Source organism: Paenibacillus sp. FSL H7-689 (assembly GCF_000517905.1).
GTDB classification, from domain to species: domain Bacteria; phylum Bacillota; class Bacilli; order Paenibacillales; family Paenibacillaceae; genus Paenibacillus; species Paenibacillus amylolyticus.
The window spans coordinates 1-115343 of the sequence record NZ_ASPU01000010.1 but is presented as its reverse complement, the minus strand read 5'-3'; the positions used below and the strand labels follow the sequence as shown (position 1 = coordinate 115343).

Below are 115343 nucleotides of genomic sequence, written 5' to 3'. Positions count from 1 at the left end.
GTACGTTCTGAAGCTCATAAGGAGGACCAGACTGCTGCTGTGCCTGTTGCTCTGAAAGCAACCGTTTCGTCATCTGAACATTGAACAAGGGGTACTGATTGTGATACGTTAAGGGGAATGGAAAGGAGCGGTACACCGATGAACACGCAGCATGTCATCCTCGGAATACTGCACAATCAGCCAAGTTCCGGATACGAGATCAAGCAGTACTTTGAACAATATTTTTCATTTTTCTTTGATGCCAGCTTTGGCACCATATATCCTACACTTGCGAAGATGGAAAAGTCAGGATTGCTGACTAAGGAATCGGTTAAGCAGGAAGGGAAACCTGATAAGAACGTGTATTCATTGACCCCTGAAGGAGCAGCGCAATTTCACGCCTATTTAATGAGTCCTTTGGAAGCTGAGGTATTTCGTTCTGATTTTCTGATGCGGTTGTATTTCGGAGAGTTGGCGGATGAAGATACCGTAACGGGTTGGATATCCAGCCAGTTGAAGCGAAAGGAAATGTTATACGCTGAACTTCAGCGCCAGATGGAAGAATTCGGCGAACGTATTTCGCCTGCACAGCGTCTGTGTCTGCAAGTGGGGCTTGTACAATATGAGGCCACCATCCAGTTGCTCAAGGAACAGCTGGTTCAGCCAGAGTAATCCATGGTCATAATGAATTACGTCAAAATCAAATAGGCACTCATCAGATCCGGAACAGGTCTGTGAGCGCCTATTTGGTTTTTTATATTCCGATGAAGTGGACCCATGTCCGGTCTTGTATAAAAGCAAATATAGCTTGGTGTTTATGTGAGACTAGTACTCAGTACAGCATATCCATACGCGGGCAGTTCAATGGCGAGTACGCCATCTTCCTTGGCGGTGCGATGGTTTCCGCCGAATAACTCGGTCCATTCCTCGTCACCGGCCTCAAGCTCGACAATAGCTGTCTCTTCTGATCGATTGAACAGAACCAGAATGCGTTCCTCCTCATTTTGTCGCTCAAATACCAGTTGGCTGCCATCGGGACGAGCCTGTAAGAAACGAACGGTGCCTTCTGCACGCAGGGCAGGATGCGCATGACGCAGGGAGATTAGTTTCTGATAAAAGTTAAACAGCTCTCGGTCTTGCTTCGCTTCATCCCATTCCATGCATTTACGGCAACCCGGATCATGTTCGCCGTCCATGCCAATCTCGTCTCCGTAATAGATGCACGGCGCGCCCATATAACTGAACTGGAATAACGCAGCCAGCTTCATCTTGCGCTGGTCGCCTTCACACAGCGTGAGCAGCCGCGGGGTATCGTGGCTGTCCAGCAAGTTAAACGCCACTTCGCTGGCCTGAAGCGGATAACGGGATAACTGTCGCCCGATGGAGTTTGCGAACTGTTCGGCGTGCATCGTATTTTTCACAAAGAAAGCATTCACGGCATCGGTAAACGGATAGTTCATGGACGCGTCGAACTGGTCGCCTTGCAGCCAGGAAGAAGACTCGTTCCATACTTCGCCCAGAATATAGGCATCCGGATTAGCCGCTTTGACTACACGGCGGAAATCACGCCAGAATGCATCATCCACTTCGTCTGCCACATCCAGCCGCCATCCGTCCGCGCCCACTTCCTTAATCCAGTACTCGGCAACCTCCAGCAGATAAGCCTTAACCTCGGAATTCTCCGTATTCAGCTTTGGCATATGCGCTTCGAATCCGAAGGTCTCATACGTTGGAATGCCGTCCTTCACGTCCAGCGGGTATTCGTGTACATGGAACCAGTCCTTGTATTTGGATTGTTCTCCGTTCTTCTGCACATCTACAAACGGCGCAAATGTCTTCCCGGAATGGTTGAACACAGCATCCAGAAGTACGCGAATTCCACGTGCGTGGCACAGCTCCACCAGTCGTTTCACGGTATCTGCGTCACCAAAGTGCCGGTCTACCCGCAGGTAGTCTTCTGTATCATATTTATGATTGGTAGTGGCTTCAAAGATGGGTGTGAAGTAGATCGCATTAATGCCAAGATCGCTGATGTAATCCAGATGGTCGATCACGCCCTGAAGGTCACCGCCGAAGAAATTGAAAGGTGTCGGCTCACCACCCCACGGCTCTACCTTTTCCGGACTAATATCCGGGTTGCCGTTGGCGAATCGTTCAGGGAAAATCTGATAAAACACCGCGTCCTTAACCCATGCAGGGGGTGTGAATACAGCTCCGGCATGAATATAAGGGAACTGGAACATACGGCCCGGGTCGTCTGGTTCTTTTTCCTGGAAGTCCGTCTCGGTCATCCAGATCTGTTCGTCTCCGTTTTTGAGCAGAAAAGAGTACTTCAGTCGGTGGTAGGGAGGTTTCACCTCACCCTCGTAATAATCGAACATGGAGTCAGAGGTAAACTTGGTTAAGGGAACCAGCGCTTTGGTTGCATCCCACGCATATTTATCCCCGGTCAGGGCATGTACCTCGGTCAGATCATTCTTTTTGGCACGCAGGCGCAGATGGATTGTATCTTGGTCATAGGCATAGGCCCAGTTTCGTTTCGGTTGATGATAGATGGCTTCCAGCAGCATAATGAAATTCCTCCCGTCAGGTGTAGAACTTGTATGTACTTGGTAGACTTGATTAATATGACATTCCCCACGTTAATGGATAAGCTATAATTAGCATGTGTGGTAACGTAAAGGCTTGAACATTGTTTCAATAAGACATGAATTCATATGTTATAGACAGCTTTTACATGATGATGCTCAGATATATCATTAACCCAATGGGGGCAGAAAGGAAACGAATATTCGGATGAAAACCAAACTGTTATATATTGAAGATGATACGGAAATTGCGACTTGGGTCAGAGCCGATCTGGAGGAGCGCGGTTATGAGGTGGTATGGCTCGGCAGTGGTGAAGGTGCAGCGGAGGCTGCTGTCGGTTGTTCACTCATTATTCTTGATGTCATGCTGCCTGGGCTGGATGGATTTACGGTGGGCCAGCGACTGAAAAAAGAACATCCCGCCGTGCCCATTGTCATGCTCTCGGCCAGAACGTCCATTGACGATAAGTTGCACGGTCTTGATTTTGCCGATGACTATGTGACCAAACCATTTCACCCCGATGAACTGGCTGCCCGGATTGAAGTACAACTGCGTAAGGCAGGAACAGCGGTCTCATCGGATACAGCCCTGAAGCTGGATCATCTCTCCATCTATGAGAAGGACAACCGGATCGTCAATGAGGAGACGGGAGATGAGATTATTTTATCGGGAAAACAGTTCCACATCTTCGCCTACCTGCTACGACATATGGGCATGATTCGAACCAAAGAGCAGATCTATGAAGCCGTCTGGAACGAGCCCTATCTGGATGGGGACAAAACTTTAATGGTACATATTCGACATCTGCGCGAAAAGCTGGAGCTTGATCCGGCCAATCCAGTAGTTATTCAGACAGTCCGTGGTGTGGGATATCGTGTGAAGAAGCCATGATTCGGTGGTTCAGAGAACGGAAGATCATGAAGGGAGAACGGAAGGGAGAACGAAGCATGGAGCAAAAGCAATCCGGGCGGCGTAAGCTTCGCTTTGGGCGGTCCTTGATGTCCAGATACATCATCCTGATCTTGGCGGCTGTATTATTTGTCCCCGTCATTCTTCCGATCATGTCCATCATATATGTTGTTGTAGTGAATAACACGAATATGAATCAAGCGGCACCTTATGGTGACGTTACCCAGATCAGTAATTTCTGGTCGCTTGAAGCGGAGAACCTGGATGGTGCTTCGGATGAAGAGATTAAGGCCCGGTTGGAGCAATTACATGGCTCGTATCCCAAATCTTCCATGTATCGTGTGAAAGCGAGCGGTGAGACCCTCTTTATTCTCGGTAGTGAAGATGTAACGCTTCTGAAATCCACGTCGCCGGATGGCAGGACAGACACGACATTGAGATGGTCACTGGATTCCGGGCAAACGGCAGAGACCCGAATTCCAGCCGAATGGAATGCGAACAATACCGTGCAATTCATGAAAGAAGCTTCCTTTCGCGATCCGTTGACCGTAGTTTCATATATTGGCGGGGGTGAAAAGGACAGAGGACAGGGCTTCATGATCATTGAAGTGCCGAGATCACTTCTGCAAATGAATCACAGTAACGGGCTGCTGGAACTTTTGTATCTCGGCATTGTAATGACCATCATCTTTCTGAGCTTCATCATGATGTCGATCCTCTTCTTCGCACGCATTCGCAAACGACTTATTCGTTTGCAGACAGCCATGATGACCACAGGCAAGGAAGGCCTCCCGCTTCCGGTAGATATCCGCCAGTCAGACGAGATCGGTCAACTGGAAGAAGCCTTCAATCAGATGGTGCATCAACTGTCCGACAGCCGTCACCGTGAACGCGAGGAGGAACAATTGCGCAAACGTCTCATTGCGGGGCTTTCCCACGATCTGCGTACCCCGCTAACGGTGATTCGTGGACATATGCATGCCTTGCACAAGGAAGAGCTGAGTGAGCAAGGTGACCGTTCATTACATCGCATGGAAGCAAAGATGGAGGACCTCGGCGGGCTCATTGACAACATGTTATCCTACAATTTGCTCACGAGTGGAAAATATACACTGAAGCTGGAAGAGAAAGATATACTGCGGATCGTCAGGGAAACGGCGGCCGCCTGGTACCCGGTCTGGGAGAAAGAGCAATTCGATATTGATATTGACCTGCCAGAGGAACCGTTGATTTGGCATATGGATGAACAGGGCATGCGCCGTATTCTTGATAATTTGTTCCAAAACGTGATCCGTCATGCCGCCAACGGGAAATATATTGGTATATCTACTCAGGAGATTCAGGGTGAGACGGCCATCGTTATTCAGGATCGGGGTCCGGGAATGCAACCGAATTCCGACACAAAAGGCACAGGTCTAGGCTTATCCATTGTAGACCTGTTGATTCGTGAGATGGGTCTGCGCAAGCGGGTAGACAGTTCCGATACGGGTGTCCAGACATATATCTACAGTGGTAAGGGAAACAGGGAAACAACAAACAGCTGAAATAGCTTTTTTAAACTAAACTTAAACTAGAGACTACTTTGGCTTTAACCTTGGAAGGTTACGATAGTTCCGAGGTGATCATACAGTGAGTGAAAATATTATTCAAACAGCGAATTTATGGAAAACATACCGGGACCGTGCAGCGGTCCGTGAACTTGATCTGCATATTAAAAAGGGAGATATCTACGGCTTCCTCGGTCCCAACGGCGCCGGCAAAACAACAACGATTCGCATGCTTCTCGGCTTGATTAAACCAACCAAAGGCGTGATCCGTGTCTTCGACAAGGACATCCGCAAGGATCGCATGGATATTTTGCGCCGTGTGGGCTCCTTGGTCGAATACCCGTCCTATTACGGACATCTGAACGCAGTAGAGAATCTGGAAACTTTGCGCCGCATCATCAATGTACCAAAATCCAGAATTGCTGAAGTGCTGTCCATTGTAGATCTGACCAAGGATGCCAAACGTTCAGTAAAGGGGTATTCCCTTGGGATGAAGCAACGTCTGGGTATTGCCAGCGCTTTGCTGGGTGAACCAGAGCTGCTGATTCTGGACGAACCAACGAATGGGCTTGATCCTGCCGGTATTCAGGAGATTCGGGAACTGATCAAACGCATGCCTCTGGAACACGGCATTACCGTTCTGGTTTCCAGCCACTTGCTGAGTGAAGTCGAACAGATGGCAAGTCGCGTTGGTATTATCCGTGAAGGCAAGATGGTGCTTCAGGATACTATCGCAAGTCTGCATAGTCAGACGGGTAGTTCTATCCGGTTAACGGTTTCCGAGCCGGAAGAGGCTATGAAGCTGGCAAAAGAACAGGGACAATTTGGTCATCAACAAGGTGCTGCATTAACGTTCCCTTATATGGATAACAGTTCAGTGGCACTGCTTGTGCGCCGATTAATTGAACAGGATCATGATGTGTATCGTGTAGAGGAACAGCGTCAGTCGCTGGAAGATCTGTTCATGCGGGTCATTGGCGAGGGGGCTTCCATATGACCGGGCGTGCATTATCGTCAGACTGGCTCAAGATTCGGGGGAAAGGGATCTGGTTTCTTGTCTTTCTGGCCCCTCTTGGATTGACAGCTATGCAGGCGCTTAATTTTGGCTTACGGTTGGACTATCTGAAAGAGCAATATGCAGATAACCTGTGGGGCGGATTGCTCGGCAATGTGGTTGTCTTTGTGCCCTTGTCTCTGATGCTGGGAGCAACCATTCTCAGCTCCATGATCGCTAATGTTGAGCATGAACAGGGATCGTGGAAACAGTTGCTCGCGATGCCCATTCCCAGACCAGCCGTGTATTTAGCCAAGTTCCTGCTTGCTTGTGTGCTGCTGGTGATCTCCTGCCTGCTGCTAACCGCAGGAATTGTGGGTCTGGGTCTGATCCTCGGATTCCATGCCAGCGAAATACCTTGGACACATGCGATCAAGCTGGGGCTATTGCCTTTGGCTGGTGCACTTCCGGTGTTGTCACTGGAGTTGTGGCTCACGATGGTTAACAAAAATCAGGCGCTTCCCGTCACCCTGGGCATCGTTCTCGCGATAACGGGTATGTTCTCACTCAGTATCTCACCAATCTTTCCGCTCGCATGGGCACAGATGGCCTGGAATGGGCCTAATCCATACCTGTATGCAGGCATGGGGGCAGGTCTAGGGTTATTAATCCTGTTGCTGGGTATGGTGCATTTTAGCCGGAAGGATGTGGCCTGATATGAGCTTTGCGACAACGTACTTCCGAATCTTGTCCGCTGAACGATTGAAAATGAGCAAATCGCCCATATGGCTCCTGATTCTTCTGAGTCCACTCATTGCGTTGCTCATCGGACTGTTGTCCACGCCATCGGGGAATTGGCAAGTATTGATGACCACGATGGTTTTCCTGCACGGATTGTTATTGTTACCGATGCTGACTGGTGTGTTTACGTCCTTTGTCTGCCGTTTTGAACATGCAGGTGGAGGGTGGAAGCAGATGCTGGTTTTGCCGCTCACACGTTCAGGTGTATATGCAGGTAAACTGACGATTGTACTCATGCTTCTGGCGGGTACGCAAGCATTATTGCTGATGTCCATTCTGCTGGCAGGCATGTTTCACGGTATTACGATGCCAGTACCTTGGGGATTCTTGGTAGGCAAACTGCTGCTTGGATTGCTGGCCTGTGTACCCTTGGCTGCCCTGCAGATGTTCGTTTCATTGGTGTGGAGCAGCTTTGCCGCACCGCTCGCACTGAATTTTGCACTGACCATACCGAATATTCTCATTGTAAACTCGGCGACATTTGGGCCGTATTATCCATGGGCACAACCAATGATTCTGATGACACCCGTGGACGGTGCAGGTTTCGGAGCCTACAATGTTCCACTGGTCACAATGCTGGCGGTTGTTGGAGGCAGTGCTGTTATTTTCATTGGAATCGGCATGATGTATTTTGCAAAAAAAGAAATCTGAATAATCTGTTACACCCTTGGTTATCGTAGATCCAAATCCTCTTTAAGCAAAACATGCAAGCTCTATTGTATGTAGGCTTCAGGAGGATTTTTTCTAATGTCTGACCCACCCATCATGAATAGTCAGCTCGCTAACGAATCTGAGGAGTCTTAATCAGGGATTTGAAGTGATCTCAGAGCTCTAAGGAACCTGAGACATGTTATATCCAATGAAACAACCGTTTGCAGTGTTTATGACAGGAGATTATGGGGATTAACGTGTCTGATGTTCCTTAAAATTTAAAAAGGGCATATGTACGCCAAATAAGATGTCCTGAGTTCTTTAGAAAATCGTTTAGCCATTCGTCAGAATCGGCTGACTTGGAATTGAATTTCAAGCTTATTAGAGGCTTACATTGATCCTTGTATAACTTGTCTTTCCTTGAAGACGTCTCCTGAGTAATATTAAAAATCCAAGTATTACCTCACACATCATGTGAATTGAATCATAGATTGCAAGCAAAATGAGACGAGAATCTGGTAAAATAAAAAAAGCTGTTTCTAGGCAGGCTTACATGGTTATTCGAGGGTAGGCCCATTTCTGTAAGGGATAATTAATCCCTGCTGTTAGATGAAGATATTGGCTGAGAAAAGAGGGGTAAGCCTTGGATATTAATAAAACGGAAACCCTGAAGCGCATTATTTCTGAGGGAAGTTCTTACCAATCATTGTTTTTTAACCACCCGGATGCCATTTATGTGATGGACATCCATGGAAACTATATTGATGCTAATCCCTCGGTTGAGCGGATGTCAGGGTATACACTGGATGGCTTGATTCGTTTGAAACGGACTCAACTCTGTCCTCCGGACAGTGAAGATTCACGCAAAGAATATATTAAAGAGGTACTGGCTGGACGTTCAGTCAGTAATTCCATAACTTTTTATCATAAAGATGGTTCCCTGAAACAGGCAGAGATAACGTATGTGCCTATAACGGAGGGAAAAGAAGTTGTAGGAATCTATGGCATTGCCAAAGATGTTACCAATATCCTGGAAGTGCAACGTGAACTTAAGGAGGCACAGGAGAAATATCAGGTGCTGGCTGACCATGCACAAGATCTGATTACAACTTGTGCTACGGATGGCGAGTTGTTATACGTTTCCCCTTCCGTGTACACCTTACTGGGTTATAAGCCGGAGGAAGTCATAGGTAAGTCCTTCAAGGATTATTGTTATTCGGGAGATTATCCGGACCCTATGGATCTTTCCAAGATCGGCAATGGCTGCAAGATGCGTGTGTTGCACAAGAAGGGACATTATATCTGGATGGAGACATTGGCGAAACCTGTGGCTGGAGAGCGTGGCGAGAGTGTCCAGATTGTAAGCATCAGCAGGGATATCACCCAGCATAAGGATGCGGAAAGACGTCTTCGGGAAAGCCGTCAGCGATACAGATCGTTGTTCGAACATAACCCGGCAGCTGTGTATTCATTGAATCTGGAAGGTAAATACAGCGCAGTGAACAGCAAACTGGTGCAAATGTTGGATATTCCGCGCAATAAGCTTATTGGCCAATCTTTTTTATCCAATCTGGATAAATGCGAAGTGCAACATGGCAAACATTATTTTGACATGGTGAAGCAAGGCGAACCGCAATATTATGAGACCCGAGTCGTCAATTCAAGTGGTCGGAAGATTGAAGTATCTGTTACGAATGTGCCCATTATTGTGGATAAGGAAATGGTGGGCGTCTATGGGATCGTGTCCGATATTACCGAGCGCAAGGAATACACGGAACGGATTCAGGAGCTCAGCAAGCAACATGAGCTGATTCTCAACACGGTTACAGAAGGAATATTTGGTTTGGATGCGGATGGAATCACCATGTTTATGAATCCAGCAGCAGCTTCGATGTTCGGTTATGAGGCGAAAGAATTCATTGGCAAAAACTCACATCCCATCATCCATCACACCCGTGCAGACGGAAGTCATTTGCCACAAGAAGAATGCCCGATCCACATGACCGTGTTGGATGGACAGATACGTTCAATCAAGGAAGATGTGTTCTGGCGTAAAGATGGCAGCAGCTTTCTGGTGCAGTATCAGGTGACGCCGATTATTGAACAGGGACAGATTCAGGGCGCGGTGGTTGTATTTAATGATGTGACTGGCGAACGTGAAATTGTACGTGCCAAAGAGACAGCTGAGCTGGCAGCTCAGGCCAAGTCGGAATTTCTGTCGATGGTTAGCCATGAGATCCGGACACCGATGAACGGGATCGTGGGGATGACAGAATTGTTGATCGGTACCGATTTATCGGAAGAACAGCGTGAATATGCCGAGATTATTCGAGACAGCGGCGATGCTCTGCTGAACATCCTTAATGATATTTTGGACTTCAGTAAGCTGGAATCGGGGAAAATGGCACTGGCTTATGAACCATTTGCATTACGCAAGATGTTGGAACAGGTTGCCGAACTGTTTAAACCGCTTGCAGATGAGAAACATCTGGAGATCAGATATCGTCTCAATCCAAGCATTCCTGAGTTCATGGTCGGTGACGCCATACGTATCCGGCAGATTCTGGTGAACTTGGTTGGCAATGCGCTCAAGTTCACAGATCAGGGAAGCATTGAGGTTGCCGTGGATATTATCAAGGGTAGAAAGCCTGAAGACAGTGTTCTTGATTTTGCGGTGCAAGATACGGGAATTGGCATCCCGGCTGACAAGCTGGATCAGTTGTTTCAGTCCTTCTCTCAACTGCATCCGGTGATTAACCGGAAGTATGGTGGTACCGGACTGGGACTGGTCATCTCCAAGCGACTCGTGGAGATCATGGGAGGTAGTATCAGTGTCGAGAGCATAGAAGGGGAAGGCTCAACCTTCCGGTTTGCTGTTCCTGCGGCGAGTGTAGATGCTTCAGCAGAACAGACAGCAAGTCAGTTCCATCATGATCGCACACGTCAAAGTGATAAGGTGGCCATGCGTATTCTGGTGGCGGAGGATCATCCGGTGAACCGGAAGATTTTGCGAGAATATCTGGAGAAGCTCGGATACCACGCAGATGTATGTACTAATGGTGTGGAGGCAATTGATGCCATCTCTCAGAATGCTTATGATATTGTCCTGATGGATATTCATATGCCTGTGATGGATGGACTGAAGGCGACAGACCTGTTACACCGCCTAATTCCACAGGATCGCATACCTCCAATCATCGCAGTTACAAGCAATGCCAAACGTGAAGATAAGGAAGCTTGTCTGGAGATTGGTATGCGTGACTTTATTAGCAAACCGGTTATGCTGAGTGAGTTGAAGCGGGTGTTACAACAGTGGGGGCCAAGGGACGAACCTCAGCTTGCACCGAATTGAACAACTACTCAAATCAATTATGAAATTGATTCATCTGGCTGTGAAAAATAATAAACACAAACATGCCAATAAGACTCCTCACATGGAATGTTATTGGCATGTTTGTGTTGGCAGACTTTTGAAGTTGAACTGAAGCATACACAGTGGAGTTGTATACGAATGGCTTATACCAATGTCAGACGATTGATGTTACCTGATAGGATTTCACAGGAATTGTTGAATTTCTCACGTTCCGTTGCATCCAGATTCAATTCGATAATCTCTTGAATACCATTGCCACCGATGATTGCAGGAACACCGACGCATACGTTATGTTGCTCGTACTCTCCGTCCAGAATAGCCGATACGGCGATGATCTTGTGTTCGTCATTGAGGATGGAACGAGTGATATGCGCGAGGGCATTGCCGATTCCGAATTGGGTAGAACCTTTACGGGTAAAGATTTCCCAGCCGGCATCCTTTGTTTTGCGTGCAATATCCTCCAGATCCAGATGTTTGAAGCGCTCCTTGTGCTGATCCATGATATGCATAATCGGTTTGCCACCGATGGTCACATGCGACCAGGCCACGAACTGTGATTCTCCATGCTCCCCGAGAGCATAACCATGCACACTGCGTGGATCGATGGAGAAGACTTCAGACAGCAGTGTTTTGAGTCGTGAAGAATCAATGGACGTGCCTGTACCGATGACGTGTTCGCGCGGGAGGCCGGATAATTTCCATACCATATAAGTTACTATGTCAACCGGATTAGCAGCGACGACAAAAATCCCGTTAAATCCACTGTTCATGATCGGGACCACGATGTCTTTGGCAATCGACTCTGCTTCCTCCAGAATATCCAGCCGTGTTTGTCCTGGCTTGGGATTCGCCCCGGCAGTTAAGATAATCACATCCATATTGCCACAATCGGCGTACGTGCCTGCATATACCTTGGTGCGGTTATGTGTGAAGTCCATACAATGGGAAAAATCCAGTGCCTGTGCTACAGCACGGTCATACGTCCGGTCCACCATCATAATTTCCCTGCATATCGATTGATTAATCATGGAATACGCACAACTCGAACCGACAAGACCCGCCCCGATCACCGCTACTTTGCCTGATTTGCCTAACACTGCCGTTCAGCCCCCATTTAGATTGATATTTATCCATTACTAATGCGTCCTATGTTAAGTATAGTCCTTTATTTTATGCTGGAATCCACTTCTACGTTACATAAGATAACACATGGAAAAGCTGTGCAGCAATGATATCCGCTATCGCGGGAGCGTATTGGAGTAACGGAGTTAACAAAAATGACATGATTAATTCATAATCATACGATTTGACGGCGTTTGCACCAGTGTCATTCGACATGACAGCATTCATGCTTGTTGTCGGATTGGGGGTTATTTGTGCGGATCATATACCTGACAAAACTTCTTAGGAATCCGCAGAAACAGAACAAAACCGCCAAAGGGATCTGCCGAGAAGCTGACGAATACATACGGACAAGCAAAAGATAAGCATACTTGATCCATGAGACAGGTTGCCCCGATCCGATGACGGTTCCATAAAGGAACGCTGAAGCCATAATGTTTTTATCCAAGAATCAATTTCATAACTCACTAAAGGTATTATGAAATTGATTCCCAAAAGACTTCATTCCGGGAGGGAATTAATGATGATTGAAGAAGCAGGAGCAACGACGGAAACGGCCAAGAGCCTGGGCATAGGTGCCAGTACTCTTCGTAAATATGCGGCGGCATTGGAAGAACAGGGATATCGGTTCGAACGGTCCGCCAACAAATCCAGACTATTCAAGTCCGACGACATCGAGTGCATTGAACGCCTGATGACTGAACTCAGAGAGCATAATCTACCCCTGGCTGATGCAGTGGTGACTGTATTGGCTCCAGAAGTACCTGTAGCTGTAGTAGAAGTAGATGTCCCGGTGGTGGGAATTGAAGGTCTGTCAGAGACGGAATGTGCAGCGACAGTCATGTCATCTGTACTCCCTCAAGAACCTGAAATAATGGGTAATCTGAGATCCTATGAAGGTCTGGGGCAACTGGTAAGTGAGGTGACTTACGGTGCAGTGGAACAACAACAGGATGATCGGGTACAGCTGCTACAACAGCGGGTCGATGAACTGGAGCTGACCCTTCAGCATCTGGCTGATACACATATGGCTCTTCAGGAACAGATGGAAAAACAGCGTCTATGGATGAACGAGAAGCTGGAAGAGGAGCGGGATCGTGAACTCGTAACCAATCTGCGCAGTTTCCAGGGAAGAAAACGCAAACCCAAAGGAGTATCCCTGCGTATGTTGTTCGGGTTCCTGCCCAAGAAGCATAAGGAAGCTTGAGCAACAGGCATTTACCTATCGTGATTTTGCATTATGGGCCTGATATAATAAGCTCCATACAACATGAAGACTGGCAACGAACTGCTCAGTATAGATAAAGACTGAGTGGATCAGGAAGCTGGCGTGGGAGGATCTGTGGAGCTGCGACGAAGTTGGCAAAGATTGCTTGGACTATGGACGGATCGTCCTCGGCGGGAAGGCACGACCATTGCTGAGCGTTATACAATACAGGAATTGCTGGGTATGGGGAGTTATGGGCTGACATACCTGTGTACAGATGACCAGAACGGCAGGGAAGTGGCATTGAAGGAGTCCAAGCCTAGCAAGGGCAGACTCTCTGCGCACCTGTTGGAGCGGGAGGCGGACGTGATGAGACGTCTGCATCATCCAGCGATCCCTGATCTATTGGATGTGTTCACATCCGGGAGACGAAGTTATATCGTTACCGAGTATATTCGTGGACAGACGCTGGAAGATTGCATATTTGAGCAAGGTCTTCGATATACGGAGCGGGAATGTCTGGAATTGGCAGGTCAACTGCTGGCTCCGGTGGCTCATGTGCATGAGCAGGGATATATTCATGGAGATGTGCGGATTCCCAATGTCATTTTACGTGGAGGGACGGTGCATCTGATTGACTTTGGCCTGGCGAGACGCTTGGGGGAGCCGTTGTTGCCGGAGCTAAAGCGACGTATGCGTGAAGTCCCTGAGCCTGAAGATGAGCCGGCTACACCGGATCATGATTTGCAGGATATCGGCCACTTTCTTCTCTTTATGATGTATTCGGCTTATGAGCCAGAGAAGGGCCGTGAACCCGCCAGCTGGCAGGAGGAACTGAAGCTTACGCCGGAATTGCACCAGATGCTGGAGCGACTCCTTGGACTCCGTCCAGGTTATGAAGGCGGAGCGATGGAGTTACAGGCAGAAATTGAGAATGTGTTGCTGAAATTACAATGAATAAGCTTTATAGGCGGACCTATATTTGTTATCTGTGACCTCTTCGTATTATATCTGCAGGGGTTTTTTTCCTTTTTTTGCTGAAAATGCAAAACGTATCAAAACAGTGGGTTAAATGATATAATGGATAACAATTACACGTTGAAGGAGGCGATTCATCTTATGCTTAAAAAACTGGAAGGCGATCATGCCGAATTATTCAAAACATGGTTTCATAGCAAAAAAGACACCATTGTGGATATTGAAGGTAAGCATTATTTAATCAAGCCGCTGGAAAACGTGGTTCAGGAAGAAATAGAAAGTGATCTGGAACTCAAAACTCTAATTATGCAAGCCAAAAAAGATATTTCTTCGGGTAGGGTCTACTCTACAGATGATATAATTGACGCAATTGAAAAAGGGAATTTATAGATGTTGATCCAGTGGACACCTTCAGCAAGACAGGCTCTCGCTCAAATCAGAAGTGTTCGTTTCACTCAGGAAGAGACAAAGCTCTATAAGATTGAACTAGTTCGAAGAATTGAATTGAAGGTGGCTGTCATGGCGGAATCCATGCCAGCTCAGGAACCATCCTGGCAAGGGACGTACCGGATATTAGTTGATAAATTTAAAGTGTATTATTCGTTCTCTCTGAATAAGCGAATTTGCTATATTGAAGCATTAAGACATCAAAATCAGCAAAATTGATACATACTTATATAGAAACAATAAAGGGGTGTTCTGCTGGCCGTAAGTACGGCTGGCGAACACCCCTTTATTACATATTCATTTATTGTAGCGTCTAATAAGCTGGTGTGATCATTGCTCTTTAAAACCAGTTGTGTTAGCAGCTTAGCTGGAGCTGTATTTTCTGCTTTTGTAATACCCGGAGCCACTACGGCTATCCCGGTATTTCACATCCGAAGAAGAATAGCGCTTGTAGGAACGCTTGCCTGAGGAACTACTGTGACGTTTATATGAGCGCCTGTCGGAGGAGCTATGACGTTTGCGGTGAGATGAAGATTTGGAATCGATAAGTTTGCCGATAATCTTTTTGAACATGAGCTTTCACCCTTTCGACTTCAACTGTTTTAAGCATATACGTGGCCAGATATGGAGGGGTTTCGATTTTTTCATGGATAATTGTATTCAATGGACAGGAGCTTGGCGTATAATAGGATGTTGCTGATTGCGCGGAATTTTTTATTTTGAGCGTTTAGCGTTACAATAGAGGACAGGATAAGATTTTAACGGACAGGAGCAGTTGTTATGATTACAATAAAGACCAAAGAACAGATTGAATATATGAAAAAAGCCGGAGAAATTCTCGCCGCATGCCATAGAGAAATTGCAAAGATGATTCGTCCAGGCATTACGACACAGGAGATCGACCAGTTTGCAGAAGCTTTTATGAAGAAAAATGGCGCTACGCCGGAACAAAAGGGATATAACGGGTACCAATATGCGACATGTGCGTCGGTTAATGATGTGATCTGTCACGGGTTTCCGGGAAAATATGCACTGAAAGACGGCGATATCGTTACAATCGACATGGTCGTTAATCTGAATGGCTGGCTGGCGGATTCGGCTTGGTCATATGCCGTAGGTGAAGTGACTCCGGAAGCACAACATCTGCTGGATGTAACGAAAAACTCTCTGTACAAAGGCATTGAACTTGCCGTGGTGGGCAACCGGATCGGAGATATCTCCAATGCGATTCAAGTGTATGCAGAAGGTGAAGGCCTATCGGTTGTGCGTGAGTTTATCGGACACGGCATTGGTGAGAAGATGCATGAGGAACCACAAGTCCCTCACTACGGTCCGCCTCATCGGGGTCCGCGTCTCAAGGAAGGCATGGTTATTACGATCGAACCGATGCTGAATATTGGTACGTTCCGAAGTAAGCTGGATTCAGATGGATGGACTGCTCGTACTTTGGATGGAAGTCTGTCTGCCCAGTATGAACATACGATTGCGATTACGGCGGATGGTCCAGTGATTTTGACAGCACAATAATAGCCAAAAGCAGCTACAATGTGACGATATTTGCATATTTCAAGGCGGCCCACGTTTGTGAACCGCCTGTTTCGGTTTAAACTATTAAGAAGTGATAACACAGAGCCAGTGGTAAGTGATCTCAGCTGACAAGGGTTAACCTTGCGTCCACTTGGCAACAAGGAGGTAATTTTGGTGTCTTTAAATAAACAGATCGTACTTGCTTCTCGTCCCGAAGGTGCCCCATCCAGAGAGAATTTCAAATTCATTGATGCACCTCTTCCTGAACCGGAAGCTGGGCAAGTCCTGGTACGTACATTATATTTGTCGGTTGATCCATACATGCGGGGCCGCATGAAAGATACAAAATCCTATGCTGCACCGTACGCGTTAAATGAAGTGATTAAGGGTGGAGCCATTGGACAGGTTGTGGAATCTTCGGAACCGAATCTGCGCAAAGGTGACCTCGTATCCGGTATGTGGGGCTGGCAGCAATATGCCGCAGTGAATACGGCTGACCTTTCGCTAATTGATACTGAAGAAGCACCAATCACGGCTTACCTGGGTGCGCTGGGCCTGACGGGTCTGACGGCTTATTTTGGTATGGAGGATATCGGCAAACCGAAGGACGGCGAAACGGTTGTTGTATCGGGAGCAGCCGGAGCGGTAGGCATGATTGCAGGTCAGATTGGTAAAATTGTGGGAGCACGCGTGGTTGGTATTGCAGGCTCTGATGAGAAATGCGCTTATTTGAAAGAAAAGCTGGGCTTCGATGTGGTGTTGAATTACAAAAAGGAGCAGGATATGTCAGCGGCCATTGAACGGGCTTGCCCGGACGGTGTAGATGTCTACTTTGACAATGTGGGCGGGGACATCTCGGATGCAGTCTTGCGCCACATCAATCGGAATGCACGTATTCCGTTATGCGGTCAGATCTCGTCCTATAATCTGGAGAAGCCGGATATCGGGATGCGACCACAGACGTTGCTGTTAACAAATACAGCATTAATGAAAGGTTTCCTGCTGGGTGACTATACGAAATCCTTCAAGGAAGGCCGCGCCAAGTTGGCGAAATGGATCAAGGAAGGTCATATCCAGTATGAAGAAAACATTGTGGACGGGTTCGAACAGACACCGGAAGCATTCATGGGTCTCTTCTCGGGAGATAATCTGGGCAAGCAACTGGTTAAGGTTGCAGATCCTGAATAGATATTGAATGGTTTACATGTACAATTAGGTTGAAAACGAAAAGACACGTTCTGCACACCGAGGGTGCAGCAGAACGTGTCTTTTTTATCTGTAAATCTGTGCGTGGTCTATGTAGGGCGACTAGTGTTCGGCGACCAGCACTTCTTTGTAGTGTTTGTACATATATACACGCCAGCGTACAATCATGCCAAAAGCCAGCAGGAAGAACAATCCGCCTGTTTGCGGAATACTTACATATCGCTGAATGACTTCATGCAGGATCAGGCGTACGGCCAGCAATCCAAGCAAGATAAAAGCAAAGCTGCGAGAACGTGTGGCAAAAATTTCTTCACCTACTCGTTCAAACCGTGTACTGCGAATGAGGGGATAGGAGAAGAGGAACCAGCCCACCAAAAACGCAAAGAATGCCCAGAGTAGAGGAACATGTGTTGCCGGTACAACAAACATGAGAAATCCTGTGCTCATGCCGAGCGGAGGAATAAGGATTTTACGAATGGTCACCGGTCTGTGACTGGCTTTCATGCGGATGAAGATGGCAAGCAGTGCCATGACAAGCATGCCCACGGTTGCTCCGATTTGCAGGTAGTACGGACTGATTTGAGCCACGTAGAACTCCCTCTTTCTGGAATAATATGTTATCCGGAGATCCGGAACCCAATACGAATTGCCGGAATTTTCAGTTCCTATTATATCACAAACGCAGAAAGCCGATAGAAAGCTTAGTGTATCATATACCCGATATGTATTCACAGGGTGTATTTGAAAATTTTGTATTATTGTGCCCGTTGTAAGGCTGTTTATTCGATTAAGGGGAAATCATGCAATGATTGGACAACAATGGATGTATATCAAGCTTATCGGCTCACATCATAGAGGGTGGCTTGTAGGCAATACAGATTGGTTAGTACATGTGGTCAGCCTCATATGTGCAAGTGTACTAGCTTTTTTGCTGGTTATCTACGGTTACATCTTATGGATGAAATATAGCAGTAGGCACAGGGAAAAGGTTAAGACGGTACTGATGCAGGAATTACTTTCCGAAGATTCAGTGTTACAGCAGTATCTGGGCCAAGGAGAAGTGAAAGCTGACTTACTGAACATGAGTGGAGATCAACAGAGTGTTTTGCAGCAGCTGTTATTGCAACGGCTTGCTCAAGGTCCGGAAGAGCACGAGACTCTGCGAATTCGTCTGTTATCCTGGCAAGTCTTTGGAAGTTCATACCGGTCGGTTCTGAAGACGGGAAAGTGGAGTGAACGGGTCAACACGTTGTTATATATTGAACAGTTTCATATGATAGAGCTTCTGCCCAGGTTAGAGGATATGCTGCGGGTTACTTCCTGTACGCCGCTTGAACGCTTCATCATATTGCGCATATATGCCAGAACCGGTTATTTCAGAATCGTGAAGGAATTGATGCGTGAGCAATATGTATGGTCCGATTCACAGTATCTGCAGATTCTGCTGTTGCTTACCGATTCATCCTGGACTCGTCTAAAGGATCATTTCAAGGATGTACCTTACCAGGTCCAGTCTAATATCGTCCATGCCATTCGTATTCGAGATGATCAGACGGAGGGTGCTGTTGTCCTACTGGAGAAGCTCATTCTTGGAGAGGATGCATTGCTCCGTACCCATGCGTATCAGGCATTGGCTCAAGTGAGCAGAGGTCGTGAAGATTTGCTGAAGGGGCTATTGCTGGTATGGAACGAATCTGGTGAGGAGAGGCAACGCTTTGAAAGACTAACAGTGACCCAGCTTATGGGTACTGTTCATGCGGATGCTTTTATTCCTAGACTGAAGGTAATGATGGGTGATCCTTCTTTTCAGATCCGACAGGAAGCGGCGAACTCTCTTGCCCGGTACGAGCAGGGACTTGAAGAGCTCCGGGATACGGCTGTAAACCATCCGGATAAATATGCAAGGCAGATAGCGGAGGAAACGCTGGAAAGGATGCAGTATGGACGAAAGATGGATTGAGATGCTGCGGAGTTTTGTTTTGGCATGTTACGAGGGGATATTTATCTATCTGGTGTTAGCGATTGTGACGTGTAGTGTTCTGGTCGTTGCTGCCGCTCGCACATTGATCCGCCAGAGGGATCTGGACCCGCTGCAATATCATGAGATGTTGGATGAAGAACTGGCTCCTGCGGTATCCCTGCTTGTTCCGGTGCGGAATAGCGAGGATACGATCGTACAGCGAATCAGCTGTCTGTTGGATATTCAGTATGCACGTTATGAGGTTATTATCATTAATGATGGATCAGAGGATGAGACCATGCGGCGTCTAAAAGAAACCTATGATCTGATGCCCATTCGGAGTAAAGTTCATTATTCGGGACTCGGTCAGGAGACGGCTCAGATTAAATGTGTCTACCAATCCAGATTACATCATCGTCTGGTTGTGATCGACAAGGCTTATGGGGGACGAATGGACTCCCTGAATGCCGGTCTGAATATCTCGCAATATCCTTATATCGCCTCTGTTGGACCCAGGACAGTTCTGGAACGGGATGCATTGGTGAAGATTATGAAGCCCGTTATGGATGCTCTCCCAGGAGAAGAGGTCGTTGCTTGTAGTGGACGAGTAGATCTCATGGCCTCCAGAAATACGAATCAAACGGATTTAACCGACAACGGCGCAAGAAGGACGGGCAGTACGTTGTTTGTAATGCAGACCATTGAATACGTGCGTGCTTTTCTGATTAGCGGTGTGGGCCTTGTTCGTTATAATATTAATGTGCTTTTATTTACGTCTGAAGTATTCGGTATATTCAAAAAGAACCGGGTGTTGGAAGTTGGAGGTTACAAGCGCGATGACCAGGTCGCTCACATGGAACTGGTGATGCGGTTACAGAAACATATGAAGCAGATTCGGGAACGTGGCCGTATTATATATATTCCCGATCCGATCTGCAGGGTAGAAGTACCCGGTACATGGCATCAGCTGTGCAGACAGCGTATCGGTTGGCACATGCAGCTTGCAAGCAGTCTATGGACTCAGCGGAGCATGATCTTCAATCCGGCCTATGGCTGGATGGGGATGGTATCCATCCCGTATTTTATTTTGATCGAATTGTTGGGGCCTGTGTTGGAACTGGGAGCGATCGTGCTGTTCATTGCAGGCATAGGGCTACAGTGGGTGGATATTAACCTATGCATCATTCTCGTTCTGCTACTGACCCTCTATGGTTCCTTGTTGTCCGCAAGTGTGGTGATGTTCGAAATATGGTGTTCACGCAAGGTATATACGTCCCGAGAGGTGACACGTCTGCTGTTGTATGCATGTACGGAGACGTTCTGGTTCAGACCGCTGAATAACATATCCCGTATATATGGCATGTTGCAGGCTATGGGATTGCGGAAGGCAGAGGAAAAGGACAGCAGACATGGATTAGGGTAATCTAACGATCGATCCTGACAATACCTTGGAACAGAGCAAGGAGGAATACGCTTCATGAAAAAAAGTTACAGGCCAGCCACGATGTGGACGTTGGCTTGTTTTACAGTGGTATCGGTGGTGCTGGTTGTCCCATGGATTATGTGGCAATCCCAGGCCCCGGTTTCACTGAACATCATGATTATTGACAAGAGCAGACCGGACTTGTCCTATCAGGGGCACAAGGGGTTGGTTTGGCTTCTGAATCAACAGAAGATTGTACAGCACACAGGGGAATACTACTCGTATGAAGAGGATTATTACGGTTATGATCTTCAGAACGGGCTTCCACGGATGAAGCAACTGCTGCCTGATGAGGTGACAGATACGGATCTGATCTATCTGACGGCGAATCGGAGTAGTCTGTCTGCACACAAGAGTGAAGGGAAACAAGGCGGAATCTATGAAGGATTAACGATATATGATGTGCAGAAAATCCGCGAGGCTGCGTATAAAGGGGTAACGATTGTTGCCGAATACAGTGCATTGGCAAATACGGCTTCCAAGATGACAAGAGAGCAACTATACCCCATCTTGGGTGTGGACAGCAGTGGATGGCAAGGGAAATCGGTATCTAATCTGCAAAGTATAGAAGAAGTACCCCGTTGGATTCGGACGAACTATGAGCAACAAGAGAAGAAGAAATGGTCTTATCACGGAGCGGGTATGCTGCTGATCCATATGGATGGACAGGTCATGGTACTGGCGAAAGGTCCGGATGTGAAGACAGGCAATATACAGATTGCATTTACACCGGAAGGCAGTGATTGGAGCGGCATAACCCAGGATATACATTATAGTGGCTGGTTCGATATCATTGTGCCGCAAGAGAAGAACTCCATACTGGCCTGGTATAAGACGGATCTGACGGAGACAGGTGAGCAGAAGCTGGTGGATGCAGGAATTCCTGCGGAATTTGCTGCACTGGTCCGGTACGACGACTATAATCGGTCGTATTACATGGCAGGGTCCTTTGGAGAGATGAAGCATTATTCCTTCTGGCGCCGAATCCGTGGATGGGAGGTCGTCCGGTCCAAGCTTACGCCAGATCAAAAAGATATTCCGGACATGTTCTACTGGAAAGTGTACGTGCCCGTGATGAAGCATATTTTGAATGAAGTGCAGGATGGACGGCAGCAATGGCCATAGATAGATTATCGAGAACCGTTTCGATGGAAAAAGGGAAGCCAAAGTCCATTCCACCTTGCGAGAGGAACGGGAGATGTACATATTAGAGAAGTGCGTAGATGTGAAAGGCAAAAGTGCGGTTGAGAGACAGGGCGGATCAAGTAAGGATCAGATGGCCAGGTGAAATGGGACTGGGACTGGGTAGATCGAATATGTTTCAGACTCTTACCGCCCTGAACAATGGGAGTTGTAGCTAGATCCAAAACAAAAATTGTCCCGCTGCGGCGTACATGTAGTGAGATCTATTAAATGATTCGTATTAGGACACGTATTAAAATAAGTACTAAAGTGTGCATCACGACCAGGGTAAGCTCCGTATCTAGAATCGCCCCAATGTGTGTACTGAACTGTAGCGTGATCTATACATGAATACTAATAAAGCATGTACTACCATGTGCATTACGAGCAAGGTAAGCTTCGTATCTAGAATCGCCCCAATGTGTGTACTGAACTATAGCGTGATCTATACATGAATAGTAATAAAACATGTACTACTATGTGCATTATGATCAGAGTAAGATCCTTATCGAGTATCGCCCCAATGTGTGCACTGAACTATAGCGTGATCTATGCATGAATAGTAATAAAACATGTACTACCATGTGCATTACGAGCAAGGTAAGATCCTTATCTAGCCATGTATCCGCATCCGCATGATCAACGCAATTTGGAGCATGAACGCTCCGTATTTAGCTCCATAACACAATGTGTGTCTGGATGTGTGCCGCTATGGCAATGTGATTTGAAGCACCGTACGTAGCACGTTCTAACGAACTCAGCACATCTTATATGTCCTAATTTGGTACGTTGGTAAATGTAACGAATCACAGACACGTTAAATGACGGAATATACTCATTATTCCTGTCCCGCAGCCAGTTTTCTGCGAAATAGGACGTGTGGAGTTCGTTAGTTGTTGTTATTCGCTCTAATTGCCGCTATAGAGTGTCCTCGGTTCGTTAGATTTTGGTCAGAGGGCACCGATCATGGCATCGTGCAACCGAGGCGCCACTTTTCTCTGTATTAAATGAAATTGTAAAGAAAGAAATTATAAAGAACACAAGCGGATGAAAGATGAATTCAAAGTGGATGTTAATGTGTTAAAAGTCATTGGCGCAACTATAACATTATTACTGTCAAAATCTATCTATGGGATGTACCCAGTACACGGCAATGAAAAAGGACTGCAGATCCTCTGCAGTCCTTTTTCATGATGCAATGCGTGGCTTAACTAGTCCTGGTGAAGATGCCGGAGTCCGTGCAGGAAGGCGGATACGGTCAGACGCAGACTTTCGTCCGGATCAAAGTCCATGCCGAAGCCGCCCTGTGCCTCAATGGAGGCAAATCCATGGCAGAGGCTGCGCAAACCACGAACGGCGTGCAATGCTTCCGCTTCGGTGAGCGGGTAGGGCTGCAAGCTGTGCAGCAGCAACTCCAGCGTGGCTGTGCTGGCCGCGGCGAGCTGTGGCTCCTCGCGGTCCGGGGCATGAAATGAGGCTTCGTAGAGCCCGGGGTGCTCGCGAACGAAGCCAATGTATGCCGCAGCGATGGCCTGAATGGCATCATCGCCAGTTCGGTCAGCGATAGCCGCGGTTAATGCGCGGCTAAGCTGTTGCACGGACATCAGCGCCATTTCCTGGCGAAGCCCGGGAAGTCCGCTGATGTGGTTGTAGAGCGACGGCGAGCGCACATCCAGCCGCTGTGCCAACGCGGCCAGTGTCAGCGCCTGAAAGCCGTCGCTGTCAGCAAGCTGGGTGGCGGCGCTGAGCAGAGCGCCGCGATCCAGCCCTTGCCGGGGGCTCATAGCTGCCCCCCAGCAAGACTGAACCGCTGCTGTGCATCAGCGGTTGCCGCGCGCATGGCGCCCGCGGGCTGGCGCAGCATCCGTCCGTGGCCTACAGCCAGCACGGACGGTTCCAGCTCCGCCAGGCGCTTCGCGCTGGCCAGAGCCGCTTCGCGGTTCCACGTCGCCAGCGCGGGGAACGGGAAGAGCGGGCGCACGCGGCCGGATACGGCAAGGCCGCCTTGCAGCTGGTACGCGTCGCCAGCGATGAGAACGCGGCTGCGCGTATCCATGAAGGACATATGCCCCGGCGTATGTCCTGGTGAGGCAATGGCGACCAGTGAACCAATCTGGTCACCGTCATTCAGCAAGTGGTTTGGCTGGGTGCGCACCGCTTTGGGCTTAGGCACGCCGCCGCGTACCGGGGTTTGAGGCTCACCGGGAAGAAGGGAAGTATCACCCGTCAATAGACGTGCATCTCGTCTGGAGATGAAGACCTCGGCTTGGGGCAGTGCCTCTGTGAGACGATCCAACGCACCAATATGGTCGCTATGCGCGTGAGTCAGAATGATCTTGGTAATGGGTTTTCCAAGGGACTGGGCAGTTGCCAAAATCCCCTTAAGACTGACCGGTATTCCGGCATCAATCAGGGTTAAACCATCTTCCTCTTCAACCAGGTATACGTTCACAGGGAAGAGTCTTGGGAAAAACGTAACTTGAACGACATCAAATTCTCGGGTAATACGCATCGTTAAACCCTCCTTAAAACTAATGGTATTAGTATAATAACTAATGGGATTAGTTTTAGCAATACCTGTTGTTTAATTTATTCAAATAAAAAAAATTTAAAATAATGATGCACTTTACAAAAAAAGCGTTTTCAAATTGGGGAATACCGATTATAATAATCACGTAAGCCCTTTCATATGTCTATCTTATTGGAGCCCTTCGCGTAGCGGAAGGCTCACTTTTTTGTTCTTTTTGGATTAAAATGAAGACGGGATGTTCATCCTAGCTTAATTATGTTGATGAGCTGTAAGTATTGGTATAACAGGAAAAATCACGTTTGATCTCCATGCTGGGTGAAAGTTGACAAACATAACTGTTATTCATATAATGACAGTTATACTTACCTTGAGTTGGAGTTCATCGGTGTTGTAAGCCGGGAAGGAGTAAGTTATGAACAGTGAATTTACCATAGCGGTGCATTGTCTTGTTTTTCTGTCGATGAGAGATGAGTGTATGGCCAATAGTGAAGATTTGTCCCAGAGTGTGGGTACACACCCGGCCAGAGTCCGTAAGGTACTTAGTGTTCTGCGCAAGCATGGTTACCTGACGACCAAGGAAGGTGCTCATGGTGGGTACTTGCTTAGCCGTCCAAGTGAAGAGATCAAGCTGGGAGAATTGTACAGACTGGTAGCTGGTGGTTCACTCGGTCCCAACTGGTGCTCAGGGGAGTCCGGTTCATCATGCGTGGTATCTTCCAATATGCAGGATGTGATGGGGAACATTTATAATGGTGGCGAAGAGGCGCTCAGCGCTTATTTTGATCGTATATCCATTCAGGATGTGAAAGAACGCATAGGTCATGGGGAAACGTTAAACTTATCGCTGAAGGGATTATCTGCAAAGGAGAAGTCCTGACGGAGTCCACAACGAATGGTCCTCCATGAATAGGGTCTTGGTTTAGTCAGGCATGGTGGACAAGTTACGGCATGGGCGTATGCTCCGGTGAAAGATCCATTGATGTTCTCAAGCGATTCCGGGCATAACCTGAACACAGATGAGGAGAGATCGTCTGCGCTGATGTTATTTTCGGAAGGAAAATCCCTGGTAGAGTAAACTTCGAGATCACCTTGCGAAAGTAAAAGAAGTATAAACAAACTAGATTCTGGGGAGTGGAACACATGTCAGGCATTGAAAAAAATGAAACACTTCGCGTTATTAGCGAACGCCATGCTGTCAAAAAGTACGAAAAAGGTTTTGAATTGCCTGAAGCTGATCTCAATGCGATTCTGACAGCAGCTGCGGAAGCACCATCTTCATGGAACCTGCAACACTGGAGATTCCTTGTGATTGAATCCGAAGCAGACAAAGCGAAATTGCTGCCAGTTGCTTACGGTCAAAGTCAGATCGTGGAAAGTTCGGTTACGATTGCTGTTCTTGGAGATTTGGAAGCAAACCGTAACACCGTAATCTACGATCAAGCTGTTGAAGCAGGCGCACTGACTGCTGAGGTTCGTGACGCATTGGTTGGACAGATCAACGGTGCTTACCAAAGCCCGCAAATCGCTCGCGATGAAGCGATCCGCAATGCATCTTTTGCTTCCCAAAATATTATGATTGCTGCACGCTCCCTGGGTTACGATACATGTCCAATCGGTGGATATAATCCACAAAAACTGATGGAAACATTCAACATTCCTGCACGATTTGTGCCAACGTTGTTGATTACAGTAGGTAAAGCTGCACAGCCAGCTCGCCCGTCAGGACGTTTACCGTTGTCTGAGGTAGTTGTTAAAGGTTCTTTCTAAGTTAGAAAGTTAAATCTGATGATTGCATCAGTGATATAGGTATAACACAAACGGCCGCACTTTCCTGTTGAGGGAAGGTGCGGCTGTTTGGCATACTGCTTCCACCAAGGAATATTACTTCTCAGGTGTTTCCGGGATTTGTGGTGCATGGAACGATTCCATGTACTCGATTGCGTTATACATCATCACTGCTGCTTCGGCGCGAGTAATCGTTTGTTTGGGATTGAAGTTTCCGGCGGCATCCAGTTCATTGATTTTGAGAACGAGTGAACGCTGAATGGCACCTTGATACTCTGGCGTAAGTTCCTGTTCGTCGGTAATGTCCACAGGTTTGATATTAATCATCGGCAGACCGCCTTTGGCCTCGATGCCTTGCATCAGGAACAGTGTGAATTGTTCACGAGTAAGCGGTTTGGACGGATCGATATCTTGTGACATCTGAATGCCATTATATTGCGCACGGATAAATGCATCACTGTACCATACGCCATCTTTTACATGAGAGAAGTGGTCACTTGGCAGCGGCTGTTTGATAAAACGAATCGTGTCCAGATTCAGATTTAGTCCGTCCGCAATCAGTTGAATGCCCTGAGCGGTATTTAACTCCAGTTCAGGTTTGAACAAGCTGTCACTCACGCCTTTGATGAATCCATCTTTATGGAGAGATTCGATTTTGTCTGCTCCTGCGATACCTTGAATATCCGTGAATTGGGCCTGCGCAGCGTTGATCGGGCCTGCACTTAGAGACAGCGTGAGCAGAGCTCCCGCAGTTAATGTAGCAAGTATATTTTTTTTCATGATAGGTTCGCCTCACTTTTCCAGGGATGATCCCTTTATATAAAAGTTATTTGCCCCTATAGACGACCCTTCTGTTCAAAAGGTTGCTGCAATTTTCCAACTGAATTCATAATCATTCAGATAGGGCTAAGTGAAGGCACTGCCTTTAACCTTTGGATTTATTTCGATAATCCGTGGGTGAACGTCCCATCATTTTGCTGAACAGACGGGAGAAATAGTACGGGTCCTTGAACCCAAGCTCCGAACTAATCTGCTTCACGGTCCAATCGGTAAAATCCAGATAGCGGCAGGAATGCTGAATCTTCAGCCGCAGGAAATAATCGATGGGCGAATGCCCCGTAGCTTGCTTGAATAACTGAGAGTAATGAGGGACAGACAACCGCGCGTGAGCCGCCAGTTCCTTGAGGGTGATTCCATTCTCCAGGTGCTCCAACATATATTGGACGGATTGTTCGGCCGCACGTTTGCTGCTCACGATCCCACCATCTGTTCCTGTCGTCTCCGGTCCATAAGCGAGCATGCCCAGCATATAGCCAATAATCTGGGAGGCATACGTCATCGTCTGCATGGAGTAACCCGTCTCAAGTGCGCCGTAACATTCATGGAACAGCTCAAGCCATTTTTGAGCCTTGGCCGGTGGCATGGTAGTAATATGATGAGTTAACAAGGGTTCTATGTAGGATAAAGCGTGTTCCCCGCGCAGATGAATCCAGAAGATGCTCCATGGTTCAGCTGCGTTGGCTCCGTACACATGAGGGACATGTGCAGGTAATATAACGAGGTTTCCCGGGCTGACATCATATGTCTTGCTGCCATCCATCGTATACCAGCCTGTGCCTTGGACACAGTACATCAGAATGTGTGATTCACAACCATTGGGACGGTCACGGTAATGATGCTCTGCTTCGTGAAAGTAACCGATATCGGTAACATATAATCCGGACGTGACCGGATAAGCTGCGGTTTCTTGCAGCAGGGAGTCCGGAAGCACAATGAGTTTTTGCATACGAAATCCGTCAGATTTACGCTGTAGGGGTGGTCTGTTGTTAGGTCTCATACTTTGTATTATGGTGAGAGGCGATAAGGGAGTCAATGACAGATATGAGAGCGCTCACCGGAGGTGTTCTCGATTTAGAAAGCCACGTTACAGGAAGTGAAGCAGTTGCCCGTGAATTGGGTAAGTACATACCAGTGGGAAGAATCAGAACAGTGAATATACAGGAAAAGGGAGAGATTTAGATATGGAACCAGTCAAAACACAGGAAACGCTTTTCTATACAGGTACGTATGCTTCAGCGGATGAACCCGGAATATTCCTATGTGCGTTGAATGCGGATACAGGAGAGATGCGAATCGTCAATCACATGGATGGTGTGGATAATCCGTCTTATCTGGCGCTAAGCCCGGATGGAAACTGTCTGTATGTGGCGAGTGAAACGGACGAGGGAGAGGTGTTGGTCTATCGGAGAGATGCGGCAACGAGTGAGCTGCACCTGATGGATCGAAAACAGACCAGAGGGGCTTCTCCATGTTATGTGTCTGTCTCCAAGGATGGTCAGTGGGTGTTCTCATCCAACTATAGCAGCGGCAGTGTAAATGTATACCCGGTTGGCGATCAGGGGACGCTTGGTGAGATGAGTGCATGGGTGGAGCACACGGGAAGTGGAATCAACGAAGAACGCCAGGAAGGGCCGCATGCACACTCCATTCAACCCGATCCGTCCGGGCAGTATGCTGTCGTATGTGACCTCGGTCTGGATCAGATCATTGTGTATCGCTTGGAAGAGGGACGTCTGGTTACCCATCGTGAGATGGATCAGCCACCGGGCGCAGGGCCAAGGCATCTTGTGTTCCATCCCAACTCGAAGTGGGCATATGTAATCAACGAATTGGACAACACGGTTACGGCATTCCTGTACGATGAGCGCAGAGGGGAGTTCACTACGGTACAGCACATTTCCACACTTCCAGAAGGGCATAAAGGAGAGGGTACGGCTGCAGACATCCGTGTATCTCCATGTGGACGTTTCCTGTATGCATCCAATCGGGGAGATGACAGCATCGTACTTTATCATATTGACCAGGAGAGCGGTGAGTTGGAAGCTGTAGAGTGGACGTCCACGATTGGGCAGACACCACGTAACTTTAATATTTTGCCAGGCGGGATTCTGGTCGTGGCGAATCAGGACAGCAATAACCTCGTAGGTTTCCAGATCAGTGAAGAAGACGGACGTCTGACGCATAACGGGTTCAAGCTGGAACTGCCTCGTCCGGTATGTATTGCTCCTCTGGTATAAAAGTTGTAATACGGTGAAGTAAACGTGGAATATTACATCTAAAAAGTGGTCTATAAGCTGTAAAATCATGGAGAAACACATGGTTTTACAGCTTTTTTAGGCTTTTTATGCGAACATGGGAATCGTCCCATATCCGTGAGTCAGTTGATTGCGACTCCAGTCGACTGAAGCAATTCGAAGAATGGGCAACGGCTAACCGAAGGAGAAATCCTTTGGCATTTTTCATATGCCAACCATTCAATTACTAAATTAGACCTATAGATGGAATTATATGTTTAATTTAAAATGAATATATTAAAGCGCTTACATAAAAGATGGCGCTACAAGGGCATCGGGCTTACCAAACCAATTGGGGAGGCAATTGTTTATGGGGAATCGATCATCATTGTGGAAGCGCACATTACGTACAGTAGGAGTATCGTTGTTGAGTTCCGCGTTACTGATTACTTCGCTTGGCCTTGGCAACACGTCGGTAACACATGCAGCGGGTCCAAGGCAGATGGAATATCTGGATCGCGGTGTGGTGGCTGTGAAGACCGGGACAGGTGTGTTTATCAGTTGGCGGCTTCTGGGAACGGAAGGATCGAATGTATCGTTTAACGTATATCGGGATGGAACCAAGGTGAACGCATCGCCCATAACAAACAGCACCAACCTTCAGGATGCAAGCGGGACGAGCAGTTCCAAATATACGGTTCGCGCTGTCGTCAGTGGAACGGAGCAAGCTGCTTCAGCGGCTGCAAGCGTATGGGGCAATAACTATCTATCTGTACCGCTCAGTGTACCTGCAGGTGGGACAACGCCCGATGGAGTAGCCTACACCTACAGTGCCAACGATGCCAGTGCAGGTGACCTGGATGGTGATGGTGAGTATGAATTGATCGTGAAGTGGGACCCTTCCAACTCCAAGGATAACTCCCAGAGTGGTTATACCGGGGAAGTGTTTATCGATGCCTACAAATTAAACGGAACACGCCTCTGGCGGATTAGTCTGGGCAAAAATATCCGAGCGGGTGCTCACTACACCCAGTTCATGGTGTACGATCTCGACGGTGATGGCAAAGCCGAAGTTGCGATGAAAACAGCCGATGGCACCAAGGATGGCACTGGCGTGGTCATCGGGGATGCAAGCAAGGATTACCGTAATTCTAGCGGTTATGTGTTGTCTGGTCCCGAATTCCTGACGGTTTTCAATGGACAGACTGGCAAAGCGCTCTCCACGGTGAACTACGAACCGGCTCGTGGCAATGTATCCAGTTGGGGAGATAACTACGGCAATCGGGTGGACCGATTCCTTGCCGCCGTTGCTTATCTGGATGGAGAGCGCCCAAGTCTGGTCATGGCGCGTGGGTACTACACCCGCACAGTGCTCGTGGCTTATAACTGGCGGAATGGACAGCTGACCAAACAATGGACATTTGATTCCAATACCTCCGGTAACTCGGGTTATGCCGGGCAGGGCAATCATAATCTGAGTGTGGCGGACGTAGACGGAGATGGGAAAGACGAGATCGTTTATGGTGCCATGGCAGTGGATGATAACGGCAAAGGATTGTATACAACAGGACTTCATCATGGCGATGCCATGCATTTGAGTGACCTCGACCCGGACCGCCCTGGACTTGAGGTATTTCAGGTTCATGAGACGCCATCCAATGCCGGAGTGGAATTCCGTGATGCAGGTACAGGCCAGTTAATCTGGGGAGTCAAAACAACAAAGGATATTGGACGTGGCATGGCGGCAGATATCGATCCAAGATATAAAGGCGCTGAAGTATGGGCAGACGGCAGTCTGTACACAGCCAAAGGGCAGAAACTAGGGACAACCCTACCTTCCTCCACGAATTTTGGCATCTGGTGGGATGGGGATCTGCTCCGTGAACTGCTGGACAGCAACCGAATCGATAAGTGGAACTATGCTAACAGCACAACGATGAACCTGCTCACCGCTTCCGGCGTATCTTCCAATAACGGAACCAAGTCTACGCCGAATTTGCAGGCCGATCTGTTCGGGGACTGGAGAGAGGAAGTCGTGTGGCGGACGAATGACAGTTCAGCACTGCGGATCTATACCACAACAGCAGTTACGGACAAACGCATCTATACGCTGATGCATGATCCGGTGTACCGTCTTGGTGTCGCTTGGCAAAATGTAGCCTACAATCAACCGCCACACACCGGTTTTTATCTGGGAGAAGGCATGAGCACACCACCGGTACCCAATATCCGGTATGCAGGCAGATGAGGAGTGGATAAGGTGTGGCTGTCCAATTCCGTTCATGTTTTCAATAGCCAGCGAAGTATGGGATTCGCTGAAGGGAGCAACGGACGCTGGTTCGTTGTTCCTCTTTTTTTTACCAATAGGCCAGAAATCCGGTAAAAATCGGAAAAAACGTTTGACAGGTATATAGACTGCCTTTATTATACGTATATAACTTACTAAACAGGTAGGAATAATAAAAATGAATCTGTTTTCATTGTGAAAACGGTCATTTTACAGACAGATGCAACCATGCAACCTGAACAGAATAACGTTCTCACCGTATAGACGGAGGAACACCGCAGCGCATCCTTTTCAGATGGAGCATGCACGGCCTTAAGCCGGCATGACTTTATGGGGAGAAGTGCGCGGGGGTTCCTCCGTCTTCTTGTTTTTTACGGGGCGTTTGATCCTGTTCAGCCGGCCTGAGGTAGTCATGCAGATCTATATCGGGGGAGTGTTATTTATGAAAAAGAGAATTCACAAGGGTATTTTGGTTGGTCTGGCACTGGTATTAACAGGAGTTCTGGCAGCATGCGGATCGGATAGCGGCGGGTCCAGTGCGGCAGGAACATCGGGGGGAGCGGAAGGCGGCACAGAAGGGGCCAAGGCCATCGAGCTGCTGAATGTTTCCTACGATCCAACGCGGGAACTCTATGAGCAATATAACAAAGCGTTTGCGGCGCATTGGTTGAAAGAGAAAGGCCAGGAAGTGACCATCAAGCAGTCCCATGGGGGATCGGGCAAACAGAGTCGTTCTGTTATTGACGGACTGGATGCAGACGTGGTGACGCTGGCATTGGGATACGATATTGATGCGATTGAAGATAAAGGTCTGATTAATGAAGGCTGGCAGGATAAATACGAGCATAACAGCTCTCCGTATACCTCTACGATTGTCTTCCTTGTACGTAAGGGTAATCCAAAGGGCATCAAGGACTGGGATGATCTGATCAAAGGCGATACGCAAGTCATCACACCAAATCCCAAAACGTCCGGCGGGGCGCGTTGGAACTACTTGGCGGCATGGGGATATGCACTGAAGCATAACAACAATGATGAAGAGAAGGCGAAGGAATTCGTTGGTGAATTGTTCAAACATGCGCCTGTGCTGGATTCGGGTGCTCGCGGATCTACGACAACGTTTGTTGAACGTGGCATCGGTGATGTGCTACTTGCTTGGGAAAATGAAGCTTTCCTATCGGTAAAAGAGTTGGGTCCGGACAAATTCGATATTGTCGTGCCTTCGGTTAGTATCTTGGCTGAACCACCAGTTGCGATTGTGGACAAAAATGCAGACAAAAAAGGAAGCCGCGACGTGGCGGATGCCTATCTGAAATATTTGTACAGTGAAGAAGGACAGACGATTGCTGCTGAAAATTATTACCGCCCAACGCTGGACAGCGTGGAGGAAAAATTCAAGGATCAGTTCCCGGCGCTTGAACTGTTCACGTTGAAAGATGTATTCGGTACATGGCGGGATACTCAGGCCAAACATTTTAATGACGGCGGTATCTTCGACCAGATCTATGTTCCAGGCAGCTAAGGTTGCTCTGTTCAATGAACACTCGATCAATCGCGCTGTGAGCGGCCAACCAGCCTTACCGGCTGAAGGCAGAGAGGATGAACGTGCATGAGCAAGGTGATGGTGGCGCGGAGACGCACATTGCCGGGATTTGGATTAACGATGGGTTACAGTGTGTTCTACCTGAGCCTGGTTGTACTTATTCCACTGGCTGCGCTGTTATTTAACTCAACAGGACTGACGTGGGCAACCATGATTGAGGTTGCGACCAATCCCAGGGTGTTGGCTTCCTTCCAGGTCAGCTTCCTGACCGCAGGTGCAGCGGCGCTGATTGATCTCGTGCTGGGGTTACTCCTGGCATGGGTGCTTGTTCGGTATGAATTCCCGGGCAAAAGGCTGTTTGATGCGGTCATTGATCTGCCTTTTGCCTTGCCAACGGCAGTAGCAGGGGTTGCTCTTACGGCGATCTATGCCGGCAATGGCTGGATTGGGCAGTTTGTAGAGCCTTTGGGCATCAAGCTCGCTTATTCACAGGCCGGGATTACGCTGGCGCTGATGTTTATTGGAATTCCGTTTGTAGTTCGCACGGTGCAACCGGTGTTGGAAGAGCTGGAGGCAGAAGTGGAAGAGGCAGCTGCGACACTGGGAGCAGGGAGATGGCGGATATTCCGCACGATTCTGCTGCCAGATCTGATTCCACCGTTGCTGACGGGTTTTGCTCTGGCTTTTGCCCGGGGGATTGGCGAATATGGCTCGGTTGTATTTATCTCAGGCAATATGCCGATGAAAACGGAGATTGCTCCCTTGCTGATCATGGCCAAGCTGGAGCAGTTCGATTATGCAGGCGCTACAGCTGTAGCTTTGCTGCTGCTTCTGGTTTCTTTCATCCTGCTGCTGATCATTAATTCCTTGCAACGTTGGAGCCGGAAGGCGGGCAGAGCATGACGATGAAGCATGATGGAATATGGATACACTCAGATGTCACTCACCCAAACCAAAGGAGGTGCAGCATATGGCGGGGTCCGTTCCACTGAGCCCTGTTCCACCCGTAAAGACCGGGCGTGGAACTAACCGTGCAACAACAGAAGCTCCATGGGTCAAATGGTTGTTGATTGGACTGGCAAGCCTGGTACTCATATGGCTGCTTATTTTGCCACTGGCCATTGTGCTCATGGAGGCGTTGAAGCAGGGCTGGGGTGTGTACATTGCGGCTCTTACCGAGCCGGATGCCATGTCTGCACTGAAACTCACGTTATTGGTTGCGGCGATTACCGTGCCGCTGAATACGATATTTGGTGTGGCCGCTGCATGGGTCATTACCAAGTTCCAGTTCAAGGGCAAGGGACTCATGATCACCCTGATTGATCTTCCTTTTTCAATTTCGCCTGTGGTGGGCGGGTTGATCTTTGTATTGGTCTTTGGTTCGAATGGGTGGTTAGGGCCGTGGCTGTCCGAGCATGATATCAAAATCATTTTTGCGCTGCCAGGCATTGTCATTGCAACGCTGTTTATTACCTTCCCGTTCGTAGCGAGGGAGTTGATTCCACTAATGGAGGACCAGGGAACCCGGGAAGAGGAAGCGGCGGTTACGCTAGGTGCTTCCGGGTGGCGAATCTTCTGGAGTGTAACCTTGCCCAACATCAAATGGGGGCTGCTGTACGGCATTATTCTGTGTAATGCGCGTGCCATGGGCGAGTTCGGAGCAGTATCTGTGGTGTCCGGACATATCCGCGGGGAGACGAATACGTTACCACTTCATGTCGAGATTTTGTATAACGAATATCAATTTTCGGCTTCGTTTGCCGTAGCTTCCCTGCTCCTGATTCTGGCTCTCGCCACGTTGCTACTCAAGAGCTGGCTTGGACACAAAGCCGTTTCAGAAAAGTGATTATGAGAAGAAGAAAATACAGATTGACAGCTACTGGAAGCCCTGCTAATGTATAAACCAAGTATATAGGTTGGATAAGAATGATTTATAAATCCGTTGGATGACAGCGTACTTAGGAATATGGCGGGCAATAGCCCGAGAAGAGGAGGCGGCTCTATGGCTAAGCCGTTAAAAGTGGATGAGGTATGGTTGGACCGAATTGCCGGGCAGCTGAATGACATGGAGTTTGGTTCATTGCATATCGTGGTGCACGAAGGTCAGATTGTGCAGATGGAGCGGACCGAACGCAAGCGTTTTGAAAACACGCCCTCAGGCAGCGCCTCCAAATCCGGAAGCACGGCACGAAGCAGTTCAGCCCGTTCACTACGCGGATCAAATGCGAGTGCGAAGGGATAGAGAGTGACGTGAAGGAAGCGAAGATAGGTGCATAAAAACACATGTAAAATCCAGAAACTCATGGGAAATGCATGTTCCAAACCATCCTACCTATTGGGCACGACTTGTCTCCATATGCTCCTTATACCAATGATTCGCTTCAAGCAATACCTGTTGCCCACCTGCATCCATGAATTCTTCCACAAAGGTATCGAAATACCCCACAGGCTGATCGCCAGTGATGATGGAGATGTACGCTCTGTCTCTCATGCGAATCAATTCAGATGAATATTGAATCAGGGCAGGGGTTGCAACCTCCAGGCGATTATAGATACCATTCTCCGTCAACCCTGCAGATGCAGCCCACTGTTCACGTTTGTCCGAGGGTGTACCTGGAACCGTCATGCCGATACTTGAGCCGATCATATTAATATAATTCTCCATTCTGTTGTATGGGTAAAGTAAGTGGAACGAGTTTGAATCTTCAGCACTCCAATTCCAGTGTTTTCCTGGAAGGCCATACTCCATTTTGATTTGCTCCTCCGGATCGGGGTTGGCACTTACATAATCGAGTATCTCCAAAATTTTCTCCAGTTTTCCCGGCTCCTTCGCAGCCTCAGCACCTATAGCAATAAAATTCATCAGCAGATTGTTCCCTTTTGAACCGCTATGTCCTTCAGGACCAATAACAGGAGAACCAAATACAACCTCTGCAGTTGCGTTCTTCTGTAACAGCTCATTAACATTGAACGAGGCTCCCACAGGGGTTTCTTGGCCATTTTCATTAAGGACACTGTAGTCTCCCTCTTGATTCCAATGATAATAGTTGCCCATCGAGGTCATCCCAATTTTTCCATTAATAAAAGTATGGGATAGATGTTTATAGCCGCCTTTATTTTCGCCGGTTATAAACTCAGGGTCGATAATTCCGTCCCGATACCACTTTTGCATATAAGTCAGGGCTTTTTTCATCTCAGGCTGCAAAGCACCGATCACGAGTTGGTTGTTTTTTTCATTAAAATACAGTTGCTCGGTGAAAACGGACTGTCCAAAAGCGCCAAACACCACATTTAAGCCCTCTCTGGATAGGCCATACGTATCTTGTTTACCATTCCCGTCCGGATCATCTTTGGCAAAAGCATACATAACCGTTTCAAATTCATCTAATGTCTTTGGCACCTCCAGACCAAGCTGCTTAAGCCAGTCCTCTCGGTATACAACAGGGGTTCGATAGATGTTGGTCTGATTAATAGCCGGAATTCCATATAAGCCACCGTTTATTTTTCCATACTCTAAATAACGTGAATCATAATCGCGAATTCGCTGTACGATATTTGGCGCATATTGTTCAAGAACTTCCGGGGGAATTTCCGCTAAGACCCCTTGCATTTGATACTTAAGCAGATCATGCGGTTGTCTGATCCGGAACAGATCGGGTATTTTCCCTTGAGCAAGCTCCAGGTCCAGCAGTTCCTCGTATCGCTTGTTCTCAAGATTCCACACCTCCAGATCGACATCAAACCTATCCTCAATATATGCAATCATTTCCGCGTCCTCGGGAACAGGGATATTTTGATGCATGGTCCAGGATATCGTATACTGCGGTGCTGTATCCTTCTCAGCGCTTGCTAGATGGTCTTGCTGTTGCACTTGTGCTGTTTCTCTTCCTAAAAAGGTACACCCACTTGTAAATACGAGAAGGAGGAGCATTGCGGAATATAGACATAACTTTCTTGAAAGGTTGATGTTCATAGCAGTTCCTTTCCTGATTTCAAATTCTATATAGGTTTAATCAAAGAATATTTACACGGACACTCCGATGACAGAACAACCTTCCGATCGCTGTTATTCCCAGATTTCTTTTGATTCCTTCTCTAAAGGAAGAAATCCGGGAATAGCGTATGCTTCCGAAGTAGCTTTCTTTCAGAAAGCTTTTAGGCGAACGCTTCGCTTCTTCAGGTTCTTTCTGTCCTCTCCGTTTTTGCGTAAATGTTAAATTGACCCTATATAGATCCCTGCTCCATTAGATTGCGCATGAAGTTTTTTGGCGTACAGCCGTGAATTTCTTTGAACTTTTTAATGAAATAGGCAGGGGTGCGGTAACCGACCGTACTTGCGACCTGCTCAACCGTAATTTCACGCTGTGTCATGAGTTCCCGTGCGCGTTCCATTCTTTGATTCGTAACATATTCGGAATAAACAATCCCGGTTTCTTCCTTGAAAAGTTTACTGAGATATTTAGGGCTGATGAATACTTGCTCTGAGACATGATCCAGCGTGAGATCACCCGATAAGTGCTCGTGAATATAGGCTTTGACAGCCGAGATGGTATCCACACTTCGTACCTCGCTTCGCTTCTCCATCTGCATCACAAATTCGGTCACGAGATGAATCATCCATTCCGAATAGCGGTTGATATTGTAGAACAATGAAAATTGCTTGTACATATTCAATGAGCTCGCCTCGGTGGGTTGCAGGCGCACCTGATTAATACACTCAGCGTAAATAGATACCGTTTTTAATAAGATGATCCGACTGTATTCGGCTGAATAGGGGCCTTCTTTTATTGTCGCGACCAATTCCTGAATGGCCTGAACCGTACCTTGCACATCCCGAGTTTGCAATTTCTTTTCAAAGTTTACGAGGTATGACTCCGGGATCTCCAGACTGCTGGCTTCCCTGTTCAGAAGATCAAGATCCTGAATGGCAGACTGCTCGGGAAAGAAGTAGCTGTATCGAATCAGGGTATTCGCCTGATGATAGCTTGTGTGAATCTTCGTGAAGTGCTCTACCCATCCGCCTAACGATAGTACAAATTCCAGACCAAATCTGCTGCTCGCCTCAGCGTGAATAAAGTCTACAATGTGATCAGAGAGCGGTTCTTCGGGTTGGTTGGTACAGATGATTACGGCTATTTTGTGATCCTGCAATTCCTCTGCCAGCAGTTGAGTTCCATCCATTTCTGCGATCTCCAGTTGCTGGATCATCGTATACAACGTATGCTGCAACTGTCGTGGCTGCAGATCCTTCCACTTCTCATTAACAGGGTCAATGACGATGCAACGGAAGCGAGAGTAGGCCATTGAAATGTGAATAGACTGGAGCTGTTCCGTAAGTTCCTCGGGTGTAAATCGGTTATTTAACATATTGAGCATGATACTATGCTTAATCATTCTGTGATTGGCCTGTAAAGTTTCTTCAAGACTATCAACTTTATTGGACAGACTGTTAAACGTTGTATCGATGAACCGATATTCGTCCTGCTTTAAGCTGGTTGGGCTATCCATCCGGCTCTTGATGTTATTCATGATTCGTTTAAGAGGACTATAGTTGGCCCTGGTAAAGATGGACGACATCGCTATCCCAACTGCAACAGCCAATAAACCGAGAAGAACCGAAATCTCCTTCAAGCTATCCAATTTATAATAGAAGCTTTCATTAGGTGTGGTTGTGTAGATTCTCCATGCATTTCCTTTAAATTGATCTTGGGTAACGACATGAGAGTCATAGTTAAATACAGGTTTGAAGCTCGCATCTGAAGAATGAAAGGTGAGCAGCGACTGCGTCAGATTCTCCTCCGTGGAGTTGCCTATCAACGTTTTGTCCGCGGCAGATATGACAGTTCCATCCTGATCGATGATTAATGTATTTGCATAGTCAGCAGGGAGCATATTTTTAATGATCTGACTGATCGCTGATTCTTTGATATCAATCGCAATCATGGCCTTACTGTCTTGTCCAGACGATTGAAACGGGTAACTATGGACATAGGAAATTAGAGGACTCATCTTGCCCTGTTCCCGTGATTCGATATAAACATCCTGAGGCACCATGCGAGTCTTCATCCATAAGGAGCTTTCTGGATTCTCTTTCATCGCAGTAATCCAATCCGTCGTATGATCCACACTCGAAGGCGTGTCCTCATAGAGCAACAGCCCATATACAGAGGAGACGATGAAGTGGTTCTTCGTATCGTACACATGAATAGCTTCAATGAGATCGGAATAATTTTGCACCATATTTTTGAGGGACTGTTCGATGTCCAGGATTTTACTATGGTTTCCTTTTAAGCTATCTAAATCGATACTTGCGGCGTTACCGAGTGCCAGGGACAGATAGACCTGATTCACCTTCTGGATAACGGAGCTCTCAATAGTATTGACAGTGCTTTTCAGCGAAAGTTGATTATTGATTCGAATCTCTTTGCTGTATTGATGGGAGAAGAAGAGGTATAGAATGGAGCCGAAAAGAAGCGCAATGACAAGAACGACAGCAAGGTAGGAAAGAACCATCTTGGATCTTACAGATTGAAATGGCTTAAGCATTCTTTTTCCCCCTTTATGTCTCTTTTCTAAACAACTTCATCATTATATAGCAGGCCGAGGACTAGAAATCATGTTGATCGAAATTTAACAAACTCCCACTCCATAATTTACTTTCAGTTAATAAAGCGTTTACAAAAGTAGGTATTTTAATTGATAAATGTAGTATCTAACTCCATTTTTCTTGGCATATGAGCTCCGGAACGTACGATTTTGATATAAAACGGAATTTGTTCTATAGATGCGAAACGCTCCCTAATGCTACAGTAACGGCAGATCAGACATCTGTATAGAGTCTTTCTTACTCATTTGCAGATGCAGAAGCAAAAAAATAATTTACCATAACGGGAGCGTGTATTTGCAAGCCATGAGAAAACCACTTAAAAAGTCACTGGCATTACTTCTAATGTTGTCTATGGTAGGTCCGACATTTGCAGAGAAGAGTTTTGCAGCCGATCAGAAGATTCAGTTCTCTGATATTCAGGGACACTGGGCGGAAGCAAATATTCAAGCATGGGGTGATGAAGGATTAATTCGAGGTTACCTAGATCATTCATTTAAACCGAATACGTATATTACAAGAGCAGAATTTATGAATTTGGTAAACGGTGCTTTTGGATATTCCGGACAAGCTAAAATTACCTTTAATGATGTGTCTGAGAGTGCATGGTATTACGAAGCAATTTCTATTGCAAATGCGAATGGATATATAGATGGATACACCGATGGCACAATGAAGCCGCAAGATCCGATCACCCGTCAAGAAGCAGCTAAAGTGATCGCTGGCATTTTGAATCTGGAGTTAAATGAAACAGCAGCGAATGTATTTAGCGATTCATCGTCTATAGCGGCGTGGAGCAAGGGAGCTGTAGGTGGAGCGGTAGCAGCGAAAATTATCTCCGGATATGCAGATGGAACATTCAAACCGCTTAATTCCATTACTCGTGCCGAAGCGGTGTCTGCGCTCGTTAAAGCTGTGGAGACAGATGCTACTACAGCTGCCAAACCAGCTAAGCCAAAAGGAACGGAAACCGTTCTGAATGTTAATCCCCCAGCAGATGAAGCTCGGTTATCCGCCGTGAAGCACGGAGCCAATGCCGGAGACGACACCTTGAAAAATATTGCGGAAACCAATCCGTTTATTGATATTTTAGACGGTTTTGATCAAGTATGGTCCATGAACCTAGCGGATTGGAGAGATGGAACAGCGGCAACTAAAATTGGAGCTGACGGGAAAAATGCAAAGTATGGAGATGGACCGACTCCATATTATGACGGCTTTAAGAATGATCCAACCGTAGCTGTTGCTGATCAGAAAACATATGCAAATGAAGAGATCCGAAACAAAGCGACTTGGGAAGCCAATATCAAATATGTAGAAAAGGTCACGCAAAATCGCACAGGTGAAGAGACATTGGCAGCCTATTATGATGACCAAAGAGATAAGATCTATAGCGTGATGGAGGGCTTTGGTCCGTTGGCTAACACGTATGTAGATATCATCAAGCCAAAGACAAACGTTGAACGAACGGTGGACGAGATGAATGTGGTATTGACCGAAGAAACAGTGGAAGATGAAAGCCAAGGCATTGGAGATTGGGAAGCAAAGACGGAACTTGCAGACTTGGTTCATTTAGTTGATCTGGTTCGATTCAAAATTCCTGCCTCATCTAATCCCTCTAAATATTTCTACTCTTCCCCTAGACCGTGGAGAATGAATTCCAATGGAGAAGTGAAAGAAGTTGTTGACAGCAAAGGACTGCCTGTATGGGAAACCTTGGGCGAAGGTGAGAAAAAAGAAGTACCTTTGGCTTCAGGCGGCACCAAATCAACAGGAGAAAAACATTACCAGCAATACGAAACTAACGTTAAGCTTATTCCTGCGTTAACTTATGTCAAACGAATCGCTGAGGATGGAAGAGGAAAAGATGGTGCATTTCCGAGCGGACATACCAGTGCAGCGTACTTATCCGTATTTCCTTTGGCATACGCTACACCAGAACGATTCACTGAATTGTTAACGAGAGCAGCTCAGTTGGGCGAGAATCGAATCGTAACGGGGATGCACTCACCGCTTGATGTTATAGGAGGAAGAATACAATCCACAGCCATGGCTGCATATGCACTTAATAAGGCTGAGAACAAAGATGTGTTAGAGAAAGGTTATGAGAATGCAGGAGAAGTATTTGGAGCTGCAGCCAAGGAAAAAAATATGAGTCTGTATGAGTATGCACACACCGTAACTGAGGATTACACGTTCAAGAGTGCCTACGATGAACACAAATGGGAAGATCATGATGCCAATAAAGCCTTCTATAGAGAAAAGATGACTTACGGTCTACCACAAACCGGAACCAAAGGTTTGGCTCCAGTTGTACCGCAAGGAGCAGAAGCCCTGTTAGAAACACGTCAACCGTATTTAACAGATGAGCAACGCAGACAAGTATTGTATACAACATCCATTGACTCTGGATATCCTGTACTGGATGAATCCAAGGGCTGGGGTAGAATTGATCTGGTCACGGCTGCGGATGGCTACGGCGCATTCTTGAACAATGTAACTGTGGATATGGACGCTTCCAAAGGGCGCTTCAATGCAGAAGACTGGTGGAGAAATGATATCACCGGTAGTGGAATGCTTACGAAAAAAGGAACAGGAACCCTTACATTGACAGGGAAAAATAGCTACACTGGCGGAACATTGCTGCAAGCAGGAACGCTGGTAGCTGAATCTGCAACTGCTTTTGGTACAGGTGATCTGTATGTAGAGAATGGAACAGTTGTCGTTGATGTCGACGGAGCACTCAACTTAAATAGGAACTTTACCATGGATAACGGTACGTTGGAATTGGTAGTGACTGACAACAACAGTCAACTGAATGTTGGCAGAAAGCTCTATATTGATGGAGGAAGTCTCAAACTCGACTTGTCCAACTATAAGATTGAAGGTTCCAAAGATATTACGTTAATCACGGCTAATGGAATTACAGGTGAATTCGACAGTGTAACTGCCGAAGGTTATGACGTGACTGTCACGTACGAAAATGGTCGTGTCATTGCACATGTTGTAGCCAAATAAGTGAAGTAATTATGCATGATATAAAGTGAACTAAAGAATGTCACACATGCCACTTCGATGACAGAATAACTTTCCGATCACTGTTATCCCCCAGATTCTTTCCTTCTTCAAAGGAAAAAATCCGGGGATAAGCATATGCTTTAGATGGAGCCTTCTTTCCGAAAGGCTTTAGGCGTAGCGAATGCTTTCGAAGTAATTTTCTTACAGAAAACTTGTAGCTTCGCTTCTTCACGTTATTTCTGCCCTCTCCGTTTTTGTGTAGTTATTAAAATTCATTTTATATCGTTCAATTCTTCGCAAGAAAAGATTATAGAAAAGGGCTTAAACTACAATGTAGTTTAAGCCCTTTTTGCGTACAGATACGTTGGATATAGGGGATGTTTTCAACACGTGCTGAAAGCCGAAGTGTATCTGAACGTGTCCGGAGTAGGCAAGCGCTAAATACTGAATGTAAGAGCAAGCAATTAGGACGTCGCAAAAGCGATTTTCCTATTTTCCACTACCAATGAAAATTTTCGCTTCGTACGAGAGGGACACGAGGTTTCCTCTCAGTCACGTTTGGAACAGAGCATGAGCAGGGGGTGAGCGCTAACGAATCTGAGACACGTTATATCGAAATGTACGGCGTTTTAGAGCGTTTTTATCGAGCGATTTTGGGAAATAACGTGTCTGGGGTTCTTTACAATTTTGAAAGAGGCTGTAGAGGTAATATAAGACGTCCTGTGTTCCTTAGAAAATCGACTGGTTACTCAATAGGATCAGCCAGACGGAAGCTCGATAATTTTGGGACACTGACATCCATCCTCGTATAGCATGCCGAGTAAGGAGACACGACCTGATCGGTGAAAATCCAGCCGAGGGAGGGCCAAGTCTCGTATCATCGATGTGGGTATCTAAGTTTAATCATACGGAAGCGGCTGAATCGTAGGTTATTCGTCGGTGTTGGTACCAGATGTACGACGTGTATTTCCTTCCATCTCCGCAGAGACTTGCTTCGTTGGTTCCAGATCCGTATGTCCTGCGTAGGGGCGATCACTTCGAGAGCGTGTCCCAGTCAACCCGAAACCCGAAGTGAATATAATCAGCTGTAGTCCCAGTGCGTAGGGCGCAGCAACAAGTCCAATCAGATGGAGCAAGGAGCATAGCGCGATCAGCAAGGAGAGCATTTTGGTTACTGTACGTGACCTATCCCGTCGTGGGCTGGCCCAGAGCAGGTAACCATATATTATGGTGATCATCAGGGAAATTGCGCGAATCCATGGCAAGATGCTGTCCCATGAGTCTACATGGACGTCCAACATCCGCTGACGAAATACCAGATCTGTAACTAGAAACCCTGTGGCTGCTAGTGCCAATGGTTCGGCTGCAGGCCGAAGGATGGTCCATACCGCTCTGCCCCAATGATCTGCATGAGTCTCCCGGCTGAGTTCATCCGATAATACGGTGCATTCCCGTTCCAGTGCTCTGTGCATCAGTCCGATTCTGGCAGGGTCATGATCCTTAATACAGTCACGGATCTGGTCCTGTAGCTGAGGAGATAGGTAAGATGCAGCTTTGCAGGCTAACATTGCTGTTATCAGATCGTCATGTTCGTGTTCCGATCGTTCATAATTCCGATTTTCCTGGATGGTAAGTTGTCCCAAGAGGGCTGTACTTATGTATAATGTATCTCGTATCCTTCTCATTCGCCTTTCGTGGCTGCGGCGAACTTCAGTGGCAGACCATATGTATATCCCCAGAAGCAAAGCCATGACTCCAAACAGTACAGCCACAGCGCCTGGGCGCGATGTTAGATCTTCAATCCAACGTTGAAACACACTTGTTCCTCCTTTGCACCAACTTCACGTATCATGAAACACGCTTCACGTAAGCTTTCTCTCACTATTACACAGGAAGTAGATGAATTCAAGCAGAATTCATATGTTAAAGTCATGATACGTAGAGTAGCTCAGTGACACAGATGTAATTATAATAGAAAGATTTTAAGGTGGGGAGAAATGAAATTTTATAGGTTTAATCATGATACGAAAACGAAGGTCCTAGCTTCAGTGGAAGATGATCATCATCCAATTAATAGTGATTTCCACGGTCAATCTAAAATAAAAGGATGGACAACAATAGGTTTAGAAACCCTTTATAAAAAATCATACAAGGATTTTCCGAATTATCATATCGGTAAACCTGTGTTCTCAAAAAGAGTTAAAGAGATGATGGAGAAAGAGAGTTTATTAACAAGCGAAGTAGAATTTTTGCCCATAACGAATGATAATATGGAATTGTTCATACTAAATGTTACTAATATATTGGACTGTGTTGATTATCATCGTTCTGATATTGGTAGATTCAAAGATGGGTCTTGGGCACGGTTTAACAAGCTTGTATTCGATCCTGCCAAAATACCGGAAGGAACGTGTATGTTCAAGATTAAGGAAACTCCTGGTGTTCAGGTTTTTGTTACAGAAAAGTTTAAAGAATGGATTGAAGAGCGTAAGCTCAAAGGGCTTAACTTTTCCGTGATATATGATTCTGACTTTACAAAGGAAATGGAAGAAGAGCAGCAACGGGTATATGATGCAGCTCTTGAAGAAATTGAACGAAATAAAGGAGAAGAGTATTCCTATGATGTTGCCCGTGAACTTGTAGATCAGGGAGAAACCATGGCTAGCGGTCCGTGGAGGATTCGGCTGGAAGATCAGGGGAGGTTATGGCTAGGTCAGTTACTTCAAGATCTGTCTTACCAGTGGATTATGCCTGTATATATCCCGCCGGTTTTGCTGTTGAAGTCTTGGCATGTGGTTGACAGAATAAAAGAATAATTTATTTTGTTGGAGAGGGGCACAATTCATGGATCATGTGAGTATTGAACACACACCACCCGCAGCAGTGGAGTATCTTGCTTTACGGCAGGTTTCGGGTCTTAGCCCGATGAGCAGGGAAGGGGCGGAGATTGGATTACCGAATAGCCTGTTTGCCGTATGTCTGCGTGAAGAGGATATGCTGATAGGCATGGGGCGAGTGATTGGAGATGGAGGTTGTTTCTTTCAGGTCGTCGACATTGCTGTACACCCGGATGTTCAGGGAATGGGGTATGGAAAACTGATCATGAGCGAGATTATGAATTATCTGCGTGAAGCAGTACCTGCCCGTGGTTTGGTCAGTCTGCTGGCGGATGTTCCGGCTGATCAACTTTATGCTCAATTTGGATTTGAATACACCAGCCCAAAATCGGAGGGCATGTGGTGGAGGCAGGGAGAAGAAGGACCGACTACCTAGCGGAACGGAAACTGAAATTTTGATGCGAGACTACACTTCATATGATTATGAAATCATCTCCGTATAGCCGCATTAGCGGCTTTTTTACATGAACCGTATTGCTTGATGGGGAGGAGAGGGGATGCTTCTGAATGGCGGTGTTTCCTTCGATCACGCAGTGAAGATTGTTTTTCTACATATAAGCTGTAAGAGATAGGTTTACAAGATGTCACATCCGGTTTAAGATGGCGTGAGCCGTTTAAGGTATATAACAATAGGATTAAGTATTAAAATAACGGTAAGTTGATGAAATGATATCTACAGAAAAGAGGGAATTCATATGAAAGTAGCCATTTTTGGAGCAACCGGAGCGATTGGCAAGATGATACTGTGGGAGCTGATGGATCGTGGGCATGAAGTGACAGCGGTGGTGCGTGACCCTTCGAAGGTTGAGATGGTTCATGAGCGTTTGCGTGTAGAACAGGGAGATCTGCTTAACCCGGATCAGGTGGCTGATTTTGCAGCGGGTCAGGAAGTGGTTGTGAGTGCATATGGACCGAAGTTTGGTGGAGAAGAAGAGATGCTGGAAGTGACACGTTCGTTGATCGAGGGTGTGCGCCGGGCAAAAGCAGGACGTCTGGTTGTAGTTGGTGGAGCGGGAAGTTTGCTAACCGATTCCGGGGATATGCTGATGGATACGCCGGGATTCCCGGAAGAAGTCAAACCACTCGCAAAAGCACATGCAGAAGCATATGACCTGATTGAAGCATCAGGTATTCACTGGACTTACATGAGCCCTGCGGCGACAATCACAACAGGACGTCGAACAGGCCAGTTCCGGGTTGGCATGAACCGGGTGATTACGGATGATATCGGGGAAAGCTCGATTTCGGTTGGCGATTTTGCAGCGGCTTTGGTGGACGAACTTGACGATCCGCAATTTATACAAGCACGGTTTACGGTAGGTTATTAAGTGTAGACAGGCTTTGGAATGGATGATTTAATCTGAAGGTCTCGTACACGGGATCGATAGAGTTTTCGATGATGTACCGAGTGGATCGTGGTAACTGGATGAGGTAAGAGGAAAGATAGCGACACACATATAAGATGCAGCGTTTAGGTGCAAAGTTGCTACTTTTAAGTATGAGATGAGCTTGTCACGGGGAGGGATGAACGTTGTTTATCGTAACCGCTGAACAGATGAGAGCTTTGGACGAGTATACCATTCATCAGCTCGGTATTCCGGCAGCAAGTCTGATGGAGAATGCAGGTCGCGCCATAGCCGAGGAAGTGATCAAGCTGTGCCGGGAAGTGCAGGCAGAAGGCTGGTTTGTGGATTCAGGGCAGCTTGGCTATAGCAGCAAGACCGATGCGAGGCGGGCACACACCGGGCCCGGTGATCGGCAAGGTTATGGTGGCGACATCATCGCCGATCCGGCGCTGGTGATGGAGCGCCCGGGAGATCAGCAGTGGTACATGCTGATCGGCAAGGGCAATAATGGCGGCGATGGGCTAGTGGCCGCGCGCCATTTGGTTGAAGCAGGGCTTGGCGTGACATTGGTCTACGCCGATGCCCCTGATGCACTGCGGGGCGAAGCCGCAGTGCAACGGGATGCCGCCGCGAAGCTTGGCATCCCTGCTCTTGTCCACGGGCGCGAAGCCGTGGACTTCAGCCGGTGCACAGGCATCGTGGATGCGCTGCTGGGCACCGGGTCGCGGGGAGCGCCGCGCGGAGCTTACGCGGCGCTGATTGAGGCGGCGAACGACAGCGGCAAGCCGGTCGTGTCCGCCGATGTGCCAAGCGGGCTGGACGCCGACACCGGAGAGGTGTACAAGCCCTGCATTCAAGCCCGGGTGACCGTATGTCTCGCGCTGCTTAAGCGCGGGCTGGTGCAGTACCCGGGTGCTTCTGCTGCGGGGCGCATTGTGGTGCGCGCCATCGGCATTCCCGCGCGACTTGCGCCAGAGCATGGCCCCTCGGTCCGTCTGCTGACGGACGAGGTGCTGCGCGGTGCGCTGCGCGTGGATACAGGCCGTCTACGGGCACCGGACGGCCACAAGGGCACCTACGGCCACGTACTGTTGGCCGCAGGAAGTCTGCCGATGAGCGGCGCTGGCCTGCTCTCGGCCAAGGCCGCGCTGCGCGCAGGCTGCGGGCTCGCCACATGGGCGCTGCCCGCGGCATTGCTGCCGCATGTCATCGGCACCGTGCCCGAGCTCATGCTCGCTGCCGCCGCCGATGGCGAAAGCGGAGAATGGAACGCGGCTTCCGCCGACGCCGTGCTGCGTCTCGCGGAGAGCCGCGACGTGCTCGCGACCGGCCCCGGCCTCGGCCGCTTCAAGGGCGACACAGACTGGCTGCGCCGTCTGTGGCAACATACGGATCGTCCGCTCGTCATCGACGCGGACGCCCTCAACATGCTGGCAGACGCTGGCCCACATGGGCCTCGCGACTGGGGCCAGCGAAGTGCGGCGACAATTCTGACGCCGCACCCTGGCGAGATGGGCCGACTGCTGGGCATGTCGACCCCAGAGGTGCAGCGTGACCGCATTGGGCACGCTGCAAAATACGCCCGCGAGCAGGGCGTGACCCTTGTGCTCAAAGGAGCACGAACGGTCATCGCAACGCCGTCCGGCGAGGCGTACATCAACACCACCGGGCACGCCGGCATGGCGACTGGCGGTGCCGGAGACGTATTGACCGGCATCATCGCCGGTCTGCTTGCCCAAGGGCTCAGCGCGGAGCAAGCCGCCGCGTTCGGCGTATATCTCCACGGACAGGCCGCTGAACGTGCAGCACTGCTGCGCGGTGACCCATCATCCCTGCTGGCCGGAGACATCATCGACGCACTGTGAGGATAGGGCAGGTGTGGGACTAGCTTATGGTTTTGGGTTACTGTCTATGACTAATCATTTCTAAACTGCAAGTGATCCAACGAACTAGCGCACCAGCGCATTAAAAGTAGATGAGTGCACGATGTCCATTGCTCAGTGCTCACTACCCAATTCCCAGTGCCCTAACGAACCTGATACACCTTATACCACGGTTTACATCGAGGAGCAAAAGCTAACGAACCTCATCCACGTTATTTCTGTGTATTTCAGATAAAACACCTGAAAAACCGGACTAAATTAGTGAATAGAGTGCCTGAGATTCGTTAGGTTTTATAACATGCAATTAATGGCCCAATAAGGTTTGCTCAGTTCGTTAAACGTTTGGATCTGAAATGTTGATGCCTTGTTATCTATATAAGTTGATCTAAAGAATATTTACACTGGACACTCCGGTGACAGAACAACCTTCCGATCGCTGTTATCCCCAGTTTTTTCTTTTATAAATTAGGAAATCCGGGGATAGCATATGCTTCCGAAGCGGCTTTCTTTCAAGAAGCTTTTAGGCGAAGTATATGCTTCTGAGGCAGCTTCTTTCAGACAACTTTTAGCTCCGCTTTTTCAGGTTCTTTCTGTCTTCTCCGTTTCGTGTAAATGTTTAGTTCAATTTATATACTTTCATATCTTTGAAACGAATTAATGGTTGGATGAAACAATGATTAGTACTGAAAAGGGGAGCCCTGTCATGATGCATGACGGAGGCTCCCCTTTATTTGTTTGTATGTTCACGCTACCTAATCCTGGCTCGGCTATAACCTGCCCATAACATGCCTATAATCTGCATCTAACCTGCATCTCAACTACATCTGAACTACGTCCAACCCAAAATTCTCCGGCATCCTGCTTACAGACGGAATCGCAGCAATTCCTGATGCATCTCTGCACTAATATCACGCAATGTCTTCACCTTGATACTTGCATCAGCGAAGGAACGTTGTTGTTCCGACGTGGAGGCGGTAATCTCTTCACTGCTGGCAGCCGACTGCTCGGTGATGGCACTGATATTTTCGATGGCTTGTTGCACCTGTGTACTGAGTTCATTGGAGTGTTGCATGTCCTCAGCAAGCTGATGGATACCCGTACTAATGCGCTCCACACTTTCACGAATAGCAGAGAAGGATTCGCGAGTCTGGCCAGTGGCTTGTTCCTGTTCGCCGAATAACTGCATGCTTTGTGCTACAGAGTTCTTCACCTTGTCCATGGAGGTTGTGATCTCGCCCACAGCCGCATAGATATGTTTGACCGATTGCGCAGATTGTTCGGCGAGTTTGTTCACCTCGCCCGCAACAACAGCGAAGCCACGTCCGGCTTCTCCAGCGCGAGCAGCCTCTATGGAGGCATTTAACGAGAGCATGGTTGTTTGTTTGGCAATCTCTGATACATATGCCGTCATCGTAGTGATTCGAACCGCGCTTTCTTCCAGTTCCCGCACCGTTTGTTCCACCTCGGCCATCGCCATACGATTCACTTCGGCCAAGCGGAGTTGCTCCGCTACAGCCTTATTACCTTCCTCAACGGTAGTTAATACTTCACGACCATCGATTACCGATTGGGAAGTGGCCTCCAGATTGCTATTGAAGGTAGACTGCATTTTGTCCACAACCATCACTGTTTCACTCAGATCCTCGGCAATCTTTTGACTGCCAATTGACAGTTCCTCCGTGGTGCGGGATACTTGCTGCACAATCGCTTGGGCTGTATCATTACCGCGGTCAATATCTTGTGCCATCAGATCGACACGATGACCCGCTTCACCAATCGACTGAATAATGCCGCGGATATTATGAGTCATGGTACCGAAGGAACGACTCAGGTCATCGAGTTCATCTTTGCCCCGAGCTTCCGGTAATTGTCCGGTCAGGTCACCGTCCGCAATTTGTCCAGCGGCGTCTTTGAGTGTTCGAATACGCTTGGCAATCTGACGTGAAGTATACATATTAAACAGCATCACGGCGACGAGCAATACGATAGCTCCTGCCAGAGCGGCTTGCCACGTTTGCTGAATGTCACGTTCCAAATCGACGGTATATTGATCATAACGATCCCGAGTCATCTCATCTAACGAATAGATATCATTCTGTATGCCCCGAACCCGAGTGCTGTAACGTTTCGCTTCCGCACTGTTCATCGCACTCATCGCTTCGGTGGCTCCCTGGTTGAGAGCTTCTAATTTTGTCTCGATGGACTGAATAAGTTGTAACTGCTGATCTGTTTCGAGCAATCCGTCCGTAAGCTCCTGAATCATCGTTTGGCCTTCATCCAGCAAGCGAAGCACGGCGTCCTGGTTTCCTGCTGTCATGGAGAATGAGTAGACATCCAGCGCTTGCTGGGTCTGAATCTGATTGGCGTTCAGTTCACTCACCTTGAGCATGGCTGGTACCAGATTTTGATTTTTGGCATTCATGTTGAGCAATTGCATGATGATATAAGCGACTAGCACAAGGCATAGAAGTAGTGAAATTAGAGCATTAAGTATCAGTTTTCCCTGTAGTTTCATGTGCGTACCTCCTCGTATCCGATGGGTTATTGATCAAGCGTAATTTTGATTTGACCGGAAGAGATCTTAGCCTTCAGATCTTCGAAGGTTTGCTGTTGTTCATCACTGAGCGTGATATTATGTAGAGCAGTCAGACCCACGGCGTTCTCCGCCAGCCCCTCCACGATTTCCTTTTGAGGGAAGGTATGATTGTTTTGAACAAACGTGTTAACGGCATTATAGATAGAGACATCCACATTTTTCAGCATGGACGTAAGAATGGATTTTTCCGCCAAAAAGAATTGATCGGTATCTACACCGATGGCGTATTTCCCTAATTTCTGAATCTCCGTCAGTGCACCAACGCCTGTGAGACCAGCAGCTACGTAGATCACGTCAGCGCCCTTTTCCTGAATCATCTCTGCAGCCAGTTGTTCACCCAGCTCGGCATTGCCAAAGTCCCCTGCGTAGACGACATCAACGGTTGCATTCGGCTTGACAGCCAGAACACCTTGTTTAAAACCCTGCTCGAAATTACGAAGGACTGGTATCTCTATTCCACCAAGGAAGCCGACATGATCTTCCGTTGAAGCCATAGCGGCAATAACACCTGCCAGATAACTTCCTTCTTCCGCCCGGAATGAAATGGAGGCAATGTTAGGCAGTTCGGACTGACTGTCAATCATGAGGAACTGCTGGTCAGGATAGTTGGCTGCAACTTTCTCCATATCCGCTTGGACAGCATCACTCAGGCCGATAACCAGATCGAATTTGGCTTGCGCAAACTCTTCAAATGCAGCTTCGGCATTGTCGCCCGGTTCACGATAGTCAAAGACAATGCTTTTCTCATTTCTGGCCTGAACCAGTCCATCAAAAGCAGCATCATTAAAAGAACGGTCACCCAGACCCACTTCCGTAAGCACGATCCCAACCTTTGTTCTTGTGTCTGTTGCCGTTGTTGTATTGTTGGGTGAACATGCCCCCAGGATTAGTACCGTCAGGATCATCATTATGGTGAGACCTAGACCTGCGCGTCTGTTCTTGTTTGTTTTCATGTGTGGTACCCTCATTTCTGTAGTCGCATTTTTCTGTTTTGCGTGATTCCTTAGCTCCAGGGAAGTACGTGTGCATGATGACACGTATGGTGAGGATTTCCCTTTATCTATATCGGTCAGAAAGGCACTGTGATTTATGGTATGTAGTGAAAATTTACGAAAAAATAAGTATTTTTCATGAATTACACATTATTTTTACATTTCTCTGGTTAAAAGGGTACATAAATATCTACAGTATGTTGTTTACTGATGTTAGAAGTCGAAAAAAGGCACAACAGAGATGACATGAATCATCTCTGTTGTGCCTTAAAATTTCACCCTATACGGATGATAAGGTGATCATCCTATTATAAAAATGACGCGAGTTTTACCAAGCCGCAATCGAGCCATCCGCTCGGGTTTCCGTACCCCCGCATAATACGCCATTGTCCGGGTTGCGCCAGATGATCTGACCGCGTCCAAACTGGGATGGATCGAGTGCCACTTGAATATCATGTCCTTTGCGGGCGAGTGCCTGAGCGATATGCTGCGGGAAACCCGGTTCCACGAGAATTGTTTTGCCCTTCGTCCACTGCCAGCGCGGAGAATCCAAGGCGGCCTGTGGGTTCAGGTGATAATCGATCGTATTCATAACCACCTGCACATGACCCTGCGGCTGCATGAAACCACCCATGACACCGAATGGCCCAACCGCTTCGCTGCCACGGGTGAGGAACCCCGGAATGATCGTGTGATAGGTTCGTTTGCCTGGCTCCAGGGCGTTGGCATGATTAGGGTCCAGTGAGAAGTTGTGTCCACGATTCTGCAAAGCAATGCCTGTTCCCGGAACAACGAGCCCAGACCCGAAGCCCATATAGTTACTCTGGATAAACGAAACCATGTTGCCTTCACCATCAGCCGTAGCCAGATACACCGTTCCACTTGCACGTGGATCACCTGCCTCAGGTGCTCGTGCGGTATCACCAATGAGTTTGCGCCGTTCTTCCGCGTATGCCTCGGACAGGAGTTCCTCCACCGTCAAACCCATTTTGCGTTCTTCAGTAATATATTTCTCCCCGTCGGCAAATGCCAGCTTCATAGCTTCAAGTTGCCGATGATATGCCAGAACGGATTCTTTCTCGTCAAAATCATATCCCTTCAGGAGATTAAGCGCCGCGAGAGCAATCAATCCTTGTCCATTCGGCGGAATCTCCCATACATCGTAACCATGATAGGAGACGGAGATGGGATCAACCCACTCCGGCTGAAAAGCCTTCAGATCTTCGCAAGTCAGATAACCACCGTGCTCTGCCATAAAGGAATGAATGCGCTCTGCCAGTTCTCCTTCGTAAAAGTCTCGTGCTTCGCTCTCGCCAATCTGGCGCAAAGTCGCCGCATGATCCGGCGAGCGCCACATCTCTCCAGCTGCGGGAACAGGCCCGCCTGGAGCAAATGTCTCAAACCACGCCCGCCCTGCTTCCGCATCACCCTGGCGTGCATAGATCTCGGCTGCCCTTGCCCAGTGGCGGGCCAGCCCAGGCGCAAGCGGATAACCTTCCTCCGCATAGCGGATGGCCGGTTCCAGCGCTTCCGCCAGCGTGAGTCGCCCAAAACGGCGGCTCAGCTCAGCCCAACCCGCCGGTGCGCCAGGCACCGTCACCGGAACAACCCCAAGCTTCGGCATCTCCGTATGGCCTGCCGCTTGAAGCGCCTCAATGGATATGCCCTGAGGCGCAGGGCCGCTGGCATTCAGGCCATGCAGTTTGCCCTCGGTCCAGACGAGGGCAAAAGCATCGCCTCCAATGCCATTGGACGTTGGCTCCAGCACCGTGAGTGCTGCCGCAGTTGCAATGGCGGCATCAATGGCATTGCCGCCTTTTTTCAATACATCCAGACCAGCTTGTGCAGCCAGTGGCTGTGACGTGGCGACCATGCCTTGTTTCGCATACACAGGCACGCGGTAAGAGGGGTACGGTTGGTAGAGTGGATCGAAGTTCATCAGGTTGTTCAGCTCCTTGTCGCTAGATGTCAGGCTCCGGCATAACCGGATCATACTCCTAACCCTCTTCGCAACTGAACAACCGATATCCTGCCACACCTGCCAAATCCAACCTGACATCAGCCTATGTCGTTACCATATCGCCGCCATTTACATGAATGCATTCACCTGTGACGTAGGATGAATCGCGGGAAGCGAGATAAACGTAGGCTGCCGCCAGTTCGTAAGGCTGACCAGCTCGACCCATGGGTGTATCTGTTCCAAATACCTGTACATCCTCAGCGGAGAAACTAGCAGGAATGAGCGGTGTCCAGATGGGTCCCGGGGCGACGGAATTCACACGGATTCCCTGTGCAGCGAGTGATTGGGCGAGTACACGAGTCAGCGATACGACGGCTCCTTTGGTAGAAGAGTAGTCGATCAGTTGAGTGTTGCCTTTATATGCTGTAATGGAAGCCGTATTGATAATGGAGGCACCTCTGCACAGATGGGGGAGAGCGGCCTGAATCAGAAAGAAATAGGCGAACACATTGGTCTGAAAGGTGTGATACAGCTGTTCCTCTGTAATATCAACGATGCTTGGCTGCACATACTGTACGCCATGATTGTTGACCAGAATATCGATCTTCCCGTAGGTTTCCATGGTTGTGCGAATGACGGCTTCACAGTTTTTCTTTAAGCGGAGATCAATCTCGATTAAGAGACAGCGCTGTCCCAGTTCTTCGATCCGTTCACGAGTCCTTTCGGCATCTGTCCGTTCATATAGATAAGCAATGACGATATCCGCACCTTCCTTGGCAAAAGCGATGGCGGCCGCCCGGCCGATTCCACTGTCACCACCCGTAATAATGGCAACTTTACCTTGGAGTTTGCAGCTGCCGATATAGGCAGGATCTTCACTGATCGGTTCAGGCACCATCAGAGTTTCCAGACCGGGTTGCTGGTCCTGATGCTGGGGTGGAAATGCCAGCTTTTGCTCCTTGCATACCGTTTTCTCACCATAAAAAGGATAGACAGGATTCATTCGCTTTACATCCTCCTCGAACGTTCATTGATACGGATAACCTATGCATTCGCCCAGAAGAACGTGCGGGAGGAAACAGCAGAGCGGTTGTTTTTTGCGCAGAATATACCATAATAAGGGTAGATCCTTAAATCGATGGAGGTGTCAGGAGCCACATGAATATTCAAGGAATTAATCATTTGTGCTTTTCCGTATCCAATCTGGAGCGGGCCATTACCTTTTATGAGCAGGCTCTCGGTGCCCAAATTCAGGTGAAAGGACGCAAACTGGCTTATTTTGAGCTTGCCGGTCTGTGGATTGCCCTGAATCAGGAGGATGTTATTCGCAACTATACGGAACGAACCTATACCCATATTGCATTTACCGTTACAGAAGAGGAGTTCGACGCGTCTGTACAGCAGCTGCGAGCAGCCGGGGCGGACATTCTTCCTGGAAGGCCCAGAGATCCCCGGGACGCATTATCTGTTTATTTTACTGATCCGGATGGTCATTTGTTTGAACTGCATACAGGTACGATGAAGCAAAGGCTGGATTATTATCGCGAAGACAAAGATCATATGACCTTTTATACGTGAGTTTCATGTGCAAGTAGAGGTAAATGGTAATTAACGTATTTAAAGTCATTGCAATTATCCGTACAATACATCTTAGGTTCGCTGAAGTGTACACGGTATGTTCGGCTGCCAAACCATATGCACAAGGAGAGATGGACGTGGATAATAAAATATTCAAGCTTCGGATTGTTGCGAGCGGGTTGTCTATGGCCATTGTCATGTTGTTTTCATTGTACAATGGACATCTTCAAAATTCAGGGGAAGCTCTTCAGTCCCGTGTATCATTGGGCTATTCGTCAGACAAACAAATAACGGTGCACCCGCTTGATCTGAATGATCCTGTTCCTGAATAGTTGTTAGGAGAAGATGGGGGCCGTATTTATTTGATATAGGATTTATAGTCATCATAATTCATTTTCTGTTCTTGTCCGCTTAGAATTAAAAGTTTGTGGCTAATATCAGCCTCACGATCTGCATGGATGCGTTTAAGCAGATCGTAACTCATTCGAAGGAAATAATAGCCTTCATTGGTGTTGTCTTTCTCATGAAATACAATGCCGAGAAGACGATATAGTTTTGCACGGAGCATGCCTTCATCTCGTTGATCCAGCAGTTTAAGAGCTTCCTTGATGGCTGTTTCGGCCAGTAAAGGTTGCCGTTCTTCGAGATAAATTTTACTGATTTCCTCTAATATAGAAGCCTTCTTGTGAGGCAGATTGCGTTTGTCGTAGATATCGGCGCATTCTGACAGCAAGGGAAGGGCTTCTTTTTTTTGTCCCATATGAAGTTGAATGACAGCCAGATTGTGAAGAGCAAGTACATAGGATTTACTATTTGCCTGTTTATATGAATCTACCGATTTCTTGGTCCAGTCATAACTTAAGAGCAAGTGTCCGTCCTGTTCGGACATATAATAGGCCTTGCCCAAACCCAGCGTAATTTCGCCATATAACTCCGGTTGCCCGGTCATGTGGGCTTCTTTTTCGGCTTTGAGATAATAATCCAGTCCCTTATCCACGTTACCGAGCCGCAAATGGGTTGTTCCGAGAAAGGTTAACGAACGGATATGTTTATCTTGCAGATGTTTGAGTTTGCTGCTGTAGGTATAGGACTGTTCGTAGTATTTACGGGCAGCGTGAAACAGTTCTGCATGAAATGCAGCTCTTCCCATTTCCAGGTAATAGTCGACAATGCGCTCCCGGTCTCCTGTTCGGGTGACTGTAAAAGCCGCAGTTTCCCCATCATCCAGAGCTTGGCGGTAATCGCCAAGCCTATTGTGGCTTCGAATGATGAGCAGATAGGCTTCCGTTTGATCCAGTGTATCTTCCGTCAGAGTCAGAACTTTGTGAGCCATACGGATACAGGCAGGATCATTCTGCTCAGCATAGTAGGCTTTGGCTTTGTCCAGGACAGCTTCACCAATATCGGTGTCCGTTGTCGGACTTCCTCCCAAGAAGTACTCCATTGGTGTATTGAGTCTGCGAGCAATGATTTTCAACATACGCTGAGAGGGAACGGCTCTGCCTTTTTCGATGAGGCTGATGTATGAGCGTGTCATATCCTCACCTGCCAGTTGTTTCTGAGACAGTCCAAGTTGCTCCCGGATTTCCCGAATTTTGGGTCCGATCATGATCATTCACCGTCCCTTGAATTAGTTTGTGATTACGTTGTGAAATGTGAGTTGTATATTGAATGCTTGGAATTGGTATTAACAAGGGGTAAGGCGTGCGAGAAATCCATTTACCTCCATTTACAGTTTAAATCCAAATTGGGAGATTATAGAATGATAGTATCCAAGACGAAAGGAGGAATAAATCAATGATCATTAAAGCGACTCCCATTACATTGGAACAATTGAAGAACAAAGAGTTGGAAGCAGTACAATCGGAAGTGAACGTGCTGGGCGAAACACGTGAAGTTAGTGCTCGTGCAGTAGCAGCTCGTGCAGTATCTGCCCGTGCAGTAGCAGCTCGCGCAGTATCGGCTCGCGCAGTAGCAGCTCGTGCGGTATCTGCTCGTGCAGTAGCGGCTCGTGCATAATCCCTTGTATCTACTATGGCATTATGGTTAGTCCAATAGATGAGAGCTTCGGATGAAGCTCTCTCCCTATATTGAGAGTGCTCCGTATGATGGGTATAACGAGGTGTCCTAAACCGATGCATATCAAGCAAATATGGTCATACATTCCCAAGTTCGTCGTTCCTGTCCGGGAGTTGAGCGAACATCTGGGACTCAAACAAGCTCAGACCAAAGTGTTGGAGAAAATTCACGGTCTGAAACAGGTTCCGCAAGACAAAGACGGTGATCTGACTAAGCTGTTAGGACGTGTCCTCGCCCAGGTGGTAAACAGTCCGACAGTTGTTCCATCTTCTATCAAGTATATCATTTATTGCCACACAATTCAGGAAAATTTCCCCTTTCCAATGAAGGTATTGCAAGGTCTGAAGCAGGCTTACGGCATGCATCATGCCATTGCATTTTCACTGACACAGCAGAACTGTGCCTCAGGTTTGATTGCGCTGGATGTTGCTGCAACATTGCTGCCCTCTTTGGAAGAGGATGATCATATTTTAATCGTAACAGGTGAAAAAACATTCAGTCCCATTGTACAGCTCATCCCCAATACAACCGTTATGGGCGAAGCTGCGGCCGCCATACTGGTTGGTAAATCCGGCCCGGGAAGCAGGATGGTGGGGCTTACGAACGTAACCCTTGGACAATTCTGCAACGTGCTGACAGGTGATCCCGAGACGCTCAAGGAATTTCAGGAAATCTATACACCCCAGCTCTGTGATGTCATTCACGAGGCAATAGATGGATCGGGCCTGACGTTGGAGGATATCCGTTATATTGTCCCGCACAATGTGAATCTGTCTTCATGGAAAAAGGTTGCTGCACGATTGTCCTATCCATTGGAGCGGGTGTACACATCCAATGTGGGAGAAATCGGGCACTGCTTCTGTTCCGATCCCTATATTAATCTGAAAGAGATTTCAGATCAGGGGCTATTGCAGAAGGACGACTACTATTTGCTTGTCACGGTTGGGCTGGGAGCAACATTCAGCGTGGCGGTGATGCAGTTCGCAGAAGAACGAGGTGATGAGATTGACCGCACTGTTGACCGGATTTTCGAGAAAGCTGAAGCAGGCGCTTACAGGTCATGATGAAGCTGTTTTTATTTATATAAACAATTTTGAAGTCGAAGAATACTGGAATGAGCAGGGGGTACTGAAGTTGCCTTCGCTGAGTGTTGGTTCGGCTGCTGACGTTGTAAACCGGATGGAGGAGCTGGGAATTTTCCTGGCAGGTGAACAGGATATCGTATTGCTCAAGGAACTGCCGGATTCCGGATTTATAGCAGATGCGCAGGCCATCGGTTTTGGTCGATCACGTTTAATTGCTACTGAATATAATGAACCAGGATTGAACATTACAGCTAACATCCTGCATTGTCAGCGTACGCTGGACAGGCTGCGTGAACTGGCAGATAGACAGGATATACAGGCTTATCTGGTTCCCTTCGGAGCCTCGGATCAGGAAGAAGAACTATCTCAACGCACGGGTATTCCCCTTGCCGTACCACCGGCTGACATTTTCCGCAAAGTCAATGATAAGGGCTACTCCCGAAGGCTTAATGCCGAACTGGGTGTCCGTCAGATTCCTGGCTGTGAGTGTTACTCTCTGGAGGAACTTACGTCCGGATTTGAACGTATGAAATCCGTGTTGGAACAGGGCGGGCGTATTGTCATGAAGGATTCGATGGGCGTCTCGGGCAAGGGAATCACCGTTATTGCAGATGAAGCCCGTTTCCACAAATGCGTGAAATTACTGGAGAAACAGGCAAGCAAGAATGGGACAAGAGCTGTGAATTATGTGCTGGAGCAGTGGATAAACAAAACATGTGATCTGAATTACCAGATTTTAATTCATCGGAGTGGTGAGGTTGAATTTCTTGGTGTGAAGGAATCATTGGTCGAACAGGGTGTTCATCAGGGGCATCTCATGCCACCACGTCTCAGCGTTGCGCAGATTGAGGTGATTCGGGATGCGGCATTGCAGATTGGGGCTGCGCTCCATCGGGACGGATATTACGGTGTAGCCGGTATCGATGCCATTCTGGATGAGGACGGAAGTGTGTGGCCTAATCTGGAGATCAATGCAAGGTTTAACATGTCGACGTATCAGACTGAGATCCAGAACCAGTGGATTCCTGAGGGGATGTTAGCTTTGGCCAAAAAATATACACTTCGTTTGAATCACCGCCTGGATTATGGAAAGTTAAGGTCAACACTTGGTCCTCTGTTATTTGATCCGCTGAAGGGCGAGGGGATACTTATCAACAATTTTGCAACGGTCAATGCAGCCTTCAAAGGTGAAGATCGTGTGTTCTCTGGTCGTCTCTATGGTGTCATTATTGCTCATTCGGCTGAGCAGCTACGGGCGACCGATGCTGCGGTTGAAGCCAAGTTATCATTCATAAACGAGGTGAAGTAGATGTCTGGAGATTATCAGATTCAAGGGCTTGCGATTTCGGCCATCGCTGCACAATTCGGTACACCATTATACGTCTATGACGCTGAGGTATTAGAGCGAGTATATGAAGAACTTCGCAGCCTGCTGACTCCAAAGGTGGAATTGTTCTACTCATTAAAGGCTAATCCCAATATTTCAATTGTTCACCTGCTTCAGGGGCTTGGAGCCCAGGCAGAGGTCTGTTCCATGGCCGAATTACATACCGCACTACAGGCGGGTACAAATCCGGAGCGTATAATCTTCCTCGGACCAGGCAAGACCGACGCGGAGATAACCGCTTGCATTCGTCATGGCATCTACGCAATCGTCTGTGAATCGTTTCAGGAGCTTAACCGCATTGAAGCCATTGCAGCTGAAGAGGGACGGATTGTCCCCGTGGCACTGAGAATCAATCCTTCTTTTACCGTGAAGGGATCACGGCTCACGATGGGTGGCAAACCACGCCAGTTTGGCATGGATGAGGATACTGTGATGCAGGGACGACAGCAATTGGAACGATGCTCACATGTGGATATTATCGGTCTGCATGTATACATGGGAACCCGTATGCTTGACGTGGAACCTATTGTGGAGAACACACGCCACATTCTGGAGCTTGCCGAACGGTTGGAGGAGCAACTGGGCATTCGGCTGCAGATGGTAGATGTGGGCGGTGGTCTTGGAGTTCCGTATTACGAGGGAGAACAGCCGCTGTCTGTGAGTGCCCTGTCTGCACAATTGAACCCTTTGTTCGAACAATTCAAGGAAAAACATCCTGACATCAGACTGTTCATGGAACTGGGAAGGTATCTGGTGGGAACCAGTGGGATGCTGGTTAGCCGAGCCTTATATGTCAAGGAGTCGTATGGAGAGACGTTTGTTGTGACCGATGGTGGTACCAATTGTCATATGGCTGCGGTCGGAATCGGTTCGTATGTGAAGCGCAATTTCCCGATTGCATCTTTGTCACGTTACGGAGAATCCCCGGTTGCAGAGTTTAATATAACTGGCCCTTTGTGTACCCCGAATGATGTTATTGGCAAAAAAGTAAACCTGCCTCCCGTTGAACAAGGGGATTTAATTGGTGTATTTCATTCCGGTGCCTACGGTCCTACTGCTTCACCGACCCATTTTCTCAGTCATGGAAGTCCGGCTGAAGTGATGATTAGTGGTGGAGAAGCCCATCTGATTCGGGAAAGGGATACTCCCGAAGATCTACTGGGCAAACAGCGTTTGATCCCTGTTTCACATTCCGCAGTAACCAACAGATGAGGAGAGATGATCATGACAACCGCAGTATTGCTTGAAGAAATCAAAGGTGCTCTTGCCGAAGTACTGAATATGGAAGAGAACCAAGCTGTTACATGGGACACATCTTTATTTGATGAACTTCATCTGGATTCAACGTCTGTTCTGGAACTATTGATGACGTTGGAAGACCGTATTGAGGGACTGGAGATCGACCCGGATGAACTGGAACCAGATGTATTTAACACAGTGGGTTCACTAGCTGTATATATCGAAAAGCAACTCGTTGCTGCCTGATGGCGGCGCCTGTTACCATCCGGGACATGAGGGTCAGGCTGTTTAAGGACAAGCAGCCTCCGTTCGAACATCCGGAGTTGTTAAGATTTCACAGTGATTTGTTGGCGGGGTCCCCCGTGGTACCCCGGTTTCATCTGCTGGAGGGTCGTTATAACAATGCCTATCATGATATGAGTGTACTACTGCTCGAAGAGTCGGGGCTGGATCAGATCATGGGAGACGTGGATGTTCTCCTGCTGGCCTATCATTTTCCCAATATTCGTCCAGATATCTCCATTGTCAACTATCTGATGGACCGTTATCAGGCACGGTTCCTGAGTTTTGCCGTGAACGATATGGGGTTCGGTGCACCGTTCGCGGCACTACATATGCTCCAGCATTATCTGAACAGCGGCAACTACGATCGGGGAATGCTGCTTGTGCTTGATCAGACGTCTCTTCCCTACGAGACGGAAGGAGTGGGCGAGATTGTAGAACCCGACACGGGAGCTGTTCTGGTTCTGGATCGGTTGGCAGAAGGCGGTTCATCCCTTGTTGGTGTGGAAATACAATATGCCGAGAGTTCGATTGCCGAGACAGCAGAATTGTTGCTGGACAGGCTTTGCGTTCAGGTATCCGTTAATCTGGCTCAGATCAGGCTTCTTGTCCATCCGCTGTTGGAGCAGGAAGTGTCCGGTACCGAATGGTTTCATGCTACAGGCTGGCAAGGGAGTTACGATCCTGCCCACTGGAGCGCTGCACCATTCTTTGGTCTGAAGCAACTTCTTGAAGATCGGTGCACAGATGATTACATATGTCTGATGCACCTGGAGCCAGATGACAAGTTTATCTATGCACTTCTCATTCATACACGTGGATACGAAGAGCTGTAATCAGGAGGAGGGAAACGTGATGGGGCTGGGTATAGTGGATATCGGTGTATATTTGCCTGATCAGATCGAAGAGCCCGGGGTTATCCTCGAATCCTTGGGACTGGGTAAAGGAGAGCTTCAATTGCTGCGCAAATATCATCGTCTGAACGGTGTTCCCGTTACCCCTCCGGGTCAGCATCTGGATACTTCTATCGTTCGCGCGATCGGACAGCTTGTTGACAGACAACCTTTGCCTGCCATTGACCTTGTGCTCTATGCCCATTCTGCACATGTACAAGCACCAGGGGATTATAGGCCCTTGCAACGGGCTCTGAGTGAATATGGGCTCGAGCATATCCCCTTTTATAGTATTTCACAGATGAATTGTGCGTCCTCGATAGCCGCTCTTCAATGGCTTGAACGAATCTCCCGTACACAGCCTGATATTCGTAATGTTTTATTGGTATGTGCCGATCAGTTTAACTTCATGCCACCCGACTGGAGATATATTCGAAAGTCTACGATTCTGGGTGACTCGGCTGTTGCCATGCTTCTATCCAGAAACCATGGTCAGCACATCTTACAGGCTGCTCATGTTCTTCGGGATACGAGGTTCCATACCGGATATTATGCGGAAGTGGAAGAGATGACGTCATTTAACAAGCTGTATGTGGATCATATCATTCGAGGTATGGAAGAGCTGCTGTCAGCAGAGGGCCTGACACTTCATGATGTAGATCATATCTTTCCCCACAACGTCAATTGGACTACATGGAAGGAGTTTTCAAAGCGTACAGGCGTGGATCAAAAACAAATTTACCTGGATAATATCCCGCGGATTGGACATACCTTCTCCACGGATGCGTTCATCAATCTGAGCTCTGGGCTAGAGAATGAATGGGTGCATAAGGGGGAGAGGTCCGTACTGGTCAGCATTGGGCTGGGCAGTTTTTTTGGTTTTGCGTTAATTGAGCATGGAGATTGTTGATCATGAGTCAATAGGAGGAGTGCATATGTCAGTCTTGAATTCTGATGAGGTAGGTACTGTGCCGGTTGGTACAGAGGCCGCAGGTCGTCCGGTACCCACTGTAACAGATCTGCTGGAAGCAGCAATGTTGCGTTTGGATACACGTCCCGTGTTGTTATGCCAAGGGGGGATAATACTGGCGACACCTGAACTCGTGAAAAGTGGGCCATGGATATGTCATGCAGAGACAGGCCATATCTACGAATGGAAACAGGTACGTGCGGATCGGGTGGAAGATCGGATGTTGGAGCCTTCAGGTCTTTTACTCTACCGAATATCGGAACTTCAGAATGAAGATGTGGCATTTTTTGAAAGACAAGATGATGTCACAGGTGATATAGCTGATCTTCGAAAACGTATGCTTTATTTCCGTACTGAACTGTGCAGCGCAGGATTGGAGCAAGTGCGTAATCATCTATCCAGTCGCAACTCAGGGGGGCAATCCACACTTCAGCATCAACTGGTCAAGGGCATGATTGCAGATGTTTTGACTGTACTATATATGGCTGAGACTATTCAGTCAGATGAATTCGTATTAGAGCAATCAGGCATTTTGGAGGCTCGTACAAGCACATGGGTTCATCAAGAACTGGACGAGGCCTTCCGTCAATTGCAGCGTCTTGGAGGAGGGTTTGGCTATTTGCGACATGCGATCTCGGCTTACGTGTATGCAGGTCAAATGGTCAAAAATATGCTGCTCATTCCGAAGGAGGCCTTCTGATGATTACACGATCTACCATTGCTGTTTTTGAGCGGGAAATGAAACAATATGCCACGGAATTACGTGATATTGGCCTGGTCATTGACCGTGAACCTGAGCGTATAGCTGAGTTCACACATCTGGCATCTCTGCGAACCATCAATCGCATGATGATCCCGCCGGAATATGGCGGTGAACCGATCGTCACTGTAGGTCAGGAACGATATTATGGTCTTTCCTGTCTGGAAAGAGTTATCGCGATTGAGGAACTGTCAGCAGGTGATGCCGGTGTATTTCTGGGGAGCCCGGGTCCATCGATGTCCAGTGTAATCATATCAGCTCTGGCTGACTCACAACAGAAGGAGCGGTACTATTCTCATTTTCTCAAGGGACCCGCGTGGTCATTCTTCGCTCTTACTGAACCGGAAAAGGGCTCGGATGCTACGGGTATTGGCACACGAATTTCGCGGAACAAGGAAGGCAAACTGAACCTTGACGGACAGAAGTACTATATCGGTAATGGTAGTCGTGCCAGCATCGGACTGGTATTTGCTCAGACCAATCGTACGCCTCTCGGCATCCAGATTGCGCTGGTAGACACGTCTGTGCAGGGATTCAGCGCCACACCTCTGGATACGATGGGGGTTAGAGGTGTGCAATTGAGTCACCTCACGTTGGATGGTTTTCCGCTGGCAGAGGAAGATATCATCGGGCGTCATCTCAGTCCAACCAAGCGTGGATTATGGGGCGCGCTTCAGACCTTTCATCGTATGCGGCCAGGTGTCGCTGCACTTGCGCTTGGAGTCGCACGGGCAGCATATGATTATGTGAAGGAGCAGAGGTCTGTTTTCTCGGAGAGGGAGAAGGTGGAGTTAGAGCGACTGGAGATGCGCCTGCATTCACTCCGTAGCATGATTCGCAGCGCAGCGGCGGAGATTGATGCGGATGTGCAGAAAGGGTATCTGGCTTCCCTGAGCAAAATTCGTGCTGGAGCACTGGCTGAGGAGGCCACGGAACTGGCGCTTGACCTGATGGGACCTGGTTCCATGATTGACCATCCTTTATTGAATAAATGGTATCGGGATGCGCGTGCCTTCGAATTCATGGAAGGAACTACCTCCATTCAGAAGATCAACGTTTTCCAAGCCTATGCCAATGGAAAAATGAAGCATGCCTGATACGCTGAATAACCCTCGTGCGATGTCTGTCTATGTTAATCATATCTGTTGGGTTACGGCCGAAGATCACTTGTATACCACGGACATGCTCGATGTGGAAGATTACTATTACTTATCTCCACACATATATATGGAAGAGAACTATTATGACAGGTCTATTGTGCGAACCCGCTCTTTGCGATCCGATGATCAACGGGTAACTGCCGGTGATCTTGCGCTAGTTGTCATGGAACCTTTGGCTTCTGGTGCAAGTGAGCGCTGGGATCTGCTGATTCTGGCCCAGACCTATCCTGAACGCTACGCCATGAATCCACCTTTGGCCCGAATTCTGGAGTCTACCTCCTGGAAGGTGGACTATCCACTGGCACTTTCCCATATGGGGCCACTCGCTGCTACGGAAGGAATGCAGGCTGCAGCATGGACACTAGGGAGAGAGGAACGGGGGATGTTTGTTCTGGCGGAACAACGTGTGATTGAAGAGCACGATTCTCCCGGAGATCTGTCTGATATGGCTGTTGCCTTGGAGTTAAACAGACAGTCCGGTGCTCTTGCCGTGAATTATATAGGAAAGAGAACGGTTGACGATATCGAAGGGAGTGTTATGGCTTCAGAGATTATATCCATTATAGATGAGTTCATGGATGCTGGTCAGACGGAGAATATTCTTCTTCAATCCCGTTTACGTAGACACATAATCCCTTATTCGAAGCCAGGCATATCCTTAATCAAGTCAGTCTACCACGTACCTGAAACTATTGATTACCAAAGTGGCGACGTGTGGATACAGCTCGCTGAACAATTACAGAACGGAAATATAAAGGTAGATGATCGTGTTCTATTGATATCCTGGGATGGCGAACGGCTGTTATCAGCCTGCTGTGTACATGTAGTACATATGCCTGTCCTGACTCGTCTCACAATACATCAGGAAGTGAAGACATCATGAATGGAGGAGGGGATTGAATTTGAAAGGTCTGGATTATACTTCGGGATCGGTGAACCGGCTGTTAATCCGCACTGCAATACCGATGCTGCTTGCTTCTTTGGTTAACGTAACAACGCAGCTGGTCAATGTTTTTTTTATGGGTCATACCAGTCAGACCGTGTTATATGTGCTATCACTGTATATTCCCATTTCTTTTATCATGATTGCGCTTGTGGAAGCCATGCAATTGTCGGTTCAGGTTGCTGTCTCACGGAGCAGAGCGGAGGGTTCGCGGGCTTTTACATCGCTACTTGGGCATATGCTTGGCAGCGCAGCTATTTTTTCAATTGTTGCTGGCGGTGTGGTTATGCTGGTGTCGCCACTTCTCTCCTGGTTTTATGCCGTCCCTATGGATGTAAGGCCCATGTTTACCATTTATGTGGCGGGCATGATGGCAGCAGGTGTGCCCGCTGTGCTCGCAGCGGTGGGTGGTGCCGCATTGCGTGGGTTGGGCCGAGCTCAAGCGGCAGCGTGGAATTCCGTAGGTACGGCATCGCTCAACATTATGCTGGTGTACTGGTTCGTTTCGGTGGCTGGAATGGAATTGAAGGGAATTGTATACGCCAATCTTATTTCTTCAACACTCTCTTTGCTCATAAGCCTTCTGATTCTGATATTGAGGAAGGAATTTGTGTATGAACGGGTAACATTTGTGTGGAAACATCTCATTGCACTTCAGCAGGTAGGCATTCCCGTATTTATTTCGTACTGTCTTATCTTTTTGAGTACTTTCTTTTTCAACAAAATCGTCAGTCGATTTGGGGAAGGGGTAGTTGCTGGATTCGGAGTTGGATACCGAATTCAGACGATGGCTATACTGCCCGGAATCGTTATTGGATCGGCTATCGGGATCATGATTAATCATAACCTCAAAGAGGCTCATCGACCACGTGCATACGAGAGCTATCGCAGAGGTCTGGTACAGTCATTCATTCTTTATGCCGTAATTGCCGTATCCATCTGGGTATGGCGGGAACCGTTGACAGCTTTTCTGATTGCGGATCCCGTATCCCGTGCAGAAGCGGCCCGATATCTGGCAGTGGTTTCCCTTTCCTATCTGACCATGGGTCCTATGATGACAACGCTGCTTACCATGGAACAGAGTGGACGCGGCTATCAGGCCCTGCTTATGAATGCTGCATATTTTCTGCTTATTATTGTTGCAGGGTGGGGGCTGACACGAATCTTTGATCATGTGGGATACTTCTATGGCGTCATTGCTTTTGTTAATGCAGCGAGTTTATTATGCATCTTACCCGTGATCAGGCTGTTCAAAAAGGACTATACAGATTCATCCGGGCATAAACCAACTGACGCGGATGAGCAGGAGGGTCTAGCTGCTCAGAGTTATTCGACCTAGATATAACCAATATCAAATAGAGGAGGTCTCATTATGAAAGATACGGAACCTGTATACCTGGTACGCCGCATCGGCGATACGTTGATTGCAGCCGATGAGACGTTCAGCCAGTTCTATCAGATTGAACCCGCTGAAGAATTGGAGACACGTCCGATCCCCCAGCTAGATGGCATTGACCCTCCAGATGAGCCTTATTTTTCACTGAAACCTCTCGTAGGTCAAGATTCACCGCATCTCTATATGCTGGGTATTCCCTATTCGGGAGGTTCAGGTATGGAGGGATCAAAAGTCGCGGGATTTGAGCAATCTCTTCGGGCCGAATCATGGAAAAAGGTAATGTATCCAGCTCTGACGCAATCCCGCATATCAGGACTATATGACATTGGCAGTGGCCAGAGATTACTTGAATCAGTAATGATGCAGGATTTGGGTACTTGCCAAACAGATGATACGGATTCCTACTCGAAGGGTCTTAACTCAGCTCTGGTATATACGGAAAGGGAAGAGGCGCTACTGTGCTGCATTGGTGGGGATCATTCCATTACGTATTCCATCCTGAAATCCATATTGAGTCGATCCGAAGCAAGAATCATACTCGTCCAGTTTGATGCCCACCATGATTGCGGGGTGGATGCTATTCATCAGAGTGAGATGCATCATGCCAATTTTGTGAGGCATCTACTGACGGAGGACGGTATCGCCGCAGTCGTGCAGATTGGTCTGCGCGGCCTTCGTTCTGTAGATCAGATGTACAAACATCCCAAATTGGTTCAGATTCCTGCAGAACAGATGACCCCGGAACGAGTGCGAACAACCCTGCTTGATATACAGCACAAGTTTCAGGCGGAAGCAGCCTATTTATCGTTTGACTTAGATTGTCTTGATCCTGGGAGTTTTCCTTATGTTGATTTTCCTATCAGTGGAGGCCCGTCATGGTTTAACACCCGAAACTGTGTGGTCGCAGCACTGGAATCCTCCTTGCCCTATGTGGGCTTTGATATGGTGGAAGGGCAGGAAGCAGAATCGGATGAACGCATTCCGGGGCAATATGAGATGGCCCTCAGAATGCTTACGTATATGATGGATGGCATGCATCGAAATTACCTGCGACATGGAAAGGATGCTCTTAGAGTTTCTCAAGCCTTGGAGGGGACACGTAGATGATGAACTTTAGATCTTTATATGATATGTACCGTGAACAGGTCAGAGATGAACTTCATAAGGAGCGACAGGATGGCATTCATTTGGGGTCCTTTTATGCACTGATGAACATTATCAAGGAGATGGCTCCGCTTAAGCCGAAGCAGTCTGCTGAGTCCATCTGGATGGACTATCTCGCATTTCTTCGTACAATTAATGAGCACAAGAAAAGCCCCTATTCGTTTATGGAGTGGGATGAGGTAGAGGGGCGGGAACATCTGCAGGCAACGTTGCGTGAAGGTGGGGCGTTATTAACCTGGCATTATGGTTTTGTGAGGCACAATATGATTACGATTGGACAGGAAATACGTGCAGGCCATATGTCTGCCAAGCTTCCATTCTATCTGATCGCCGAGCAGGAAACAGTGGAACAGGAGAAGAAGCTATCCGGTTGGGAGGCCATCCGCAAGTATGCAGGTGCGGAACTGCTCAATGCGGAGGATGAGATGATTGGCATCAGGCTGTATTCCCATTTGCGGAAAGGTGGATCATTCAGTCTTTTTGTAGATGGACAGACCGGATTCAATACAGATAACCATGCTGTTGAACTACCTTTTCTAAGTTCGAAAATTCGCACTCGAAGTGGTATTTTTCGAATTTTGGCCAAAACACAAAAGCCAGTATGTGTATACTTTATGACCCTTACAGAGGACTTTCGTTCCAAGATCGTTTTTCTGCCACCGGTTGTATTGGATCAGGATATTCAGGCTTCTGCTGATAGGATATACGAGCCATTTCGCGAGCAACTGTTAAGCCAACCAGCATTGTGGCGTTTCTGGGACAGGCATCACCAGCAGGTCATTCACTGGCGAGATGATGAAACGTCAATTACTGATGAAGCAGTCAGCCGTGTGGACTGGATTTCCAAGCCACTTGATGGTTTTGGACAGCTCGGTCTGAACACGGACAGTGGAGCAATCTATAATATCAGTTCGTAGATGGAAGTGAGAGGAGGGGCGAAAGATGCAGTCTTTTACTACTGAGAGGCGTAACAATCTGTCGGTGCATGTGCTGCCAACACACCAATATGCCAATTATTATGTACAGATTAATCTGATCAATGCTCAGCAAACCATACCCTCAGCTATATTTGTCATGATAGTCCGTTTGTTAATGAACAGCTGTCGTCGCTTTCCATCGAACAGGCTACTCCAGCAACAGTTATGGTCCCTGTATGGTGCAGACCTGACCTGTCGTTTTGATTACAAAGGCGATACTCAGATTGCCTCGATCACAATGCGCATACCTCGTATAACAGAAGATAAGTTAATAACTGGAACGCAGATGGAAGCCATACATAGCGCTGTGCAATTACTCGCAGGCTTGTTGTATGACCCAGCGGTTGATGATCATGGCATGTTCGATGAGATGCAAGTACAGGATGAAATGGCTTGGACTGAACATCATATCGCGCATGATGGAACGGATTGGGACAAGGTGGTGCAGAGCCGCTGTCTGGAATGGATGGGATATGAAGGGCAGAACCGTCAATTGGCTCTGGATGAACTACGGCATTGTGTCATATCTCATGAGTTGTGTCGGCACTATCAGGCATTGATCCAAATTCCGATCCATGTTCATGTTCTTGGCGATATCTATCCTGGGCGAATTACGGATCTGATCTGGGAACAATTTGAATGTGGGAACAGGGAAGTGTTCAAACGCTGTTGTTCGGAGAGGGAATCAGAACTACACCCAATCAACACACAATATCCAGGAGAGGATGAAGTAGAGGGGCGACAAGGTAATCCTGCCGAGCAGCGGGAGGCTGAAGCCATGATGATGGAACTGTTGGACATTCAACAGTGCAAGATCAATGTTACTTATAGTACAGATATTCGATATGGCTCTGCTTTATATCCGGCTTTGTTTGTATTCCATACCTTATTTGGAGCGACACCCGCGTCCCGGTTGCAGGTTGAATTACGTGAACGTTCCCAGTTGGTATATCAAGTTACCAGCACATTGGATGATTTTCGGAAAACGCTTCACATTACAACGGGCACCAGCAGTGCTAACGTGACGGCTGTTCTCGAAGGAATCGATATGGAATGGAAGAGAATCTGTGATGGAGATGTATCCGAGAGGGAGTTATATACCGCTGTGCAGAATGTGATGCATTATGTTCAGGTCGGATTCGATCTGCCACATCAGGTCATTACAAATCATATGGATCAGGTGTTGAGCGAAAGTCAGATGACGACTGTACAATTCCTTGAAGAAATAGCAGAAGTAACTCCTGAAAGGGTGGCTTCCGTTGCTACCGAGTTGAGGAAAGAAGTCACATGGATTCTGTACCCTGAGAGTGAATATTCCGCATAGTACAGGAGGGAAATCATGAGTACTACTATATTAAATTCATGTGTCTGCAAGCGTTTATCCAACGGCCTGAACGTGAGTATACTGCCACAACCCGAATATAGTCATACCTTTGTATCCTGTTCTGTACCCTATGGGTCCATTCACGATAGTACCCTTGCGGGTACGGCACATTTCCTTGAACACATGATGTTTTATAATCCCGATGGTCAGTCCGTCAAATCACTTCTTCATGCTGAAGGGGCCTCAACGTCGGCGCTGACGCGTTATGATGTAACGACGTACCAACTTGCTTGTACAGGTAATCTAAGGAACAGCCTTCAACTTTTTATGAATATGATTGCGACCCCCTACTTCACGAAAAGAAATATTGAGCGTGAGCGGGCGGCGATTCATCAGGAACTGGAAATGTACAAGGATCAACCCTCCTGGCTGGCTCTTCAGCAATTGTTGCAGATGATGTATGGTAACGACCATCCAATCACACAGGATGTTGCGGGCACACCGGAGAGTATTGCCGACATTACCGTAGAATTGCTGAGCAATGCCTATAGAAGTCATTATGCGGCTTCTCGAATGTCTGTGGCAGTAGTGGGACCTGTTGATCCGACGGAGATATTCGAATGGTTAGAGAACTTTTCGATGGATCAACCCAAGATGATATCCCACATTCCATTCATTCAGCCGTTGCAGGAACGGGACGAGACTTATAAGGAAATGAATGGTGGATCTTCAATACCTCTTGTCCGGTTTGGCTTTCAGGAAGAGAGGCCAGTTACGCAATTGGAGACTGAAGTTGCAACCATGATTGGTATCGAAGCCCTTCTAGGAGAGACTTCAACATTCTTCACAGAGAGTGTGAAGTCAGGTTTGCTCGGGAAGGGGAGTCATTGGGATCACTATTACAGGCAGGAATTTGCTTTCTCAAATGTCTGTGGGTATTCCGTTGATCCCGTTGAATTACATCAACGAGTTAAGGAAGAATGCAGTCGCATTCAGGACCGTACACTCTCTTCCGAAGATATACACTTTGCTCGGATGAAGTGGATCAGTAACCACTATGCAGATATGGATTCATTGAAAAAACGTTGCATGCACATCTCTGAATATGGCGTTATCGGGCTGGATTACATGCAAATGAGCGAATGTGCTATGAAACTGACGGATGAGGAGATCGGAATCCACCTAAAACGTATAGCGAAACCGAGTCATCTGAGGATGTCCGTTGTTCGTTGAGCAAGAAGAGTAGGGAGAGGGGGTGACCTTGTGAAACCTACAGTTACAGGATGGAAGGAATCCGCTGCGGTTCATTTTGTGGCAAATGAAGTACATATCTGGACACAGCCTCTTCCGCACAAGGGAGAGGATTTTTTGTCAAGGTTGGATATAGACACCTGTGTACTGAGCCAGGATGAAATTGAACGTGTACAGAGAAAACAGAAACAATCCATGCATGATGCTCAGAATCTGGTTATGTCGCGTACATTTCTGAGAGAAGTACTGGCAATGTACACGGGTCAATCAGCGTCAGATATTTATATTGAATATGGAGCTTCAGGCAAACCTTATGTTCGGTGTGGACCGCAGTTTAACCTTTCTCATACCGAAGGATGTTGTGTACTGGCATTAGCGGCTCATACAGAGCTGGGAATTGATCTTGAGTATGTACGTCCGTTGCTGCGGATGAGCGCGGTGATCAGGCGATTTTTGACGGAAGATGAGAAGTGTTATGTACTGAATCACAGGGAGGAAGAACAGGTAACGATCCGGCGTGTTTGGCAAGTCCTCACACAAAAAGAGGCTTGGATTAAGGCGTGTGGTCAATCTCTGTCCGGACAGTGGCGAAAACTGAATACGATGGGAGAAGGGTTAGATGGGCATCACGTTGTGGAACGGGAAGGGCAACATTATAATTTTCAGTCTTTGAACGTAGGTCCGAATTACTCCGCTACCCTATGCACTACAGGGAAGACAAGACCGCTTGTACGCTGGATGAATGTTGCTGATGATAAACAAAGCTAAGGATAATTTTAAATTATAACTCACATATCTATTGTCTAAACATTGGCATTACCTATAATATGGACAAATGGTACCTTAATTTACCAATGTTAAATTCATTGATTCAATTCCAAGGAGGTTTGTCATGATTCAGTTCCCTAAACCGGATGTCGAGCAATATTTTCAGACGTACCGTATTTCACATTTTGCCGTATCGGCAGACGAGAAACGTTTGTTCATGGACAGCAATCTGAACGGTCAGCCGAATATTTGGGCGATGGATTTGCCTGGAGGATACCCGTATCCTTTAACGTACTTGAATCAGAGCAGTCAATTTATCAAAGCAGACCCGCAAGGACGTCATCTTCTTACCGCGTTTGATTGGGATGGAGATGAGAACTATCATCTATATGCACTTCCATCCGAGGGTGGTGTTCCACTGCCTGTGGTTCCGGCGGAACCGAATGATCGCTGTTATTTCGCTGAGTTGTCCGAGGATGGACAGCGTCTCTATTATGTCACCAGCGCGGGTAATCCGAATTATCTGAATTCACGCCGCATCGATCTGGAGACAGGGGAAGACGAACTGTTATACAGTGGAGAAGAGGTTACGAGCAGCCTGGTTGCTGTAAGTCCTGACGAGAAGAGTTATGTTATTTTAAAAATGTACTCCAATACGTATCAGACGGCGCATCTGTATCGTAACAATGAAGAAATGGTGGTTCTGCCAGCTTCAGAACGTTATAGTCAGGTATCTGATCTGATTTTTGCAGATGATAATCGTCTTCTGTTCATTACCAATGATGACTCCGCATACGCCTATGTGGCTGAATACCGTATCGATACCCGCGAATTCCGCTTATTGTGCAGAATCGAAGGGGAAGATGTGGAGTTCATCCGCTGGCATCAGGCTTCCGAGACCTTATATTTCTGGACACTTACAGGGCCAGAGAATCGTATGTACGTATTGGGCAAAAATGACGATGAGCCTCGGCGCATAGAGATGCCGCTGGATACGATAGAGCAGGTGAACGTTACAAAGGCTGGCAATGTGTATATCCTCGGACGTGGAGCGATTCAACCGCATAACATTTATCGCAAAATAGCAGGTGCTGAGTCCTGGGAGCCGCTGACTGCCAATCGGGTAACCGGACTGGACCCAAGTGATCTCGTGTACCCTGACGTTATTCAGTATAACTCCTACGACGGACTGGAGATTGAAGCTCTCTTGTTCAAAGCAAAACCAGAGCAAGCCAATGGTTACACCGTATTTTGGCCTCATGGTGGGCCGCAATCTTCCGAAGCAAAGTTTTTTCGGCCGATGTTCCAGATGATGCTCGCTCAGGGCTACCATATCTTTGCACCGAATTTCCGGGGCAGTACCGGATATGGTGCGGAATTCGTCAAGATGGTTGAGCGTGATTGGGGTGAGGGTCCAAGGCTGGACTGTGTTGCCGGGATCAACTGGCTGTTTGATCAGGGAATTACCTCGCCGGAGCGGTTGTTTGTGGTAGGTGGAAGTTATGGGGGATATATGACCCTGTTATTGGCAGGGCGCCATCCGGAGCTGTTTCGGGCTGCGGTCGATATTTTTGGACCAAGTAACTTGTTCACATTCCTGGAATCGGTACCGGAAGACTGGAAACCGATGATGGATAACTGGCTGGGTGATCCGGTCCGTGACCGCGAACGTTTAACGAAGGATTCACCGATTACGTATCTCGATCAGATGGTGAACCCAATGTTGGTCATTCAGGGTGCTAATGATCCAAGGGTCGTGAAGGCCGAATCCGATCAGATCGTGGCTGCGCTCCAGTCCAAGGGAATTGATGTGGAATACATCGTTCTGGATGATGAGGGTCATGGCTTCTCCAGAAAGACCAACGAGATTCTCGTGTATCGCCGGATGCTGGAGTTTTTGCAGAAACATCAGGAGTCACCCGTTGCACAAGCTTAAGTTGAGAGATTCCATCGTTGATCGAAGTATATAGTGGTATGAAGAAAACCGCCGGAGATCGTCCTTGATCTTTGGCGGTTTTATGCGTATACCCGTATGTTGGGCGACATATATGGAACGATACATTCTACTAATCTAACAATGCGACAATCGAATCGATGGACTGCTGCGCCCACTGTGCAAAAGGCAGGTCGGCTGCCCACGTCACTTGTCCTGTCGCTTTGGCTTCCCCCCACCACAAGATACGCTGATAGAGCAGATGCATGCTGAGACGTGTGCGGAAGTGTTGGCATTTCTCCTCATCTGCTGCACAGACCAGATCCCGGTAGCAGAGAAGGAACTGTGCGGCCAGTTCTGGTTGACCCTCACGAACATACCTGGTGGATATTTTGGTTAGGTCGGCTGTGCCGTCTCCGAAATAGCCGGTTGTAAAATCGAACAAACCACTAATCTGCCACCCTGAAGAAAGACCGTCCAGATTTTGAATCAAAATATTCTCGACCTTGAAGTCTCCCATAACAAAACACGGAACAGCTCTGGACCGAAATGCCGGTTCAGCATTCTTGAATTGCTCATCCACCCACTGAACATCTTCATCCGTAATCACCGAGTACTGTTCAGCATTATGTAACCAGTGACGAATGGTTCCGTACAACCAGTCCAGATAATCGCCTGCAAAGGAAACAATCTGCTGCGCTACAGGATCATATTCCCCGGCATCAGGCACCTTCCAGCGATGAAGTTCAGCCAAAGTATGGGCAAACATACAGGCGATCTCTTCCTGATCTTGCTGTGAAAGTGAAGCCTGGAATGCTGGATCATACAGGTGATTCCCGGGCAGGCGTGGCATTATGGCATAACTCCAGCCTAGCAGATGGGTATCTTCATGTAATAAATATGGATCAGGGACAGGGATGGACGTATGTTTTGCCAGTTGTTCTACAAAGAACTTTTCTTCCTGTAACTGTCCTGCATATAAAGGATTGCCTTTCAGAATATACTCTCCACGGGAAGAGCGAATGAGCAGTGTCTGACCCATAACCCCTTTATCCGTTCGTTGATAATCTTCAAGGGTTCCCAGGTCAAGCTTATTCAGCGCATCCTGCAATGGAACTGCGGCCACTTCGCCAAGTTGATTGGAACCAAAATATATACGGGTTGTCATATGGCCAGACCCTCCTGGGTGTTAGTCCTCATTCTCTTCGTCAGACAGGTCATACGTATCCTCATCGACCAATCCACGGATGAAAGCTTCAAAATTCGGCGCAAGATATGTAATCTCATAATCATTTTCCTGATCGACATGAACTACACAGGGTTCACCTTCAGGGCCGCAGAAGCGATAATCCAGCATAACAACATCATGACCAGCGGATGGACAATCACAGATCACAATCCCCAGGTCGGGGTATCCCCAATCTTCGATCATGAACCGACTTCCCAGCTCACCAGCGAGTGCGTATATTTTATCGTGTCCAATTCCCATAATGCTTGAAATGGAAATGTGATCCTCAGCCCAGGAAGTAGCTTCTTTGGTGGGAAATACAGTGAGCGCAGGGATACCGCCGTTTTGCGTATTCATCAGTTGAATATAGGAAGCGGGCAGCTTGTAACCCAATTCCTTCTCAATAGTCAAAATCTCTTCTTCATCAAAAGGTTCTGATACATGATTTTCCTGGGCATAATCACTCTGTACCCAGAACGTTGCGGGATCATAAGTCCCTGAAGCGGCTCTTAGATGGTTCTGTATACCGCTCTGCTCGAATGCGGCAAGCTCCTCTTCATGACGCTGGCGATCTTGACGCATCTTGTCCGCTTCGGGACGAATCTCGCGAAGGAATTCAAGGGTAGATTCATCATGGGGCAGAAGTTCATCAGCTCTCTCAAAAGCCAGTAATGCCTGTTCATAACTCGCTATATGACAGTATGCATAACCCAAACGGTATTGCCAGAGCGGGTCGTTTACTCCACGCTCCTGGACAGACAACAAATGTTGAATGGCTTCGCGGTAACGTGCGTCATTGTTATAGGCTCTGGCGAGTTGACCAATCAGATCATAATCCCGCTCTGAGACGGGGATTCGTTCAATATGTTCAATAATGAGACTGAATTGGTCCTGCTCATGCCACAAGTTGATTTGTTCCAGCAGTTCTCTTTCCATGAATAGGCCTCACTTCCGTAGGAGGGGTATGAATCTCTTTCATTATATAATAAGTATGTGTTGGTTGGAGAATGTATAAATCAAGCTCTTCGTAGCATACTGTTTAAGTATACTTTAAGTTTAATCTATAAAGTTTAAGTTGTGTTTAACTTTGTTTAAGTATGATGTTGAAAGTTAAACTTTACTATCCTATACTAGGAGTGTGAGGTGAGATGGATATGGGAATCACAAGAGTTGAGAAGAATATATTTAGTCAGAACACGGATGAGATTGCTTCTGAGTTAGTTCAGAGCTTAAGTAATTCGGATAATAGCATTTTACTGTTCAAAGTGCTGGCATTTGCAGTCAAAAATAATGCTGAATTTGTCCGTAACCTGGATGAATCTATCTTTGAAGATGCTGATATTTTTAGAGAAAAGTATGTTACTCTTCTCAAACATGCGTTAAGTCAAGCAGTGGATGTACCGACAGGAATTACAGACAGTGGTGTTCCTTCTATTCCTTCTATTGAAGTTGTACATTCTTATACTCCTAAAGAATTATCTGTATTTTTTGGAGTGAGTATTACGACGATTTTTAACTGGATTGATCAAGGCCGTTTTATGGGGATTCAAAGAGCCGGGTCCAACAAACATAATCTCATCCCAGACGATACTACATATGTATATGGATCAGGTAAGAGAACGACGATTAAAGAGATTGTGACTATGTGGAAAAAGGAAGAGGCAGAACGCCAATCCACAATAGAAGTCAGTGACCTGGATTACCACACAGGGCAAATTGCCTTATATGAAGATAAATACAAAGGGGAATTCGAACGGACACTCGGAACTAAATTGAACTTAACACCTGAAGAAGAAACCGATGCACAAGTTTGGAAACACCATTTGGGGAGGCAGCGTCTTGGCTTTAAAGATACCGAAAAGTAATTTTCGTTTTATTGAGAATGATTTTTCAGATATTATTATGGAGATTCGAGATGGTGCCCAGGGTCTTCCAAGCAGTGCTAGAACTATTCGTAAAACAATTGTCTTTAATGATTTATCGAAGATGTACTGTGTAGAGGAGATAGATCGAAACGGGGGATTCATCGAGTTATATTGGTATGATTGGTATGATGATCAAAAAGAGTTGATTATGAAATTCCATGCTCATTATCATCCTGATGAAACACCTGCTAATATTACGATGTATGACCCGTTTCATATTCATACGGCAAATGAAAGAAGATTGAATAATGAAAAATTTCAAGAATTATATACGATTCTTGAATTTATTAGATTAAGAAATATCTCTATTAAATTATAATAGTTCAACGCTGATATGATGTTTGTACATACGAATTAAAAAACACTCCCTGAACTTAGGCATTATAGCCACAGTTCAGGGAGTGTTTTTTTTTTATAATCTATTCTTTATTACAAATCGTCAAATCCGTTATCGTCGCCAACTTTACCGTAGTTACGGGATTTAGCTTCGAAGAAGTCGGTTTTGGTTGCATTTAGTGCTTCATCGGAGAATGGTTTGATCCAAGGCATGCAGTTTACATCCACACCTTCATATGCTTTTTCCATACCCATTAGACGCAGACGTTTGTTGGCGATGTACTTGATGTAATCTTCCAACTCGTTCAGGTCAATACCGCGCACGTTGCTGAGTGTGTAATGTGCCCAGTTGGTTTCAAGCTCAACAGCACGATGGATGGTTGTGTATACGTAGTCCATGTTCTCAGGTGTGTTCAGTTCAGGGAAGTCTACCAGCAACTGTTTGTACACTTCGGCGAAGAAGTAACAGTGTTGGTTTTCATCCCGCTGGATATACGAGATCATCTGGCTGGTTGCCATCATTTTCTGGTCACGGGCCAGGTTGTAGAAGAAGGCAAACGTACTATAGAAGAAGATACCTTCGAGTACCAAATCGGCTACCATGGCCTGGAAGAACGTCTGTGGAGACGGCTCGTCCCGGAATGTTTGGTAAATGTCTGCGATGAAACGGTTACGGTCAAGCAGGACTGGATCATGTTTCCAATATTCAAAAATTTCCTTTTGCTCCCGATCAGATACGATCGAAGACAGAACGTAGGAGTAGGATTGGTTATGAACGACTTCCTGTTGTCCGATAATGGCCGAGATCGCTTCGAGTGAAGAATCGGTAAAGTAACGTTTTACGTCACCAACAAACATCGTCTGCATTGAATCAAGTACCGCGAGCAGGGAGATGTTGATTTTGAACGTACGTTGCTCTTCCTCATCCAGTTGAGCAAACTGGGAAGCATCTTTGGACATTGGAATCTCGTCTGCGATCCAGTGGTTGAGCAGCAGTACTTTGTACAATTTGTACATATGAGGCATGCGAATGTCGTTCCAGTTCAGGATACCGGAGCATTCACCTTCAATAATACGGGTTGATTGGTTAGGGGCTTCGGTGTTAAAAATTTTCTGTACTTGCATTGTTCCGTTCACTCCTTGAATGAATTTACACTGTATAACTACGATGACAGAACAACCTTCCGATCGCTGTTATCCCCTGATTTTTTTGATTCCCTCTTTTAAAGAGGAAAATCCGGTGATAAAGGCGAGCGCTCCGCTTCTTCAGCTTTGTTCTGTCCTCTTCGTTATCGTGTAATCATTAATTCTTTTATATATATTAGGGTTGTATAATGTGGCATCTATATCAACATCTTGCGATGCTGTGATCATTTTTTAGGCGAAAAAGAACCAGGGCAACGCCATTTTGCAATCAAAACAGGATGCCCTGGTGGTCACCTCAAATCTAGTAAATCTTCTCTATCATGGATAAAGCGTAAATTGCGTAAAAATCAAGATTCTTCAATCGTTAATGCACGGCTACGAACATAATAAGTTGATTTCATGCCGGCTCTCCAGGCGTGCAGATGCAATTCCAGGAATTCTGTTGCTTTAATATCTGGTCGAACGTAGAAGTTGAAACTTTGTCCCTGATCGACGTGGCGCTGACGGGCAGCCGCCATATTAATGGAAGCATGTTGGTCCACCTGGAACGCTGTTTGGTAATAAGGGCTTGTTTTTTCGGACAGATCCGGAGCCGGATTGGCAATTTTGTAAGTTGTTTTCTCTTCATAAGATAACAGCTCATAGAGCGGATCAATACTAGCCGTTGAACCGGCAATAATGGACGTGGAACCGTTAGGTGCAATGGCGAACAACCAGGCATTACGTACACCGTTTTGTCGTACTTCGGCTTGAAGTTCTTTCCACTGTTCGGTTGTCACGAACTCGCCTACGCGCTCACCTGATGTGTACTCGCGTTGGTCGAAGTAATGACCACTTTCCCAATCGGAACCTTTGAATTTAGGATAATGTCCTTTTTCTTTGGACAGCTCCATACTGGATTTCACGAGCAGGTAGTTGATTTTTTCATACAAATTATCGTTATACGTTACAGCTTCTTCAGACTCCCAATGAATGCCTTCGAGAGCAAGCAGGTGGTGAAGTCCAAACGTTCCCAGACCGACTGCGCGATATTGGCTGTTGGTATATTGGGCTTGCAACACTTCAATGTTGTTAATGTCGATAACGTTGTCCAGCATGCGCACCTGAATTGGAACGAGACGCTCCAATACATTATGAGGTATAGCACGTGCCAGATGGATGGAGTTCAGGTTGCAGACAACAAAGTCGCCAGGCACTTTGGAAATCACGATGCGAGTTTGTCCATCCTTGGTTACGAGTTCTTCCTTTTCAATTACAGTGGCAGACTGGTTCTGCATAATTTCGGTACACAGGTTGGAGGAGTATACCATACCGTGTGCACGGTTAGGATTCGAGCGGTTAACCGTATCGCGGTAGAACATGTATGGCGTACCTGTCTCCAGTTGGGATTTCAGTACACGCTTCATGATGTCAATCGCCTGTACTGTAATCCGGGACAGCAGTGGGTGATTCACCGCTTCTTCGTATTTATCACGGAACGCACCTTCACCAAAGGACTCATCATAGAAATCTTCCAGTCCGAGTGCACGACCATTCTCGTCCTTCCAGCCCATCACTTTCTTCGTTTCGTGCGGACAGAACAGGCTCCATTCGCCACGGGTGGATACCCGCTCCATGAACAAGTCAGGCAGACAGATGCCGTGGAATACGTCATGCGCACGCATACGCTCGTCACCGTTGTTCAGCTTCAGATCGAGGAAGGCCAGAATGTCTTTGTGGAAAACGTCCAGGTACACGGCAATGGCACCTTTACGCGTACCGAGCTGGTCTACGCTGACCGCTGTATTGTTTAGTTGGCGAATCCAAGGGATTACACCGGAACTTGTATTTTGGTGACCACGGATATCCGAACCACGAGCTCTGACTTTGCCGAGGTAAACGCCGATGCCGCCACCCATTTTGCTCAGACGAGCTACATCCGTGTTGGAATCGAAGATACCTTCGAGTGAGTCGTCCACCGTATCAATGAAGCAGCTGGAGAGTTGACCGGCTACTTTTTTACCTGCATTGGACATCGTAGGAGTAGCAGCGGTCATGTACATGTTGCTCATTGCCCAGTATGCTTCCTTGACGAGATCCATACGTCTCTCGGCAGGCTCTTGGTGCATTAGGAACATGGCGATAACCATATAACGCTCTTGTGGCAGTTCCATTACTTTTCCATCAAAATCGTGAGCGAGGTAACGTTCTGCCAGTGTGAGCAAGCCGATGTAATCGAAGAGCAGATCGTTGCGGTAGTCAATGCACTCAGCAAGTTCGTCGATCTGTTCTTTGGTGTAACATTCCAGTAATTCTTCGCGGTAGATACCTTTCTTCACGAGATCTACAAGAAGAGGGTGGAATGCGCCATAAGGCTCGTCCGGGTAAGACTTGTATCTGCGGTTGGTAGCCGCTTTTTTGTAAAGGGAAGTGAGCAGGGAGCGTGCCGCTGCAAATTTCCAATTAGGCTCCTCTTTAGTTACCAATTCCAGTGCGCTCATGATAAAAGCGTTGCTGATTTCGTCTCCGGTAACTTCATCACGGCGGAGCTTGCTGTTTACCCCACGTACCAGACGTTCCTTGTCCAGCATTTCCAGTCCTTCCAGAGTACGGTCGGCATATACCGAGATGCGCATATCATCAAAGGCAAGCTGGCGGTTGTTCGGCTTGGTCACAACTTGTGGCATGAATATTCCTCGCTTTCGCATGTTAAAGATATAAATTGGAGAAATTCTTTATATAAAGAATTGAGTGTTGTCTTACGGTGAGAAAAAGGTAAAGGTTGCTTTTGGCAGACTGAAACGGCGGTGACAAGTTCATGTCTTAAATCGCTCAACTTGAGGAGCACAAAACAGCACAATTCAGAACATGCTCATATAAAAAGCATTCTCCCGCCTCGCGGCTGAAAATGCCCATGGATGCTCTGGCTTCCTTACTGTCTTAGAAGTTCTGGATATCGACAGAAAAGGGTGCTTATGTAAGCTTTGGTCTATTGCAGATGTGCCTGTAGTTTGAGGATACCGGATGCAGTCCAAACAGCCCCGTTAACCTCCATGTCAACTCTGTTTCGAGAAAGCGATTTACACCTACAGGGACGTGCCTTTGGAGGTGATTTCATCCTGTTTTTCGCGAGAATGCAGAAGGTGACTAATAGAAGCGGAGAAATCTAGTGTTACTACATTTTGTAGCTGTCAACATACTGTAACCCAACATATTGTGTTTGTAAAGTGGGCCGATACAGTAAAACGTAATTCCGAGTATACCATTTAAGCCAGGAATCCGCAAAGGAAAAGGACTGGAAGATTTGAAGATTTATCAAAAAAAATTTTTGGCCAATTTGAATGACGTCATCACGTCAGTTTGAATTGTAACGCATTCAACTGGTAGAATAAAAATAGTCAAAAATCGACTAAAATTAGCGGCAGCGGTTGTTCACGGGGCCCAGAGGAGGCGGAGCAAAATGGCAATAGCAGAAGTGACTGTAATTCCAATCGGAACGGGTACAACCAGTCTAAGCAGTTATGTGGCGGACATGCAAAAGGTATTGGAACATCAACGGGGCATTACATATCAGTTAACTTCCATGAGCACCATTATTGAGGGACCACTTAACGAGATCTTTACAGCAATTGCGGCTCTGCATGAAGCGCCGTTTCTGTCAGGAGCTCAGCGTGTTTCCACATCCGTCAAAATTGACGACCGTCGTGATAAACCGGATGCCTCCAGTATACAGAAGTTACAATCGGTTCAGGATAAACTGACGTCACTTCAGGCAAGACCTAATTAATGGTTTAGTATAAACATCCGTATATACGGTTATTCGGTATGTTATAAGTCATTAATTAAAGGTTAGATTGTGTCTGTCTGTGTAGTTAACGTGTATTTCTGACATCTATAAACTGAAAGACAAAAAAGACCCAGCTTAACGTTCATTAAGCTGGGTCTTTTTGTATACTCATTTAACATTTTAATTAATCTGCAACTACCAATGATGCACCAATCAACGTGGCGTTGGTGTAACCACCGCCAACATTTTCAAAAGAGAAGTTGGTAATTGGCGCACCGATAACCGTGGCATAATCACCATCAAGCAAATCTCCGGTCGTTGCAGGATATAACGCTATAATATCGTTTCCGTTCTCATCCATGACATGAACGATAGAGAAAGTTGCTCCGAGAGAGCTATCTTCTTCAACGGAAATGACTTCCCCGTTAACTTGTACGAAAGTATTGTAATAGTTGGCTACATTTTTATTCAGATGACGTGTCGTTACATTGGAGTCAACAAGCCCCTGTACCTTTTTGCTTAGTTCTGCCGTAATGGCAGGGAATACATCGTTATGTTTACCAAAGAAATCATAAGATGCCTGCTCCATAAAGGCTGTGTCTTCTGTAATGTACGGAGTTAACTCATTAAAGAAATCCGCAGCTGATGCCGTAACAGATGAATTTCCAGTTGTTGCAGTTGGTGCTGTTTGCTCCAGAGGAGCAGTAATGCTTAGGGAATCAAGGATATCTTTGATCTCATCCTGATTATAAGTATCCTTGGCGTAGGTTAACGTCATGGTATAGAGTTCTGTATTGGTCGGAATCAGATACTGCACAAGGATAACATCTGTACCCGAGGAATGCTTATAGGCTCCTTCCAAGACACCAGCGCTATATTCTTTATAAGGCTTGTTTGTGTAGCTGGTTTTTTTATAATCGGAAATGCCGATGCTTGAACCGCTTTGTGTGTAATAATCCACTATATTATTGGCGTATTCTTCAGGATTAATTGAACCGGTTGAGCTGGCCTCAATCGTCAGATTCATATTATCTGCAAATGTGACTGATGAAGATTGGTCTGAAAAAGCAGCTTTAATGGATGGAGCATTCATTTGACTTGTATCTACGCTTTTCCAGGATTCAGGATATGCAAAAGAAAATCCTTCTCCACTATATGTAGTGTATTTCGTAGCTTTAGCTTCTGTTGAGACAGTTTCAGTTGCCTTGGATGCTTCGGTCGTTTGGCTATTGGTTGTTGTATTTGTTTCTGAATTACCACAAGCACTAAGCAATGTGGCTAATGCCAAAATCGTAATAAGTTTCTTCATTATGTCTAATTTCTCCTAATGTGCTTCCCATCGGTTGGGATTTTTTCTAAGGTCATCATTTCGTTTGGGATAATCTGGTTTAGGTGGTGGGCATGGAAACTCCTTTCTATTTTATTAGTAAAATAATAACATAAATAAAGATTTCAGTATTCATAATTACTAAAAAGATAATTTATCTGTATTTAACAAGTTAAAAGCTAATAATATACCGTATGGGTATCCATTTTGAGTGATAGTACATACATTTGGTTGATATAACCGTGGGATTTATTTATGACTTAAACATATATGAACATAACATTCCGGCTTAAGAACTAACCCTTTATGTAGGTGCAATTAGCGAATAGTCGGTGGAAAAAAAACAGCCCATTTTCGACCTGAGCCCGGTCCCATGTGTGATTGGTGCATATAGTGAACTGTACCTCAAATCAAAGGAGGGGTTTACATGAGTGGAGTAGTAGGTGGATACGGCGGCGCATGGACATCGACTGGCGCGATCTTGGTTCTCTTTATCTTGTTGGTCATCATCTCTAAAGCATTCTTGATCTAATAAACCGCTTGGACCCTAATATATTTGTAAAGGAGGGTTCTGCATGAGCAACGTAGTTGAAGGCGTAGGATACGGCGGCTGGACATCGACTGGAGCAATCCTGGTTCTGTTCATTCTTCTCGTAATCATCACTAAATCTTTCTGGGTATAATATGGCGAGCTCTGCCGGGCAACCGGTGGGGTTTTTTTTCTAGAGGACAAGCATGGTGGAGAGCCAGGAAGATAAGATAGCTTGTGGTTGAACGGAAGAATTGGTGGAATTCAAGAAAAGGAAGGATGGCGTATGCTTCGAAAATGGGGAAGGTACCTCATGGCTAAACGCCCATTTTGTCAAAATGAGGGCGATAGCCCGGTCCAGAGGTAGGCTGAATACATAGCTTAGGGGTGTAGGCAAATGTTAAGGAGGAATGAACAATGAGCGAAGTAAAACCGAATTCACCGAACGGACAGGGACACGTATACGGACATATGGGAGGTTATGAGCATATGCAAGGATACCAATACACAGGTCATGAAATGCATGGGTATGGATATGGTTGTGGAACAATGCCAATGGGATATGGTTATGGATACGGACACCATGCCAATCAGGCTCCAATGATGCACGGTTATCAACAGGGTTGTGGAGTATCCTATGGTCATGGCGGCGGAAGCTGGGGTTCCATGGGTACGATCCTCGTACTGTTCATCTTGCTGGTCATCATCTCCAAAACGATGTTTATCTAAGGATTTGTGAGTGCAAGGGGACTTTGCTGATCGTGGATCGTTGTGATAGATGCTCTAAATAAACTCCGAAGTCTGAGTTCCATGTTGGGGCATAACGTACCTATGATTCAGAGCGGGACAGCGTAGGATTTCATCCTGCGGTGTCCCTTTTTTATTAGAAGTGAAGGAGCGTTGGGATTACTTTCTTTAACGAACTCCACAGACGCTATTCCATGCATTTTTGCAAAAATTGAAGGCTTAACGAATTGTAGATGTCTTATTATCTGAATCTGGGCATGTTTGGAGCCAATATTCATGAAGTGCCATGGATTAACGTGGCTGAGATTCGTTAAATTTTACATAGCACAGAAATCCCCAATATAAGGTGTGCAGGATTCGTTAGCGTCTGGTGAGCGTAAACATTTGCTTTAGAGGCCGAAGTTATTTGCACAATTGGAGAAGTAAGAAGTAAGAAGTAAGAAGTAAGAAGTAAGAAGTAAGAAGTAAGAAGTAAGAAGTAAGAAGTAAGAAGTAAGTATCGAGGAGTGCAGTCAGTGGGAGAATGGAAAAGTTTTAAAGCAGAGCCGAATTTATCTGGTTAGTCTGAAAAGTGGAAGGAGGACTTTTCTTAATGTAGGAACGGTGTCCGACAGTCTGTAGATGTTACTAAATTGGATATGTAGACATGGATAAACACCCGGAACCCAATTCCGGGTGCTTTGTGTATGTTTTCAATCTTCTCAAGAATAAGTGATATCCAAAACAACAAAAGCCCTACCTCTCTTTTGTCCTTGCGGCTCCGATGACCGCGCCAGTGTGAATGGGAACATCTTGTGAAACTCTGTACTACCGGGTTATTGTGATTCAGGTTCTTCAATCTTCATAGGTTAATTGTGCTTAGAGTTCGCTGCGGTCGCAGCATGAAGAAAATATTCCGGGGTTTAAAGAAGACAGAAATCATATGAGGTTGTTTAATACAACTCTTATAGTATACCACAGGTTGTAATTTTCTGCAATAAAAAGGAAAGCGCGACCAGAGCAGCATGTTTTCGGACTGTTTTTAAGTTAGAAAGTGAAAGGTTAGTTTGAAAAGATACAGAAAATTTTTCAAACTATTTCTTCATAGGGGTAATCCTCTTCAAAAGATTCTGCGTAGGTTATAATAAGAGGGAAGAAACAGAAAGGGGCCCTCGCATGACTGAATCGATGGAGGACAGCAGGTTAATGCGGCAGATCGCGGAACGTGATGCCTCCGCACTGGAGCTTTTATATGACCGTTATGAGCGAGCGGTGTATTCTTTTGCCTACCGGATCGTTGGTGATCCCATGACGGCAGAAGAGACCGTTCAGGAACTTTTTATGCGGGTCTGGAATAATGCCGAACGTTACGATGCCTCACAGGGGAAGCTGACCACATGGATGTTTGCGATTACGCGTAACATTGCAGTGGACATGCTGAGGCGGAAATCAAAAGGGGCAGCGACTACTTCAGTTGAACACGAGACACTGGCTGCCTATGCCGATGAACATACGAATACGGAAGAAGAAGTGCAGCGTAAATGGGAAGGTACCCGGATTAAAGAGGCGTTGTCCCAATTAAACGGTGATCAGCAACAAGTTATAGAATCGATTTATTATGCGGGATTAACCCAGCAGGAAGTATCCAGCCGATTCGGGATTCCGTTGGGTACAGTAAAGAGCCGTGTCAGGCTTGCCATGCGACAGCTCCAAAAGTTGCTGGCCGATGCTGAATTGCATCCGGACGCGGGAAGGGAGGGCATACATCCATGATAGAACGACATGAGGAGTGGTCTGATCTGGCACCGATGTATGTGCTGGGCGGACTGGAAGCAGAGGAAGTGGCGGCGTTTGAAGCGCATATGGCAACTTGCGAACCTTGCCGCCAGGAGGTAAGGGAATTGCAGGAAGTGACTGGCTTCCTGCCACTTGCGGCGGAACCTGTAGCACCGCCGCAAGGCATGCGAGCACGTGTGCTGGGCAACGTGCTCGGACATGTGCAGGAGAGCGCCGAGGCGAAGCCAGCGGCTACTCCTGCAGAGCCTGAAGCACCCGTGGTGCTTCAGGAGGATCTTGCGCCGCAGCCCGGGCCAGGCTTGCCGCCGGTAACGGCGGTGCCTGCGGCCCGGGTGGAAGAGGCTGCCCAGGCACAGCCATGGCAGCCACAAGCGCACGCGCGTGCGCGCATCAGCAGCGCCTGGCGCATAGCCAGTGCCGCCCTTGCGGCCGCGGCACTGTTACTGGGCGTGTACACGGCGCAGCTGCGAAGCCAGATCGACTCGCTGACGCAGCAAGCGGCGGGCTCGTCGGCTACGCAAGAGCAACTGGTGCAGGCACAGGCGCAGAATGCACAGCTGCAAGAGCAGCTGGCATCAGCTCTGAAGCCCGCACAGGGCATGCAGACTGGCGAGGCAGTGAAGCTGAATCCTGCAACGCAGGACATTGTAGCTCAGGGTCTCGCAACCATCGTTATTGACAGCAAAGGCACTCACCTGGTTGTGCAGGCTGAGAACCTGCCGAACCTGGAAGGCAACGAGGCTTTTCAGGTCTGGTTGATCAAAGGAGATACCCCTCAGAATGCGGGTACTTTCCTTAGTCGTGACGGAACGGGAGCGGTATACTACACATTGGATTCGGCCAACGACTATGATACGGTTGCCATCACGCTTGAACCGGATGCAATGGGAGATGAGCCGCGCGGTACAATGATTCTGGCTGCCAAGATTAAAGGATAAATATAGGATATATCACCAAAGGCTGCTCCGTCGTGGAGCAGCCTTTTTGTGTTTTCCAGTTCTGATGCCCATCCATTGGATTTTATTAATTTTTTTTGTCGGAGCAACCGATAAACAAATAGAAGGCAATACCCTTAATCTCCCTGTATCTCAAGGGAGAACTGGTTGCACATAGAGAGTGAGGGGTTCAGTTGGAAGCATACCGTTCATTTATCTTTCGCCTGATACGCAATTATCTGATCGGTTCACTGGCAGCTGTTTTTGTTGTCGGTACAGTAGTTATGGTATCTACTCTGCAAATACCCAATATTCAATTTGTTCGGCTCATCTTCATTGTACTGATTTCACTCTTGTTCATGCTGGTTGCAGAATTAATTACGCTGTGGGTGCAGCTAGGCCCCATAAGACAATTTTTCACTTCCGAGCATCACGAGAGAGACGAATTGAACCACATGTATGAGAAAATTCATCGTTTTCCGGGACAGACCATATATCGGATCATGGGTCCGCACATGCTTGGTTTCTCACTTCCGGCAGCCGGATTAACATTATGGATGATATCCACAGGGTGGCTTGAATTTCCTTACTTCTATACTGTCGTGGCCGCTGCGTGTGCCTTTCTGATTGCCATCATGCATGCGCTGATTGAGTATTACTTAACGGTGCGGGCGATTAGACCCCTGTTACTTGAGATTCGACATCGAGGCAAAGTCCAATACGGGATGGAACCTTCACTGGGAGGGCGAATCCTGGTATCGATCCAGCGTAAATTTCAGCTAAGTACGGCACTGATTGGCTTATTTCCTCTATTTCTATTTTTCCTGGCTACATATATCAGACTTCAGTATATGGACAGTGAATTTGCGAAAGAGTACATACTGTGGGGAATTCTCATCGTTGTTCTGGGCGCGGGGTTTGCGCTGGTGGGAAGCTGGCTGTTGATTCGTGATGTTCGTGATCCAGTTGCTGAACTGACGCATGAGATGAACCGAATTCAGGGGGGAGATCTTGGCAGACGAGCTCCGGATCTATATGCGGATGAGTTTTCGGCACTGATCTCCGGTTTTAATATGATGATTAATCGGCTGGAGATGAGACAGGAACGCAATCGACAGCTGTTGCAAAGTTATTTTTCTACGCTGGCTGCTGCTTTAGATGCCCGAGATAAGTACACGGCAGGACATTCCATGCGTGTGGCAGAGTATTCGCTGATGATTGGTAAGCTGAGCGGAATGAGTGAGGAACAGGCGGATTTATTGTACAAATCAGCCCTGCTTCATGATATCGGGAAAATCGGCATACCTGATGAGGTGTTGCTGAAGGATGGAAAACTAAGCGATGAAGAATTCGCAATTATTCAGACACATCCCGTGCAGGGAGAGAGTATTCTGCTCCAGATAGAACCCATTGATGCCATGGCTGACTTTCTGCCTGGTGTACGATCTCACCATGAGAGATATGATGGCAAAGGGTATCCGGATGGGATGGCAGGCGATGAGATTCCGCTATTTGGCCGCATCATTGCGGTAGCGGATGCCTTTGATGCCATGACGTCTGATCGACCATACCGGAATGGGATGAGTCATGAGAAAGCGCTAACGATTTTGGAAGAAGGAAAAGGGACCCAATGGGACCCCTATTTTGCAGGTTTGTTTATTGATGAATGGAGACGACAACAGCATCTTCAGAAACCATCGAAGTGAGGGATCAGCTGATCCCCTCTGTCCACTTCGATTCTTTTCTGCGTCTCCGGTGAAGAGCGAGGCCTGTTATGATGGTGAGAACACATTCGCCGAGTATGACCGCACCCAAGGCGTCATAGATTACATGTTGTTTGATCATTAGCGTGGATACTATAATAGTTGCTGCCCCGGCGGCCACCAAAATCTTGATGGGTTTGCGGATGCTTGGAACCGAGAGAACAGCACGCATAACCAGATAAGAGTGAAGAGAATGAATACTTGGAAAACAATTATAAGGACGATCCTGACTATAGAGCCATCCGAGGACAGATGCTCCCAGGCCTGTACCCGTCAGTTCCGGGCGCGGTACCATGGTCTGAAAGTTGAAGTAGATCAGATAACATATCCAGACACAGATATTCATGGATAACAAGACGCGGTAATACGTCAGGCGATCTTTGGCACACAGGTAAGCGAGCACACCGAATACAAACGGGTACCAGCCCAAATATGGAATGGACATGCCAGGCACGTAGGGAATGATCCGGTCGAGCGGCGAATCAAGCACTACGAACCCGCGTTCTGGACTATTAAGAATATCATAGAAGAGCCCCATGACGGCCAAAGACAGCATTAAACTCAATGACAGCCAATAGGATTTGCTTTTTAACAATTGCACAACATCTTTCTCCTTTCATTCATGTTCCGACGAACATGACCCCAGCAAATAACTATATGAGTTGCACTATACATTCATTTACACGAGAACGCAGAGGACAGAAATAACCTGAAGAAGCGGAGCTAAAAGCTTTCTGAAAGAAAGCTGCATCGGAAGCATACGCTTCGCCTTTATCCACGGATTTTCCCTTTCAGAAAAGGGAATCGAAAAAATCTGGGGATAACAGCGATCAGAAGGTTGTTCTGTCATCGGAGTGGCAAGTGTAATTATTCTTTAGTTCAATCTATATAGTAGTTTAAATTTAAACAACAATATATTCTACTACGACCAGCGCACAAATTGAATCCTGATTTGTGTATTTTTGTGTATTTTTTTGACGAAGAAGGAATGCCGAAGCTTCAATGGGCATGATATGATAGAGACACATACGGACGAAGGTAATTTGGCCAGTAAAGTCGGTTCAACAGGAGTGAGTGAATGCAATTTTCAAAAATGTTCGTATTGAATATGGGGATGCTTATTACCATTGCATATCTTGCTAGTGTGTTCTATAAATATGTCGTAATACGTACCTCTTCCCGAGTGAAGCAGATCAGCTCCGTGCTTGTCCTTATTTTTGCAGGTTGGATCAGTACGGTTTTTGGGTTTCAACTCACCGATGAAGTGGTCTTTGATCTTCGATATGTTCCTTTAATTGTTGCCGTTCTAACGTATAGACAACCCTATAGCGTAATTATCGTGGGTATTGGAATTGGGCTGTCGAGGCTGACTTTTGGCATCACGGATGCTACATTGGCGGCAGTACTTAACATGTCTATTTTGGGCGTGATATGTGCAGGTCTGAATATATGGATGAGACGCAGCAACTACAGGCTGATTATTAAAGGAATCCTTGTTACAGTTATCGTCAATGTGGTCAACAGTATAAACATCGCTATCGTTGGTGTGATCCCGGCTACATACTTCTTTTCACATATTATGCCTTATACACTTCCTACAGGCATTTTGCTGAGCCTTATTTTTGCATTTATTTTACGTGATTTTCAGAATGAACAGAATCGAATTTTGCTGATCCAGAGTACAAACCGGCTATTGTCTGTGCAAAAGGAAGAGTTACAGAAAGCCCAGATTGTACTGGAGGATCGAGCGAAACAATTGATGATTGCCTCACAGTACAAATCCGAATTTCTCGCCAATATGTCCCATGAACTGCGTACACCACTGAACAGTGTCATTAACTTTGCCCAGATGATCAGCGAGAATGCCGACACGATGGATCAGGAGGATATTATACGTTTTGCCAATATGATCGACCACTCCGGGCAGGAACTGCTTACGCTCATTAACGATATTCTGGATCTTTCCAAAGTAGAAGCGGGGCGGCTGGATATTGTACTGGAGGATATCAGTGTCGCACAACTTACAGAAGATGCCATGAGCCACTTTCAGCTTGTTGCCGAGAAAAAAGGTATTCAGTTGGTTCTGGACAAAAAAACGGGACTGCCCGAGACGCTCTGGTCTGATCCCCAGCGGGTTCAACAGATTTTGCGGAATCTGATGTCCAATGCCATCAAGTTCACTCACCGGGGGAAGGTCACGCTGACCGTAAGCACCAAGCAGATTAAGAATGCAGGTATTCAGAATCGATGGCTTATTTTCTCCGTTCAGGATACAGGAATTGGCATTTCTGAGGACAAGCATCATTCCATATTTGAAGCATTTCAACAGGCTGACGGGTCGATTAGTCGAAAATTTGGCGGTACCGGACTTGGCCTGTCAATCAGTCGGGATTTAGCGAGATTACTGGGGGGATCGATTGAACTGGAGAGCGCTGAAGGTAAAGGAAGCACCTTCCATCTCTATCTCCCGTTGGACCGTGAAAAAATGAGTTGACAACCTTCGCGCCGTGAGTAGAATTTGGGATGACAACTAGCATCGACCGGCTTTTGAGACCCGGTCTAAGGAGTGTATCCCCATACAGAAGACGGTCAACGTTAACCCTCCCCCGTTAGCAAGCAAACCACGGCGCAAGGGTTCGACACAACGCACGAATTTATCGATTGCAACATGGGAGGGTGTACCGGCAATTATTTTACAGACCTTGCTGGGAGGCCCATTTTTAACCGGATTTCTGCTGTACCTTGGGGCCGGGTCGAGACATATCGGCTTTGTGCTCGCGATTACGACGTTTGTGAACATTGCCCAGATCGGAGCAGCTTACTGGATGCAGCGTATTCGCAGCCGTAAACGCATGCTTCTGTTATTTGTGGGCACACATCGCATCTTGTGGAGTGCAACGGGACTGATCCCGTTCATATTCCCCAAAGAGTGGTGGGTAAGCGTATATATTGGCGTGTATACGGTTGCTTTTATATCAAATACCATCGGCGGTATGATCTGGACTTCACTAATTGGCGATATCGTACCTGCTAAGGTGAGAGGGCGTTATTTTGGAATTCGAAATACGATTCTGAATGCTCTTGGAAGCGTATGCTTATTTGCAGGCGGTATTGTTTTGGACCGTTACCCGGGAGAAATGGGCTTTCTGATCCTGTTTATTCCGGTGTGGATCTGTGCTATTGCCAATACAGTCATCTATTTCTTCTATCCGGACGTTCCCTTCGAACGTTCTACCGAAAAGGTTTTCTGGCGCATGTTCATCAAGCCGTTCCAGGATCGTTCTTTCCTGAAAGCAACGCTGTTCCTGGCTTCATGGTTATTGATCCAGACCTTGATTGTTCCGCTTTATTCCTATGTTATGCTCGATCTATTGAACATCAATTATCAGACGGTATCCCTGATCACGGTAGTCCAGACGCTGGTTATGATGGCCGGTTTCTATGTTTGGGGTAATCTGAATGCCAGATTCAGCAACAAAACCCTCCTATTTTGGACATTGCCAGTCATTGCACTCTCCTGTTTGTCGTGGGGGTTAATGTCGTTCATGCCCGTATTGATCGCACTATTTCTATCTCATATCTTCCTTGGGATCGGGGTAGGTGGATTCAACCAGCTGGCATTTAACTTTACGATTGGAGACACACCCAAAAGTGAAAGACCGATGTTTGTCGCGGTGTATTCGGCTCTGACCGGAGTCACTTCGTTTCTCGGGCCGTTGTTGGGTGGCTGGTTGTATGAAAAGATGGAAACCTGGTCCGATGCGCTGGCCTGGATCTCAGCCTATGGATTTCAGATGGGGGTTGGTGTCGTGATGCTGATTCTGACATTTACCCTTGGACGTCGTGTACTGTTAAAATAGAAACGATATAAATTTCAACTAATGAATATTTACACGGGCACTTCGATGACAGAACAACCTTGTAAATATTTAGATTGATCATATGTATCTGGTATGACTTCAAAAAAGATGGCGAAGTGGAGGGATGTATTTGAATCGTCTCGAACGGAAAGCCATGGTGATTGGAGCCACCGGGCTTGTAGGCGAATTACTGGTTCATAATCTGCTGGAGCACTCGGCATACAGCCTGGTTCGTGTTCTGGTTAGACGTCCGCTTGAGTTGCAACATCCCAAACTGGAACAGCATGTGGTGGACTGGGAACAGTTGGAGAGCCAAGGCCACTTATTCGATGGAATCGATGACCTGTACTGTTGTTTGGGTACCACGATCAAAAAAGCAGGCAGTCAGGAGAGTTTCCATCAGGTGGATTACCATTACCCGGTTCGTGCAGCAACGATTGCGAAGCAGCATGGAGTATTACAGATGCTTGTGATCTCCTCCATGGGAGCGAGCGCAGGTTCCCGAGTCTTTTACAGTCGGACCAAGGGGGAAATGGAGGATGCATTGTCCGATATCGGTTTTCAGTCATTGCATATCTTCCGCCCGTCCTTAATCCTGGGAGATCGAAACGAGAAGAGATTCGGTGAGCAGATGGCTGCCCATGCGATGAAGCTTCTGGATCGCTGGATGAAAGGCAGAGTGGACAAATACCGGGCGGTCCACGCTGCAACCATTGCACAGGCCATGACGAATATTGCGTTGGTGCAAACCAAGGGAAACCACGTGTATCCCAATGATGTCATTCATGTCCTTGGTGTGGACGGGGGCTAAGAAACCTTTGAACGAGCTGTATGCTTCATGTGGCTAGGGATGGGCGTTTCTCGCTTGAGGTAGATCGTGGTATAATAGGCAACAAAAATGAGTTCGAACCCTGACCCCTTGTGGCAGCAGGATAACGAACATGAAGGAGAACTCGTCCATGAAAAAACCAATCTCTACCGATCAGGCGCCAGGCGCCATTGGTCCATACAGTCAAGCCGTTGATGCGGGCGATTTCATCTACACTTCCGGACAGCTTGGTCTGAATCCCCAAACGGGAGAATTCGGTGCAGATGTACAGGAGCAGACACGTCTGTCTTTGAGCAATGTGAAGGCTATCCTTGAAGCAGCAGGTACAAGTATGGATAAAATCGTGAAAACGACGGTGTTCCTGAAAGACATGAACGACTTCGTTCCTGTGAATGAAGTGTACAGCACGTTCTTCGAACAGCCTTATCCTGCACGTAGTGCAGTGGAAGTGGCTCGTTTGCCAAAAGATGCACTGGTGGAGATTGAGGTAATTGCCCTGAAATAGGACAACCTTCACTCGCGCCGATATACATAAAAAGCCGATTCAGGTCGAATGACCAGAATCGGCTTTTTGCATTTTTGCATTATATTTAAGCGCTATATAGAAGGGGGAAATCTTAATCACGATCCTGATTACGGGCGAAGAACAGCCATACCGCGTAGATGGCCAGTACGATCGCAATGATGATTGCCGTATAATATACGGAAGTGACATCCTTTTGTTTAAGTGCAATGGCGATATACGCCCATGTAAACACAAGTGGGTACACACTGTCCCGATAACGGAAGCTAACGAGTACAGCCAGCACCATACCGACAATCAGCATGATGATCGTCCAAGTCGGTTCGCTGATACCAAAACCATCCCAGCCAATTTTATATAACAGCACCGCTGCATTGACAATGGTTGCCACACTAATCCATCCGAGATAGATGCTGAATGGCAGCTTTACAAGCCAGATCTCAGCAGTGGTCGGAACCGTAATGGCACGTGTTTTTACATACAGCATGATCAGAGACAATAGAAGCAGTACAATGATCAGTAAAGCGAGACCGGTCTGCAAGTTTTGAAAAGCAAAAATCCATGCTACATTGAAGGCACAGCTTGCCAGAAACCAATACCCGAGACGGGTAATCGAATCCCTTTTCCAGGAAGCGGGCACGAACTGATAGATCACGAACCCTGCTAATAGCAGGTAGATCAGACCCCATATAGAGAAGGCATAGCCTGAAGGTGTGAGCAGCACAGGGTACATATCCGATACTTCTTTGTTGGTCTTGCCTCCGATTGGCAGAGCGTTGGAAAGGTAGTTCACGATAATTACAGCGATAAAACCAATGGCGTTTAACCACTTGTACGGATTGTTACGTGACATTGAGTTTCCTCCTTGGTTTAACGAAATGAATGAACCACGGGTCAGTCTACAATGAATATACCCAGTTCTCGTACATTCTAATAACAGCCGCAAAAAATTCACAAGATGACCTTTCAAATTCTTGTGCTTTGCCGCTACGTTGGAATGGTACTCTGTCCCAATGTACGCGAAGCGAAGCAGGAATATGTCCACACGATATTATGTCCCACATGTCCAACGGAGGAGGAGAAGAATGCTTTCGAGAGAAACGATGGAGAAACAGCAGACTTGGTTCTATGTAGTTGCACTGTTCGTAGGAGCAGCGATAGGACTAAGCAGTTCGGCATGGGGGAATATTTTGCACTACACGGTGTCTCCGATACTTGCCATTTTGTTATATAGCATGTTCGTACAGATTCCCTTTTTAAAGTTAAAAGAATCCTGGTCCAACCTGCGATTTATGGGCGCGTTACTGGTAGCTAATTTTATCGTTGTACCTGTAGTCGTATGGTTGCTTACACTGGTCTTTCCACAATCACCTGGCGTTCTGATCGGAGTCTATCTGGTACTGCTAACGCCCTGTATTGATTACGTCATTGTGTTCACGCAGCTCGGCAGGGGCATGAGAAACTGATGCTCGCCGCTACACCTCTTCTGTTTGTTATACAAATGATTCTGTTGCCGGTTTATTTATGGCTATTGATGGGTGCTGAGGTAGCACAGGTCATGCAGGTTGGGCCGTTCGTGGAGGCTTTTCTGTTCCTGATCGTTATTCCACTGCTGCTCGCTGTCGTTACACAAGTCTTCTCAAAAGGTAAAGCGAGCGGGGAGCGTGTCATGAACGCAACGGCATGGCTCCCGGTTCCGATGATGGCACTCGCATTGCTCGTGGTTGTCGCCTCCCAGATTGGCAAAGTCTACAATGATATAGCGATCATCGTGAACGTGATCCCGATCTACGTTGCTTTTATGATCATTATGCCTTGGATATCCCGAATCATTGCTAAGCAGTTTCGATTGAATACAGGTGCGGGGCGGGCGCTGATCTTCAGTTCAGCCACACGGAATTCGCTGGTTGTTCTGCCGTTGGCGCTGGCACTCCCGCCAGAATGGGCAACCATAGCTGCGGCTGTTATCGTTACTCAGACGATGGTGGAGCTTGCAGGGGAGCTAATCTACATTCGGCTTGTACCTGCGGTAATTTTGCGCGATTGATGAGCCGACTAGGACGTGTCTATGTTATGATCTAATATAATGAATAAAACCATTTTTGGTAAATCAAAGGGGGAGATGAGAGTTCTTACTTATCGGAAGATCATGTTCTACCTGGATATTGCACTGGTTCCGTTCGTTGTTGTCTTTTTTCCCATAGCAGCTCATACAACGGGAAATAAAGTTTATTATCTCTACTTGGGTATAGCTGTAGCCGCAATCTTTCGGATCGTATTCTATCTTAGAAAAGAAAGAGCCAACAAATCGTCATGATATAGGCTATTTTCTGTAAAAGTAAAATTAAAAAGAGTACTTCCGATGGGCCATGCCGGGAGTACTCTTTTTAATTCGGATCAGGTACTCGTTACGTACCAGCCTGAAATACAGTTTTACGATATTCCACTGGCGTGATGCCCTCCATTTTTTTGAACACTTTGCTGAAATACTTTTCATCCTGGAATCCAACCATCTCCGAAATTTTGGCGACTCGCAGGGAAGGATTTTGCAGTAGTAGCTTGGCGTTGTTGATCCGCAGTTTGCTCAGATACTCCGACCAGTTCAGACCAAATTGCTGTTTGAATTTGCGGGAGATATACTCCCGGCTCAAGTAGAAACGCGCGGCAATCTGCTGTAAGGACAGGTCCTCCTGATAGTGGGCGTCCATATAACGTGCAATCTCACTCATGGGATCAGGATTGGCGGGGTGATGGGCAGTGAGCGCCTTTCCGGCTGCAAGCAGCCGTTGTTCCAACAAGGAACGAAGCAGGGGGAAAGATAGCAGTCCTTCAGCGTCAAAAGGTAACTCGGCAAAGGGAATAGACTGCTCCTCCGTCACTTCCTCCTCTTTGGATGGCAAACCTGCCGTATCATCAAGCCAGCGGCTCAGCATCCATTCCAGCTCATCGATCCATTGCTGGATCTGCTCAGCACTGACAACCTCAAGATCAGTAATCGGGTCAAGCCACTCGGCAACCGCAGCAGCTACACTGGAAACTCGGCAACTCATGGCTGCCATACGCAGGGGTTCTTCATGGGCGGTTAAACGCCTGATTTTATTTCCATTTGATGATTCCACTGACGCATGAATTCGCTGTTTAATTTGCACAGCGTTACGTCTCCACAGTCTTGAACTTGCTTCCAGATAGGCTGCTGAGATTCCGCCAGGGTAGGACTCACAGGTGGAGATGCCAAAATGAAGCCGGCGCTGAATCGTCTGCTCCAATCCCTGATTAACCTTGTCCAGAATATGTTCCAATGAAGTGGATGGGTCCCAATGCAGCAGAACAATCTCGTCCGGTTGATCCAACTGCCGAAACATTACGCCTTCGTCTGGTGTGGATAACATCTCGGCACAGATATTGAGGACCGAGAACACAAGCAGGTCCGGTTGACTGCGATATTTTGCCAGACAACCTGCATCCAGATGGGACAGGCTGGTGACAGCGACACTACAGACAGGGATAACACTAGGGAGATTCAACTCATCCTGCAATCGCTGCATGTGTGATGGGCTGCTGCCTCTGCCGACGGCAAGTTCGGTGAGCAGACGATCCTGGTAGTGGGGGCGCATTCGATTAACAACAATGGATTGCCTGGTGGATTGTATCCGAATGGCGTCTTCCTCTCCCCAAGCTGTAACGGCCTTTAATAGAGATGCATTCAGCTCATCCGCTTCCACAGGTTTCAGGAGGTAGTCCATGCCACCATGTCTGATTGCATGCCTCACGAGTTCAAAATCATCATATCCACTAATAACGAGCACTTTGCTGTGTGGGGCATGAGCCGATATCCATTCAAGTAATGCCATACCGTCCTTGCCCGGCATACGCATGTCACTGAGTATGATTTGAGGTTGATGTGCCGTGATGGCGGCGATGGCTTCATCCCCGTCTGCCGCTTCGATTAACGTATCAATGCCAAACTCTTCCCAATGACCAAGCAACCTTATGGCATCGCGGACATGTTTTTCATCATCTACAAGCAGTGCCTTCATGTTGTTCACTCTCCCGCGTATAGTTTAACCCTGATCTTTACACCATTGGGTTCCCGATTGTTGATCTCAAGCCTGGCTGAGTGACCGGGATGTGAGTTCAATTGAAGTCGGCGTATTACATTTCGTAGACCGATGGATTCAGACTCGTCGGATTCTTGTGTAGATAACCCGGTTGTTGTATGACTTGGATGCAGCCATCCTCGGATCTCCAGTAATTTTTCTTCAGGTATGGATGGGCCGTTATTATTCAGTTCTATTTCAATCCAATGATCGTTGATCCGGCGGCTGGATAGGGATATGTGACCTTTGCCAGGCTGAATATCTGCTCCATGTTTAAAGTAGTTCTCAATTAAAGGTTGTAACGTCATTCTTGGCATTTCGACAGATAGCGTATCTTCGGCAAAATTCAAATCCACCTCAAGGCGGTCACCAAACCGCTCCTGCTGCAGTTCCAGATATAACCGGGCATGCTCCGCCTCTTCGCGTAAGGTCACGGAGGTCTGATCCCGCATGCTGTAGCGCAGCATTTTGGACAGGGAAGTGAGTAGTATATACGCCCGTTGTCCTTGCTGTTGAAGGGCAAGTGTACCGATCGATTGCAGTGTATTATAAAGAAAATGCGGATGAATCTGCGCTTGCAACGCTTTGAGCTGATTTGTTTTATTGGCGATTTCGAGTCGATATTCCCGCAAAATAAGATTATTTACCGTATCCATCATATCTCGGAAATGACGAGCGAGCACCCCGAATTCATCTCGGCTGGATAGATGGATATCCACGTGCAGACGCCCGGCTTGGATTTGGTTCATATATCGCATGAGTTGCTTGAGTGGACCGGTGATTCGGATGGAGATGAACAAGGTTGCAACAATGACCAATACAAGTGCCGCAATGGCAATCATCGCGTTGTTCCACGTGAGTGTGGTGGCTCTTGCATATAAGGTCTCATTCGGAATCTGTTTGACAATGGTCCAGTCGGCGTACGTGCTGCCAAGCTGCTGGTATACATACATGGAACGATCCTGTTCAAAATGTCCTGCGACATTCTGGGCTGTACCAGCGCCAGTTCGCGCGATATTCAGTTCACTGGCCGTTTCCTCTCGCAGTGCATCCGTATGATTGGCCTCGGAACGTCCCTGGTAAATGATCTGATTCTGACCATCCACCACATAGATCTGTTCCTTAGCCGGATCATACAACCTGCCGGTTATCGCTGCAATGGTATTCATATTCAGATCAATGGCGAGTACACCCAGACGCTCGGTGGACGGAATATCCTTGATCACCCGATGCAGGGTAATGACTGTTCTTGCAGGGTCATCGGGGGAGGCGGCCTTGAATCCGTACGTGTGACTCATGTGGGCCGATTCCACCCAAATATCAGGGCTGTCACCGCCTGTTTTTCCATGAAGCGAGCCGGAATAGGCCTGTTTTCGTTCCTCCCGCTTCGGAAAGGGATTTGTAATTAAGGTGGATTGATTAGCGGCAAAAGAGTGCAAATACAGCTGGAATACATCCGGCACAGCCGCGCGTATTGTCTGCAAAGTGGTGTACACCTCGGCAACCGCACGATAATCCCCAGGAATTTTTGCCAAGTTACGCAGAAAGTTCGGGTCGTTATACACAGCGAGCGACGCTCTGGCCACGTTATCCACATAGTTATTGAGATTGGTGGACGCTTGGTAGATCAGGCGTTTGTTCTCTTCCACGGCCTGTTCCCGTAGGGCCGTTTTGGTCTGGATAAACGTCATGCTGATCGACGCGAGCAGCGGAAGGGTGGTAGCAATGAGCATAAAGGCAATCAATTTGGTGCGTATACTGTAGAATTTGGACATCGGAACACCCCTTCTGGTTGCAGGTTAAGAGAGGACAATATTTTACCCCCAACTGTTCACAAGGGTCGGTGTTTCCCTCGGCGATAATGGGGTTTAATAGAAAAAGAGACCAATTTCATCCATCTATAGAAGGGGAGAACGATATGAAGCATCGCAAATCTTCACAGCTGTTACAGCAGCTAGTGTTCGTGGGTCCCTCCATCGTGTTTTTTATTCTCATCATCGTGGTCCCTTTCCTGCTTGGCATGGTGTATTCCTTTACGGATTGGAACGGGGTATCCGAGAACATTAATTGGGTAGGGTTTGATAACTTCGTGCATGTTTTTGCGAATGATCCCAAGTTCCAAACGGCGTTTTGGTTTACGGTGCGCTTCACCGTGGTTGGTGTGGTACTGACCAATGTGATTGGTTTTTTCCTGGCGTATTTCCTGACCAAACCGCTCAAGACGAGAAACATTCTGCGTACGATCTTTTTTATGCCTAACGTGATCGGTGGGTTGTTGCTCGGCTTTATCTGGCAGTTCATATTTGTGAAAGGGTTTTCAGCAGTAGGCGATGTAACCGGCTGGTCCTTCTTCAACCTTCCTTGGCTGGGAGACGAACCAACCGCCTTCTGGGGAATCGTGATTGTGTTTGTATGGCAGACCGCAGGATATCTGATGGTTATCTACATCTCATCTCTGACAAATGTATCCCCTGATCTGCTGGAAGCCGCCGAGATTGATGGCGCAAGTCGCTGGCAGGTACTGCGGAGCATCATTCTTCCGCTCATTATGCCAGGTGTAACGATCTGTCTGTTCCTGGCGATCTCCTGGTCGTTCAAAATGTTCGATCTCAATCTGTCACTGACCAAAGGTGGACCGTTCGGATCGACAGAGTCGGTTGCACTTAATATTTACAATGAAGCCTTTGTGAATAACAGATATGGCATCGGAACCGCCAAAGCGCTCGTGTTCTTCGTAATCGTTGCCATCATCACCATGATTCAGGTACGTCTGACGAAGAGCAAGGAGGTAGAAGCCTAATGGAGACGACGAAAAATTACCGCTTCAGTACCATTGTAACCGAGATTGTCATGGTACTCCTTGGACTTTTATTCCTGGTTCCGTTTTACTTCCTGTTCGTGAATTCGGTCAAAACCTTCGGTGATCTACTCACCAATTCGGCTGCATGGCCGGAAGTATTTCAGTGGGGCAATTATGCTAACGCTTGGGAGAAAATTAACTTCCCGTCCGCGCTGATGAACTCGCTTATCGTTACTGTGGTCAGCAATCTGTTGCTTGTGCTGATCAGTTCCATGGCCGCGTACCGAATGGTCCGCAGCGATACCCGGTTCAACCGTATTTTGTTCGGCATGTTCATTGCCGCGATGGTGATTCCGTTCCAGTCTATCATGATTCCACTCGTTACTGTAACCAGTAATCTGGGATTGATCGACAGCCTTGGCGGCCTCATTATCTGTTATCTCGGTTTCGGGGCACCGATGTCTGTCTTCCTGTTCCACGGATTCGTAAAATCCGTCCCACTGGAGATTGAGGAAGCGGCTCGTGTGGATGGAAGCTCGGTCTACGGAGTGTTCTTCCGTATCGTATTTCCGCTCATGAAACCGATGTATGTAACCGTCATCATTCTGAACACACTCTGGATCTGGAATGATTATCTGCTTCCATCCCTGATCCTGCAAAGCTCCAACCTGCGTACGATCCCAATTGCGACCTTTGCGCTCTTCGGTCAGTACACGAAGCAATGGGATCTGGCTTTGCCAGCACTTGTACTTGGCATTATGCCGATCATTATCTTCTTCCTGCTGATGCAGAAGTACATCATTCAGGGGATTACGGCTGGATCAGTTAAAGGGTGAGTGCGAGGGCAGGGTCGCTGTGGCGGAGTGCGAGTGCAGGTCGCTGGCGGGCTCAAGTTGCGTTTTCGGTCGCTGTTGCTCCTCGGTGGCCTGAATGTATTAGGGCAAGGAAGCCACCGAGTATCAAAGGCGAACGCTCCGCTCCTCCATCGCATACTGATCCCTTTGCTCCCACCTCGCATGGAGGTGTGCAAAGGGAGTCATGCCCGCATAGCTTGGGCATGACTCCTGGGGAAGGGAAAGCGTCGATAAAGAGAAAAGACCAAGAATGAAATGATTTAAGACCAGGTTCGATAAGGCAGAAGGTGAGTGTATAAGGGCAGGGTCGCTGCGGGATCAAGTTGCGCTTTCGGTCGCTGTTGCTCCTCGGTGGCCTGAATGTATTAGGGCAAGGAAGCCACCGAGTATCAAAGGCGAACGCTCCGCTCCTACATCGCATCCTGATCCCTTTGCTCCCACCTCGCATGGAGGTGTGCAAAGGGAGCCATGCCCGTATAGCTTGGGCATGACTCCTGGGGAGGTTCGAATAGCTTGGGCATTCCTTCTAGGAGAAAAGATATACTCTGATCGAAGCGCTAACGAATCCACCGCATCTTAATAGGTGGATAATCAAGGAATACAAATTGTAACGAATCTCTGAAACGTTATTCGGTTACAAAACAGCGTCAGAGCCCTAAAAATTGACTAAATCGACGAAATAACGTCGCTGTGATTCGTTAAAATTGGAACCTGTGCAAATAGGTGCGAATAACGTGCGCTCGGTTCGTTAGAATGAAAACACGCTTCAAGGGGAGGTTATTCTGTCATCGGAGTGCCAGTGTAAATATTCATTAGTGGAACGGTTATACTGAAACTACTATAGGGAGAGTGTATGTATGAAAAGAATGACAAAGTTGACGTTGCTTATGTTGATTGCTTTTTCGGTAATGCTTGCGGGCTGTGGCAATGGAGATAAGAGTGGCAGTCCGGTCAACACGGATGCTCAAGGTGGTGGCGAGGCTGCTGCTGGAGATAAAACCATTAAAATCTTCCAATTCAAAGTCGAAATTGCGGAAGCGCTCAATCGTCTCAAAGCGGAATATGAATCCTCCCATCCAGGTGTCAAACTGGACATTCAAACCGTAGGTGGCGGTAGTGACTACGGTGCTGCATTAAAAGCCAAGTTTGCGGCTGGCGAACAACCGGATATTTTCAACGTAGGTGGTTATCGTGAATTGGATACATGGCTTGAATATCTGGAAGATCTTTCTGGAGAATCATGGGCCAAGGATGCACTCGAAGTAGCCAAAGAGCCAATGACCAAAGACGGCAAGCTCTATGGACAGCCGCTCGCGTTGGAGGGTTACGGTTTCATTTATAACAAAGACCTCTTCCAAAAAGCAGGTATTACCGAAATTCCAACGACACTGGAACAATTGGATCAAGCTGCACAGAAACTTCAAGCCGCAGGCATTACCCCATTCTCTAATGGATATCAAGAGTGGTGGGTGCTGGGCAATCATAACGTAAACGTCGCATTTGCAAATCAGGCAGATCCGGTGAAATTCATCCAAGGACTCAACGAAAGTACGGAGAAGATTCCTGGCAACCAAGTGTTCGCCGACTGGATCAACTTGCTCGACTTAACGCTGAAATACAGCAACAAAAACCCGCTGACAACCGACTACAATACGCAAGTTACGTTGTTTGCGAGTGGAGAAGCAGCGATGATGCAACAAGGAAACTGGACTCAAGTACAGATCGATGGAATCGATCCAGATCTGAATCTGGGTATCCTCCCAATGCCAATTAACAATGAACCCAATGACAAATTGTTTGTCGGCGTGCCGAACTATTGGGTTGTGAACAAGAATTCCCAAGTGAAACCGGAAGCAAAAGAGTTTTTGGAATGGCTCGTAACTTCGGATATCGGGAAACAATACATGACAAAAGAATTCAAATTCATTCCGGCGTTCAGTTCCATCACGGCATCCGAAGAGGATCTGGGTGACCTCGCCACAGAGATCATGAAGTATAGCCAGGAAAATAAAACACTTAGCTGGAACTTCAACCGTTTCCCTGAAGGGGTTCCACAAGAGTATGGCAGCACAATTCAGGCTTACGTTGCAGGCAAATCGGATAAAGCCGGATTGCTCGACGCATTGCAACAGAACTGGGATAGTCTGAAAAAATAATCCGGATCATGGACGGTATCCACAGGTTACCAAAAACGGTTCAGAAATTTTTGGATAGAAAAGTTAGTCTATTAGATAAATAAGTCAATTGGAAACAGGTTTGCCAGAAATCTTATTCTGGTTGGCCTGTTTTTGTTTTTCCGAGGAGCCAATAACGCTCTCTGAAAAGTTCAAAGTCACCTATATTCCTGAAATGTGGATAACCCGAGAGTAATTTAAAAATCTCATGACGTATTTAACACAGAGTTAATACTATATGTGGATATCCTGTGTGTATAACACTCTAAATGTGGACAAGTATGGAGTAGTTGGAGTGGGAGGTCCTCTTTTGTTAACAGAAATACTTGTTTTCAACTGACTAGTACTGTATAGTACTAAATATGACAAATTCAAAAATGAATACGGGACCCGCCAAATCCAAAAGTTCCAATCCGGTGAACCGGACCAAGGCAGTTGAAGTGGCGGCACAATTATTTCTGCGTCAGGGGTACAGCTACGTCAGCATGGATGAAGTCGTGCGAGTGAGTGGGGTATCCAAGTCAAATATTTATTATCATTTTAAAAACAAGGAGGAACTGCTTCAGGCCGTGGTACAATACTGGATTGCCCAGTATGAGTCGGAGCTGTATCTGCTGCTCAGTCAGCGTGAGCGAGGAGTGGAGGAGCGTATCTACTCGTTTATGGCATTGCTGTCGGCAGGTATTGAGGGCCGTAATTACGAAGGGAGCTGTCCTTTTGTTACGTTATATATGCAGACACCGGACAGTGCACCCCAAGTGAAGGAAAGCATATCCAGATTCTTTCGTGAGCTTAGACCGATGGTGGAGAAGTTGTTTCAGCAAGGTTTGGATCGCGGTGAATTTCGCAAAGAGATCGAGCCGGGACCGGCTGCGTTGTTGTTTATTGCAGCACTGGAAGGTTCGCTAATCCTAGCGGGAACTGCCCGTGATGTTGGGATTATAGAACAATCGGCACGTACGTTTTGTCAGATGCTTCGTTAATCGAAGCTCTTTTTTTGAATATAACTAGTACTGTATGGTACTAAAAGGAGCCGAAACAGAATGGTTGTACATACTAACCGTGTATCCAATGAAGAAAACACAGCAGCAAATTCAACAAACATGAATCAGGTAATAAGCAAGTCTGATATTGCAGCCAAGACCATTTTTATGACAGGTAGTACAGGTTTTATTGGCAAAGAAACGGTCAAACAACTCACGCAGGGAGACGCACAATTGCTCTTGCTGGTTCGTTCGGAACAGCGAGCCAGAACTGTGCTGAAGGCTTATGGAGTGAAGGATTTCGAACGGATTACCTTTATTACAGGTGATTTGTCCATTTCGGGTCTTGGCCTTACCGCAGCGGGTCGGGAGCGTGCTCTTGAAGCAAATGTGATCATTCATGCGGGAGGAACGATGGACGTCACTTTGGAACGAAAAGTAGCCGAGCAGATATTCATGAACGGGGCCAGAGAACTGGCACAGCTAGCACAGGAAATCCATCGTACTCATGGATTGAGACACTTTATCCACGTTGTTGGTTATATGAGTCCTTATGGAGAACGGAATGAACAGGGGAATTATCTACAGGTTGAGCATGTGGATAACAATGAAAGTGCATATGAAGAGATGAAGTTCCATGCCGATCTGCATATTCGCGAGCATGCAGAACAGCATCGCTATCCCTTATCCGTTGTAAATCCGAGTACAGTGGTTGGGCCACGTCCCACCGGTGAAACCGAGCAAACGGGTGGGATTGGACTGCTCATTCAGGCGATTCAGAAAGGACTTATGCCGGTAGTGCCGGGAGGTTCATCCTATTGGTTACCGCTTGTGGAGAATGACATTGTTGCAGAGACACTAGTTTTTCTATCCAGGGAAGCTGCTCCAGTCGGAGGAACTTATCCGCTATTGGCGCGGAGGGAAGACAGTCCCAATATGAAGGAACTGCTGCAACTCTTGGCGCAGCAATTGGACGTACCCAAGCCCAAAGGGGCTGTGCCATTACCGTGGATTCAATGGATCATGAAATCAGGTGGTTCACGCATCAGTGGTGTTCCAGCGGAGTCGGTTGCTTTTATTACCAACAGGTCATTCCCGGTTGAAGAGACGGAGGCTCTGTTCACACGTATGGGGCAATCCTGGCCGGACATCCGGGAACAGCTTCCGCTGGTTACAGCCGATCTGGACTATCGTTTTCGGTATACGCCGTTACCTGAGGGTTTTCCGACAGATTATATTCGGTCTCGAAGTGGAAATATGGCTATGCTTGGTTGGGAGGGTGAGGGAGAGCCTTGGATTATTGTACATGGTTTGCTTCAATCTGCGGATGAGATGTTACCTTTAGGAAAACAGCTTAGGGACCGGACCGGGAACCCGGTATGGTTAATCGATCTCGCTGGATTCGGACGGTCCCCGGTACATCAGGGGGATGAAGCGTTTGAAGGTCAGGTGGATGCACTGCTTACGGCTCTTGGTGAGTTTGAGGGTCCGGTGAAGCTGGTTGGTCATTCGATCGGGGCTGCTATTGTAGCTGCGGCACAGATGCGTAGCGGGCGGACAGACATTCGACTGGGGTTGCTCCAGCCAGTTGCCAACAATTCAAATCCGAATGTCCTAAGATGGGTTTCCCGTTTACCAAGAGGGGTGATACGCTCCCTGCTGCGTGGCAGATCGGAGAAAAGTTGGAATCAAATGTTCAGTTCACATAGCGGCGTAGGCGACAGCAGTGTTATGGCCGAGGCCATGGGCAAGAGAATACGCTCCAGTCTCCAGTCCCCTCGTATTGCAGGAGCACATGCAGACTTGTTGCGCTGGATCCACTCGGGTCAGAGGAAAGGCGCCAGATCAACGTTGTGGGCGAAAATGGAAAGTCAGCATTATGTCAAGAATGTATTAGTTGTGTGGGCCAATCAAGATCAGGAATATCACTATCCCCAAGATATGAACTCACAGGTCAAACGGATAGATGTCCCCTATGGACATTACTTTCCGACGTTTCGGTATAAGGAAACAGCTGCAATCCTCGCCGAATGGGCCGATACCTTGAGGTGAGTTCAGGTTTGAACATGCAGGAATCCCGTGCCAATTGTCGAAAGGGTCAAGTCGACTTTTGAGAGCTGAACCAAAGACAGGAGAGATGAATGTATGAGCAAGCAACGTGTGGAAATCAGTAAAAATGTGCTAACGGAATGTCTCGGACTGCGCAGCGGAGAGAATCTGGTGGTTGTCGCAGACGATATGAAACGGGATCTGGCTGAATCCATCTATGAGGCAGGCAAAGCACTTGGTGCAGAGTCGGTCCTGTTAATCATGGAGGAACGCAGCAGATCTGGAGAAGAGCCACCGGCGCCGATTGCAGAGGCCATGATTCGAGCAGATGTAGCCGTGTGTGTAACGAAATATTCATTAACACATACCCAAGCACGCAAAAAAGCCGCTGCTTCAGGGACCCGAGTGGCAACCATGCCTGGCATGACAGAGGATATGTTTATGAACGGAGCCATTACAGCTGAATATTCGCAAGTAAAGGCGTTGACCGAGAAGGTAACGGCTCTATTAACCGCAGGTCGCCATGTGCGAATAGAGAAGCAGGGCCATAGTCTTTCCTTTTCCATTGAAGATCGTAACGGTGTACCAAGCACAGGTATGTATTTGAACCCTGGTGAATCGGGCAACTTGCCGTCAGGAGAAGCTTATATTGCTCCCGTTGAGGGCAAGGGTGAGGGCAGTATTGTTGTAGATGGTTCCGTTGCTGGAATTGGGGCACTCCGTGAACCGATGTTATTGACCGTTAGTGAAGGACGGTTGGTGTCAGCTAAAGGACCTGATGGGGCTCAATTACTGGAAACGCTGGGTGAGGGGGATGGTCGTTTTCTCGGCGAATTCGGGATCGGTACCAATAACAAGGCACGAATCACGGGTGTGGTGCTGGAAGATGAGAAGGTGTACGGCACAATTCATGTGGCCTTTGGCAGCAATAACACTTTTGGTGGAACGATTGCTGCAGGTGTTCATATTGATGCAGTTGTACAAAAGCCGGACGTGTACATCGATGACAAGCTGATCATGCGTCAGGGTGAATTGGTACAATAACTACAGCGAAGGAAATTGGGCATGTCCACAACGTGTCCACAGTAATGGATAACTGAAGCGGAAATTCGGATTTTACGTCAGATTTACAAACAAATACACAACATGTCCACATTAAATTAATGAATATCCACATGAAACGCTAAAGATATCCACAGCATGTGTGCAATATGTGCACAACTTATCCACAAATCAGGTATAACTCGTGTTTTCATCCGATAAAACAGTCGTTTTGGAGTAACGAAACAAGTTATCCACAGGAATATCGCTTTTTTGTTCCAAGTATTTGAAAACATAGAAACAGATCCATAATATATGGGGATAAAAAAGACCAAAAATCGGCATAAAGCTGATCTTTGGTCTTTTTTTGAATATAATTTTTCAATCCGATGTCAGGTTACTTACGCTCAATATTAAAACGACTGATTTCCACCACCCTCCACAGCAGGGCAAATGAGCAGAGCGGAGACAGCAACCGTAATGCAACGTCTGTTGAAGTTGGCAAAATTGATCTGAAGCCTAAACATTTGGTCAAAAATAACCGATACACCAAAGTAACATCTAATGGGACGAAAGTAGTCTGATTATACGGAATGAGAGGATATGGGGATAACTATGGACGAGGGAATGCAATATATTAATTTTTCGGTAGGAGACCAGATCTTTGCACTACGAATTGATGAAGTTCATGAGATCATCAGAATGGTGCAGGTGACAACAGTTCCATTTGGAAGCCCGGAGATCCGAGGTTTTGCTTCGCTGTACGGTAAGGTCGTTTCGGTGGTGAGTCTTCGTGTATTGTTAGGCATGCCAGACCAGGAGGATACCTCTTCTACACGTATTATTGTGGTGCCTTACAAAGGTGGATTTGTACCGCTGATCGTAGATATGGTCGATTCTGTCGTAAGTTACGATCGTTTCGAGGAACCAGCTGAGGAACACCGTCGTTTCATGCTTGGCGTTTTTGACAAAATCGGGTTCTGTGAAGATCATCGTGCAGGTATTTTGAACCTCGATGTATTACTGGGCAGCTTGATCAGATCATAGGAGTATAACGATCCGTAATTCTTTCAATATTAGTATTATCCTTCGGTTTACCCAAATGTTCCTCATCCGCTTTTAGGGTGAAGGGACATTTTTTTGTGCCTCTAGGGCGTTTTCAGACACGCCCTAACCATCGAAATAACCACTTTTTATGGGCAAAGGTTTTTAAATCCGGTCATTTTCGTATATGATGGAGAGTAACAATGCGAAGGGATGACGGGAGACTTTAATGATGCAATCGCTGTATGGAGTATGGCTTGGTGACGTATTTTTTTGTTTTTCCGGTGAAACATCGGAACCACGTGTGGATGCATGGAGCCACGTGGTAAGAAGGTTGAATTTTGGCGACGGGGGTCGTCTGTTTCAGCCTGCCGCTCTGCGTCTTGCGGAGCTGCGCTGGCCGAATCCGCTAAGGAACACGGCTGAAGCGAAGAACACGAAGCGGCGTCAACTGCTGGGACGCACATTGGAAGGATTGGCAGTCTCGCCTAAGGATGCCTTCAGGCTGCTGCTGCAATGGGATGACCGTTTGTTAAATGCAGCCGGAATTCAGGTTGGAGAAGAGATGCGTTACTGGATCAAGGCGGCGCAGTTCACACAGGAGCTGCTGTTGCGGGGAGCAATTGCTCCATCGGCTGAATTCGCAGCAAAGACCGGAGCACGGCGACGGACCGGACAAGAGACATTAACAGGTGTATGGCGGCCACGCTTGCAGCAGGAGGAGGACATCGAACGCTTCCGCGATCTTGCTGAAGCGATGCCTCCGATTGGATTGGCTGCTCATGGAGCCTATGCTTCATTGGAACCGGAAACGCGTGAAGAAGCAGGGGCTGCGGTATTATTTTCATTCATGAGTGGCATGATTCATGCTGTGGTGACAAGTGAACTAGAGGGCATGGACAGTGAACTATCCCGTTACCGCACCCCATATCGACGCGGATCTTCGCCAGTAGCCGAACTCTGGTGGAACAGTCTGATCTCGATGTTCCGTCCTGTGACGGTGCAAGGGCCGACGGACGATATGACAGCGTTTATTCATACGCTGCAAGAAGTTGGTGGAACGTCAATGCCAATCGTGGGAGCAGAAGAGATGGCGCCTGCTGAAGGCCAATTGAAGCTGGTGCTCCGCTTGGAGCCTCCACTGGGCGAACATGAAACGATATGGGGAATAAGCTTTTGGGTGGACAGTGAGCAGGAACCAAGCCTGAGGTTGCCTGCACGGACCATCTGGGCACATCCGGAGCGAGATCTGGACCGAGGTAAGGTGTTATATACCTCGGCGGCAGAGCAATTATTGATGGCACTCGGGCAAGCAGCAGAACTGGCACCTGAATTGGAGACGGCGCTGCTTACCGCTCGCCCAGAGGAAATTAAGCTGGAGCAGCAGGGTTTCTTCGAATTTCTCACGCATGCAGTTCCACGTTTGCAGAAGGCTGGGATAACCGTTCTCATGCCTTCAAGGTGGAGTCGTGCCGGGAAACGTCGTGCGGGACTGCGTCTGCAGATGTTGAATCGGGGAACAGAGCGGTTGCCTGGAGCCACATCGGCACTGGGCATGGAACAATTGGTTGCTTTCAAAGCGGAGCCTATGCTGGATGGTAAACCGGTCACGGCGGAGGAACTGGCGGCATTGGCTGAATCCACAGTTCCGTATGTCATGTTCCGTGGTGAATGGATTGAAGTGGATACAAAAGAGATTCGCCAAGTCCTGCGTTATATGAAAAAAGAAGAAGAACAATACATGCCTCTCTCGGAATGGCTGCATCTGGCAGCGGATGAAGGGGAGGATTCCGCATGGAAGGGTCTTTCCGTCTTTGGTGCCGAATCTGATGGGATGCTTGCTTTCCTGCTCGATGGACAGGTGCTTCGTAGCATTGAGCCTCGTCAGGTTCCGGCAGAATTGCATGGTGAACTAAGACCTTATCAGGAACGAGGCTACCAATGGTTATCCGCCATGCGCGAGTTGGGCTTTGGCGTATGTCTCGCGGACGATATGGGACTTGGGAAGACGATTCAGGTAATTACTTGTCTGCTGGACCGCAAACACGAGGAACGCCAGGCGGCTGAAGAGGAAGCCCGCGAGAATGAGCTGCTGAATGGATCAGATGATTCTTTCCCGGCGGATCAGCACACGAATGAGCAGCCTGTTCATCTGCCTGCACTTATTGTGTGCCCTACCTCGCTGCTTGGAAACTGGCAGCGTGAGCTGAAGCGGTTTGCTCCGGATCTGTCGCTATATATTCATCATGGCGGACAACGGTTGCACGGGAATGATTTTCAGGCAGAAGCGCAGACGCATGACATTGTACTGACGACCTATCATCTGGCAGGCAGAGATGGCCCGGATCTGGCTTCGTTGCACTGGTCCACCATTGTGCTGGATGAGGCACAATATATTAAGAACTACCGTACCAAACAAGCGCAAAGCGTAATGCGCTTGTCTACACTTCATCGTATTGCGATGACGGGAACGCCTGTAGAGAACCGGCTGAGCGAACTTTGGTCAATTTTCCAGTTTCTCAATCCGGGGTATCTGGGCACAGCTTCATCGTTCCGCCAGCGTTATACGGGACTGGGGCCATCCGAAGAAAATGCAGCATCCTTGCGTGAGCTTCATCGACTGGTATCTCCATTCATGCTGCGCAGGCTGAAAAGTGACCCGGATATTCGCAAGGATCTGCCAGAGAAGCTTGAACTGAAATCCTATTGTTCTCTTACGCCGGAGCAGACGGTGTTGTACCAGCGTGTGGTGGATGATCTGATGGGTGGTCTGGACGGCAGAAATGGCATTGCCCGCAAAGGGATTGTTCTGTCCTCCCTGACCAAGCTCAAGCAGATCTGTGATCATCCGGTGCTGGCGGACAGTAATCGGAAAGATCACGGCAAGGCTGAGGCATCTGGTAAGATGGAAAGATTGCTTGAACTGCTGGACGCCATCCGTGATAACGGGGAATCGGCTCTGATCTTCACGCAGTATGTTGCTATGGGAGATCTGCTGGTATCGAGGTTGAAACAGCGATATGAGGAAGAACCGTATTTCCTGCATGGCGGTGTGTCGAAGGCGCAAAGAGATGATATGGTGGAGACTTTCCAAAAAGGAGAGGGGCCGTCCATGTTTGTTCTATCTCTTCGTGCCGGAGGTGTGGGTCTGAATCTGACACGGGCGAGTCATGTCGTTCACTATGATCGGTGGTGGAATCCCGCAGTTGAGAATCAGGCAACGGACCGTGTATTCCGAATCGGGCAGAATCGCAATGTGCAGGTGCATAAGTTGATCTGTCAGGGAACACTGGAGGAACGGATTGATGAGCTGATCGAAAGCAAGAAGGCACTCTCCGAGCAGGTCGTCGGTTCAGGTGAGAACTGGCTGACAGAGATGTCGGATGATGAGCTGCGTGGCCTAATCTCACTTCAGGGTGAGACGTGGCTGTGACCTTGAACATTCAGAGGAATATAGATGTTGAGAAAGGGGGATTGTTGTGAGCGAAAAATGGAAGATCGAGCTGCATATGTCCCCCGGTGGATGGACAGCAGAAGTCAATACAGCAGCGGATGCGGATCAGGAAGTTTCCGTTTCCGCTTCCGTTGCTGAGGGCAAGACCGGATCAGCCGCAGGCATGTTCACGGTCACGGGAACGCCGGCGCGACTGAGCGAGGCCCAGCGCGAGGCTGTACTGGCTCAGCTGCGCAAGCGCCCGCTGACGCTGTACGCCCTGCTGCGCGGCGGCCCGGCGCCCGAGGAGCTTGCCGGGCTGCTGCCGGCTACGCAAGCGCCCGATGGCTCGCCAGGCGCAGTAACGGCCAGCGCGGCCGTGGCGTGCACCTGCGGCCGCCCGGGCTGCGCGCATGCCGCGGCCGCTGAGCGCGCCGTAGCCGCGCGCCTCGCGGCCGAGCCGCTGCTGCAGCTGGCGCACGCCGGCCTGCCGCGCGAAGCGCTGCTCGCCGGCGTGCT

94 protein-coding genes and 2 pseudogenes (1 of these 96 running past the window's edge) are annotated in these 115343 nt (G+C 47.5%); 72 read left to right on the top strand and 24 right to left on the bottom strand.

The window, feature by feature from the left end; all coding sequences use genetic code 11:
• A protein-coding gene (locus C170_RS06450; RefSeq protein ID WP_051447043.1) for a YhgE/Pip domain-containing protein crosses the window boundary here: on the top strand, positions 1–84 show its end. It extends 1131 nt beyond the left edge of the window; 84 of the gene's 1215 nt are visible here — the last part of the coding sequence; its start codon lies off the left edge, out of view; it ends in the stop codon at positions 82–84.
• A gap of 54 nt (positions 85–138) precedes the next feature.
• Entirely contained in the window at positions 139–651 is a 513-nt protein-coding gene (locus C170_RS06445; protein ID WP_051447042.1) for a helix-turn-helix transcriptional regulator, read from the top strand.
• Positions 652–794: 143 nt separating this feature from the next.
• Here C170_RS06445 and C170_RS06440 read toward each other — a convergent pair whose 3' ends face one another.
• Positions 795–2549, bottom strand: coding sequence for an alpha-glycosidase (locus C170_RS06440; RefSeq protein WP_036607505.1), 1755 nt, complete (start codon positions 2547–2549; stop codon positions 795–797).
• Between the two features lie 226 nt (positions 2550–2775).
• Here C170_RS06440 and C170_RS06435 point away from each other — a divergent pair, with 226 nt between their 5' ends.
• The 6 genes from C170_RS06435 to C170_RS06410 all read left to right on the top strand — a co-directional run bounded on the left by C170_RS06435 (position 2776) and on the right by C170_RS06410 (position 10822).
• Complete coding sequence (locus tag C170_RS06435) at positions 2776–3459, top strand: response regulator transcription factor (protein ID WP_017690959.1); 684 nt, start codon at positions 2776–2778, stop codon at positions 3457–3459.
• Positions 3460–3515: 56 nt separating this feature from the next.
• Complete coding sequence (locus C170_RS06430) at positions 3516–5021, top strand: HAMP domain-containing sensor histidine kinase (protein WP_235200722.1); 1506 nt, start codon at positions 3516–3518, stop codon at positions 5019–5021.
• A gap of 85 nt (positions 5022–5106) precedes the next feature.
• The gene (locus C170_RS06425) at positions 5107–6021 is read left to right on the top strand and encodes an ABC transporter ATP-binding protein (RefSeq protein WP_036607503.1); all 915 of its coding nucleotides are present in this window, start codon (positions 5107–5109) and stop codon (positions 6019–6021) included.
• Entirely contained in the window at positions 6018–6734 is a 717-nt protein-coding gene (locus tag C170_RS06420; RefSeq protein ID WP_036607500.1) for an ABC transporter permease, read from the top strand. The genes C170_RS06425 and C170_RS06420 overlap by 4 nt, the downstream gene beginning before the upstream one ends.
• Position 6735: 1 nt before the next feature.
• Positions 6736–7470, top strand: a complete 735-nt coding sequence (locus C170_RS06415; RefSeq protein WP_036607498.1) for an ABC transporter permease — start codon at positions 6736–6738, stop codon at positions 7468–7470.
• Between the two features lie 643 nt (positions 7471–8113).
• Entirely contained in the window at positions 8114–10822 is a 2709-nt protein-coding gene (locus tag C170_RS06410; protein ID WP_036607496.1) for a PAS domain S-box protein, read from the top strand.
• 164 nt (positions 10823–10986) lie between these two features.
• On the opposite strand, the gene C170_RS06405 is transcribed toward C170_RS06410, so the two are convergent.
• Complete coding sequence (locus tag C170_RS06405; protein WP_036607494.1) at positions 10987–11940, bottom strand: L-lactate dehydrogenase; 954 nt, start codon at positions 11938–11940, stop codon at positions 10987–10989.
• A gap of 545 nt (positions 11941–12485) precedes the next feature.
• Here C170_RS06405 and C170_RS06400 point away from each other — a divergent pair.
• From C170_RS06400 to C170_RS06375, 6 genes are all read left to right on the top strand, one after another.
• Positions 12486–13172 carry a hypothetical protein gene (locus C170_RS06400; protein ID WP_051447040.1) on the top strand — a complete coding sequence of 229 codons (687 nt, stop codon included), beginning with the start codon at positions 12486–12488 and terminating at the stop codon, positions 13170–13172.
• A gap of 135 nt (positions 13173–13307) precedes the next feature.
• A complete protein-coding gene (locus C170_RS06395) occupies positions 13308–14129 on the top strand; it encodes a serine/threonine protein kinase (protein WP_162158957.1) in 822 nt (273 codons plus the stop codon).
• Positions 14130–14291: 162 nt separating this feature from the next.
• Positions 14292–14540, top strand: a complete 249-nt coding sequence (locus tag C170_RS06390; protein WP_017690948.1) for a hypothetical protein — start codon at positions 14292–14294, stop codon at positions 14538–14540.
• Complete coding sequence (locus C170_RS06385; protein WP_036607491.1) at positions 14541–14816, top strand: hypothetical protein; 276 nt, start codon at positions 14541–14543, stop codon at positions 14814–14816.
• Between the two features lie 561 nt (positions 14817–15377).
• Positions 15378–16124: a type I methionyl aminopeptidase gene (map, locus tag C170_RS06380; RefSeq protein ID WP_036607489.1), complete on the top strand. Its 747-nt coding sequence runs from the start codon at positions 15378–15380 to the stop codon at positions 16122–16124.
• Positions 16125–16298: 174 nt separating this feature from the next.
• Positions 16299–17312, top strand: a complete 1014-nt coding sequence (locus C170_RS06375; RefSeq protein WP_036607487.1) for an NADP-dependent oxidoreductase — start codon at positions 16299–16301, stop codon at positions 17310–17312.
• Positions 17313–17432: 120 nt separating this feature from the next.
• On the opposite strand, the gene C170_RS06370 is transcribed toward C170_RS06375, so the two are convergent.
• Positions 17433–17918 carry a CcdC family protein gene (locus C170_RS06370; RefSeq protein ID WP_036607484.1) on the bottom strand — a complete coding sequence of 162 codons (486 nt, stop codon included), beginning with the start codon at positions 17916–17918 and terminating at the stop codon, positions 17433–17435.
• A 217-nt stretch (positions 17919–18135) separates the two neighbouring features.
• Here C170_RS06370 and C170_RS06365 point away from each other — a divergent pair, with 217 nt between their 5' ends.
• Genes C170_RS06365 through C170_RS06355 form a run of 3 tightly spaced genes read left to right on the top strand, consistent with a single transcriptional unit; the run spans position 18136 to position 21898 of the window.
• On the top strand, positions 18136–19290 hold the full coding sequence (locus C170_RS06365; RefSeq protein ID WP_036607482.1) for a HEAT repeat domain-containing protein: 1155 nt from the start codon (positions 18136–18138) through the stop codon (positions 19288–19290).
• Positions 19271–20713: a glycosyltransferase family 2 protein gene (locus C170_RS06360; RefSeq protein WP_051447038.1), complete on the top strand. Its 1443-nt coding sequence runs from the start codon at positions 19271–19273 to the stop codon at positions 20711–20713. The genes C170_RS06365 and C170_RS06360 overlap by 20 nt, the downstream gene beginning before the upstream one ends.
• A gap of 54 nt (positions 20714–20767) precedes the next feature.
• Positions 20768–21898 carry a hypothetical protein gene (locus C170_RS06355; RefSeq protein WP_036607479.1) on the top strand — a complete coding sequence of 377 codons (1131 nt, stop codon included), beginning with the start codon at positions 20768–20770 and terminating at the stop codon, positions 21896–21898.
• Positions 21899–23166: 1268 nt separating this feature from the next.
• On the opposite strand, the gene C170_RS06350 is transcribed toward C170_RS06355, so the two are convergent.
• Both C170_RS06350 and C170_RS06345 read right to left on the bottom strand, forming a co-directional pair.
• The gene (locus C170_RS06350; protein ID WP_036607476.1) at positions 23167–23739 is read right to left on the bottom strand and encodes a TetR/AcrR family transcriptional regulator; all 573 of its coding nucleotides are present in this window, start codon (positions 23737–23739) and stop codon (positions 23167–23169) included.
• Positions 23736–24467, bottom strand: a complete 732-nt coding sequence (locus C170_RS06345; protein WP_036607473.1) for an MBL fold metallo-hydrolase — start codon at positions 24465–24467, stop codon at positions 23736–23738. The genes C170_RS06350 and C170_RS06345 overlap by 4 nt, the downstream gene beginning before the upstream one ends.
• Positions 24468–24897: 430 nt before the next feature.
• On the opposite strand from C170_RS06345, the gene C170_RS06340 reads away from it, so the two are divergent.
• Both C170_RS06340 and C170_RS06335 read left to right on the top strand, forming a co-directional pair.
• Positions 24898–25362 carry an RrF2 family transcriptional regulator gene (locus C170_RS06340; RefSeq protein WP_047840338.1) on the top strand — a complete coding sequence of 155 codons (465 nt, stop codon included), beginning with the start codon at positions 24898–24900 and terminating at the stop codon, positions 25360–25362.
• Positions 25363–25625: 263 nt separating this feature from the next.
• Positions 25626–26252: a nitroreductase family protein gene (locus tag C170_RS06335; protein ID WP_036607468.1), complete on the top strand. Its 627-nt coding sequence runs from the start codon at positions 25626–25628 to the stop codon at positions 26250–26252.
• A 114-nt stretch (positions 26253–26366) separates the two neighbouring features.
• On the opposite strand, the gene C170_RS06330 is transcribed toward C170_RS06335, so the two are convergent.
• On the bottom strand, positions 26367–27050 hold the full coding sequence (locus tag C170_RS06330; protein ID WP_036607465.1) for an S-layer homology domain-containing protein: 684 nt from the start codon (positions 27048–27050) through the stop codon (positions 26367–26369).
• Positions 27051–27195: 145 nt separating this feature from the next.
• Entirely contained in the window at positions 27196–28056 is an 861-nt protein-coding gene (locus C170_RS06325; RefSeq protein ID WP_051447037.1) for an AraC family transcriptional regulator, read from the bottom strand.
• A 235-nt stretch (positions 28057–28291) separates the two neighbouring features.
• Between C170_RS06325 and C170_RS06320 the strand changes: the two genes are divergently transcribed.
• The 6 genes from C170_RS06320 (at position 28292) to C170_RS06295 (ending at position 35416) form a co-directional block, all read left to right on the top strand.
• A complete protein-coding gene (locus C170_RS06320) occupies positions 28292–29347 on the top strand; it encodes a lactonase family protein (protein ID WP_036607459.1) in 1056 nt (351 codons plus the stop codon).
• Between the two features lie 367 nt (positions 29348–29714).
• Positions 29715–31592, top strand: a complete 1878-nt coding sequence (locus C170_RS06315; protein WP_051447036.1) for a rhamnogalacturonan lyase — start codon at positions 29715–29717, stop codon at positions 31590–31592.
• A 481-nt stretch (positions 31593–32073) separates the two neighbouring features.
• Entirely contained in the window at positions 32074–33153 is a 1080-nt protein-coding gene (locus C170_RS06310; RefSeq protein WP_036607530.1) for a sulfate ABC transporter substrate-binding protein, read from the top strand.
• A gap of 87 nt (positions 33154–33240) precedes the next feature.
• A complete protein-coding gene (gene cysT, locus C170_RS06305; protein ID WP_017690928.1) occupies positions 33241–34077 on the top strand; it encodes a sulfate ABC transporter permease subunit CysT in 837 nt (278 codons plus the stop codon).
• Positions 34078–34144: 67 nt separating this feature from the next.
• The gene (cysW, locus tag C170_RS06300; RefSeq protein WP_036607456.1) at positions 34145–35020 is read left to right on the top strand and encodes a sulfate ABC transporter permease subunit CysW; all 876 of its coding nucleotides are present in this window, start codon (positions 34145–34147) and stop codon (positions 35018–35020) included.
• A gap of 156 nt (positions 35021–35176) precedes the next feature.
• Positions 35177–35416 (top strand): YezD family protein, encoded by a 240-nt coding sequence (locus C170_RS06295; protein ID WP_036607453.1) that lies wholly within the window; start codon positions 35177–35179, stop codon positions 35414–35416.
• A gap of 90 nt (positions 35417–35506) precedes the next feature.
• On the opposite strand, the gene C170_RS06290 is transcribed toward C170_RS06295, so the two are convergent.
• Positions 35507–37045, bottom strand: a complete 1539-nt coding sequence (locus tag C170_RS06290) for an extracellular solute-binding protein (protein WP_081745874.1) — start codon at positions 37043–37045, stop codon at positions 35507–35509.
• Positions 37046–37398: 353 nt separating this feature from the next.
• The gene (locus C170_RS06285) at positions 37399–39720 is read right to left on the bottom strand and encodes a helix-turn-helix domain-containing protein (RefSeq protein ID WP_036607448.1); all 2322 of its coding nucleotides are present in this window, start codon (positions 39718–39720) and stop codon (positions 37399–37401) included.
• 364 nt (positions 39721–40084) lie between these two features.
• Here C170_RS06285 and C170_RS31570 point away from each other — a divergent pair, with 364 nt between their 5' ends.
• Positions 40085–42796 carry an S-layer homology domain-containing protein gene (locus C170_RS31570; RefSeq protein ID WP_036607528.1) on the top strand — a complete coding sequence of 904 codons (2712 nt, stop codon included), beginning with the start codon at positions 40085–40087 and terminating at the stop codon, positions 42794–42796.
• 929 nt (positions 42797–43725) lie between these two features.
• Here C170_RS31570 and C170_RS06275 read toward each other — a convergent pair.
• Positions 43726–44613, bottom strand: coding sequence for a hypothetical protein (locus tag C170_RS06275; RefSeq protein WP_036607446.1), 888 nt, complete (start codon positions 44611–44613; stop codon positions 43726–43728).
• 180 nt (positions 44614–44793) lie between these two features.
• Between C170_RS06275 and C170_RS06270 the strand changes: the two genes are divergently transcribed.
• The 4 genes from C170_RS06270 (at position 44794) to C170_RS06255 (ending at position 48904) form a co-directional block, all read left to right on the top strand.
• Complete coding sequence (locus tag C170_RS06270) at positions 44794–45612, top strand: imm11 family protein (protein ID WP_036607444.1); 819 nt, start codon at positions 44794–44796, stop codon at positions 45610–45612.
• Between the two features lie 28 nt (positions 45613–45640).
• Positions 45641–46069, top strand: coding sequence for a GNAT family N-acetyltransferase (locus C170_RS06265; protein WP_036607442.1), 429 nt, complete (start codon positions 45641–45643; stop codon positions 46067–46069).
• A gap of 319 nt (positions 46070–46388) precedes the next feature.
• The gene (locus C170_RS06260) at positions 46389–47021 is read left to right on the top strand and encodes an NAD(P)-dependent oxidoreductase (RefSeq protein ID WP_036607440.1); all 633 of its coding nucleotides are present in this window, start codon (positions 46389–46391) and stop codon (positions 47019–47021) included.
• A gap of 203 nt (positions 47022–47224) precedes the next feature.
• The gene (locus C170_RS06255; protein WP_036607437.1) at positions 47225–48904 is read left to right on the top strand and encodes a bifunctional ADP-dependent NAD(P)H-hydrate dehydratase/NAD(P)H-hydrate epimerase; all 1680 of its coding nucleotides are present in this window, start codon (positions 47225–47227) and stop codon (positions 48902–48904) included.
• 880 nt (positions 48905–49784) lie between these two features.
• On the opposite strand, the gene C170_RS06250 is transcribed toward C170_RS06255, so the two are convergent.
• From C170_RS06250 to C170_RS06235, 4 genes are all read right to left on the bottom strand, one after another.
• Complete coding sequence (locus C170_RS06250) at positions 49785–51437, bottom strand: methyl-accepting chemotaxis protein (protein WP_036607433.1); 1653 nt, start codon at positions 51435–51437, stop codon at positions 49785–49787.
• A 26-nt stretch (positions 51438–51463) separates the two neighbouring features.
• Complete coding sequence (locus C170_RS06245; protein WP_081745872.1) at positions 51464–52471, bottom strand: BMP family lipoprotein; 1008 nt, start codon at positions 52469–52471, stop codon at positions 51464–51466.
• 367 nt (positions 52472–52838) lie between these two features.
• Positions 52839–54449 carry a gamma-glutamyltransferase family protein gene (locus C170_RS06240; RefSeq protein ID WP_036607524.1) on the bottom strand — a complete coding sequence of 537 codons (1611 nt, stop codon included), beginning with the start codon at positions 54447–54449 and terminating at the stop codon, positions 52839–52841.
• Positions 54450–54573: 124 nt separating this feature from the next.
• Positions 54574–55473, bottom strand: a complete 900-nt coding sequence (locus C170_RS06235; protein WP_036607429.1) for a glucose 1-dehydrogenase — start codon at positions 55471–55473, stop codon at positions 54574–54576.
• Positions 55474–55628: 155 nt separating this feature from the next.
• Here C170_RS06235 and fosB point away from each other — a divergent pair, with 155 nt between their 5' ends.
• Both fosB and C170_RS30675 read left to right on the top strand, forming a co-directional pair.
• A complete protein-coding gene (gene fosB / locus C170_RS06230) occupies positions 55629–56048 on the top strand; it encodes a metallothiol transferase FosB (RefSeq protein ID WP_036607427.1) in 420 nt (139 codons plus the stop codon).
• Positions 56049–56185: 137 nt separating this feature from the next.
• Positions 56186–56380: a hypothetical protein gene (locus C170_RS30675; RefSeq protein ID WP_143781120.1), complete on the top strand. Its 195-nt coding sequence runs from the start codon at positions 56186–56188 to the stop codon at positions 56378–56380.
• Positions 56381–56406: 26 nt separating this feature from the next.
• Here C170_RS30675 and C170_RS06220 read toward each other — a convergent pair whose 3' ends face one another.
• Entirely contained in the window at positions 56407–57657 is a 1251-nt protein-coding gene (locus C170_RS06220; protein ID WP_162158956.1) for a helix-turn-helix domain-containing protein, read from the bottom strand.
• A 188-nt stretch (positions 57658–57845) separates the two neighbouring features.
• Between C170_RS06220 and C170_RS06215 the strand changes: the two genes are divergently transcribed.
• From C170_RS06215 to C170_RS06135, 17 genes are all read left to right on the top strand, one after another.
• On the top strand, positions 57846–58067 hold the full coding sequence (locus C170_RS06215; protein WP_036607418.1) for a hypothetical protein: 222 nt from the start codon (positions 57846–57848) through the stop codon (positions 58065–58067).
• Between the two features lie 116 nt (positions 58068–58183).
• A complete protein-coding gene (locus C170_RS06210; RefSeq protein WP_036607416.1) occupies positions 58184–59191 on the top strand; it encodes a ketoacyl-ACP synthase III family protein in 1008 nt (335 codons plus the stop codon).
• Positions 59127–60521, top strand: coding sequence for an ATP-grasp domain-containing protein (locus C170_RS06205; protein ID WP_051447035.1), 1395 nt, complete (start codon positions 59127–59129; stop codon positions 60519–60521). Before C170_RS06210 ends, C170_RS06205 begins: the two co-directional genes overlap by 65 nt.
• Positions 60522–61811: a diaminopimelate decarboxylase gene (lysA, locus tag C170_RS06200; protein ID WP_036607414.1), complete on the top strand. Its 1290-nt coding sequence runs from the start codon at positions 60522–60524 to the stop codon at positions 61809–61811.
• A 12-nt stretch (positions 61812–61823) separates the two neighbouring features.
• Complete coding sequence (locus tag C170_RS06195; protein WP_036607413.1) at positions 61824–62084, top strand: acyl carrier protein; 261 nt, start codon at positions 61824–61826, stop codon at positions 62082–62084.
• Positions 62085–62200: 116 nt separating this feature from the next.
• Positions 62201–62956: a hypothetical protein gene (locus tag C170_RS06190; protein ID WP_036607412.1), complete on the top strand. Its 756-nt coding sequence runs from the start codon at positions 62201–62203 to the stop codon at positions 62954–62956.
• Between the two features lie 19 nt (positions 62957–62975).
• Positions 62976–63923, top strand: coding sequence for a ketoacyl-ACP synthase III family protein (locus C170_RS06185; RefSeq protein ID WP_036607410.1), 948 nt, complete (start codon positions 62976–62978; stop codon positions 63921–63923).
• A gap of 25 nt (positions 63924–63948) precedes the next feature.
• A complete protein-coding gene (locus tag C170_RS30990) occupies positions 63949–64683 on the top strand; it encodes a hypothetical protein (RefSeq protein WP_036607408.1) in 735 nt (244 codons plus the stop codon).
• Positions 64683–65840, top strand: coding sequence for an acyl-CoA dehydrogenase family protein (locus C170_RS06175; RefSeq protein WP_051447034.1), 1158 nt, complete (start codon positions 64683–64685; stop codon positions 65838–65840). The genes C170_RS30990 and C170_RS06175 overlap by 1 nt, the downstream gene beginning before the upstream one ends.
• Complete coding sequence (locus C170_RS06170; RefSeq protein ID WP_036607406.1) at positions 65833–66786, top strand: hypothetical protein; 954 nt, start codon at positions 65833–65835, stop codon at positions 66784–66786. The genes C170_RS06175 and C170_RS06170 overlap by 8 nt, the downstream gene beginning before the upstream one ends.
• A 13-nt stretch (positions 66787–66799) precedes the next feature.
• A complete protein-coding gene (locus C170_RS06165; protein WP_143781119.1) occupies positions 66800–68185 on the top strand; it encodes an MATE family efflux transporter in 1386 nt (461 codons plus the stop codon).
• A gap of 33 nt (positions 68186–68218) precedes the next feature.
• Complete coding sequence (locus C170_RS06160) at positions 68219–69349, top strand: arginase family protein (protein ID WP_036607402.1); 1131 nt, start codon at positions 68219–68221, stop codon at positions 69347–69349.
• Positions 69346–70323, top strand: a complete 978-nt coding sequence (locus tag C170_RS06155) for an LpxL/LpxP family acyltransferase (RefSeq protein WP_036607400.1) — start codon at positions 69346–69348, stop codon at positions 70321–70323. The genes C170_RS06160 and C170_RS06155 overlap by 4 nt, the downstream gene beginning before the upstream one ends.
• Before the next feature lie 25 nt (positions 70324–70348).
• Positions 70349–71707: an insulinase family protein gene (locus C170_RS06150; protein WP_036607396.1), complete on the top strand. Its 1359-nt coding sequence runs from the start codon at positions 70349–70351 to the stop codon at positions 71705–71707.
• Positions 71708–71722: 15 nt separating this feature from the next.
• Positions 71723–72940, top strand: a complete 1218-nt coding sequence (locus C170_RS06145) for a M16 family metallopeptidase (protein WP_036607393.1) — start codon at positions 71723–71725, stop codon at positions 72938–72940.
• Positions 72941–72970: 30 nt separating this feature from the next.
• Positions 72971–73726, top strand: coding sequence for a 4'-phosphopantetheinyl transferase family protein (locus tag C170_RS06140; RefSeq protein WP_036607390.1), 756 nt, complete (start codon positions 72971–72973; stop codon positions 73724–73726).
• 124 nt (positions 73727–73850) lie between these two features.
• Complete coding sequence (locus C170_RS06135) at positions 73851–75662, top strand: S9 family peptidase (protein ID WP_036607388.1); 1812 nt, start codon at positions 73851–73853, stop codon at positions 75660–75662.
• A gap of 130 nt (positions 75663–75792) precedes the next feature.
• Here C170_RS06135 and C170_RS06130 read toward each other — a convergent pair whose 3' ends face one another.
• Together C170_RS06130 and C170_RS06125 are read right to left on the bottom strand one after the other, a co-directional pair.
• A complete protein-coding gene (locus tag C170_RS06130) occupies positions 75793–76827 on the bottom strand; it encodes a phosphotransferase family protein (protein WP_036607386.1) in 1035 nt (344 codons plus the stop codon).
• Between the two features lie 21 nt (positions 76828–76848).
• Complete coding sequence (locus C170_RS06125; protein ID WP_036607384.1) at positions 76849–77823, bottom strand: SMI1/KNR4 family protein; 975 nt, start codon at positions 77821–77823, stop codon at positions 76849–76851.
• Positions 77824–78035: 212 nt separating this feature from the next.
• Here C170_RS06125 and C170_RS06120 point away from each other — a divergent pair, with 212 nt between their 5' ends.
• Positions 78036–78752, top strand: a complete 717-nt coding sequence (locus tag C170_RS06120; protein WP_036607382.1) for a helix-turn-helix domain-containing protein — start codon at positions 78036–78038, stop codon at positions 78750–78752.
• Positions 78727–79131 carry a toxin-antitoxin system TumE family protein gene (locus C170_RS06115; RefSeq protein WP_051447033.1) on the top strand — a complete coding sequence of 135 codons (405 nt, stop codon included), beginning with the start codon at positions 78727–78729 and terminating at the stop codon, positions 79129–79131. Before C170_RS06120 ends, C170_RS06115 begins: the two co-directional genes overlap by 26 nt.
• Before the next feature lie 110 nt (positions 79132–79241).
• On the opposite strand, the gene C170_RS06110 is transcribed toward C170_RS06115, so the two are convergent.
• Entirely contained in the window at positions 79242–80273 is a 1032-nt protein-coding gene (locus C170_RS06110; RefSeq protein WP_036607380.1) for a ribonucleotide-diphosphate reductase subunit beta, read from the bottom strand.
• A 368-nt stretch (positions 80274–80641) separates the two neighbouring features.
• A complete protein-coding gene (locus C170_RS06105; protein ID WP_036607378.1) occupies positions 80642–82960 on the bottom strand; it encodes a ribonucleoside-diphosphate reductase subunit alpha in 2319 nt (772 codons plus the stop codon).
• A 773-nt stretch (positions 82961–83733) separates the two neighbouring features.
• Between C170_RS06105 and C170_RS06100 the strand changes: the two genes are divergently transcribed.
• Positions 83734–84060 (top strand): MTH1187 family thiamine-binding protein, encoded by a 327-nt coding sequence (locus C170_RS06100; RefSeq protein ID WP_017690882.1) that lies wholly within the window; start codon positions 83734–83736, stop codon positions 84058–84060.
• A 184-nt stretch (positions 84061–84244) separates the two neighbouring features.
• Here C170_RS06100 and C170_RS06095 read toward each other — a convergent pair whose 3' ends face one another.
• Positions 84245–85369, bottom strand: coding sequence for a PsbP-related protein (locus C170_RS06095; RefSeq protein ID WP_036607376.1), 1125 nt, complete (start codon positions 85367–85369; stop codon positions 84245–84247).
• A gap of 445 nt (positions 85370–85814) precedes the next feature.
• Here C170_RS06095 and C170_RS31295 point away from each other — a divergent pair, with 445 nt between their 5' ends.
• From C170_RS31295 to C170_RS06075, 6 genes are all read left to right on the top strand, one after another.
• Positions 85815–85919, top strand: a complete 105-nt coding sequence (locus tag C170_RS31295; RefSeq protein WP_017690880.1) for a hypothetical protein — start codon at positions 85815–85817, stop codon at positions 85917–85919.
• Between the two features lie 43 nt (positions 85920–85962).
• Positions 85963–86070, top strand: coding sequence for a hypothetical protein (locus tag C170_RS31120; RefSeq protein WP_017690879.1), 108 nt, complete (start codon positions 85963–85965; stop codon positions 86068–86070).
• A gap of 263 nt (positions 86071–86333) precedes the next feature.
• Positions 86334–86645, top strand: coding sequence for a hypothetical protein (locus tag C170_RS31290; RefSeq protein ID WP_017690878.1), 312 nt, complete (start codon positions 86334–86336; stop codon positions 86643–86645).
• A 1173-nt stretch (positions 86646–87818) separates the two neighbouring features.
• A complete protein-coding gene (locus C170_RS06085) occupies positions 87819–88415 on the top strand; it encodes an RNA polymerase sigma factor (RefSeq protein ID WP_036607374.1) in 597 nt (198 codons plus the stop codon).
• A complete protein-coding gene (locus C170_RS06080; RefSeq protein WP_036607371.1) occupies positions 88412–89377 on the top strand; it encodes an anti-sigma factor in 966 nt (321 codons plus the stop codon). Before C170_RS06085 ends, C170_RS06080 begins: the two co-directional genes overlap by 4 nt.
• A gap of 191 nt (positions 89378–89568) precedes the next feature.
• On the top strand, positions 89569–91080 hold the full coding sequence (locus tag C170_RS06075; protein ID WP_036607368.1) for an HD domain-containing phosphohydrolase: 1512 nt from the start codon (positions 89569–89571) through the stop codon (positions 91078–91080).
• 4 nt (positions 91081–91084) lie between these two features.
• Here the strand turns inward: C170_RS06075 and C170_RS06070 are convergent, their stop codons facing one another.
• Positions 91085–91738: a phosphatase PAP2 family protein gene (locus tag C170_RS06070; protein ID WP_036607365.1), complete on the bottom strand. Its 654-nt coding sequence runs from the start codon at positions 91736–91738 to the stop codon at positions 91085–91087.
• 477 nt (positions 91739–92215) lie between these two features.
• On the opposite strand from C170_RS06070, the gene C170_RS06065 reads away from it, so the two are divergent.
• The 4 genes from C170_RS06065 (at position 92216) to C170_RS06050 (ending at position 96331) form a co-directional block, all read left to right on the top strand.
• Positions 92216–93631 (top strand): sensor histidine kinase, encoded by a 1416-nt coding sequence (locus tag C170_RS06065; RefSeq protein ID WP_036607362.1) that lies wholly within the window; start codon positions 92216–92218, stop codon positions 93629–93631.
• 208 nt (positions 93632–93839) lie between these two features.
• Complete coding sequence (locus C170_RS06060) at positions 93840–94997, top strand: MFS transporter (protein WP_235193865.1); 1158 nt, start codon at positions 93840–93842, stop codon at positions 94995–94997.
• Between the two features lie 154 nt (positions 94998–95151).
• Positions 95152–95808, top strand: coding sequence for an oxidoreductase (locus C170_RS06055; RefSeq protein ID WP_370739109.1), 657 nt, complete (start codon positions 95152–95154; stop codon positions 95806–95808).
• A 148-nt stretch (positions 95809–95956) separates the two neighbouring features.
• On the top strand, positions 95957–96331 hold the full coding sequence (locus C170_RS06050; protein ID WP_017690870.1) for a RidA family protein: 375 nt from the start codon (positions 95957–95959) through the stop codon (positions 96329–96331).
• A gap of 112 nt (positions 96332–96443) precedes the next feature.
• Here the strand turns inward: C170_RS06050 and C170_RS06045 are convergent, their stop codons facing one another.
• Positions 96444–97202 (bottom strand): tryptophan-rich sensory protein, encoded by a 759-nt coding sequence (locus tag C170_RS06045; protein WP_036607354.1) that lies wholly within the window; start codon positions 97200–97202, stop codon positions 96444–96446.
• A gap of 232 nt (positions 97203–97434) precedes the next feature.
• Between C170_RS06045 and C170_RS06040 the strand changes: the two are divergent.
• Positions 97435–98396: pseudogene (locus tag C170_RS06040) on the top strand (arsenic resistance protein).
• A gap of 361 nt (positions 98397–98757) precedes the next feature.
• On the opposite strand, the gene C170_RS06030 reads toward C170_RS06040, so the two are convergent.
• Together C170_RS06030 and C170_RS06025 are read right to left on the bottom strand one after the other, a co-directional pair.
• A complete protein-coding gene (locus C170_RS06030; protein ID WP_036607347.1) occupies positions 98758–100386 on the bottom strand; it encodes a response regulator transcription factor in 1629 nt (542 codons plus the stop codon).
• Positions 100387–100391: 5 nt separating this feature from the next.
• Complete coding sequence (locus tag C170_RS06025) at positions 100392–102221, bottom strand: cache domain-containing sensor histidine kinase (protein WP_036607344.1); 1830 nt, start codon at positions 102219–102221, stop codon at positions 100392–100394.
• A 143-nt stretch (positions 102222–102364) separates the two neighbouring features.
• Between C170_RS06025 and C170_RS06020 the strand changes: the two genes are divergently transcribed.
• From C170_RS06020 to C170_RS29970, 9 genes and pseudogenes are all read left to right on the top strand, one after another.
• Positions 102365–103246: a carbohydrate ABC transporter permease gene (locus C170_RS06020; RefSeq protein ID WP_036607341.1), complete on the top strand. Its 882-nt coding sequence runs from the start codon at positions 102365–102367 to the stop codon at positions 103244–103246.
• Complete coding sequence (locus tag C170_RS06015; RefSeq protein ID WP_036607337.1) at positions 103246–104082, top strand: carbohydrate ABC transporter permease; 837 nt, start codon at positions 103246–103248, stop codon at positions 104080–104082. Before C170_RS06020 ends, C170_RS06015 begins: the two co-directional genes overlap by 1 nt.
• 875 nt (positions 104083–104957) lie before the next feature.
• Positions 104958–106256, top strand: a complete 1299-nt coding sequence (locus C170_RS06010; protein ID WP_036607334.1) for an ABC transporter substrate-binding protein — start codon at positions 104958–104960, stop codon at positions 106254–106256.
• A 434-nt stretch (positions 106257–106690) separates the two neighbouring features.
• Entirely contained in the window at positions 106691–107257 is a 567-nt protein-coding gene (locus tag C170_RS06005) for a TetR/AcrR family transcriptional regulator (RefSeq protein ID WP_036607516.1), read from the top strand.
• A gap of 60 nt (positions 107258–107317) precedes the next feature.
• Positions 107318–109309, top strand: coding sequence for an alpha/beta fold hydrolase (locus C170_RS06000; protein ID WP_051447032.1), 1992 nt, complete (start codon positions 107318–107320; stop codon positions 109307–109309).
• A 93-nt stretch (positions 109310–109402) separates the two neighbouring features.
• Complete coding sequence (locus C170_RS05995; protein ID WP_036607331.1) at positions 109403–110350, top strand: aminopeptidase; 948 nt, start codon at positions 109403–109405, stop codon at positions 110348–110350.
• A 612-nt stretch (positions 110351–110962) separates the two neighbouring features.
• Positions 110963–111394 carry a chemotaxis protein CheW gene (locus tag C170_RS05990; protein WP_017690859.1) on the top strand — a complete coding sequence of 144 codons (432 nt, stop codon included), beginning with the start codon at positions 110963–110965 and terminating at the stop codon, positions 111392–111394.
• 226 nt (positions 111395–111620) lie between these two features.
• Positions 111621–114824, top strand: coding sequence for a DEAD/DEAH box helicase (locus C170_RS05985; RefSeq protein ID WP_036607328.1), 3204 nt, complete (start codon positions 111621–111623; stop codon positions 114822–114824).
• Between the two features lie 46 nt (positions 114825–114870).
• Positions 114871–115343: pseudogene (locus C170_RS29970) on the top strand (hypothetical protein); the annotation flags it as partial.

What these genes read in the sequence shown, in the direction of transcription:
- C170_RS06445 (WP_051447042.1), top strand. Translation starts at nt 139, where the DNA reads ATGAACACGCAGCATGTCATCCTCGGAATACTGCACAATCAGCCAAGT.
- C170_RS06440 (WP_036607505.1), bottom strand. Translation starts at nt 2,549, where the DNA reads ATGCTGCTGGAAGCCATCTATCATCAACCGAAACGAAACTGGGCCTAT.
- C170_RS06435 (WP_017690959.1), top strand. Translation starts at nt 2,776, where the DNA reads ATGAAAACCAAACTGTTATATATTGAAGATGATACGGAAATTGCGACT.
- C170_RS06430 (WP_235200722.1), top strand. Translation starts at nt 3,516, where the DNA reads ATGGAGCAAAAGCAATCCGGGCGGCGTAAGCTTCGCTTTGGGCGGTCC.
- C170_RS06420 (WP_036607500.1), top strand. Translation starts at nt 6,018, where the DNA reads ATGACCGGGCGTGCATTATCGTCAGACTGGCTCAAGATTCGGGGGAAA.
- C170_RS06415 (WP_036607498.1), top strand. Translation starts at nt 6,736, where the DNA reads ATGAGCTTTGCGACAACGTACTTCCGAATCTTGTCCGCTGAACGATTG.
- C170_RS06400 (WP_051447040.1), top strand. Translation starts at nt 12,486, where the DNA reads ATGATGATTGAAGAAGCAGGAGCAACGACGGAAACGGCCAAGAGCCTG.
- C170_RS06390 (WP_017690948.1), top strand. Translation starts at nt 14,292, where the DNA reads ATGCTTAAAAAACTGGAAGGCGATCATGCCGAATTATTCAAAACATGG.
- C170_RS06385 (WP_036607491.1), top strand. Translation starts at nt 14,541, where the DNA reads ATGTTGATCCAGTGGACACCTTCAGCAAGACAGGCTCTCGCTCAAATC.
- map (WP_036607489.1), top strand. Translation starts at nt 15,378, where the DNA reads ATGATTACAATAAAGACCAAAGAACAGATTGAATATATGAAAAAAGCC.
- C170_RS06365 (WP_036607482.1), top strand. Translation starts at nt 18,136, where the DNA reads ATGATTGGACAACAATGGATGTATATCAAGCTTATCGGCTCACATCAT.
- C170_RS06360 (WP_051447038.1), top strand. Translation starts at nt 19,271, where the DNA reads ATGGACGAAAGATGGATTGAGATGCTGCGGAGTTTTGTTTTGGCATGT.
- C170_RS06355 (WP_036607479.1), top strand. Translation starts at nt 20,768, where the DNA reads ATGAAAAAAAGTTACAGGCCAGCCACGATGTGGACGTTGGCTTGTTTT.
- C170_RS06350 (WP_036607476.1), bottom strand. Translation starts at nt 23,739, where the DNA reads ATGAGCCCCCGGCAAGGGCTGGATCGCGGCGCTCTGCTCAGCGCCGCC.
- C170_RS06345 (WP_036607473.1), bottom strand. Translation starts at nt 24,467, where the DNA reads ATGCGTATTACCCGAGAATTTGATGTCGTTCAAGTTACGTTTTTCCCA.
- C170_RS06340 (WP_047840338.1), top strand. Translation starts at nt 24,898, where the DNA reads ATGAACAGTGAATTTACCATAGCGGTGCATTGTCTTGTTTTTCTGTCG.
- C170_RS06335 (WP_036607468.1), top strand. Translation starts at nt 25,626, where the DNA reads ATGTCAGGCATTGAAAAAAATGAAACACTTCGCGTTATTAGCGAACGC.
- C170_RS06330 (WP_036607465.1), bottom strand. Translation starts at nt 27,050, where the DNA reads ATGAAAAAAAATATACTTGCTACATTAACTGCGGGAGCTCTGCTCACG.
- C170_RS06325 (WP_051447037.1), bottom strand. Translation starts at nt 28,056, where the DNA reads ATGCAAAAACTCATTGTGCTTCCGGACTCCCTGCTGCAAGAAACCGCA.
- C170_RS06320 (WP_036607459.1), top strand. Translation starts at nt 28,292, where the DNA reads ATGGAACCAGTCAAAACACAGGAAACGCTTTTCTATACAGGTACGTAT.
- C170_RS06315 (WP_051447036.1), top strand. Translation starts at nt 29,715, where the DNA reads ATGGGGAATCGATCATCATTGTGGAAGCGCACATTACGTACAGTAGGA.
- C170_RS06310 (WP_036607530.1), top strand. Translation starts at nt 32,074, where the DNA reads ATGAAAAAGAGAATTCACAAGGGTATTTTGGTTGGTCTGGCACTGGTA.
- cysT (WP_017690928.1), top strand. Translation starts at nt 33,241, where the DNA reads ATGAGCAAGGTGATGGTGGCGCGGAGACGCACATTGCCGGGATTTGGA.
- cysW (WP_036607456.1), top strand. Translation starts at nt 34,145, where the DNA reads ATGGCGGGGTCCGTTCCACTGAGCCCTGTTCCACCCGTAAAGACCGGG.
- C170_RS06295 (WP_036607453.1), top strand. Translation starts at nt 35,177, where the DNA reads ATGGCTAAGCCGTTAAAAGTGGATGAGGTATGGTTGGACCGAATTGCC.
- C170_RS06285 (WP_036607448.1), bottom strand. Translation starts at nt 39,720, where the DNA reads ATGCTTAAGCCATTTCAATCTGTAAGATCCAAGATGGTTCTTTCCTAC.
- C170_RS31570 (WP_036607528.1), top strand. Translation starts at nt 40,085, where the DNA reads ATGAGAAAACCACTTAAAAAGTCACTGGCATTACTTCTAATGTTGTCT.
- C170_RS06270 (WP_036607444.1), top strand. Translation starts at nt 44,794, where the DNA reads ATGAAATTTTATAGGTTTAATCATGATACGAAAACGAAGGTCCTAGCT.
- C170_RS06265 (WP_036607442.1), top strand. Translation starts at nt 45,641, where the DNA reads ATGGATCATGTGAGTATTGAACACACACCACCCGCAGCAGTGGAGTAT.
- C170_RS06260 (WP_036607440.1), top strand. Translation starts at nt 46,389, where the DNA reads ATGAAAGTAGCCATTTTTGGAGCAACCGGAGCGATTGGCAAGATGATA.
- C170_RS06250 (WP_036607433.1), bottom strand. Translation starts at nt 51,437, where the DNA reads ATGAAACTACAGGGAAAACTGATACTTAATGCTCTAATTTCACTACTT.
- C170_RS06245 (WP_081745872.1), bottom strand. Translation starts at nt 52,471, where the DNA reads ATGAAAACAAACAAGAACAGACGCGCAGGTCTAGGTCTCACCATAATG.
- C170_RS06240 (WP_036607524.1), bottom strand. Translation starts at nt 54,449, where the DNA reads ATGAACTTCGATCCACTCTACCAACCGTACCCCTCTTACCGCGTGCCT.
- C170_RS06235 (WP_036607429.1), bottom strand. Translation starts at nt 55,473, where the DNA reads ATGAATCCTGTCTATCCTTTTTATGGTGAGAAAACGGTATGCAAGGAG.
- fosB (WP_036607427.1), top strand. Translation starts at nt 55,629, where the DNA reads ATGAATATTCAAGGAATTAATCATTTGTGCTTTTCCGTATCCAATCTG.
- C170_RS06220 (WP_162158956.1), bottom strand. Translation starts at nt 57,657, where the DNA reads ATGATCGGACCCAAAATTCGGGAAATCCGGGAGCAACTTGGACTGTCT.
- C170_RS06215 (WP_036607418.1), top strand. Translation starts at nt 57,846, where the DNA reads ATGATCATTAAAGCGACTCCCATTACATTGGAACAATTGAAGAACAAA.
- C170_RS06210 (WP_036607416.1), top strand. Translation starts at nt 58,184, where the DNA reads ATGCATATCAAGCAAATATGGTCATACATTCCCAAGTTCGTCGTTCCT.
- C170_RS06205 (WP_051447035.1), top strand. Translation starts at nt 59,127, where the DNA reads ATGAGATTGACCGCACTGTTGACCGGATTTTCGAGAAAGCTGAAGCAG.
- lysA (WP_036607414.1), top strand. Translation starts at nt 60,522, where the DNA reads ATGTCTGGAGATTATCAGATTCAAGGGCTTGCGATTTCGGCCATCGCT.
- C170_RS06195 (WP_036607413.1), top strand. Translation starts at nt 61,824, where the DNA reads ATGACAACCGCAGTATTGCTTGAAGAAATCAAAGGTGCTCTTGCCGAA.
- C170_RS06185 (WP_036607410.1), top strand. Translation starts at nt 62,976, where the DNA reads ATGGGGCTGGGTATAGTGGATATCGGTGTATATTTGCCTGATCAGATC.
- C170_RS30990 (WP_036607408.1), top strand. Translation starts at nt 63,949, where the DNA reads ATGTCAGTCTTGAATTCTGATGAGGTAGGTACTGTGCCGGTTGGTACA.
- C170_RS06175 (WP_051447034.1), top strand. Translation starts at nt 64,683, where the DNA reads ATGATTACACGATCTACCATTGCTGTTTTTGAGCGGGAAATGAAACAA.
- C170_RS06170 (WP_036607406.1), top strand. Translation starts at nt 65,833, where the DNA reads ATGCCTGATACGCTGAATAACCCTCGTGCGATGTCTGTCTATGTTAAT.
- C170_RS06160 (WP_036607402.1), top strand. Translation starts at nt 68,219, where the DNA reads ATGAAAGATACGGAACCTGTATACCTGGTACGCCGCATCGGCGATACG.
- C170_RS06155 (WP_036607400.1), top strand. Translation starts at nt 69,346, where the DNA reads ATGATGAACTTTAGATCTTTATATGATATGTACCGTGAACAGGTCAGA.
- C170_RS06150 (WP_036607396.1), top strand. Translation starts at nt 70,349, where the DNA reads ATGCAGTCTTTTACTACTGAGAGGCGTAACAATCTGTCGGTGCATGTG.
- C170_RS06145 (WP_036607393.1), top strand. Translation starts at nt 71,723, where the DNA reads ATGAGTACTACTATATTAAATTCATGTGTCTGCAAGCGTTTATCCAAC.
- C170_RS06135 (WP_036607388.1), top strand. Translation starts at nt 73,851, where the DNA reads ATGATTCAGTTCCCTAAACCGGATGTCGAGCAATATTTTCAGACGTAC.
- C170_RS06130 (WP_036607386.1), bottom strand. Translation starts at nt 76,827, where the DNA reads ATGACAACCCGTATATATTTTGGTTCCAATCAACTTGGCGAAGTGGCC.
- C170_RS06125 (WP_036607384.1), bottom strand. Translation starts at nt 77,823, where the DNA reads ATGGAAAGAGAACTGCTGGAACAAATCAACTTGTGGCATGAGCAGGAC.
- C170_RS06120 (WP_036607382.1), top strand. Translation starts at nt 78,036, where the DNA reads ATGGATATGGGAATCACAAGAGTTGAGAAGAATATATTTAGTCAGAAC.
- C170_RS06110 (WP_036607380.1), bottom strand. Translation starts at nt 80,273, where the DNA reads ATGCAAGTACAGAAAATTTTTAACACCGAAGCCCCTAACCAATCAACC.
- C170_RS06105 (WP_036607378.1), bottom strand. Translation starts at nt 82,960, where the DNA reads ATGCCACAAGTTGTGACCAAGCCGAACAACCGCCAGCTTGCCTTTGAT.
- C170_RS06100 (WP_017690882.1), top strand. Translation starts at nt 83,734, where the DNA reads ATGGCAATAGCAGAAGTGACTGTAATTCCAATCGGAACGGGTACAACC.
- C170_RS06095 (WP_036607376.1), bottom strand. Translation starts at nt 85,369, where the DNA reads ATGAAGAAACTTATTACGATTTTGGCATTAGCCACATTGCTTAGTGCT.
- C170_RS31295 (WP_017690880.1), top strand. Translation starts at nt 85,815, where the DNA reads ATGAGTGGAGTAGTAGGTGGATACGGCGGCGCATGGACATCGACTGGC.
- C170_RS31120 (WP_017690879.1), top strand. Translation starts at nt 85,963, where the DNA reads ATGAGCAACGTAGTTGAAGGCGTAGGATACGGCGGCTGGACATCGACT.
- C170_RS31290 (WP_017690878.1), top strand. Translation starts at nt 86,334, where the DNA reads ATGAGCGAAGTAAAACCGAATTCACCGAACGGACAGGGACACGTATAC.
- C170_RS06085 (WP_036607374.1), top strand. Translation starts at nt 87,819, where the DNA reads ATGACTGAATCGATGGAGGACAGCAGGTTAATGCGGCAGATCGCGGAA.
- C170_RS06080 (WP_036607371.1), top strand. Translation starts at nt 88,412, where the DNA reads ATGATAGAACGACATGAGGAGTGGTCTGATCTGGCACCGATGTATGTG.
- C170_RS06065 (WP_036607362.1), top strand. Translation starts at nt 92,216, where the DNA reads ATGCAATTTTCAAAAATGTTCGTATTGAATATGGGGATGCTTATTACC.
- C170_RS06055 (WP_370739109.1), top strand. Translation starts at nt 95,152, where the DNA reads ATGGTGATTGGAGCCACCGGGCTTGTAGGCGAATTACTGGTTCATAAT.
- C170_RS06050 (WP_017690870.1), top strand. Translation starts at nt 95,957, where the DNA reads ATGAAAAAACCAATCTCTACCGATCAGGCGCCAGGCGCCATTGGTCCA.
- C170_RS06045 (WP_036607354.1), bottom strand. Translation starts at nt 97,202, where the DNA reads ATGTCACGTAACAATCCGTACAAGTGGTTAAACGCCATTGGTTTTATC.
- C170_RS06030 (WP_036607347.1), bottom strand. Translation starts at nt 100,386, where the DNA reads ATGAAGGCACTGCTTGTAGATGATGAAAAACATGTCCGCGATGCCATA.
- C170_RS06025 (WP_036607344.1), bottom strand. Translation starts at nt 102,221, where the DNA reads ATGTCCAAATTCTACAGTATACGCACCAAATTGATTGCCTTTATGCTC.
- C170_RS06020 (WP_036607341.1), top strand. Translation starts at nt 102,365, where the DNA reads ATGAAGCATCGCAAATCTTCACAGCTGTTACAGCAGCTAGTGTTCGTG.
- C170_RS06015 (WP_036607337.1), top strand. Translation starts at nt 103,246, where the DNA reads ATGGAGACGACGAAAAATTACCGCTTCAGTACCATTGTAACCGAGATT.
- C170_RS06010 (WP_036607334.1), top strand. Translation starts at nt 104,958, where the DNA reads ATGAAAAGAATGACAAAGTTGACGTTGCTTATGTTGATTGCTTTTTCG.
- C170_RS06000 (WP_051447032.1), top strand. Translation starts at nt 107,318, where the DNA reads ATGGTTGTACATACTAACCGTGTATCCAATGAAGAAAACACAGCAGCA.
- C170_RS05995 (WP_036607331.1), top strand. Translation starts at nt 109,403, where the DNA reads ATGAGCAAGCAACGTGTGGAAATCAGTAAAAATGTGCTAACGGAATGT.
- C170_RS05990 (WP_017690859.1), top strand. Translation starts at nt 110,963, where the DNA reads ATGGACGAGGGAATGCAATATATTAATTTTTCGGTAGGAGACCAGATC.
- C170_RS05985 (WP_036607328.1), top strand. Translation starts at nt 111,621, where the DNA reads ATGATGCAATCGCTGTATGGAGTATGGCTTGGTGACGTATTTTTTTGT.